The organism is Streptomyces sp. NPDC004610 (genome assembly GCF_040609715.1).
GTDB lineage: Bacteria > Actinomycetota > Actinomycetes > Streptomycetales > Streptomycetaceae > Streptomyces.
The window spans coordinates 1-115,343 of the sequence record NZ_JBEXLA010000013.1 but is presented as its reverse complement, the minus strand read 5'-3'; the positions used below and the strand labels follow the sequence as shown (position 1 = coordinate 115,343).

Genomic DNA, 115,343 nt, shown 5'->3' with positions numbered 1-115,343 from the left:
GCCCGCGGTGGATCCCGGCGCGCACCTGGTCGGGGGCGATCAGACCGACGCCCTTCGGCAGCCCGGACAGCCCGTGCGCGTCGCTCTCGTAGGGCCAGCGCTGGGTCAGGGAGGCGTACAGCAGGGCGCCGATCGCCTCGGTGTCGGTGCGCTGCGGGGTGTCGGAACCGATGCCGCGCAGCGCGGCGTTGACCGCGAGCCCGCGGATGCGCCACTGCCCGGTGGAGGTGCGCAGCACGGCGTTGGGGTTGAGCCGCAGATGGGCGAGGCCCTCGCGGTGCGCGGCGGCCATGGCGGCGGAGATCTGGCTGACCATCTGGTAGGCGTCGTGCGGCTCCAGCGGACCGGAGGCGAGCAGCGCGGTCAGTTCGGTCGCGTCGGGCAGCCACTCATGGACGACGTAGACGAGGTCGTTCTCCTCGACGGCGTCCAGGACTTGGACGAAACGGGGGTCGCCCAGCAGCGCGGAGGAACGGGCCGCGGCGAGGACGGAACGCGCCCGGGTGTGATCGGCGGGCAGGAGATGGACGCCGACGGCCCGGCGGAGTTTCTCGTCCACCGCACGCCAGCTGCTGAATCCGTCCAGACGGGTGACGCACTCCTCCAGGCGGTAGCGTCTGGCGAGTTTGTGGCCGCTGTGCAGTTCGGGCGGTGCGGCCGGCCCGGGATGCCCGCTCCCGCCACTCCCCTGTGCCTCGTCGTGTTCCGTGACCTGTTCCTTCTGGTCCACCCCGTCGGCCGTGGACTGGTCCGCCTGGTCCGGCTCGGCGGTCGGCGGCTCGTCGCCGCCGTTGTCTGCCACGTCGACGGCAGCCCTGCTCCGATCCGCCACCGTCGTCCCTGCCTCCCCATCCGTTGCGTCTGGTACGACGCCGAAACCAATTGTGCCCACAGTCCGGCGCTATGCACGACACACGGCGGCGGACGATGGTTGTGCGCGTACCCCTCTCAGCGGCCCAGACGCCCGCGGACCATGCCCACCATCGAGTTCAGCTCCTCGATGCGCATCCGGCGGGACGCGATGAAGAAGATGCCGAGAAGGACGGCCCCGCCGCCGAGCAGCGCGGCGAACGAGCCGAGCACACCCTGTCCGAGGGTCTGGGTGATGCCGTAGCAGGCGGCTCCGCCGAGCAGTGCGGCCGGGACCGCGGCGATGCTCAGCCGGGCGTAGGTGCGCAGCACCCGGGAGCCGTCGAGGTCGCCGCCGAGCCGCTTGCGCAGCCGGCTCCAGGCGACCCCGACCCCGATGACGTAGGCGAGTCCGTACGAGGCGGCCATGCCGATCACGGCCCAGCGGGCGGGCAGCAGCAGGAAGCACGCGGCGGACGCCCCGGCGTTGACCGCGGCCACGATCACCGTGTTGTAGAAGGGCGTGCGGGTGTCCTCGTAGGCGTAGAAGGCGCGCAGGACGACGTACTGCACGGAGTACGGGATGAGGCCGATGCCGAAGGCCATCAGCATGTAGCCCATGTTGGTGGCGGCGGCGGTGCCGGAGGAGCCGAAGATCAGGGTGCACATCGGGATGCCGAGGGCGACGAAGCCGAAGGCGATCGGGACGATGGCGACGGCGGTGGTGCGCAGGCCCTGGGAGATGTCGTCGCGGACGGCTCCGGCGTCGTCCTCATGGGCCGAGCGGGAGATCCGCGGGAGCAGGGCGGCCATCAGGGAGACGGTGATGATGGCCTGCGGAAGGCCCCAGATCAGCTGGGCGTTGGCGTAGGCGCTGAAGCCCGTACCGGCGATGTTGGTGTCGGAGACGGCGGCGGTGGCCAGCTGGGTGACGACCAGGGCGCCCGCCTGGTTGGCGAGCACGAACAGGATGGTCCACTTGGCCAGCATGGCGGCCTTGCCGAGGCCGTGGCCCTTCCAGTCGAAGCGCAGCCGCATCCGGAAACCGGTCTCGCGCAGATACGGGATCATCGCGAGCGACTGGACCACCAGGCCCAGCAGGACACCGGCGCCGAGGAGGCGTTCGCCCTGCGGGGGGATGTTGTCGACGGTCATCCCGGAGTCGGCGGCGCTGCCGTAGACCCACAGGAACATGCCCAGGGTGGCGATGATGACGATGTTGTTGAGGACCGGAGTCCACATCATCGCGCCGAACCGGCCGCGGGCGTTGAGGATCTGGCCCATCACCACATGGACGCCCATGAAGAAGATCGTGGGCAGGAAGTAGCGGGTGAAGGTGATGGCGGTCTCGTTGGCCGCGGCATTGGTGGCGACCGGGTTCGACAGCGCCCGCACGAGGTAGGGCGCCCCGAGCACGGCGAGCACGGTGAGCGCGCCGAGGACGACCATGACCAGGGTCAGCAGCCGGTTGGCGTATGCCTCGCCGCCGTCCTCGTCGTCCTTCATGGCGCGGACGAGCTGGGGGACGAAGACCGAGTTGAGGCCGCCGCCCACGGTCAGGATGTAGATCATGGTGGGCAGCTGGTAGGCGACCTGGAAGGTGTCGCCGAGCAGGCCCACGCCCAGCGCGGAGACGATCAGCGCCGAGCGGATGAAGCCGGTGAGGCGGGACACCATGGTGCCCGCGGCCATCACGGCGCTGGACTTCAGCAGCCCGCCCGCCCGGCCGCCCTTCTTCGGCGCGGCCGGGGCGGCAGGGGTGGCGGTGGGCGTCTCCTGCGGCTCGGGCGCCGGGGGCTCGGGCTCCTGGTACGGGGCCGGGGGCCCGCCGTACGCCCCCTGCGGGGCGGCCTGCGGCACCTCGGCGTACTGCTGCGGGGCCTGCTGGTACTGATCCTGCTGGTACGGGGCCTGCTGCTGGTACTGGGGAGTGGTGTACTGCGCCTGCTGCGGGGCGGCGGCCTGTGGGTACGCGCTCTGGCCGGGTGCGTAGGCACCCTCCTGGTAGCCGCCCTCGTGGTAAGCGCCGGCCTGGAAGTTCTGGTGGGAGGGCTGCTGCGGGGCCGCGGCCGGGCCGGGGACCGCCGGATGGTCCGTGCGCACGCCGCTGTGCTGCTGGTCGCGGAAAAGATGGGCGAAGGCGTCGTGCTCGGGGCGCTGGTCGCCGGCCTGGGTGACGAGATCGTCGACCCCGACGTACTGGGTGGTCCGCGGGTCGTCGCCGAGCGGCAGGTACTGGGTGGGGCTCTCCGGCTCCGGGGCGGGCGGCTGCGCCCACACCCGCGGATCGGGGGCGTACGGCGACTGCTGCGGCTGTCCGTACAGGGGCTGCGGCGGGTAGGTGCCGGGGGGCGGCGGCGGGTGCGAGGCGCGGTCGTAGAGGGCTTCGGCGACCGGGTCCTGAGCGGTGAGGTCCTGTGCCCGGTAGGGGTCCTGGTCGTAGGCGTCCTGGAGGTACATGTCCGCCGCCTGCTGCGGCGTCAGCCGGCCGGGCTCGGGCGGCGGGCCCTCGGGGTGGCCCGAGTTGCCCGCGGCCTGGCCGCGGTCACCCTCGTACGGCGCGTTCATCGTTACCCCACCTCATCGTCCCGGGCCGACGGGCCACGACATTCAACGGTCCACTCTCTCACCCGTCCGGGACGGGCCGGTGCTTTCCGCTGCGGTGTCCGGCCCCGGGTCACTCGGCTGCTGAGGGTCGTGTGCCCCCGGCCGGGTGCCGGACTCCTCCGTGTGAGGGTCCTGGGAGTGAGGACGGTTCCCGGGGGGTGCGGGGTTCTCGGCCGGGTCGGTGTCCGCCGGGGGGTCGGCCGCCGGGCCGGTTCCGGCGCTCGGGGCGGTGCCGTCGCTGTCGTCGCCCTCGGCGCCGGGCCCGTCGTCCGGATGCTCCCCGGCCGACTCGCGGGCGGCCCGCTTGCGCTGGGTGTACATCCGGAACCCGGCGAGGACCAGCAGCAGCACGCCGCCGCCGATCACCAGCATCACCGTGGCGGTGATCTCGGTGACCTTCACATCGAAGGTGACCGGGGCCCCGTACGCCTGGCCGTCCTCGGTGAAGAGCTGGGCGATCACTGTCACCCGGCCGTTGGCGTTGGCGGAGGTGTCGAACTTCACCGACTGGCTGTGCCCGCCGGAGACCGTGACCGGCTGCTCGGCGTAGGCGTTGCCGCCGATCTCCAGCCGGGTCGGGCTGGTGGAGGTGAGCCGCAGCACCAGCCGGTCGACACCCTGGACCAGGTTGTTCTGCACGGTCACCGGGATGGTGGCGCTGCGGCCGGAGAGCTTGGTCTCCGACTTCTGGATCAGGCTGACCTGGCCGACCAGATCGTCGAGATAGTTCTCCACGCCGTTGCGGAAGCCGGCGGCCTCGGTGGCGCGGCCCCGCCAGGAGGCGGACATCTCACGGTTCATGGCCCGCCCGAACGGGGTCACCACCCGGGACTCGTCGCTCAGGATCACCTTGAAGTTGTCGAGCTTGTCCTGCGTGGTGGCGATCTCCTCGAACGCCGTGGCCGGCAGTTCCTGCTTGCGCAGCGAGGAGGGGTACTGGGAGGCGGACGGCACCTTGGTGGTGGCTCCGGGGTCCGGCCGGGCCCCGGCGGTCGCGGTGAGGTTCTGCGCCTCGGACCAGCCGCTGCTCTGGAGCGTGGCCACCGCCTCCGCCATGGCACGGGCCTGGCTGGCGGTCGGCATCCGGTCGGGGGCGACGAGGATGCTGCGCTGCTGGTCCGACTGGAGATTGAGCATCAGGCTCTGCGAGAGGAACGTCTGCACGGCCAGCGAGTCCGCCGACGCGGTCGTCAGATCGCCCTCGAAGGCGGTCGACAGCCGCGCGTCCGCCACCACCGCCGTGGTCCCGCCGCCGATCGGCCGGGCCGCCGAGGGGGTGTACGGCAGTCCGCCGGTCTCCTCCAGGCTGTCGCTGCGGGCGATCACGGTGTCCGCGCCGGCCGAGGTGGCGACCTTCACGATCGACGGGTCGACCGCGCCGTCCACCGGCCAGGCGAAGTCGGTGACCGGCCGCACATGGAGGATCGTGTCGACGGTGTTGGCGATGACGTCGGTGGCCTCTTTGAGGCGGCTGAGCGAGCCCGTGACATCGGTGCCGTTGTGTGCGAGGGAGGCGAGGTCAGGGTCGCCGAACGGCAGCGCGACGACCTCCTTGCCCGTCACTGCGCTCTGGAGGTCCGCCAGCCACTGCTTGGCGACCGCCTGATGGGTGCCGGGCGTGGTGGTGTCGCCGGGGCCGCGCACCTCGTAGGTGCGGGTCATGGCGTCGACGGAGGCGAGCAGGTCCGGGTCGATCACCCAGGTGACGTCGAGATCCCGGCCCAGTGCCACCAGCTGCTCCAGACGGCCGCCGGGGGAGATCTCGGTGGCGAGGTCGTCATTGAGGAAGACCGGGGTCTGCTGTTCGTTGGAGTCGGTCTCCGCCGTCATATGGACGGTGGAGATCAGCGGCCACAGGAAGGTGGTCCTGGTCCGGGTGTCGGTGCCGTCCGGCTGCCAGGGCAGGAACGTCCGCTGGAAGCCCAGCACCTGCTCCCACTGCTGGGCGGCGGTCTGGCCGGACAGCGCCACTCCGAGCTGGTAGACCCCGCTGCTGCCGAGGTCCAGCTCGTCGACCGGCACGGACAGGGTGAAGGGCTGGGCGACACCGGGGGCGAGCCGGTCGAAGTCCTGGGAGTGGTCGCCGCCGACCGGGGTGCCGTCGGCGCCCGGGGTGTATCCCTTGCGCTCGGCGGCGTCGTCGATGTCGGAGCGGGTGGTGAGCTTCGGGCCCACCCGCAGATCGACGGTGGCGTCGGTGACGGCCTGGTTGCCCTGGTTGGTGACCGTCCCGGAGACCGTGACGGTGTCGCCGTCACCCGGGATGCTCGGCGTGACCGAGTCCACCGCGACACTGACCGTACGGGAGCCCGAGGCGGCCGGTACGGAGGTCTGCCCGGCCGCCTGGGCGGTCGGTACGGCGGGCAGCTGGAGCAGGCCCGCCAGCAGCGGCGCGCTCGTGAGCAGGACTCCTGTGCGCCGTAGCCATCGGCGGGCACGTGCGGGACGCGTCCCTGGGATGTCTGCCGCATCGGCCACGCGCTTCGCCCGTCCCTCGTCGTCGTCAGTGCTCGTCGGAATGTGCGTCCACGCATGGTAACGATGCCCGCTGAGGGGAAGTGCCGCGGACTGCTCCACAAGATCGGGAAAGGGCGGGGCGCTGGGCCCGCGCGCACGGATCAAGACGTCCCTATACGCACGTATGAACAGGACACCCCTATGTGCGCGTATTAAGGGGAGGGAGGCACATAAGGGGAGGGGAGGAAGGGGCGGGAGGGCTTCGCGGAGGGTCGGCGGAGGGCCATGGGGGGAGCCGGAGGGGAGCCGGAGAGGGGCCGGAGTGGGGCCGGGGTAATGGGGGCGACCGGTGTCCCCGGGGCCACGTACCCTTTTCAGTTGTGCCGAACGCCAACGAAGACAATCTCACCGCCCCGGGCCAGGTGGCCGACCGCGAGCCCGGCGACCTGCTGCGGATCACCCCTGTCGCCGACGATCTCGCCCGCCGCTTCCAGGCGGCCGGCTTCCGTCTCGCCCTCGTCGGCGGCTCGGTCAGGGACGCGCTGCTCGGCCGGCTCGGCAACGATCTGGACTTCACGACCGACGCCCGCCCCGAGGACGTCCTGAAGATCGTGCGGCCCTGGGCCGACGCCGTCTGGGAGGTCGGGATCGCCTTCGGCACGGTCGGCGCCCAGAAGGACGGCTACCAGATCGAGGTCACGACCTACCGCTCGGAGTCCTACGACCGCACCTCACGCAAACCCGAGGTGTCCTACGGGGACTCCATCGAGGAGGATCTGGTCCGCCGGGACTTCACGGTGAACGCCATGGCGGTGGCTCTCCCCGAGGGGACGTTCATCGACCCGCACGACGGCCGCGCCGATCTGGCCGCCCGGGTGCTGCGGACGCCGGGCACCCCGGAGGCGTCCTTCTCCGACGATCCGCTGCGGATGATGCGGGCCGCGCGCTTCGCCGCCCAGCTCGACTTCGCGGTGGCCCCCGAGGTCGTCGCGGCGATGGCGGAGATGAACGCCCGGCTGGAGATCGTCTCCGCCGAGCGGGTCCGGGACGAGCTGAACAAGCTGCTGCTCTCCACGCACCCCCGCAAGGGCCTGACCCTCCTCGTCGACACCGGCCTCGCGGACCGAGTGCTGCCGGAGCTGCCCGCCCTGCGTCTGGAGAGCGACGAGCACCACCGGCACAAGGACGTCTACGACCACTCGCTGATCGTTCTGGAGCAGGCCATCGCGCTGGAACGGAACGGCCCCGATCTCACACTGCGGCTGTCCGCCCTGCTGCACGACATCGGCAAGCCCCGCACCCGGCGCTTCGAATCGGACGGCCGGGTCTCCTTCCACCACCACGAGGTCGTCGGCGCCAAGATGACCAAGAAGCGGATGACGGCGCTGAAGTACTCCAACGACCTGGTGAAGGACGTCTCCCGGCTGGTCGAGCTGCATCTGCGGTTCCACGGCTACGGCACCGGGGAGTGGACCGATTCCGCCGTGCGCCGCTACGTCCGGGACGCGGGACCGCTCCTGGACCGGCTGCACAAGCTGACCCGCTCGGACTGCACGACCCGGAACAAGCGCAAGGCCACGGCGCTCTCCCGGGCCTACGACGGGCTGGAGGAGCGCATCGCCCAGCTGAAGGAGCAGGAGGAGCTGGACTCGATCCGCCCCGATCTCGACGGCAACGAGATCATGCAGCTCCTCGGCATCAAGCCCGGCCCCGCGGTCGGCGAGGCCTACCAGCACATGCTGGAGCTGCGGCTGGAGCACGGGCCGATGGAGCATGGCGAGGCGGTGGCCGCGCTCAAGGAGTGGTGGGGGGAGCGGGAGCGGGGGTGAGGCGGCCGGGTCCTCGCGGCCGGCGTTCTCCCGGGCACGCTGCCCGGCGTTCTTCTCGGCGTTCTTCTCGGACATGAGGGTGGGCCATGTTTCACGTGAAACATGGCCCACCCTCATGCATGTCCGGCGCTCATGTCCGTCCGGCTTTCATCCTGTCCGGCCCTCATCCCTGTCCGGAGCGAGCGGCTCGATGTTTCACGTGAAACACCGCACCCCCGGACCAGAGGACCCGGCCACAGCAGCGACCCGGGCCGCACCGGAGGTCCTGGCGAGGCCCTGCCTCAAACGGCCTTGAGGCACAGCAGGAACTCGGAGCCGTCCCCGGTCTGCGTATAGAAGCTCGTGGCTCCCTCGACCTTGCGGCACTCGGTCTCGGCCGTGAGGGAGGTGAAGGTGCCGTCGACCTTCTTCAGGACCTCCACCTCGGCGTCCGCGGAGGCGCACTCCACGATCTCCATCTCGTTCGAGGACGAGGAAGCGGACTTCAGACAGTCGCCCACGGCGGCCTGGTCGGCGTCGTCACGGCTGGCTATGAACGTGCCGATCGCCACACCGGCGACCACCAGGACGATGACGATGTTCTTGATGGTCTTGAAGCTGAGCTTGCGGCGCGGCTGCTCCGGCGGCGCGGGGGCGTCACCGAAGGGGTTGCCCTGCTGGGGGAAACCGGGCTGCTGGGGGATGCCGCCCTGCGGAGGAGTCTGGGTCTGACCCTGGGCGAAGGGGTTCTGCCCCTGCGGCTGGGCCGGTGGCTGGTTCTGGGCGAACGGGTTGCCCTGGGGCGGAGTTGTCACTTGGGAATCCCCCTGAACAGAAAGAGTGGACTAGCAGCGCGAATTGACCGCGCTTAAGACCCGCATAAGTTATCGGCCCCTACTGACACCCCAGCCGTTCCGGCCATGTCTGTGGCCTTCATGTGACACTTACCGTCGATCGAAGCGGGCCATAGCAGCCGCAACCACGGCATAGATGGCGGCGACGGTGAGTACCAGCGCCACGGACCGTCCGTCCGGCGGCAGCATCAACGCGGCGACTCCGGCCGCGCCCACGAAGGCGACATTGAACAGCACGTCGTAGACGGCGAAGATCCGGCCGCGGAAGCCGTCGTCGACCGTGGACTGCACGATGGTGTCCGTGGCGATCTTCGCGCCCTGGGTGACCAGCCCGAGCACAAAGGCCGCGATCAGCAGCGGCACGGTCGCGAACGGCAGGCCCAGCGCGGGTTCCAGGACGGCCGCGGACGCCGAGCAGACGACGATCCAGCCGATCGGCCCGAACCGGCCGACCGCCCAGGGCGTCATCACGGCCGCCACGAAGAATCCGGCGCCGGAGACGCCCAGCGCCAGCCCCAGCAGGGCGAGGCCGTCCTCGGTGGTCGAGGTGAGGGCGTAGCGGCAGAGCATCAGCACGGTGACGGTCAGGGCGCCGTAGCAGAAGCGCATCAGGGTCATCGCGCCGAGCGCCCACGCGGCCTCCCGGCGCCGGGGCGCGGCGAGGTGCCGTACCCCGGCCAGCAGATCGCGGACGGTGCCCGCGAGCGCCGCGCCGAGGCGGGGCTGGATCAACGTGGGGTCGGGGCCGAGGAGTTCGCGCGGGATGCGCAGGGCGGCGAGCGCCCCGCACAGATACAGTCCGGCGCCGACGAGGACCACGGCGGCGTCGGAGTCGGAGACCAGCAGCCGTACGACGAAGGCGGCGCCGCCGCCCGCGGTCGCGGCGAGTGTTCCGGCCGTCGGGGAGAGGGAGTTGGCGATCACCAGCCGGTCGTCGTCGACGACCCGGGGCAGGGAGGCGGACAGGCCCGCGAGGACGAAGCGGTTGACGGCGGTGACGCACAGCGCGGAGGCGTAGAACAGCCAGTCGGGGACGGAGCTGATCATCAGCAGGGCGGTGCCGGTGGCCAGCACGGTGCGCAGCAGATTGCCGTAGACGAAGACCTGGCGGCGGCGCCAGCGGTCGAGGAGGACGCCCGCGAAGGGGCCGACCAGGGAGTACGGGAGCAGCAGGACCGCCATCGCGGAGGCGATTTCGGCGGGGGTGGCCTGGCGCTCGGGCGAGAAGACCACATAGGTGGCGAGGCCGACCTGATAGGCGCCGTCGGCGCCCTGGGAGAGCAGCCGTACGGTGAGCAGTCGCCGGAAGTCCCGCAGGCGCAGCAGAACGCGCAGATCACGTACGACGGCCATGGGGCCCAGCCTCACATACGGGGAGGGTCCCCGGGTGCAATGCCCCGGGGACCCTCGGTGGACCGTCCCGGAACGGGAGCGCGGTGCGCCCGCCGTCCGGTCAGCGCGGTCGGGTCAGCGCTCGACCTCGCCCTTGATGAACTTCTCCACGTTCTCCCGCGCCTGGTCGTCGAAGTACTGGACCGGCGGGGACTTCATGAAGTAGCTCGACGCGGAGAGGATCGGGCCGCCGATACCGCGGTCCTTGGCGATCTTCGCGGCGCGCAGGGCGTCGATGATGACACCGGCGGAGTTCGGGGAGTCCCAGACCTCCAGCTTGTACTCCAGGTTCAGCGGGACGTCGCCGAACGCGCGGCCCTCCAGGCGGACGTAGGCCCACTTGCGGTCGTCCAGCCAGGCGACGTAGTCGGACGGGCCGATGTGGACGTTCTTCTCGCCCAGCTCCCGGTCGGGGATCTGGGAGGTGACGGCCTGCGTCTTGGAGATCTTCTTGGACTCCAGGCGGTCGCGCTCCAGCATGTTCTTGAAGTCCATGTTGCCGCCGACGTTCAGCTGCATCGTGCGGTCCAGGATGACCCCGCGGTCCTCGAACAGCTTCGCCATGACGCGGTGCGTGATGGTGGCGCCGACCTGGGACTTGATGTCGTCGCCGATGATCGGGACGCCCGCCTCGGTGAACTTGTCCGCCCACTCCTTGGTGCCGGCGATGAAGACCGGGAGGGCGTTGACGAAGCCGACCTTGGCGTCGATGGCGCACTGGGCGTAGAACTTCGCCGCGTCCTCGGAGCCGACGGGCAGGTAGCAGACGAGGACGTCGACCTGCCGGTCCTTGAGGATCTGGACGATGTCGACGGGCTCCTCGGTGGACTCCTCGATGGTCTCGCGGTAGTACTTGCCGAGGCCGTCGAGGGTGTGACCGCGCTGGACGGTCACGCCCGAGGAGGGCACGTCGCAGATCTTGATGGTGTTGTTCTCGGAGGCGCCGATGGCGTCCGCGAGGTCGAGACCGACCTTCTTCGCGTCGACATCGAACGCGGCGACGAACTCCACGTCACGGACGTGGTACTCGCCGAACTGCACATGCATCAGGCCCGGCACCTTGGACGCCGGGTCGGCGTCCTTGTAGTACTCGACGCCCTGCACCAGCGACGCGGCGCAGTTGCCCACGCCGACGACGGCTACGCGAACCGAACCCATTGCGGTTGCTCCCTGTGTGTGTACGTGATGTGTACTCGGTGTGAGGCCCTGGCGGGCGTCACATGGCGGTGTCACCGGGCGTATCCGGCCGGGGGACGTCCCCCGGCCGGGGCAGGACGCCCGGCGCTCCAGTGGTGTCCTGTGTGTGCTGCGGGTGCTGTGTGCTCTGCTGAGCGGAGCCGTCCGTGCCGGGTGCCCTGAGGTCCCGGCCGGCCCGCTCGCTCTCGATCAGCTCGTTCAGCCAGCGCACTTCGCGCTCCACGGACTCCATTCCGTGGCGCTGAAGTTCGAGCGTGTAGTCGTCGAGGCGCTCCCGGGTGCGGGCCAGGGAGGCCCGCATCTTCTCCAGGCGCTCCTCCAGCCGGCTGCGGCGGCCCTCCAGCACCCGCATCCGGACATCGCGCGAGGTCTGCCCGAAGAAGGCGAACCGGGCGGCGAAGGTCTCGTCCTCGTATGCGTCGGGGCCGGTCTGCGAGAGCAGCTGCTCGAAGTGTTCCTTACCTTCCGCGGTCAGCCGGTAGACGATCTTGGCGCGGCGGCCGGAGAGCGGGGCGGCGTGCGCCTCCTCGGAGGTGTGCCCCGGTTCCTCGATCAACCAGCCGTTGGCGACCAGCGTCTTGAGGCAGGGATACAGCGTTCCGTAGCTGAACGCACGGAACACTCCCAGTGATGTGTTGAGTCGTTTGCGCAGCTCATAGCCGTGCATCGGGGATTCGCGGAGCAGGCCGAGTACGGCGAACTCAAGGATCCCGGAACGCCGGCTCATGTCGCCTCCTCTCTGCCGCGGCCCGTCTCGCTCTGCTGTCCGACGGGCGCCGTGACGGTCTTTATGTCGAGCTGATGTATCGACTCGATACATCACGACGATAGAACGGCCTTCCGGGTGGGACAAGAGGGAGAACGGTGAACGGCGTCACATCACTGATTCGTAGGCGGCAAGTTGCCTGTTTTGGGGTGAACTTCGGGGCTAGGCGGGTTTTGACGGTGCGTAGTCTGTCCGCCATGCAGACCACCGGGAACCACGGGGCCCGTGGGGACGTCATGGTCCTCGGTGCAGTACGGAGTGAATGCGGTACCGCGCGCATCCGTACTTCGGGGGGACCGGAAACCAGCCGCTGTTTCCAGGCGCGCACGGATGCGCCTGCCCGAGGAGTAATCGTTCGATGAGCGAGCACCGTCGCAAACCGCCGCCGCCGCAGGGAGGCGGACGTGCCGCGGCCCGACGCGGCCCGAGCGCATCGCCCGCCGGCCACCGTGCGGCACCGCGAGGCGCCACCGGGTCTCCCTCCGACGCCTCTGGCTCGGGTCACGGGTCGGAGGATGAGGAGAGGCCCTACGGGGGCCGGGCCGAGGCCCGTCGCGCGGCACAGAGAAGTACCGGAGGGGGCCGTCGCAGAGCGGCCGAACCCGGCGGCCGGGCGGGCGCCCGGCGCGGGGCCGCGGCCAGAACGCGGGGCGCCGCGTCCGGCCGGAAGCGGATCATCGACTATCCGCGCGCGGACAAGGACGGCTGGCGCCGCTGGACGCCGTCCTGGCGGCTGGCGTCCGGCCTGAGCCTGGCCTTCCTGGGCAGCCTGGTCGCCGTCGCCGGTATCGGCTACGCGCTGGTCAGCGTGCCGAACGTGGCGCTGACGGCGACCGCGCAGAACAACGTCTACTACTGGAGCGACGGCTCCGAGATGGTGTCGACCGGTGGGGAGACCAACCGGCAGATCGTCAATCTGCCGCAGATCCCCAAGGCGATGCAGGACGCCGTGATCTCGCAGGAGAACAAGACCTTCGAGACGGACAGCGGCATCGACCCCAAGGGCATCGCCCGCGCCGTGTTCAACATGGCCAGGGGCGAGGACACGCAGGGTGGCTCCACCATCACCCAGCAGTACGTCAAGAACGCGATGCTGGACGACCAGTCCCAGACGCTCTCGCGCAAGTTCAAGGAACTCTTCGTCTCGATCAAGGTGGGCACCTCCGTCCCCAAGGACGAGATCATGGAGGGCTACCTCAACTCGGCGTACTACGGCCGCAACGCCTACGGCATCCAGGCCGCCGCGCGCGCCTACTTCAACAAGGACGCCATAGACCTGAACGCGGGCGAGTGCGCCTTCCTGGCGGCGACGCTCAAGGGCGCCACGTACTACGACCCGGCCGGTGCCACCAACATCGACCCCGCCGCCACCGAGGAGGCGAACAAGAAGCGGGCCCTGGGCCAGATGCAGGACACCCTCGACAAGATGGTCGAGTACGGCCATCTGAGCGCCGAGGACCGGGCCAAGTTCACCGAGCTTCCCGAGGTCCAGAACCCCCGCTTCAACACCGCGCTCAGCGGCCAGATCGGCTATCTGGTCGACCTCGCCAACGGCTACCTGGTCAACAACGAGGAGAAGACCGGTATCTCCGAGCAGCGGCTGCGCGAGGGCGGCCTCTCCATCCACACGACCTTCGACAGGAAGAAGGTCGATCAGCTGGAGAAGGCGGTCCAGGAGGTCCAGAAGGAGAACATCGACCCCGAGAAGCGCCCCGACGAGGACACCCACGTCCAGTTCGGCGGCGCGTCCGTCGATCCGGAGACCGGGGCGATCGTCGCGATCTACGGCGGTGAGGACGCCACCAAGCACTTCACCAACAACGCCGACCAGACCGGCGCCCAGGTCGGCTCGACCTTCAAGCCCTTCGTGCTGGCCGCGGCGATGAACTGGGGCATCAGAGACCCCGAGCTGGGCCCCGTCCAGGCCCAGGACGAACGCACCAAGGTCTCCCCGAAGAGCCTCTACAACGGCAAGAACAAGCTCAAGATCGAGAACTACGACGACTCCGTCTGGCGCAACGAGAAGGGCGAGGAGTGGCTCCAGGTCAACGACGGTGACGAGACCTACGGCGATCCGCCCAACTACGAGATCGATCTGCGGACGGCCATGCAGTACTCGGTGAACTCCGCGTATGTGCAGCTCGGCATGGATGTCGGCCTGGACAAGGTCAAGGAGGCGGCCGTCGACGCGGGTGTGCTGGAGAGCAGCCTCGCCGGTATCGACTTCCCGTCCTTCTCCCTCGGCATCTCCGACCCCAGCGCGATCCGGATGGCGGGCTCCTACGCCACCTTCGCCGCCAGCGGCAAGCAGAACGACCCGTTCTCCGTCACCAAGGTGACCAGCAAGGACGGCGAGATCTTCAAGTACGAGACGGCGCCGAAGCAGGCGTTCACCTCGCTGGTCGCCGACAACGTCACCGATGTGATGAAGACCGTGGTCGAGGACGGCACGGGCACCAACGCCCAGCTGCCGGGGCGCGAGGTGGCCGGCAAGACCGGTACCACCGACGACAACAAGTCGGCCTGGTTCGTCGGCTACACCCCGCAGCTGTCGACCGCGATCAGCATGTTCCGCTACCCGGACGACGAGACGGTGAAGAACCGTACGTTCCTGTCCATGTACGGGACCGGTGGCCAGGAGTCGATCCACGGCGCCTCGTTCCCGTCGGAGATCTGGCAGGCGTACATGGCCGAGGCGATGAAGGGCACCAAGGCGGAGAAGTTCCCCGAGCCCGAGCCCATCGGCGATGTCGTCAACGACGCCCCCTCGCCGACGCCGACCCCGACGATCACGGAGACCGAGGAGGAGGAGAGCCCCACGCCGACTCCGTCGCCGACTCCGACCCGGACCACGTCGTCGCCCTCCCCGTCCGCGACCTGCACCGACTTCTTCGGCTGTGAGGACGATGGCGGCACGGACAACGGCGGGACCGACACCGGAGGCACCGATACCGGCGGTACGGACGGCGGTGTCCCAGGGTCACCCGACCCATCGGCCACCTCATCGGCCAACGGCGGGAACAACGGCAACGGGAACGGGAACGGGAGCAGCGACGGCGGTCTCTTCGGAGGAACCGGCTAGCCGCGTTCTGCCTCCGGCGGTGACCGGTCGGCTGCCTACCGCTCCTCGCGGTAGCGGGTCGGCCGGTCACCGCTTTTCGCCGTCACTGGCAGTCACTGGTAGGCCGCCGCATACCGCCCCTCGCGGACGTTTCACGTGAAACACCTCGCTGTTCCACCTCTCCGCTTCACCTCGTCGCTTCATCTCGCCGCTCATCTCGCCGTTCATCTCGCTGTTTCACGTGAAACACGCTCCGCCGCAGACAGCAGGGCCGTCGCATCGACCGGATGCGGCGGCCCTCGCCGTTCCCCCAGCGGCGTACGGCAGGATGTCCCCCATGCCCAGTGCAGAAACGACGCAAGCGAGCGCGCGCGAGCCGGACACCGTACGTCCCACCAAGACGGACAAGGTCGCGGCGAGCGGCAGCGAGCTGATCGGCGGTCCCATCGGCCGGCGTGCCCTGCTCGGGACGTCCTGGTGGACCCCGGTACGGGTCATCGCGCTCGTGGCGATCGGCATGTTCGCCCTCGGCATGGTCCAGAAGGCACCCTGCTACGACGGGGCCTGGTTCTTCGGCGCCAGCTCGCAGTACACGCACGCCTGCTACTCCGACATCCCGCACCTCTACCAGGGGCGCGGCTTCGCCGATGGGCTGGTGCCGTACTTCGACCGGCTGCCCGGCGACATGGAGTACCTGGAGTACCCGGTGCTCACCGGGGTCTTCATGGAGGCCGCCTCCTGGCTCACCACGGGCAGCGGCACCATCCAGCACCAGGAGCAGTGGTACTGGATGGTCAACGCCGGGATGCTGATGGTGTGCGCGGCGGTCATCGCCGTCTGTGTCACCCGCACCCACGCCCGCCGTCCCTGGGACGGTCTGCTGGTCGCCCTGGCGCCCGCGCTGGCGCTGACCGCCACCATCAACTGGGACCTGCTGGCGGTCGCCCTGACGGCCGCGGCGATGCTGATGTGGTCGCGGGGGCGTCCGGTGGCCTTCGGGGTGCTCCTGGGGCTCGCCACGGCCGCCAAGCTGTATCCCTTCCTGCTGCTGGGACCGCTGCTCGTGCTGTGCTGGCGGGCGGGGAAGTGGCGCGACTTCGGCAAGGGCCTGGCGGGTGCCGCCGTCGCCTGGGTCGTGGTGAATCTGCCGGTGATGCTCTTCGCCTTCGAGGGCTGGTCGAAGTTCTACACCTTCAGCCAGGAGCGCGGTGTCGACTTCGGTTCGTTCTGGCTGATCCTCGCCCAGAACTCCAGTGACCCGCTGAGCACCGAGACCGTCAACACCCTGGCCACCCTGCTGATGCTGCTGAGCTGCGCGGCGGTCGCCGCCCTCACCCTGACCGCGCCGCGCCGGCCCCGCTTCGCCCAGCTGGCGTTCCTGATCGTCGCGGCGTTCATCCTCACCAACAAGGTGTACTCACCGCAGTACGTGCTCTGGCTGATCCCGCTGGCCGTGCTGGCCCGGCCGAAGTGGCGGGACTTCCTGATCTGGCAGGTGTGCGAGGTGGCGTACTTCCTCGGCATCTGGATGTACCTCGCGTACACGACCAGCGGCGACGCCCATAAGGGCCTGCCGACCGACGGCTACCACTGGGCCATCGCCGCGCATCTGGCCGGGACGCTCTATCTGTGCGTGATGATCGTCCGGGACATCCTGATGCCCGAGCGGGACGTGGTCCGGCTGGCCGGTGACGACGACCCGTCCGGCGGGGTGCTCGACGGGGCGCGGGACGTCTTCGTGATCGGACCGGCGGCGCGGGCGGCGGACCGGGACAGCGAGCGGGACGGGCAGGACGACGTTCCGCTGGTGTCCTGGGGCAGCCGTTCGCCCTGAGCGAACAACGCGCCCTGGGCTGGGCGGATGGAGAAAAGGGCCGTACGCGAGCTGTGCGTACGGCCCTTCCTGGTGCCCGGGGCGGGAGCGGCGCCCCGGAACGGGGTCAGCGGTCCACGATGCGGTCGAACTGGGTGGTGGTGTGCCGCAGATGGGCCACCAGCTCATCGCCGACCTTCGGCTCGGGCGCGTCCGACGGCACGAACAGGATCGACACCTGCATGTGCGGCGGCTCCGCGAACCAGCGCTGCTTGCCGCCCCAGACGAACGGCGCCAGATTCCGGTTGACCGTGGCCAGACCGGCGCGGGCGACGCCCTTGGCGCGCGGCATGACGCCGTGCAGCGCCTTGGGGGCCTCCAGACCCACCCCGTGCGACGTTCCGCCCGCGACGACCACCAGATAGCCGTCCGAGGCCGTCTTCTGCTGCCGGTAGCCGAAGCGGTCGCCCTTGGCGACGCGGGTGACATCCAGGACGGCGCCGCGGTACTCGGTGGCGTCGTGGTCGCCGAGCCAGAGCCGGGTGCCGATCCGGGCGCGGAACCGGGTCTGCGGGAACTGCTGCTGGAGCCGGATGAGTTCATCGGACTTCAGATGGCTGACGAACATCGTGTGCAGCGGCAGCCGGGCCGCGCGCAGCCGGTCCATCCAGCCGATGACCTCCTCGACGGCGTCCGAGCCGTCGGCGCGGTCCAGCGGCAGATGGATGGCGAAGCCCTCCAGCCGGACGTTCTCTATGGCGGCGTGCAACTGCGGCAGATCCTGCTCGCTGATGCCGTGCCGCTTCATCGAGGACATCACCTCGATGACCACCCGCGCGCCCACGAGGCCGTACACGCCGTCCACGGAGGACACCGAGCGGATCACCCGGTCCGGCAGCGGCACCGGCTCCTCACCGCGCCGGTACGGCGTCAGGACCAGCAGATCGGCGCCGAAGAAGTCCTTGATGCGCGCCGCTTCGTACGTGGTGCCGATGGCGAGGATGTCCGAGCCCATCCGGGTGGCCTCCTCCGCCAGCCGTTCGTGCCCGAAGCCGTAACCGTTGCCCTTGCAGACCGGGACGAGTCCCGGGAACTGCTCCGTCACGTGCTTCTGGTGCGCCCGCCAGCGCGCGGTGTCGACGTACAGCGTGAGCGCCATGGCCGGACCTGGAACCTTTCTCGTGGCTGCGGTGTATCAGAGATGAAGAGTGATGAGGTGGAGAGCGATGAGGTGAAGAGTGATGAACCTGCGGTGTATCAGAGGTGGGAGTGTGAGGGAAACAGGTGTTCCGGACTCAGCGGCGCGACATATAGATGTCGAGCGCCTTGTGGAGCAGCTTGTTGAGCGGGAAGTCCCATTCGCCGAGATACTCGGCCGCCTGCCCGCCCGTGCCCACCTTGAACTGGATCAGACCGAAGAGATGGTCGGACTCGTCCAGCGAGTCGGAGATACCCCGCAGGTCGTAGACGGTCGCGCCGAGCGCATACGCGTCGCGCAGCATCCGCCACTGCATCGCGTTCGAGGGCCGGACCTCCCGGCCGATGTTGTCGGAGGCCCCGTAGGAGTACCAGACATGGCCGCCGACGATCAGCATCGTCGCCGCCGAGAGGTTCACCCCGTTGTGCTGGGCGAAGTACAGCCGCATCCGGTTGGGATCCTCGGAGTTGAGGGCCTTCCACATCCGCTCGAAGTACGACAGCGGGCGTGGCCGGAAATGGTCCCGCACGGCGGTGATCTCGTACAGCCGCTGCCATTCGGGAAGGTCGTGGAAGCCGCCCTGGACGACCTCGACGCCGGCCTTCTCGGCCTTCTTGATGTTGCGCCGCCACAGCTGGTTGAAGTTCTTGTGGACTTCTTCCAGCGACCGGTTCGCCAGCGGCACCTGGTACACATACCGGGGCTGTACATCGCCGAAGCCGGCCCCGCCGTCCTCGCCCTGCTGCCAGCCCATCCGGCGGAGCTTGTCGGCGACCTCGAAGGCGCGCGGCTCGATGAAATCGGCCTCGGTGTCGCGCAGTCGCTTCACATCCGGGTTCTGGATGCCCGCCTTGATGGACGCGGCCTCCCAGCGCCGGATGATCACCGGCGGGCCCATCTTCACGGAGAAGGCGCCCTGCTGCTTCAGATGGGCCAGCATCGGCTGGATCCAGTCGTCCAGATTCGGCGCGAACCAATTGATGACCGGACCCTCGGGGAGATACGCGAGATAGCGCTTGATCTTGGGAAGCTGCCGGTAGAGCACCAGACCCACACCCACCAGCTCACCGCTGCGGTTGTCGAACCAGCCCAGGTTCTCCGCCCGCCATTCCGCCTTGACGTCCGCCCAGGCCGGGACCTGCATGTGGCTCGCCGAAGGCAGACTCTGGATGTACGCCAGATGCTGCTCGCGGCTGATGGTCCTCAGGGTCAGGCTCATGTCGGGGCGCTCCTCGGGCTGGTGTGTCCCCATGGGTACAGGGGCTCCGGCTCTCGCGCCGAAGCCTACTGCGCCCGGCCTCCGGCCCGACCGGGCGTACGGCCCCGGCGCCGCGGACGGCGGAACGCCCGGGGGGTGTGGTGGTGCGGTGTGGGGGGTTGGGTGGGGTTGCGCGGGGTTGTGTGGCGGGGTGGAGGGGCCTGGTGTGGGGGCACGGTGAGGTCGGCCGGGGGCGGGGTGGGAGCGGGCATTGTCTGGGGCGGCCGGGAGGCTGACTGGGGGGTGGTCGGAAAGTGGGGTGGGGACGGTTCGGCTGGAGCGTTCGTCGGGGCTGTTCGGCGGGGTCGTTCTGTGGGGCTGTTCGGTCGGATTTCGGCCGGACCGTTTGGCGGGACGGCTCGGCTGGGCCGTACGGGTCAGGAGACCGTCGGCCAGGGAGAGGCGGGGCGGGGGTGGGCCGGGGCGGTTGGCAGGGCCGTTCGGTGGGGCGGTTGGCCGGACGGTTCGCTGGACTGCTCCACCGGACTGCTCCACCGGACTGCTCGGCCGGGTCGTTCGGCTGTGCTCTCGGCCGAACCGCTCGGCCGGGCAGTTCGACCGGACCGTTCTGCCGGACCCCTTGGCCGGACCCTTCGGTCGGACAGTTCGGCCAGATCGCTCGACAAGATCGATCGGTCAGACCGCTCGACCAGTCCGCTCGACCAGACCGCTCCGCTGGGCCGTCCAGGTCAGAAGACTCCGCCGAAGAGGCCGCCGTGTGCCATGCCCAGGAAGAACCCGACACCGGAGAGGCCCAGGCCCAGGATCAGGCCGACGCGCTCACGGGTGGTGACCGAGACCCACTGTCCGTAGGCGCCGGTCAGGATCCCGATCAGCCCGGTCCAGGAGCTGAGCAGATGCAGGCTGTGGAACTGGGCGGTGACGAAGGAGAGGACACCCAGCGTCAGCGTCACCGCGAGCAGTGTGTCCGGGAGGGGGTGGGACTTGCCGTCGGTGGCGAAGAGGGATCCTGCGGTGTTGGGTCGCAATGCCTGTGCCATGGGGCACCTCCTGCGAAAGGGCGGCGCATCGTAGCGCCATACACACCCGTTGTGTACAGATTGTCGCCCCTCCCGGCCGGATTTCAACCGGACGCGGGTGTGCGGGTAGTCTGTACGGTCTGCACCGGTGTCTGCCCAGTCCGGGGCCGGGGCACACTGCCCAGGTCCGGAGCGGGAACGCCCCGACGACCCTCGATTGTCAGTGGCGCCGGATACCGTTGCGTACGCATCACAACCCTCCTGCCACGGAACGACCGTGGCCGCTGAGTCCAGAGGAGGTGGGTTCCATATGCGTCACTACGAGGTGATGGTCATCCTCGACCCCGATCTTGAGGAGCGCTCTGTCTCTCCGCTGATCGAGAACTTCCTTTCTGTCGTCCGTGATGGCGGCGGAAAGGTCGAGAAGGTCGACACCTGGGGCCGTCGTCGTCTCTCGTACGAGATCAAGAAGAAGCCCGAGGGCATCTACTCGGTCATCGACCTCCAGGCCGAGCCTGCGGTCGTCAAGGAGCTCGACCGCCAGATGAACCTGAACGAGTCGGTCCTCCGGACCAAGGTCCTCCGCCCCGAGACCCACTGAGCCTCGGCTCAGCTGATCCCGGGATTCGAGTAGCAGCAAGCAGCCAGCAGCAAACCCGCCGAGAGGTTCACCCATGGCAGGCGAGACCGTCATCACGGTCGTCGGCAATCTTGTCGACGACCCCGAGCTGCGCTTCACCCCGTCCGGTGCGGCCGTCGCGAAGTTCCGTGTCGCGTCCACTCCCCGCACCTTCGACCGCCAGACGAACGAGTGGAAGGACGGCGAGAGCCTGTTCCTGACCTGCTCGGTCTGGCGCCAGGCGGCTGAGAATGTCGCCGAGTCGCTCCAGCGAGGCATGCGCGTCGTCGTGCAGGGCCGGCTGAAGCAGCGGTCCTACGAGGACCGTGAGGGTGTGAAGCGCACGGTCTACGAGCTGGACGTCGAGGAAGTCGGGCCCAGCCTGCGCAATGCCACGGCCAAGGTCACCAAGACCAGCGGCCGGGGTGGCCAGGGCGGTGGCGGCGGCTTCGGCGGCGGCGGTGGCGGCGGCCAGCAGGGCGGCGGCTGGGGCGGTGGCTCCGGTGGCGGTCAGCAGGGCGGCGCTCCGGCCGACGACCCCTGGGCGACCGGCGCTCCCGCCGGTGGCAACCAGAGCGGCGGCGGTGGCTGGGGCGGAGGCTCCAGCTCCGGCGGCGGCGGTGGTGGCGGCGGCTACTCGGACGAGCCCCCCTTCTAGTACCTACGGGCCAGGCGCCCGTGGTCGAAGGCGGGTCGTACCCACACTTCTTGATCACACAGGAGAAACCCCATGGCGAAGCCGCCTGTGCGCAAGCCGAAGAAGAAGGTCTGCGCATTCTGCAAGGACAAGGTCCAGTACGTGGACTACAAGGACACGAACATGCTGCGGAAGTTCATTTCCGACCGCGGCAAGATCCGTGCCCGCCGCGTGACCGGCAACTGCACGCAGCACCAGCGTGACGTCGCCACGGCCGTCAAGAACAGCCGTGAGATGGCGCTGCTGCCCTACACCTCCACCGCGCGCTAAGGGAAGGGTGACCGAGACATGAAGATCATCCTCACCCACGAGGTCACCGGCCTCGGTGCCGCGGGCGACGTCGTCGACGTCAAGGACGGTTACGCTCGCAACTACCTGATCCCGCGGAAGTTCGCTATCCGCTGGACCAAGGGTGGCGAGAAGGACGTCGCGCAGATCCGTCGTGCGCGCAAGATCCACGAGATCCAGACCATCGAGCAGGCCAACACCGTGAAGGCCCAGCTGGAGGGTGTGAAGGTCCGTCTGGCCGTCCGCTCCGGCGACGCCGGTCGGCTCTTCGGTTCCGTCACCCCGGCCGACATCGCCTCGGCGATCAAGGCCGCCGGCGGTCCCGAGGTCGACAAGCGCCGTATCGAGCTGGGCTCCCCGATCAAGACCCTGGGCGCCCACGAGACGTCCGTGCGTCTGCACCCCGAGGTGGCCGCGAAGGTCAACATCGAGGTGGTCGCGGCCTGACGCCGCGCTCGGTGTAGTTGACAGAAGGGCCGTGCCCCGCCGGGTACGGCCCTTCTGCATGGCCGTAGTCGAGTCATAGCGGTAGTCACAGCCGTAGCCGTAGCCGTAGCCGTAGCCGTAGCCGTAGCCATGGCCGGATCAGGATCCGGCCGTGCGGTCGTGCCGGGCGATGTTTCACGTGAAACAGGGCGGTTGGGGTTAAGCGGGGCATGGTGGTGGATGGGTGCTCCGCCGGGGGCCGGGGGCCGGGGGCCGGGGGCAGCGTGGCAGGGGTCAGCGGGCCGCGCCCGTGACGATCCAGCGGCCGGAGCGGGTGCGCCACCAGAGGGTCAGCAGCCGCATGGTCATCATCAGCGCCATGGCCAGCCACAGCGCGGTCAGTTCCCCGCCGAGGGTCGGGACCAGCAGGGCGATAGGGGCGAAGACAACCAGGGTGAGGATCATGGCCCAGGCCAGATAGCGTCCGTCGCCCGCGCCCATCAGGACACCATCCAGGACGAAGACCACACCGCAGATCGGCTGGGAGAGCGCCACGACGATCAGCGCGGGCAGGGCCGCGTCGGTGACGGCGCTGTCGCTGGTGAACAGGGGCAGGAAGAGTGGGCGGGCGGCGATCACCAGGAGACCCAGGCCGATGCCCACGGCGATCCCCCACTCGACCATCCGGCGGCAGACCTGCCGGGCCCCCTCCACATCCCCGGCGCCCAGATGCCGCCCGATGATGGCCTGCCCGGCGATGGCGATGGCGTCGAGGGCGAAGGCGAGCAGGTTCCACAGGGACAGAACGATCTGGTGGGCGGCGATCTCGGCGTCCCCGAGCCCTGCGGCGACGGCGGTGGCGATCATCAGGATCGCGCGCAGGGACAGCGTACGGACCAGGAGGGGGACGCCTGCCTGGGCCGAGGCGCGTATCCCGGCGATGTCGGGGCGCAGGGAGGCGCCATGGCGGCGGGCGCCCCGGACGACGACGAAGAGATACGCGGTGGCCATACCGACCTGGGCGATGACGGTGCCCCAGGCGGAACCGGCGATACCGAACCCGGCGCCGTAGACCAGGACGACGTTGAGGACGGCGTTGGCGACGAAGCCGGCGATGGCGACGTAGAGCGGGGTCCTGGTGTCCTGGAGGCCGCGCAGTATGCCGGTCGCGGCGAAGACGACGAGCATGGCCGGGATGCCCAGCGCGGAGATGCGCAGATAGGTGATGGCGTAGGGGGCGGCCGTCTCGGAGGTGCCGAAGAGGCCGACGAGGTCCGGGGCGGTGGGCAGGACGACGGCGATGACGGCGGCGCCGAGCAGCAGGGCCAGCCAGATGCCGTCCATGCCCTGGCGGATGGCGGCCTGGAGGTCACCGGCGCCGACCCTGCGGGCGACGGCCGCGGTGGTGGCGTAGGCGAGGAAGACGAAGACGCTCACGGCGGTCAGCAGCAGGGCGGAGGCGACGCCCAGTCCGGCGAGTTGGGCGGTGCCGAGATGGCCGACGATGGCGCTGTCGGCGAGGACGAACAGAGGCTCGGCGACGAGTGCGCCGAAGGCCGGGACGGCCAGCGCGACGATCTCGCGGTCGTGCCGGCGCCGGGCAGCCTTGGGTGTCGGGGGAGCCTGTGTCATGAGCACAAATGTAATCGTCCACAGGTAAGAGATGCAAAGCTATTGCAACCCTTACTTGTGGTTGCGGTGTGTGTGTTCCTCCGTACGGCTTGAAGTGATCTTGGGCCGACCGGGGAAGTTTTTCTTCTGCACAGCCGGTGGATGGTGAAGTTGCAGGTCAGAGATGCTGTGCTGGGGGTTGGCCGGGCTTGTTCACAGCACTGTCCACCGGGTCGTGCACAGGTTTCGGGGACTTCTCCACAGCATCCGGGGCGTCGTCCACATGGCCTGTGGATAACCAGATTGGCTGACGGTGCTGAGGGGCCTAACGTGGTCCGGCGCCCTCTCCCTCCGACGGCTGACGAACCGTCACAAAACCGACGCGCCACAACCGGAGCCGGGCCTCTTATTTGTCAGTGCCGTGCCGTAGAAATGAAGAGCACGGCGAGGTCCGCTCGGCGGACGGGAGGAGGTGGCTCGGTGAGTATTTCCGAGCCCTTGGACGACCCGTGGGCCGACAGCGGTCCAGGTGATCGTCTGCCCTCCCGGCGCCGCGGCGAGGGCGGGCGGGGGCGCGACGACCAGCACGACCGGGGCCGGGAAAGCGGCGAGTGGGAGGGCGGTGGGACGTCCTTCGAGCGGGTTCCGCCGCAGGACCTCAACGCCGAGCAGTCCGTGCTCGGCGGCATGCTGCTCTCCAAGGACGCCATCGCCGACGTCGTGGAGATCCTCAAGGGCCACGACTTCTACAAGCCCGCGCACGAGACGATCTACCAGGCGATCCTCGACATCTACGCCAAGGGCGAGCCGGCCGACCCGATCACCATCGCCGCGGAGCTGACCAAGCGCGGGGAGATCAACAAGGTCGGCGGCGCGTCCTATCTGCACACGCTGGTGCAGACGGTGCCGACGGCCGCCAACGCCGAGTACTACGCGGAGATCGTGCATGAACGGGCGGTGCTGCGCCGCCTGGTGGAGGCGGGCACGCGCATCACCCAGATGGGATACGCGGCCGACGACGACGTCGACGAGATCGTCAACCGCGCCCAGGCGGAGATCTACGCCGTCACCGAGCAGCGCACCAGCGAGGACTATCTGCCGCTCGGCGACATCATGGAGGGCGCGCTCGACGAGATCGAGGCGATCGGCTCGCGCACGGGCGAGATGACCGGCGTACCGACCGGCTTCACGGACTTCGACTCCCTCACCAATGGTCTGCACCCCGGCCAGATGATCGTCATCGCCGCGCGTCCCGCCATGGGCAAGTCGACACTCGCACTGGACTTCGCGCGGGCCGCGTCGATCAAGAACAATCTGCCGAGTGTCATCTTCTCGCTTGAAATGGGACGCAATGAGATCGCGATGCGTCTGCTCTCGGCCGAGGCGCGGGTGGCGCTGCACCATATGCGCTCGGGCACGATGACCGACGAGGACTGGACCCGGCTGGCCCGCCGGATGCCGGATGTCTCGGCCGCCCCGCTCTACATCGACGACTCGCCGAACCTGTCGATGATGGAGATCCGGGCGAAGTGCCGCCGCCTCAAGCAGCGCAACGATCTCCGGCTGGTCGTCATCGACTACCTCCAGCTGATGCAGGCCGGCGGCTCCAAGCGCTCCGAGAGCCGTCAGCAGGAGGTCTCGGACATGTCCCGAAACCTCAAGCTCCTCGCCAAGGAACTGGAGGTCCCGGTCATCGCCCTCTCCCAGCTGAACCGAGGCCCCGAACAGCGCACGGACAAGAAGCCGATGGTCTCCGACCTGCGCGAATCCGGCTCCATCGAGCAGGACGCGGACATGGTCATCCTCCTCCACCGCGAGGACGCCTACGAGAAGGAGTCCCCCCGCGCGGGCGAGGCCGACCTGATCGTCGCCAAGCACCGAAACGGTCCTACGGCGACGATCACGGTGGCCTTTCAGGGGCATTACTCGCGGTTTGTGGATATGGCGCAGACGTGAGGGGGGTGGGAGGGCGCAGAGGCGGGGGCGGGGGCGCGGGTTTGAGTGGTGGCCGCGTTGCCGGGGCCGGGGCCCTGGCCGGTGCCTGAGCCGTCGCCCTCGCCGACGCACGGTCTTGCCGGAGCACGCTCTTGCCTGGGGCTCAACCCGGCGGCGTGACCGGGGACCTCATGCCGAGCCACTGTTCCGCGCCCCATGCCTCGAAGCGTTCGACCTCGGTGAATCCCAGCTTCGCCGCCAGACGCATCGAGCGGGCGTTGGCGGTCTGGGTGGCGAGCATCACCGGCTCACCGGGCAGTGCTGCGTCGAGCCAGCCGAGTGCTGCCGCGCACGCCTCGGCCGCGTACCCGGAGCCCCACGCCCGCGGCAGGAACAGATAGCCGAGGTCGGCCTTTCCCGCGGCGGCCGGGAGGCTGTGTCCCGTCGCCCTCCTGAGCAGGATCTGGCCGATCATCGATCCGTCGAGTTCGACGGCGAAGCTCCCGGGCCATCGCTGGGGCGTCCCAGGTATCTCGCGCTCAAGCTCGCCGCGCGGCCGGGGGCCGCCGAGGTAGGTGTGGACCTCTGGTGAGGCGAGCAATTCGATGAACGCCGTACGGTCCCGGGCCTCGGGCTCACGGAGCAGGAGCCTCTCGGTCCTGATCGGGGCAGGCGGCCAGTCCACGGATCCCAGATGCTCCATCCGCGCACGCTAACAGCGGCCGAATCGACCGAACGGGACTCTGCTTCGGCTGAGGGCGGATGCCTTCGCGGGGTCAGTCGCCCGAGCCCCCGCGGCCTCGTGACTCCGAGCGATACCGGGTGAGGGCCTCCCTGGCGTCCGGGACGAAGTGCTCGTGGCGGGACAGGGCGTGGACCTCGTCCTCCGGCAGCCAGGTGTGCCAGGCCACCTCCGTGGGGTGGGGGCGGATCGGTGCGTCGAGTACGACCTCGTGCAGGGCCAGCCAGTACGGGCTGATCGCGCCCTCGCACCGGAACTTGAGCACGAAGCGGGGACGTGCCTCGACGCCGATCTCCTCCGCGAGTTCGCGTGCGGCGGCGGACCCGTAGGACTCGCCCACGCCCACCGCGCCGCCCAGCATCCAGTTGAACCGGCCCGGGAACAGGGTCGCGTCGGATGGCCGGCGGTGGACGAGTATGCGGCCGGCGGGGTCGCGGCAGACTACCGTCGCGATGCGGTGGAGCCATTTGTGCCTGATGGCCTCCGCCCGGCTCACGACCTCCAGGACCTCGTCCTGCTCATTCACCCGCTCCACCAACTCGGTCCGTTCGGTTCGTTGGGTGCTCTGGGTGCTCTGGGTGCGTCGGGCTTGTTCGGTCTGCTCGGTCTGCTCGGTCTGCTCGTTCATGGGGGAACGGTGGCATGGGGGAGGTGATCCCGAGCGGGGGGCCTTGCGCGGACCTTGTACCGGCCTTGTGCGGGGCTCTCCGGGTGGCTTCGGGGTGTTTCGTGGGGGAAATGCGGTCGACGCCGGGCGGCTCGGGAGGTGGACTGGGGGTATGACGACACCTCACGAAGAACTGCTTCCCCAGACGCGCCGGGCGCTGCTGCACCGTATCGCCGTCGGACAGGCCGAAGGGCGGGCGCCGTCGATGGTGGCGGCCGTGGTGCGGGGCGGGCGGACGGTGTGGACCGGGGCGCGGAGTTCCGTGGACGGACAGGTGCCGGACGAGAACGTGCAGTTCAGGATCGGATCCATCTCCAAGACCTTTACGGCCGTGCTCGTACTGCGGCTGCGTGACGAGGGGCTGCTCGACCTCGCGGACCCGGTGGAGAAGCATCTGCCGGGCACCGGGCTCGCGGAGGTCACCATCGCCCAACTCCTCGCCCACACCGGTGGACTGGCCGCCGAGTCGCCCGCGCCCTGGTGGGAGCGGACCCCCGGCTCACTGCGTCCGGAGCTGGGCGACGTACTCGGCGAGCAGCCCCTCCTGCACCCGGTCGGTCGCAGGTTCCACTACTCCAACCCCGGATACAGCGTTCTCGGTGCCCTGGTGGAGAAGTTGAGGGGCGCGCCCTGGGAGCAGGTGCTCAGGGCGGAGGTGCTGGAGCCGCTCGGTCTGGACCGCACGAGCGGGCTGCCGGAGGCGCCGCACGCCGGAGGCTGGGCCGTGCACCCCTGGGCCGATGTGCTGCTCCCCGAACCCCTTGAGGATCTCGGTGTCATGGCGTCCGCCGGGCAGCTCTGGTCCACCGCCGCCGACCTGGCCCGCTTCGCCGTCTTCCTGGTCCAGGGCGACGAACGGGTGCTGAGCGCCGCGACGGTACGGGAGATGCGGGTCCCGGCGACGCCCGTCGAGGCCGCCGATGTCGTCGACGGGTCCAGCTATGGGCTGGGCCTCCAGCTCCAGCGGCATGACGGACGGCTGCTCGTCGGGCACTCCGGCTCGCTGCCGGGCTTCCTGGCGAACCTCTCCATCAGCGTGGACGACGATGTCGCCGCGGTCGTGCTGACCAACTGCACCTCCGGCCCGGTGACCTCCCTCATCGGCGCCGACCTGGTCCGTATCGTCGCCGAGGCCGAGCCCCGGATCCCCGAGCCGTGGCGGCCCCTCCGCGAGGTCGATCCGGCGGTCCTGGAACTCGCCGGGCAGTGGTACTGGGGGACCAACGGCTTCGCCCTGCGGGTGACCGCCGATGGGACGATCTCCCTCGGGCCGTTCAGCGGTGGTGGCCGCCGTTCCCGCTTCCGCTCCAACGGCGACGGCACCTGGACCGGGCTGGAGGGCTACTACGCCGGGGAGTTGCTGACGGCCGTACGCCGGTCCGACGGCTCGCTGAGTCATCTGGACCTCGGGTCGTTCGTCTTCACCCGGCAGCCCTATGACGAGACCGCTCCGGTGCCGGGTGGGGTGGACCCGGAGGGGTGGCGGGGGATCGGCTGACGGTGGCAGGTGGCGGGTGGCGGGGGATCGGCTGACAGCGGCAGGTGGCTGCGGCTGTGGCTGTGTCGTGGGGGGAGCCGGGTGGTTGGTGTGGTGGATGCCCGTCCGGCTTCTCGCGGGTGCCAGGGGTGGCCGGGCTTGTTTCACGTGAAACACGGCAGCCCTGGCATCCCCGGAGCCCCCCGTCGTCGGAGTCCTCCGCCGTCCGGCGACGACGCCCGCCCTCACAGCTGGAGCTTGAACCCCACATGGGACGCCGTGAAGCCCAGCCGTTCATAGAACCGGTGCGCGTCCGTCCGGGTCGCGTCCGAGGTGAGCTGGACCAGCTCGCAGCCCTGCTCCCGTGACTCCGTCACCGCCCACTCGATCAGCCGCGAGCCGAGCCCGCTGCCGCGCTCGTCCGCGTGGATCCGTACCGCCTCGATGATCGAGCGGGTGGCACCCCGGCGGGAGAGTCCGGGGATGATCGTGAGCTGAAGGGTGCCGATCACCCGGTCGTCGCGGACGGCGACGACCAGCTGCTGGTGCGGATCGGCGGCGATCCGCTCGAACGCGGCCAGATAGGGGGCAGGGTCGTCGGGTGACTCGCGCCGGGCGCCCAGCGGGTCGTCCGCCAGCAGGGCGACGATGGCGGGGATGTCCCCGGCCGTGGCGCGGCGTAGCTCAAGGTCTCCCATGCCCGCACCCTACGCGGGCACCTTCAGCGACTCGACGACCCGCACCAGCGGTGCCAGCTCGGGGCTCAGGGCGGCCTGGTCGAGGGCCTCGCGCAGCGCGGTGTCGTTGGTGGGCCGGGCCTCGGCGAGCAGGTTCAGGCCCTCCTCTGTGACATTGGTGTAGATGCCGCGGCGGTCGGTCGGGCACAGATAGCGCTCCAGCAGACCGCGGTCCTCCAGGCGGGTCACCAGCCGGGTGGTGGCACTCTGGCTGAGCACGACCGCGTCCGCGACCTGCTTCATCTGGAGATGGCCGCCGTCGCCGTCGTGCTGCCGGCTGAGTACATCCAGCAGGGAGTACTCGCGCACGCTCAGATCGTGCCCGGCCTGGAGCGCGCGCTCGATGTGCGCCTCGATCCTCCCGTGCAACAAGGAGAGGGCGCACCAGCCCTGGGCGAGGGCGGTCAGCGCGGGGTCCGTCGCTGTCATGGGTTTTCCTCCGTCCCGGAGCCACTGACGACCAGGATAGAGCAGGGCTGCAATATCCCGCTCTTGCAAGTATCGCGCGTCTGCAATTAATGTGGGCGCTGGCAAAGTGCATATGCAATCTCCCTGCCCGGGAACCTCCGGTCCGGCAGTCCTTCGGCCCGGCAGACGCCCGGCCCGGGAAACCCCCGGCCCGGCAATTTCCTCCCAGCGATCTCCTCCCAGCGATCTCCTCCTGCGGTCTTCACGCCCCCTCCCTTGGAAGGTCCACCCCTCTCATGCCTCTCGCGCTCCTGGCCCTTGCGATCGGGGCCTTCGGAATCGGCACCACCGAGTTTGTGATCATGGGCTTGTTGCCCGAGGTCGCGGCCGATTTCGGGGTCTCCATCCCCACGGCCGGTTTCCTGGTGACGGGCTATGCCCTCGGCGTGGTGCTCGGCGCTCCGTTGATGACCGTCCTCGGCACCAAGATCTCCCGCAAGCGGATGCTGATGCTGCTGATGGGCCTGTTCATCCTCGGCAATCTGTTGTCCGCCCTGGCGCCCGCCTTCGGCATCATGCTGACCGGCCGCGTGGTCGCCTCACTCGCCCATGGCGCCTTCTTCGGCATCGGCTCGGTCGTCGCGGCCGAACTGGTCGCCCCCACCAAGAAGGCCGGCGCCATCGCGATGATGTTCACCGGCCTCACGGTCGCCAATGTCGTCGGGGTACCGCTGGGCACCCTCGTCGGCCAGTCCGCGGGCTGGCGGGTCACCTTCGCCATCGTCGCCGGGCTCGGGGTGATCGGCCTGGTGGGCATCGCCCGGCTCGTCCCCGACCTGCCCAAGCCGGACGGCGTCCACCTGCGCCACGAACTGGCCGCGTTCAAGAACGCCCAGGTCCTGCTGGCCATGGCGATGACCGTCCTGGGCTTCGGCGGCGTCTTCGCCGCCATCACCTACATCGCGCCGATGATGACCCGGGTCGCGGGCTTCGCCGACGGCTCGGTCACCTGGCTGCTCGTCCTGTTCGGGCTCGGCATGGTCGGCGGCAACCTCGTCGGCGGCCGTCTCGCCGACCGAGCCCTGATGCCCCTCCTCTACGTCTCCCTGGGCGCCCTCGCCGTCGTCCTCGCCCTCTTCACCCTCGCCGCGCACGACAAGACCCTCTCGGCGATCAGCGTCTTTCTGATCGGCGCGCTCGGCTTCGCCACCGTGCCGCCGCTCCAGAAGAGGGTTCTCGACCAGGCGCACGGCGCCCCGACCCTCGCCTCGGCCGTCAACATCGGCGCCTTCAACCTGGGCAATGCCCTCGCCGCCTGGCTCGGCGGGATCGTCATCGCCGCGGGCCTCGGCTACACCGCCCCGAACTGGGTCGGTGGGCTGCTCGCCGCGGCGGCACTCGTCCTCGCCCTGATCTCGGCCGCGCTGGAGCGGCGCACGGGGGCGGGGGACGGCGGCGCGGTGGGGACGGGGGCGGGGTCGGGGATGGGGACGGGTTCCGCTTCCGGGTCGGGTGCGGGTACGAGCGTGGGTGCGGGTGCGGGTGCGGGTGCCGTACCGGCGGAGCGGGGAGCGGCCCCCGGGGTGGTCGGCAACTGACGAGGGGCGTGGATGCCGGACCAGGGGGCGGTGCCCGCCGGGGTCGGCTGCCGACGAGGAGGGTGGCAGGTCCCGGGGGTCGGCGACCGACCCGGTGGGGTGGGGGTGGGGTGCGATGGCTGTCGGCTCCGGCGGGCCGATGATTCAGGCCGACGATCGCTCAGCCTGCCGATCGCTCAACCCGCCGCCACCGTCAGCGGAGCGAACCGCTGGCTCCAGTCCCCCGGCAACTCGCCCATCCCGTACGTCATCACCGCGTTGAACGCCACGGGCGCCAGCCCCCGCTCCCGCGCCCAGGCCAGCAGCTCGGTGTGCCGTACGTCGATGTCGGTGCGCAGAGGGCGGTCCGTGTGGGCGGCGAGGGAGGTGACGAGGGCCTTCGCCGTCTCCGTGTCGTGGGCGATCAGCGGGCCGATGACATGGGTGTCCATGTTGGGCCAGGCACCCGCGTAACCGATGATCCGGCCGTCCTCCTCGGCGACCCGCAGCTGATCGGCGAAGGCGGGCAGCCGGGTGATCAGATGCGTGCGGTCGCTGCCGAACACCACGCCGTCCAGGCGGAGCAGTGCCGAGATGTCCTCGGCGGTGGCGGCCCTGGTGGCGACCCGGGGTGTCGGCCCGCCGGGGGTGAAGTGCCCGCGCAGCATCTCGGCCCGGCCGGTCGCCTTGAAGCCCAGCTCCTCGTAGAGGGGGCGGCCGTTCGGGGTCGCGTGGAGCGTCAGCGGGGTGGTGCCCATCTCCGCGATGACATGGCGCATCAACCGGCGTCCGACGCCTTGCCGGGCGTGTCGCCGGGCGACGAGCACCATGCCGATGGCCGCGAGGTCGGGGCGGCCATGAGGGCCGTACTCGGTGATGACACAGGCGCTGACGAGACCGCCGTCGGGGTCGTCGATGCCGTACCCCTGTCCTGCGGAGAGGAGCAGGCCCCACTTGTGCTCCTCGCGTGGCCACCCCCGGTCCTCGGACAGGTCGGCGCAGTCCTGAAGATCGCGACGGTTCAGACGGCGGATGGGCAGATCGGCGAGCGAAGAGGTGGGCACGCAGGTCAGGCTGGCCGAAGGGCGCCCTCGCCGTCCACCTGTTTCGACTGACACGTATGGCCATTTCGCCACGCAGGTGCCGGGCGGGGATGGGAGAGGGCCAGGATGGGACCGGGATGGGGCCGGATGGGCCCGGGACGGTTACCGCGGTCGCGGGCGAAGGGTGTTTCACGTGAAACATCGGCGAACGGGGGGAGTCGGGGTCGCGGGACCCCCGGAAGGTCCCCGGGCGTCTCGGGATAGCCTCGGGTGTCATGCCGAGACTGCATCTGTTCGACCTCGACGGCACCCTGCTGTTCGGGACGTCAGCGCCCCTGGAGATCTCACGGCAACTCGGCCTTGAGGCCGAGACGATGACGCTGGACCAGGAGATCGCTGCCGGACTGATCGAGCCGCCGCAGTACGCGGAGCGGATCTACGCCCTGTGGGCGGAACTGACCGACCCGCAGGTCACGGCGGCGTTCGACAGCGCCCCCTGGCTGGCCCGGATTCGTGAGGTCTGGGCCGAGATCGGCCGGGCGGGCGACTACTGCGCCGTCATCTCGCTCTCCCCGTCCTTCTTCGTGGAACGGCTGACAGGCTGGGGAGCGCACGCGGCCTTCGGCTCCCGTTTCCCCGCCGTGCCGTTCACCCAGCCCCTCGACCCCACTGGGGCGCTCAATGCGGCGGCGAAGGTACGGATCGCGGATCGGTTGTGCGCACAGTTCGGGGTGACCCGGGCCGACTGTGTGGCGTACGGGGATTCGGGGTCGGACCGGGAGTTGTTCGGCGCGGTACCGGTGTCCGTCGCGGTCAACGCCGATCACCATGTGGCCGGGATCGCGACCCATTCCTACGCCGGGAAGGATCTGTGGGATGCCTATGAAATGGTGCGGCACGCCCGGTAGTTGAAGGAACGGCTGGTTCGCCCCTGCCCGACCCCGCTTGGCCCTTCATGCCGAGGCCAGTGGGTACTTGTGCGCTCGGCGGCGGCCGGTATGGTCGACTCCGGTTCCCTGTGGGCAGGCATGCCGACCCGATGCAGGGCCGAAAACAGGGCGGATGAGCCGTACTGCGGCCAATGTCACACTCTGGCCTTTCTTGTCCGCGCGGACTGCATATACGGTTTGAATGTGCCGAGTTGGCCGCGCATTCGACACGGCAAGCCGTCTTCGAGGGAAAGCAGGCATCTTCCGACCGAGGAAGTGCACCGACCGACCGATAGATGTTCGAGGCGAGGCACAGCATGGACGCTCCGACCACCACGTCGGCCGACAACGGCACTTCCGGGGGCGGAGGCGGTTGGTTCACCCCGCGCAAGCAGCCCGCCCCGGCACCGGGCAGCGAGCAGGAAGCGGTGGAGGGACGCCGACTGGCCGGGATGCGGACGGTCCGCAAGCCCTCCGGGGGCTCGCGGGACGAGCCGGGCGATGGGTCGCCGGGCGGGCCGGGCGCGCGGGACGCTCTGGATACGCGGGATACGCCGATTGCGCCGATTGCGCTGGATACGCGGGATGCCTCGGCGGCTGACGTTGAGGTGGGGTCCCGGGCCGACGTCGAGGCGGAGGTCGAAGCCCAGATCGACGCGTCGGCCCCCGCGACCGCCACCGCCACCGCGACTGCCACCGGCGGGTACAGGCCGGGGCACCCGGGACCCATGCCGGAGGCCGAGCGAATACCGAGCAGCGCGCCGCCGACGGCCGAGCGGATCGAGGCGGGCCCTGTGCCGGCTGCGCCCACGTCGGCCCCTGCACCTGACGGGCCCACCCTGGCCGCAACGGCCCCTGCACCGGACGACCCTGCCCCAGCCGCAACCGCTCCTGCACCGGACGGCCCCGCCCCAGCCGCAGCCGCCCCTACGCCAGCCGCGACCACGCCGACCGCAGCGACACCCACGGCACCGACGGCACCGACGGCACCCACAACACCCGCACCAACCGTCGCAGCCGCCCCGGCAACACCCCCCGCTCACCCCTCCCCAGCGGGCCAAGACTCCGCGCCCCAGAAGGCCGCCTCCCTCACGCAGGCCCCGCCGCCCACCAACCCCGCGCTCCCGGCCCTCGCGAAGCGCGTCCCCGCCCAGCGCCCCGGCGTCCGCGCCGACATTCCCGTACGACCGTCCCAGCACCTCGCGCCCGAGCGCCCGCCTGAGCCCGCTGCCCAGGATTTCACCCGCCCGGCATCCACTCCCCGAGGATCCATCCCCCAGGGGTCCATTCCTCAAGGATCCTTTCCCCAGGGATCCGCGCCCCGGGGATCCGCCACCCACGAGTCCACCACCCCGGAACTCGTGCCCGCCTTCGCACCTCACGCTGCCGCCCCGCAGCTCGCCGGTCACCCCACTCCCCAAGACACCGCACCCCCCGAACCCTTCGCGCGGCTCGCCGAGCAGCCCGGGTCGCCCGATGCCGTGCTGATCCGGCGGACCATGGCCGAGATCGGCCCCGTCGCCGACAAGGTCACCTCGTACTTCTACGCCCTGCTCTTCGTCCGGCACCCCGATCTGCGGTCGCTGTTCCCGGCCGCGATGGACGCCCAGCGGGACCGGCTGCTCAGGGCGCTGCTGACCGCTGCGGAGCATCTGGACGACCGGCCGGTCCTCGTCGACTACCTCCAGAACCTGGGCCGGGGCCACCGCAAGTACGGCACCAAGGCCGAGCACTACCCGGCCGTCGGCGAGTGCCTGATCGGTTCCCTGAGCCGGTACGCGGCGGCCGTGTGGGACCCGGAGACCGAGGCCGCCTGGGTGCGGGCGTACACGACGATCTCGCAGGTGATGATCGACGCCGCCGCGGCCGACGAACTGCGTGCCCCGGCCTGGTGGCAGGCGGAGGTCGTCACGCACGAGTCGCGCACCCCGGACATCGCCGTCCTCACCGTCCGCCCCGACCAGCCCTATCCCTTCCTCGCCGGTCAGTACGCGAGCCTGGAGACGCCGTGGTGGCCGCGGGTCTGGCGGCACTACTCCTTCGCCTCCGCGCCCCGCTCCGACGGCCTCCTCACCTTTCACGTCAAGGCGATCCCGGCGGGCTGGGTCTCCAACGCGCTGGTGCACCGCGCCCGCCCCGGCGATGTCGTACGCCTCGGTCCGCCTGCCGGTTCCATGACCGTGGACCACACCACGGACAGCGGACTGCTGTGCCTGGGCGGCGGCACCGGCATAGCGCCGATCAAGGCCCTGGTCGAGGACGTCGCCGAGCACGGCGAGCGGCGGCCCGTGGAGGTGTTCTACGGCGCCCGCACCGACCACGACCTCTACGACATCGACACGATGCTCCGCCTCCAGCAGGCGCACCCCTGGCTCTCGGTGCGCGCGATCATCGACCAGCAGGCACGCCTCCAACTACCGGACGCCTTGCGCGAGTACGGCCCCTGGACGGAGTACGACGCCTATCTCTCCGGCCCGCCCGGCATGATCCGCAGCGGTGTGACCACCCTCAGGGACATCGGCGTCCCCTCGGACCGCATACGCCACGACTCCGTGGAGGAACTGGTGGCGGCGGCCACCTGACCCGGCAGGTCCCGCACCGCACCCCCGCGCATCGGCGCCCCGAGAAGCCGTGGCTCAGAGACCCCGTTCCGGTCAGCTGGGGCCAGGTCGGCCCGGATCAGGCCAGCCGAGATCAGGTCGGCCCGGATCAGGTCGGCGGGGATCCGGTCAGCCGGGATCAGGTCAGCCCAGATCAGGCGCGTGCATCGCCCGTACACCCTCGATGTTCCCGTCGAGATAGTGCCGCAGCGACAGCGGTACGAGGTGCACGGACGCGATCCCGACCCGGGTGAACGGCACACGGACGATCTCGTACTCACCGGCCGGCTGGTCCACTTCCGGGCCATGGCGCAGCGTCGGATCCATTGAGGCGAGGTGGCACACGAAGAAGTGCTGCACCTTGACCCCGGTCGCGCCGCCGTCCTCGCCGATGTGCTCGACGGTGTCGACGAAGCACGGCACCACATCGGTGATCTTGGCGCCGAGTTCCTCGTACACCTCGCGGTGCAGGGCGTCGACGACGGTGGTGTCGTCCGGCTCGACCCCGCCACCGGGGGTGATCCAATACGGATCCATGCCCGGCTTGGTGCGCTTGATCAGGATCAGGTCTTCTCCGTCCAGGAGAACGGCACGCGCGGTGCGCTTGACCACGGGTCGGACGGTCATGGGAGAAATGTGGCCCGGCTGGTTCCACGTGAAACATCGCGAGGCGTCACGCGCCCTGTGCGCACCGTAAACCCGGAGGCAATCCGCTGTTCACGCTGTGACTTGGGGGGACGGAGGTCGCTGAACTCGCGGGGCTGACCCTTGAAAGTCCGAGGCTGGCCCCAGGCGTCTCCGGTCATCCACCCCGGAGCCGTCCCCGATCACCGGCACGAGCCGCCCTCCTCACCCCTCCACTCCGACGCCGCCCCACCATCCCCATCCCCATCCCGACACCGCCCCGTCACTCCCCCCTCCGCAAGCCGGCCCTCGTCACCCCCACCCCACCGCCGCCCGCAGCAACCACTCATGCGCCCGCGCGATATGCGGCATGGCCAGGGTGCCCGTCCGCACCACCAGGAAGTACGTCCGCAGCGGCGGCACCGCCGGTTCGTGCAGCGCGATCACCTCCCCGCGCTCCAGCGCCTCCGCGCACAGATAGCGCGGCAGCACCGCGAGCCCTGCCCCGGCGGCGGCGCAGGCGAGGACGGCCCGCAGATCGGGCACGATCACCGTGCCGGACGCGGACGGCCGGGAGTCGAAGACGGCGGCCCAGTAGCGGGAGACGAACGGCAGCGACTCATGCACCTCGACCACCGGCAGGTGCTCCAGTGCGGGTGCACCCTTGTGCCGCAGGTTCTCGGGGCCGAACCGCTCGGCCCAGCGCGGCGCGGCGACCAGGATGTGCTCCTCGTCGCACAGCGCGGTCGCCGTGAGCAGGGCGCCGCGCGGACGGGCGGTGCTGATGGCCAGATCGTGATGCCCGGCGGAGAGCCCTTCGAGGGTCTCCTCGGCGGTGCCGAAGGAGGTCCGCAGGGCGAAGCCCTGGCCGTCGTCGCCGGTCAGTTCCACGAGCGCGGGCAGCGCCCGCTCCGCCGTGAACTCCGGGGGACCGGCCAGATGCAGGGTGCGCAGCAGGGACTCGTCGTCGAGGCCGGTCTCGGCGATCTCCACCAGGGCGTCGAGATGCGGGGCCGCCTTGTGGGCGAGTTCGTCGCCGATGGTCGTCGGGGTCACGCCGCGCGCCTGACGTAGGAAGAGCGGGCGTCCGAGCTGCCGCTCCAGGGTGCGGATCTGAGAGGTGACGGCGGGCTGGGACAGGCCGAGCAGCGCGGCGGCGCGGGTGAAGGAGCCGGCCCGGTGCACGGTCACGAACGTGCGCAGCAAGGCCAGATCCATGTCCCACACCTCCCTCCCCGCCCACCACTCTCCCCACCGGGAGCGGGGCCCCAACTATAAATTTGTCGATAGGCCGCTGTCGTTACTGTGATTGGACACTGACACTGAGTCAACTAGCCTTGGCCGCACGGTTCTTGGCGTAGGAACCGATGGCGGTCCGAGCCACGAGGGGGGAGGCTCGGACCGCCTTCACCTGCCCCGCGGGGCGCGTTCAAGAGCGATTTCCGGCCCGCCGCAGACATCTGGCGCCACCGCCCTCCACGCACTCCCTCTCTCCCCCTACGCCCCCGACGCCTCCAGCGCCCCCCGTACGTCCGCGATCAGATCCTCCGCGTCCTCCACCCCCACCGACAGCCGGACGAAGCCTTCCGCTACCGCGTCGCCGCCCCAGCGGCCCCGGCGCTCGGCGGTGGACCGCACGCCCCCGAAGCTCGTGGCGTCGTCGACCAGGCGCAGGGCCTCCAGGAACCGCTCGGCACGCGCGCGGGAGGGCAGCGTGAACGACACCACGCACCCATAGCGCCGCATCTGCCGCGAGGCCACCTCGTGGGACGGGTCGGTCGGCAGCCCCGGGTAGCGGACGCCGAGTTCTTCCGGCCAGTCGCGCAGGGCCTCGGCGACGGCCAGCGCGGTCGCGCTCTGCCGGTCGACGCGCAGCTGGAGCGTGGCGATCGACCGGTGCGCGAGCCATGCCTCCATGGGGCCGACGATGGCACCGGCGATTTTCCGCCAGCGCCGTACCGCCGCCATGGCCTCGGTGTCGCGGCCGGTGACATAGCCGAGCAGCAGATCGCCGTGTCCGGTCAGCTGCTTGGTGCCGCTGGCGACCGAGAAGTCGGCGCCCAGGGCCAGCGGGTGCTGGCCGAGCGGCGTGGCGAGCGTGTTGTCGACGGCGACCCGCGCCCCACGCGCGTGCGCCGCGTCGGCGAGGCGCCGGATGTCGCACACATCGAGCCCGGGATTGGACGGCGTCTCGATCCACAGCAGATCGGCCCCGTCGAGCACGTCCAGCTGGGCGTCGCCGCCGGTCGGCGCCGTACGCACCTCGATGCCGTACGCCTCCAACTGGGCGCGCACCAGCGGCAGCGCCTGGTAGCCGTCATTCGGCAGGACGACCGTGTCGCACGCGCGGAGCTGGGAGAAGAGCACGGCCGAGATCGCCGCCATGCCGGACGGGAAGACCAGCGTCTCGACGCCGTCCTCCCCGGGCGCCTCCAGCTCGCTCAGGGCGCGCTCCAGATGCGTCCAGGTCGGGTTCTCGTCCCGCCCGTAGGTGTACGGTCCCGTGGGCTCGCCAGGAAGATGGAAGTGAGCGGCGAAAACGGGCCCGGGGAGGGTCGGTTCGTACGGCACCGGCTCCGGGAGCCCGGCCCGCACCACGCGGGTGCCGTCTCCCGTCGGCGTGTCTCGGCGTGTCGTACCGGAATCATTCATACCGCTCGCCCTTCCTGCTGCTCTCTCACTGCGGCGAGCAGCCCCTCGCTCGCCGCCTCCACCATCTCAAGGCACTCCTCGAACCCCTCCATGCCCCCGTAGTACGGGTCGGGGACGTCCAGGTCGTCGTCCGCGGCGGGGTCGTACGCGCGCAGCAGGCGCACCTTGGCCGCGTCCCGCTCGCTCGGCGCGAGGCGGCGCAGCACCTTCAGATGACCGCTGTCGAGCGCGACGACAAGATCGAGACCGGCGAACCAGGACGCCTGGAACTGGCGTGCACTGTGACCGGCGTCATACCCGTGGGCCTCCAGAACGGCCACCGTGCGCGGGTCGGCCGGGTCGCCCTCGTGCCAGCCGCCCGTCCCGGCGCTGTCGACCACCACCCGGTCCTCCAGACCGGCGTCCGCCACCCTCGCGCGGAAGACGGATTCGGCCATCGGCGAGCGGCAGATATTGCCGGTGCAGACGAAGCAGACGCGGTAGGTCATGCCGTACGGCCCTCGTTTCGGATCGATGCGGATCGATTCGGATCGATCGGTGGCGGTGCGGAGCCCGGGGCGGTGGTGGTGCCCGGGGCGGTGGTGGTACGCGGGGGTCAGTCGGTCATTCCCCGTCGGGAAGGATCATGTTCAGCGCCCAAGAGACGATCGAGATGATCAGACCGCCCAGGACGGCCGTCCAGAAGCCCTCCACATGGAAACTCAGGTCGAGCTTGTCGGCCAGCCAGGAGGTCAGCATCAGCATCAGCGCGTTCACGATCAGGGTGAACAGACCCAGGGTGAGGATCAGCAGCGGCAGGCTCAGCAACTGAACGAGCGGCTTCACGATGAAGTTCACGACGCCGAAGATCAGTGCGACCACCAGCAGGGTGCCGACCTTCTTGCCGGTGCTGTCGCCGGTGAGCGTGATCTTGTCGAGCAGCCACACGGCAACCGCGAGGGCGCCCGCGTTGGCGATCGTCTTGACTACGAAATTCTTCATGTGTCTGATCGTTGCAGACCAGATCGGCTACGAGTACGGGCGTGAGGGCGACAAAACGATGAAGGCATTTCGGCTGGACGAACTGGAGGCGGAGCGCGCCGCCAATGACGGCGCCTACCTGCAGTTCCTGCGGGAGCGGAACATGTCGGCCGGACTGTACGCGCTCGACGCCGGCGAGCAGGACCCGCAGCAGCCGCACAACCAGGACGAGGTCTACTTCGTGGTCAGCGGCCGGGCCGCGATCACCGTCGGCATGGAGACGACCCAGGTCGCGCGCGGCAGCGTGGTGTACGTCCCGGCGGGCGTGGCCCACAAGTTCCACCACATCAGCGAGGACCTGCGGGTACTGGTGATCTTCTCGCCGCCGGAGGGCTGAGGCGGTACCCCGGATTCCCTAGGGGATCGGTCAGGGGAGGACAAGGGGTGCGAGGGCCCCGCGCGGACTTTGGCCGTCCTAGCATCGAGGGCAGAACATCACACGACCCGTCGGACGGGCGGCCGGGCCCAACCGGCACGGCACGGCCGACGGGTGGAGAGAGAAGGACGAGGGCGATGCGAGAGATCTTCGCGGGACTGCCGTGGTGGGTGAAGTGGATCGCGGTGCCGGTTGTCGCCCTGGTCGTGTTCGGCGGCCTGATAGCGACCGTCGTCGGCTTTGTGATCGGCCTGCTCTTCAAACTGCTGATCTTTGTGGCACTGGTCGGCGGACTGATCTACGTCGTACGGAAGTTCACTTCGAGTTCCTCGTCCCACGGCGACTGGTGAGCACGCGGGGGACCGGTGGGCACGCGGGGGACCGGTGGGCACGACGGGGCGCCGGTGACCCGGTGACCCGGTGACGGGACGCTTCCGACCCGGGTGACGTGGCTCACGGGGGCCCTGGGGTCTCACCCGGGTACCGGAGTTTCACCGGGTCCCTCGGGCGAGGGAAGTTTCCCGCAGGAGCCGACTTCCGGCCAGGACGGACGGTTAAAGTCCGGAGCCCGCCGCGGGAGCGACCGCGAGCGGTGACCTCCTCCCCTCCCGTGTTCCCCGCACGGGCCGCCCCCTCGCGCTCCGGGAGCCACTCTTGGCCACGGTAGACACCACCCCCGCAGGCATGGGCGCACTCCCCGCGCCCCGCACCCCCATCACACCGGTCCGGGCCGTCCCCGCACCGGCGCTGCGCGTACGACCCCCCGAGCAGCCCGCCCCGTCCAGCCCCCGCCCACTGCGACCCGGCGGTCTGACACCCCCGGTGCGCCAGCCGCAGCGCCAGCCCCAGCGGCCACCGGCGGACCCGGCGAACGGCGGCCCCCAGCCGCTCCCGTACACCCAGCCGAACTCACCACCGCAGACGTACACGCAGAATCGGCCGCAGGTACCCGCACCGGCACGGACTCCAGCACGCACTTCGGCACGGACTCCGGCACCAGTGCGGCAATCGGTACCGGTGCGGACTCCGGCAGCAGTGCGGCCATCGGTGCCGGTGCGGACACCCGTTCGGGCACGGCGGCAACTCCTCACCCCCACACCCACCCCCACATCCTCCCCGCAGACACCAGAGCCCCGGCGGCCGTCGCCATCGTTGTCGCCTCCGCCGCCGTCGTCATCTCCATCGACCCTCATCGGGTCCGTGCAGCGGGCGATGCGTCTCCTGGAGTGCGTGGCCGGGCATGAGCATGGCGCCCCGGCCAAGCGACTCGCCCGTGAGACCGGGCTCGCCCTGCCCACCGCGTACCACCTGCTGCGGACGCTGGCGCACGAGGGATATCTGCGGCGCGACAAGGGCCTGTTCTTCCTCGGCGAGGCCGCGGAGCGGCTCAGCGGCAGCGCGGCCCGGCAGAAACGTCGCAGCACCATGGCCGACGCCCTCGCGCAGTGGCGGGATTCCATCGGTGCGCCCGTGTACTACGCCATGTACCGGGAGGGCGAGATCGAGATCAACTGTGTCTCCGACAGTCCCGGCTACCCGGCGGTGCAGGAGTGGGCCGGCTTCCGTGAGACCGGTCATGCCCACGCGATCGGTCAGTGTCTGCTCTCCCAGCTCGACGAGGACACCCGCCGCGACCATCTCGACCGCTACCCGGTGCGGAGCATCACCCCGTACACCGTGCGTGACGAGAACGCCCTGCTGCGCCGCCTGGAACGGACGGGACGCATGGAACCGGTCGTGGAGCGGCAGGAATACGCGTTGGGGGTGGTGTGCGCCGCGATCCCGATCACGGTGGGCACCACGGCGGCGACCATCGCGATCTCCCTGCCCGTCCAGCAGGCCGACCGGCTGCTGCCCGCCACCCGTCAACTCCAGGGCGAGATCGGTCGCCTGCTGGGGTCACTCGCCTTCTCTATCAGTATCTGAAAACTCACTCCTTGTGATCTGCTGTGTACGTTCAGCAAGATGCCAAGAAATGTCGGGGTTCATTCCCGGCCAGTCCACCGGTACATGACGGGGTAGGCGATGCGCGAGTCCGCACAGACCGTTCAGGCAGAGGTCATGATGAACTTCCTCGTCTCCGAGGAACTGTCCTTCCGCATTCCGGTGGAGCTGCGCTACGAGGCCACCGATCCCTATGCCGTACGGCTGACCTTCCATCTGCCCGGGGATGCCCCGGTGACCTGGGCCTTTGGCCGCGAGCTACTGGTCGATGGCATGGCCGGCCCGTGCGGTGAGGGCGATGTGCATGTCGCCCCGGCCGAGGCGGACACCCTCGGCGAGACCCTGATCCGGCTTCAGGTCGGCAGCGACCAGGCCCTGTTCCGCTCCTCGGCGGCGCCGCTGGTGGCGTTCCTCGACCGTACGGACAAGCTCGTGCCGCTGGGCCAGGAGGGTGCGCTCGCCGATTTCGACGCGCATCTCGACCAGGCCCTCGACCGCATCCTCGCGGAGGAGCAGAGCGCGGGCTGAGCCATACGGCGACGGGGGTGGCGGAACGCTTCCTCAGCCGCCGGATGCGGGTCCGGGTGGAACCGGGGTGGGGTGAGGGTGACGGTGAGCTGGGGTTCGGGGGGTACGCAGGAACGGTTCTCCGAGGTGCTCTTGGAGGCAGCTCGGAGAAGCTTGCTCACCGCTTCCGCCGACGCCCCCGTCCGCTGCGGCCGAGCGCGGCAGCCGGGCGGTTGCCGGCCGGGGCCGCTCCCTCTCCCGCCGGGCCCGTCGTCAACCCCGCCGATCCCGCAGGCCCGGCGGGCGCCGCCTGTCCCACCGGCAGCCGACCCGGCGCCGGACGGTCGGCGGAGACGACCAGGGCGGCGAGGGCCGTGGTCACCGGCACCGAGGCGACCAGCCCGATCGAACCGACCAGGGTCCGGACGATCTCCTGGGCCACCAGCTCACTGTTGGCGACCGTCCCCACACTGCTCTGCGCGATCGAGAAGAGCAGCAGCAGGGGGAGCGCGGCACCCGCGTAGGCGAGGACGAGGGTGTTGACGACGGAGGCGATGTGGTCGCGGCCGATGCGGATACCCGCCCGGTACAGCCCGCGCCAGCCCATCGTGGGATTGGCCTCGTGCAGTTCCCAGACGGCGGAGGTCTGGGTGACCGTCACATCGTCGAGCACACCGAGCGAACCGATGATGATGCCGGCCAGCAGCAGACCGCTCATGTCGATCGTCGGATAGAGACCGTGGATCAGACCGGTGTTGTCGTCCGTGTTCCCGGTCAGCGCCGCCCAGTCGATGAACACCGAGCCGAGCACACCGATCAGCAACAGCGAGATCAGGGTGCCGAGCACCGCGACCGAGGTTCTCGCCGACAGCCCATGGCACAGATACAGCGCGATCAGCATGATCGCGCTCGCCCCGACCACGGCGACGACCAGCGGGTTCGAGCCCTGGAGGATGGCGGGCAGGATGAAGAAGTTGAGAATCAGGAAGCTGATGGTCAGCGCGACCAGCGCCATCACACCGCGCAGCCGTCCGACGAGCACCACGGCCAGCGCGAAGATCCCGGCGAGCACCGCCATCGGGACCCGCCGGTTGATGTCCGCCACCGAGTACTGGAGATCCTCGGGCGCGGACGGCTCGTACGCGACCACGACCTTCTGGCCCTGCTCCAGCTGACGTGACTGGTCGGGCTGGACGATCTCGGTGAATGTACGGCCCTTGTCGTCGCCGGTGTCGACCCGGATCGTCGCGCGCTTGCAGGTGCCGTTCGCCTGCTGGACGGCGGAGGAGCCCTCGGCGGTGGAGGTGTCGCCGGTCGGGGTGCCGCCGGAGCCGTTCACCGTGGCGCAGTCCACCTGGTCGACCTGGGTGACCGTGGCCTCCTGGGTCTGCCGGTCGAACCCGACGCCGGTCCGCTCGTGCGCCGGGGCACCCCCGGGCCACAGCACCGCGAGCCCGACCAGCACCGCGACACCGAACGGTACGAGGATCGCGGCGATGATCTTCCGCAGATGAGCGGAGACGGGGGTGGCGGGGCCGTGACTGTGGCTGTGAGAGTGACCGTGCCCACCGCCGGATGCATCGCCGGATCCGCCTCCATGCGTGCCTCCGCCCGCGCCACCCTGACCGGGCCCGTCGCCGTGACTGTGCGGGTCACCCTGACCGTCGTCTCCGTGACTGTGACGGTGACCGTGGCCATGACCGCCGGACCCGTCATCGGCGCCTTGCCCGGCACCGGGGTTCGGCCCGTAGGACCCTTGGGTGGGCCCCGGCCCGAAGCCCTGCCCCTGGGGCCCGCCGAAGTCCTGCGGCCGGGGCGGAGGCCCACCGAAGCCCGCCCCTGGCCCGCCGGGCCACCCTTGCTCGCCCGGCCCAGTCATCCGCCCCTCACGCCCAGGCATCTGCCCACCGGGCGGGTGCACTTGCCCACTCGGCCGGGGAACCTGCCCACCAGACGACCTCCCGGCCGAACCGGCTCCGCCGAACCCCCCGGGCCCACCGAACCCGCCCCGCCCACCGGGCCCCTCGGGACTTCCCGACCGATCCCCTGGCCCCCCTGACCGACCCCCAGGACCCGCGAACCCACCCCCAGCCCCACCCCCACCCGGCACAGCACCAGACGCACCCCCCTGAGCCCGCGCCCCAAGCCGACGCACGGAACCAGTCTCATAGTCCGGCCCGGAGCCCGCCCCAGAGCCTGCACCGGACCCACCCCCAGACCTCTCAACGGACCCTGATCCCAGCGCTGATCCCAGCCCCGAGCCGGCCCCCGTCCCCAGCCCCGATCCGGCCCCCGCCTCCACCCCCGAGCCAGAACCGGCCAAGTGATCGGACGGCCCGGACGGCGAGGACGGCCCGGACGGACCAGCCGACCCGGACAGACCGGCCGACCCGGACGGAGGACCATGCGGTGGCCCGGACGGAGGGACGAGAGGATCCTGCGGTGTGGTCACCGACCGATCATCGCAAGAACGGCAGGGGCCCTCTGTTCACCGCGCCCGAATTGACGCTAGCGTGGAGGCACCTTTGTACACGCGGGAGCTCGGAGCACCGGGCTGAGAGGGCGCTGACCTTCGTCTTCGCGATGTTTCACGTGGAACATCAGCCACCATGAGTGATGAATCCCATGGAACACCGGCAGACGGACATCGCTGCGTCGACCGCTGAACCTGTTACCGGGTAATGCCGGCGTAGGGAGTAGGTCTCATGACCATCAAGGACACAAGCACGCCTGCCTCCCCGCAGACCCCAAGCTCCAGCGGGGTCTCCGAGGGCGGAGAGGCCGGGAAGTCCGTCGGCTGGCACAAGGCGTATGTCGAGGGCAGCCGCCCCGACCTGCGGGTGCCGGTCCGCCAGGTGCACCTCACCAACGGGCGGTCGGTCACGCTGTACGACACATCGGGCCCGTACACCGATCCGCTCGCCGAGACCGATGTCCGCCGGGGACTGGCTCCGCTGCGGGAGAACTGGATCATCGCCCGCGGGGACACCGAGGAGTACGCGGGCCGTCCCGTCCGCCCCGAGGACGACGGGGTCAAGCACACCTCGCCGCGCGGCGGGCTGCGCAATCTGGACGCGGTCTTCCCCGGCCGCCCCCGTCAGCCGCGCCGTAGCCGTGACGGCGCCGCGGTGACTCAACTCGCCTATGCCCGCCGGGGCGAGATCACCCCCGAGATGGAGTTCGTGGCGATCCGGGAGAACGTGGCGCCCGAGGTCGTCCGCGAGGAGATCGCGGCGGGCCGGGCCGTGCTGCCCGCCAATGTCAATCACCCGGAGATCGAGCCGATGATCATCGGCAAACGGTTCCTGGTGAAGGTCAACGCCAATATCGGCAACTCGGCGGTGACCTCCTCCATCGAGGAGGAGGTGGAGAAGATGACCTGGGCGACCCGCTGGGGCGCCGACACGGTCATGGACCTGTCCACCGGCCGCAATATCCACACCACCCGGGAGTGGGTGCTGCGCAACTCCCCCGTCCCCATCGGCACCGTCCCGCTCTACCAGGCCCTGGAGAAGGTCGACGGCCGGGCGGAGGAGCTGACCTGGGAGGTCTACAAGGACACGGTCATCGAACAGGCCGAGCAGGGCGTGGACTACATGACCGTCCACGCGGGCGTCCGGCTGCCGTACGTACCGCTCACCGCCAACCGCAAGACCGGGATCGTCTCGCGCGGCGGCTCGATCATGGCGGCCTGGTGCCTGGCCCACCACAGGGAATCGTTCCTCTACGAGAACTTCGAGGAACTCTGCGAGATCCTCGCCGCCTATGACATCACCTACTCACTCGGTGACGGTCTGCGGCCGGGCTCCATCGCGGACGCCAACGACGAGGCGCAGTTCGCGGAGTTGCGCACGCTCGGGGAACTCAACCGGATCGCTAAGCGTTTCAATGTACAGACCATGATCGAAGGCCCGGGGCATGTCCCGATGCACAAGATCAAGGAGAACATCGACCTTCAGCAGGAGATCTGTGATGAAGCTCCGTTCTATACGCTCGGCCCGCTGACGACGGACGTCGCCCCGGCGTACGACCACATCACCTCCGGCATCGGTGCCGCGATGATCGCCTGGTGGGGCACGGCCATGCTCTGCTACGTCACCCCCAAGGAACATCTGGGCCTGCCCAACCGTGACGACGTCAAGACCGGCGTCATCACCTACAAGATCGCCGCCCACGCCGCCGACCTCGCCAAGGGACACCCCGGTGCCCAGGACTGGGACGATGCGCTGTCCGACGCCCGTTTCGAGTTCCGCTGGGAGGACCAGTTCAATCTGGCCCTCGACCCGGACACGGCCCGGGAGTTCCACGACGAGACCCTCCCGGCGGAGCCCGCCAAGACGGCCCACTTCTGCTCCATGTGCGGCCCGAAATTCTGCTCGATGAAGATCTCCCAGGACATCCGCCGACAGCACGGCGGGTCGAAGGCGGAGATCGAGGAAGGCATGGCCCAGAAGTCGAAGGAGTTCGCGGCGGCGGGCAACCGGGTGTATCTGCCCCTCGCCGACTGAGTCACCAGGGCCGGGGCCAGCCGGTCGACCGAGTCGCCGGGGAGCGGGTACTGGCTACTGGGGACGGGGAATGGGGACCGGAGTCGACTTGCCGACTGGCCGGGTCCGGTGTCCCCTCCTGCCGCAGAGGTTGCGGGAGAGGGGACGCCAGGGGCCCGGGCGGTCGGCAGACTGGGGGAATGACATCGAGTTCTCTGAGCAAGGGCGCCAACCTTCCGGTCGACTCCGCCCAGGTGTGGGTCGAGCTGTGCTGGACCGGAGGGCCCGGAGTGCCGGACGTCGACGCCTCCGCACTGCTGCTCACCGCTGCGGGGCGGGTGCGTGGTGACGCCGACTTCGTGTTCTACAACCAGCCGCATCACGCCTCCGGGGCCGTCACCCACCAGGGAAAGCAGCAGACGGGGGCGGGGTCGACGGACACGGTCGGGGTGAACCTCGGCGCGCTGGAGCCGGACATCGAGCGGATCGTGCTGTGCGCCTCGGCGGACGGCGGGACGTTCGGCCAGGTGCCGGGGCTGACCCTGCGGCTCCTGGACGCCGGGACCTCGTCGGAGCTGGCCCGGTTCGAGATGGCGGCGACGACCGAGACCGCGTTCATCGGGGGTGAGCTGTACCGGCGGCAGGGAAAGTGGAAGTTCCGTGCCGTGGGCCAGGGCTATGCCTCCGGGCTCGCGGGACTTGCGACGGACTTCGGCATCAGTGTCGACGAGCCGGAGAGCGCCCCGCAGACCCCGGCTCCCACCTCCACACCCACGCCCACCCCGGCGGCACGGGTGCCAGCCCCGGCCACTCCGCCCGCACCCCCGATACCCCAGGCGGCTCCCACCCAGCCCGCGCCCGGCCCGTCAGGGGCCTCCGGTCCCCGCCTCACCAAGGGCGAGGAGCAGCTGCCCGTGGACATGCGCAAGCGGCTGTCCCTGCGCAAGGAGCAGGTGGCGGTCAGTCTGCGCAAGCACGGCGCGGAGGGCGTCGTCGCACGGGTGATCCTCGTGCTCGACGCCTCGGGGTCGATGTCGCCGTTGTATACGCGCGGGGTGGTCGCCGATGTCGTGGAGCGAATGGCGGCGGTGGCGGCGCAACTGGACGACGACGGGGAGATGCAGGCATGGACGTTCGCGTCGAACCCCGCGCGGCTGCCCGATCTGCGGCTGGGGGAGCTGCCCGAGTGGCTGCGCCTGCATGTCCGGGTCGGACAGCTGAGCCTCTTCGGCCGCAAGAAGCCGCAGCGCGGGCTCCAGCCGGGGCAGGTGGACATGCGGGCGGTGGGTATCCAGAACGAGGAACAGAAGGTGATCGCCGAGGTACGCGACTACGTGAGAGGGCATCCCGCCGCGGCACCCACGCTGGTGCTGTTCTTCTCCGACGGCGGGGTCTATCGCAACGACCAGATCGAGAGGGAGCTGCGGGAGGCGGTGGAGGAGCCGGTCTTCTGGCAGTTCGTGGGACTGGGGAAGGCCAACTACGGGGTGCTGGAGCGGTTCGACACGCTGCCCGGCCGCCGGGTCGACAACGTCGGCTTCTTCGCCGTGGACGACATCAGCTCGGTCCCCGACGCGGAGCTGTACGACCGGTTGCTGTCGGAGTTCCCGAACTGGATCACGGCCGCGCGCCGCGCGGGGATCCTCTGACACTGGCGGGATCCCTGGCCCACGACACCACCACCAAGGCAGCCCACCCACCCAACCACCACCAAAACAGCCCACACACCCACCCACCCACCACACGCACACGCCCCCGCCACGGCACGCCGTGAGGACCGTCACCGGTCGGTGCCTGCCCGCCCCCGTCGGCGGGTGTACCGGCTCGGTTCCGGTCCGGCGGCGTCCGTGCGGGAGCGCAAGGGACGCGGGGCGGGACTACTCCGGCTTGTGCTCCGGCCCCCCGAAGTCCGGGCTGGTGTAGTCCGGACTGCTGAACCTCGGGCGGGAGCCCGAGGAGCCGTCGCCGGGGCTGGTGAAGCCGGGGCGGTCGTAGCCCAGGTGCGGCATCCGGCCGCTCGGTGCGGACGGCGCCGTACTGTGCAGGGCGGCCGGGCCGGGAGCGGTGGCGAGCGCATCGCGCAGGAACGGCATGATGCCGCGCTCCAGCAGCGCATCGCGCCAGGCTTCCCTGGCCTGTGCCACCTCCCCTCCCGGTTCGCCGTAGGGACCGCTCTCCCTCGACGGCCGGTTGCGTAGCGCGGTGATCAGCAGTCCGACGGCGGCGATCAGGATCGCCACGGCGGTCACCCCGCCGAAGACCCAGCCCGTGGTGAGCAGGGTCTCGCCGAACGTCAGATCGGGCGCGACCATTCTGAGGAGATATCCGACCAGCAGAAAGATCGCCGCGGCCGTACCGGCGAGGACGGGAGCCAGCACCGCGACGACGGCGACGACACCGGCGCCGGCGGTCTCTCCGACCTCCCCCATGGTGGCGGCGAGCCCCACCGGACCCGACCCCGGACCCGACTCATGGGAGCCGGAGTCATGCAGGGGTGACGGGCCGGACGGCGCCGGATGGCGCACTTCCTCGCGGACCTTCACATAGTGCTGGTACTCGATCGCCGCGGCGGTCGTTATCTGGGCCGTGGCGTTGAGTGCCATGGTGCGCAGTTGTTCCGGGTTGAGCCGCTGGCCGACCGATGCCAGCTCCGGACGGTGTGGTGCGGAGCGCAGCGCCTCATCGAGGATCCGCTCGTACTCTTGGCGGTCCTCGCTCAGCAGGTGCTGCGGAACGCTGTTCATGTGCATCCCCCGATGCTCCGTAGGGCTTGGGGCTCGCATGCGGACGAGCCGTCGGGCAGAAACGGAGGGGAGCCTGCTACGGATAAGCCGATGGTAGAGCGGCGACGGCACACGGTGACAGGGGGTTTACCGAAATTGCCCAGTGTTCCGCGCGGTCGTACGCCGTTCCGGTGGGACGGTTGGGAGGGGTCGCCTGCCCGGAAAAACGTCAGCCATGCAGGGGAAGTTGCTGCACCAGCAGCTTTCCGGCCATGGTGACTCCGCCGTCCATGGCGATGGCGAGGCCACCGGCGTAGAGATGCGGTCCCTCGACCGCGGGCCGGGACTCGTCCTCACCCTCCTCGGAACCCACTTCGCCCAGCAGATACGGAATCGGGCTGTGGCCATGAACGATCCGGGTGCCGCCGTACGTATCGAGCAGGGATCGTACGGCGTCGGCGCCGCCCTCGTCGCGGAAGGAGAAGCGCTTGGTGAACTTGCGGAAGAGGTCCCAGACTTCGTCCGGATCGTTGCGGGTGAGGGTCTCGCGGACGGTGTCGTTGACTTCTTCGATGGACCGGCCGTAGTCGAGATAAGCGGTGGTGTCCGAGTGGACGAGGAGATGGTCGTCGATCTCCTCCATGGCGTCGAGCCGGGCCATCCACTGGAGATGGTGGTCCTGGAGGCGGTCCATGTCGACCTTCTGGCCGCCGTTGAGCAGCCAGGCGGCCTGGAAGGTGGCGGTCCCGGCGCCGGAGTTGACCGGGGTGTCGCCGAACCGCTTGGCGCCGATGAGCAGCAGTTCGTGATTGCCCATCAGCGCCTTGCAGTAGCCGCCGGCGGCGGCGGCCTCGGCGGACAGCCGCATCACCAGATCGATGACACCGATGCCATCGGGGCCGCGGTCGGTGAAATCGCCGAGGAACCACAGCCGGGCGGTGCCCGCGCACCACTGTCCGGCGTCGTCGATCAGACCCTGCTCATGGAGCGCGGCGACGAGTTCATCGAGGTAGCCGTGCACATCACCGACGACATACAGCGGGCCGGACCCGGCGTCGGGATGCTCGGCGGCGGCGGTCTCGGCGGCCGGGGTGACGGTCACCTGAAGAGTGTCCCCGCGGTTGATCACCGGCAGGTCGCGCTGGGTCGGCGTATAGCCCTCGGGCTCGTCGAGGGGCTGCGCGGCCGGAGTGGAAACGGCCGGCGCCGGGGCCTCGGCGGGGTGCGCGCCGGGGGCGTACGGGCCGGCCTCATGGACGTACGCGGGCACCCGGAAGTCGCGCAACGTCGCCGTCCGCTCCACCTCGGGTCCCTGACCGGCCCCCTGAGTCATCGACCCCTCCACCATCGCCGCCGCTGCACCGCATCGGACTGCCTGGTCGCAGCGGCCCGCGGTGTCGTGGGCCCATCATAGGAATGCGGATCGTGCCATGTGATGACCCAGGGGTGGTGAATCGGAGCAAGACTCCTGTTCACCGCGGCTTTCGCCCCGATTGGGTCGGGCTTTGCCCTCCCTCCGCCGGGTGGGACGGCCCCTTGACGGGACGGTTCCAGTTCCACTGGGCGGCCACCACGCGACCGCGCGCGCATCGCCGACCGGCACGCCCTTCCCGGAACGCCCTGGGGCCGGGCGACACCCTGGGGGCCGAGCACCGCACGCCCGGCGACGCCGATGTCGACGCCGACTGCCGCACCCTCGCCCCTGCCCCTGCCCCCGCCGATGCCGACTGCCGCACTCCGCAGACGCCCGCTCCCGCCCCCGTCGGCCCCTCGGTACAGCGCCGCGAGGCGCCCGGCGCGGGACACGCCGAGGGCGGGACCCCGGCGACCGCCGCTGTCCCGCCCTCGTGCCCGGCCCGGTGCCACGCCGCGGCGCTACCGGTTCTCCGGTGACCTCGGCGGGCTGACCGTGGTGCGCGGCGACCGCCGCTGGGACGACGTCCGCACGATCAGTTCCGTCGGTATCACCTGCTCGACCGGGTGGTCGGTGTCGACGCCCTCGATGGCGTCGATGAGGAGCTGGACGACGGCCGTGCCGATGCGGCGCGGCTTCAGGGAGAGCGTGGTGATGGGCGGCTCGGTGTTGGCGTACACCGTGGATTCGCTACAGCACACCAGTAGCAGATCGTCCGGGACCCGCAGTCCATAGCGGCGGGCGGCGGCCAGCAGATCGGTGCCGTTGGGGTCGAAGAGTCCGTACACCGCGTCCGGGCGGTCCGGGCGGGCGAGCAGACGATCGGCGGCGACGGCGCCCGCGCACGGGTCGTGGGCGGGGTACGCCTCGTACACCGGATCCTGGCCCACGCGTTCGCACCAGTGAAGGTATGCGGTGGTGGAGAGATGGGTGTAGGTGTCGGTCGTGGTGCCGGTCAGCAGGCCGATCCTGCGGGCTCCGGCGTCGGCGAGATGGTCGAGGATGCCGAGTACGGCGGCCTCGTGGTCGTTGTCCACCCACGCGGTGACCGGCAGCGCCCCGGCCGGGCGGCCGTCGGAGACGACGGGTAATCCCTGCCGTACCAGTTCGCTGACCACCGGGTCCTGGTCGGACGGGTCGATGACGACCGTGCCGTCCAGGGCGACGTTGGACCAGACGTCGTGGCGTGAGGTCGCCGGGAGGATGACGAGGGCGTAGCCGCGGGCGAGCGCGGCGGAGGTGGCGGCTCTGGCCATCTCGGCGAAGTACGCGAACTCGGTGAAGGTGAAAGGTTCATCCCCGTACGTCGTCACGGTCAGGCCGATCAGTCCCGACTTGCCGGTACGGAGGGTTCGGGCCGCCGCCGAAGGGCGATATCCGAGCCGGTCGGCGACCTCACGAACGTGGCGTCGGGTGGCATCGGGGAGTCTGCCCTTGCCGTTCAGGGCATCGGAGACGGTCGTGATGGACACTCCGGCGGCGGCGGCCACGTCTCTGATGCCCGCTCGGCTCGGCCGGCTGCCTCGACGTGAGGTTTCCGCGCGGCTCACCTGGTGCTTCCCTGCTGCTGTCATGGCGAGCCGATAGTAGGGCTCAGGCGGCGGGGTAGGGCGGGCGCATATGCACCCGTTGACAGGCACGTTTCTGCATGGTCTCACGGGATGAAATGCCTTGGAATGTAAGGGACTTGGCGGCGTTTAGTGCAGTACGTGACTTGTCGGCGAGCACCCGCCTGCCAAGTGCCCGATGTTTCGAAGAGGTCTCAACTCACCTTCACGGGGGATGCGCGCCACGGCGCGAGCCACCGGCGCATAGATATATGTGAGGCGCCCCCTGCATTCGTACAGGTTCGTGCGGTGATGCCCCTGATGCCCGTGAGGAGGGTGGGACTCGTTGGAACGGTGGGGGGAGGGGTGGTGAACTCTGGGGGTGGGGGTTCCTTGGAGCCCGTTCCCGGAAAGCCGCCTCTCCGCCGACCGCTACGCAGCGCGGCCGAATCCTCCTAAGGTATGCAGTATTGGATGCCGGGGGCAGCGATGGGCCGCCGGTGGTCGCGAGGAGGACTGCGGTGACCGAGACGAGCCCCAGGCTGCGCGCCGTGCTGGAGGGGATCCCCACCTACAAGCCGGGCAAGCCGGCCGCCTCCGGGGGGCCGGAGGCGTACAAGCTGTCCTCCAACGAGAACCCCTACCCCCCGCTGCCCGGGGTGCTGGAGCGGGTCTCGGCCGCCGTCTCGTCCTTCAACCGCTACCCCGACATGGCCTGCACCGGGCTGATGAACGAGTTGTCGGACCGGTTCGGGGTGCCGCTCACGCATCTCGCCACCGGCACCGGCTCGGTCGGTGTCGCCCAGCAGCTCATCCAGGCCACCGCCGGCCCCGGCGACGAGGTGCTCTACGCCTGGCGGTCCTTCGAGGCGTACCCGATCATCACGCAGATCAGCGGGGCCCGGTCGGTGCAGGTGCCGCTGACCGGCGGCGAGGTGCACGATCTGGACGCCATGGCCGACGCGATCACCGAGCGGACCCGGCTGATCTTCGTCTGCAACCCCAACAACCCCACCGGCACCGTCGTGCGGCGGCCCGAGCTGGAGCGGTTCCTGGACCGGGTGCCCGGCGATGTCCTGGTGGTGCTGGACGAGGCGTATCGGGAGTTCATCCGGGACCCCGAGGTGCCCGACGGCATCGAGCTGTACCGGAACCGGCCGAACGTCTGCGTGCTGCGGACCTTCTCCAAGGCGTACGGCCTGGCCGGGCTGCGGGTCGGTTTCGCCGTGGCGCACGAGCCGGTGGCGGCGGCGCTGCGCAAGACGGCGGTGCCGTTCGGGGTGAGCCAGCTCGCGCAGGAAGCGGCGATCGCCTCGCTGCGGGCGGAGGACGAGTTGCTCGGGCGGGTCGGTTCGCTGGTGTGCGAGCGCACCCGGGTGGCCGACGCGCTGCGCGCCATGGGCTGGACGGTGCCGGACACGCAGGCCAATTTCGTCTGGCTGCGGCTGGGGGAGCGTACGACCGCGTTCGCCCAGGCGTGTGAGCGTGCGGGGGCCGTGGTGCGGCCGTTCGCGGGCGAGGGGGTCCGGGTGACGATCGGCGAGACCGAGGGGAACGACATCTTCCTGCGGGCGGCGGAGGGGTTCCGCAAGGAGCTGTAGCGCTCCGCTGGTCTGCTGGGGGGCACGGCTCGTAGAGGGCACAGGTCGTAGAGGGCACGGCGTGTCGGGGGCGCCGTGCCCTTTCGTATGGCCTTGGTCGGTTTCGTATGCCGCGATCAGTTCTGGATCACCAGCCCCATCCGACTGACCGGATCACCACCCCCATCCAAGATGGGGACCCCCTGTCAAGAGTCGAAAATCGGTACGTCATAATGGCTTGTGAATGTGAACGCGTTCACAAGCGTGTCCCGGTTGCTCCCTGGTTGGGTGTGACATAAGGGGCAAACTGCCACTGTGTCCACGGCTGTAAGGAGACTGACGACGTGGAAATGGCTTTGGCGCCAGAGACCCTGGCGCGTTGGCAGTTCGGCATCACGACCGTCTACCACTTCCTGTTCGTCCCCCTGACGATCTCGCTGGCCGCTCTCACGGCCGGACTCCAGACCGCCTGGGTGCGCACGGAGAAGGAGAAGTACCTCAGAGCCACCAAGTTCTGGGGCAAGCTCTTTCTGATCAATATCGCGATGGGCGTGGTCACCGGCATCGTCCAGGAGTTCCAGTTCGGTATGAACTGGTCCGACTACTCCCGGTTCGTCGGTGACATCTTCGGCGCCCCGCTCGCCTTCGAGGCGTTGATCGCCTTCTTCTTCGAGTCGACCTTCATCGGGCTGTGGATCTTCGGCTGGGACAAGCTGCCGAAGAAGATCCATCTGGCCTGTATCTGGATGGTGTCGATCGGCACGATCCTGTCGGCGTACTTCATCCTCGCGGCCAACTCCTGGATGCAGCACCCGGTCGGCTACAAGATCAACGGAGAGCGCGGCCGGGCCGAGCTGACGGACTTCTGGCTGGTACTGACCCAGAACACCGCGCTGGCCCAGGCGTTCCACACGCTCTCGGCGGCCTTCCTCACCGGCGGCGCGTTCATGGTCGGTATCGCGGCCTTCCATCTGGTGCGCAAGCGGCACATCGGCGAGATGCGGACCTCGCTGCGGCTCGGCCTGGTGACCGTGGCCATCGGCGGACTGTTCACCGCGATCAGCGGCGACACCCTCGGCAAGATCATGTACGAGCAGCAGCCGATGAAGATGGCCGCCGCCGAGGCCCTCTGGGACGGCGAGGCGCCGGCGCCCTTCTCGGTCTTCGCCTACGGCGATGTCGACGAGGGCCACAACAAGGTCGCCATAGAGATCCCCGGCCTGCTGTCCTTCCTGGCCCACAACGACTTCAGCTCGTTCGTCCCCGGCATCAACGATGTCAACAAGGCCGAGCAGGAGAAGTACGGACCCGGTGACTACCGGCCCAACATCCCGGTCGCCTACTGGGGCTTCCGCTGGATGATCGGCTTCGGGATGACCTCCCTGGCCATCGGACTCCTCGGGCTGTGGCTGACCCGCAAGAAGTTCCTGCTCTCCCGGCAGTACCGGACCGGCGAGGACGAGGTGCCGAACCTCGTGCTGCTGCGCAAGCCCCTGGGCGACCGGGTCGGCAGGTGGTACTGGCGGATCGCGATCTGGACCCTGGCCTTCCCGCTGATCGCCAACTCCTGGGGCTGGATCTTCACCGAGATGGGCCGCCAGCCCTGGGTCGTCTACGGGCTCTTCCAGACCCGGGACGCGGTCTCCCCCGGTGTCTCCCAGGGCGAGGTCCTCACCTCGATGATCGTCTTCACCTCGCTGTACGCGATCCTCGCCGTGATCGAGGTCAAGCTGCTCGCCAAGTACATCAAGGCCGGGCCGCCCGAGCTGACCGAGGCCGATCTCAACCCGCCCACGAAGATCGGCGGCGACTCCCGTGACGCCGACAAGCCGATGGCCTTCTCCTACTAGGCCGAGGGAGCTGCACAGTCATGGAACTGCACGACGTCTGGTTCGTCCTGATCGCCGTCCTGTGGATCGGCTACTTCTTCCTGGAGGGCTTCGACTTCGGGGTCGGGGTGCTCACCAAGCTGCTGGCCCGCAACCGGCCCGAGAAGCGGGTGCTGATCAACACGATCGGCCCGGTCTGGGACGGCAACGAGGTGTGGCTGCTCAGCGCGGGCGGCGCGACCTTCGCCGCCTTCCCCGAGTGGTACGCCACGCTCTTCTCCGGCTTCTATCTGCCGCTGCTGATCATCCTCGTCTCGCTGATCGTGCGGGGGGTGGCCTTCGAGTACCGGGCCAAGCGGCCCGAGGAGAAGTGGCAGCGCAACTGGGAGAACGCGATCTTCTGGTGCTCGCTGATCCCCGCCTTCCTCTGGGGCGTCGCCTTCGGCAACATCGTGCGCGGAGTGAAGATCGACCAGGACTTCGAGTACGTGGGCAATGTCTGGGATCTGCTCAACCCGTACGCCCTGCTGGGCGGGGTGGTGACGCTGACCCTGTTCACCTTCCACGGGGCGGTGTTCACGGCGCTGAAGACGGTCGGTGACATCCGGGAGCGGGCGCGCAGGCTGGCCCTGTGGGTCGGTCTGCTCACCGCCGTGGCAGCGCTGGCGTTCCTGCTCTGGACGCAGGTCCGGGACGGCAACGGCTGGAGCCTGATCGCCCTGGTCGTGGCGGTGGTGGGGCTGGTCGCGGCGCTCGGGGCCAACCAGGTGGGGCGCGAGGGCTGGTCGTTCGCCTTCTCGGGGGTGACCATCGTCGCCGCCGTGGCGATGCTGTTCCTCTCGCTCTTCCCGGATGTCATGCCGTCCTCGCTCAACGCGGACTGGAGCCTCACGGTCTCCAACGCCTCGTCGAGTCCCTACACCCTGAAGATCATGACCTGGTGCGCGGCGATCGCCACTCCGATCGTGCTGCTGTACCAGTCCTGGACCTACTGGGTGTTCCGCAAGCGGATCGGTACGCAGCACATTGCTGACCCTGTGCACTGAGTCCGGCCGCTTGTGCTGGAGTCCGGCATCGGGCACTGAGTCGGGCATTGGGCACTGTGTCCGGCATCGGGGGGTGTTTCACGTGAAACATCCCCCGAGTCACCCCCCTCCGAGTCACCCCCTGAGTCACCCCTCTGACTCCCCCCTGATCACCCCGTTCCCGTTGTCATCGGATCGGACCGAAGGGCCTGTTTCACGTGAAACCAATCGATCCCCGCTTGTTGCGCTACGCCCGAGCCACCCGGCTCTTCCTGGTGGCGGTCGTCGGTCTCGGTGTCCTCGGGGCCGGTCTGGTGATCGCCCAGGCCATGCTGATCGCCGAGGTGGTGGTCGGCGCCTTCCAGGGCGGGCTGCCGGTCGCCGAACTGCGTACTCCCCTGCTGTTGCTGGTGGCCGTCGCGGTCGGGCGGGCGCTGGTGTCCTGGCTCACCGAACTCGCCGCACACCGGGCCGGCGCGGCCGTGAAGTCGGAGCTGCGGGGCAGGCTGCTGGAGCGGGCCGCCGCGCTCGGCCCCGGCTGGCTGAGCGGACAGCGCACCGGCTCGCTGGTCGCCCTCGCCACCCGGGGCATCGACGCCCTGGACGACTACTTCGCCCGCTATCTGCCGCAGCTGGGGCTCGCGGTGGTCGTTCCCGTGGCGGTGCTGGCGCGGATCGTCACCGAGGACTGGGTGTCCGCCGCGATCATCGTCGCCACCCTGCCCCTGATCCCGGTCTTCATGGTGCTGATCGGCTGGGCCACCCAGAACCGGATGGACCGTCAGTGGCGGCTGCTGTCCCGGCTGTCGGGGCACTTCCTGGATGTGGTGGCGGGGCTGCCGACGCTCAAGGTCTTCGGCCGGGCCAAGGCGCAGGCCGAGTCGATCAGGCGGATCACCGGCGAGTACCGGCAGGCGACCATGCGGACGCTGCGGATCGCCTTCATCTCCTCCTTCGCGCTGGAACTGCTCGCCACCATCTCGGTCGCGCTGGTCGCGGTCACCATCGGGATGCAGCTGGTGCACGGTGAATCCGATCTCTACACCGGCCTGGTGATCCTGATCCTGGCGCCGGAGGCGTATCTGCCGCTGCGGCAGGTGGGCGCGCAGTACCACGCGGCGGCCGAGGGGCTGGCGGCGGCCGAGGAGATCTTCGAGGTGCTGGAGACACCGGTGCCGGAGCCGGGTACGGGGGCTGTCCCGGAGGGTGCGGTGGCCTTCGAGTCGGTGACCGTCCGCTACCCCGGCCGGGGCGCCGACGCCGTGTCCGAGGTGTCGCTCACCGTGGCACCCGGCGAGACGGTCGCGCTGGTCGGGCCCAGCGGCACCGGCAAGTCCACGCTGCTGAACGTGCTGCTCGGGTTCGTCCGGCCGAGCGCGGGCCGGGTGCGGGTCGGCGGTACCGACCTGGCCGATCTCGACCCGGAGCAATGGCGGTCCCGGATCGCCTGGGTGCCGCAGCGCCCGCATCTGTACGCGGCGAGCATCGCCGAGAACGTCCGCCTCGCCCGCCCCGACGCCGATGACACCGCCGTACGGCGGGCGCTCGCGGACGCGGGGGCGCTGGAGTTCGTGGACGCGCTGCCCGAAGGCGCCGGGACGGTGCTCGGCGAGGACGGGGCCGGGCTGTCGGCGGGGCAGCGGCAGCGGCTCGCGCTGGCCCGCGCGTTCCTCGCCGACCGGCCCGTCCTGCTGCTGGACGAGCCGACGGCCGCGCTGGACGGGGAGACCGAGGCCGAGGTCGTCCGGGCGGTGGGGCGGCTGGCGACCGGGCGGACCGTGCTGCTGGTGGTGCACCGTCCGGCGCTGCTGGCGGTGGCGGACCGGGTGGTGCGGCTGACGGAGGCGGCGTCGGGGAGCGGGAGCGGGGCGCTGCTGGAAGCTGGGGGCGGGGTGGCTCGGCCCGCCGCCCTGGAACCGGTCGAGGAGGCCGACGAGATCGAGGCGTGGCCGTTCGACGGGGTGCCCGGTGCCGCCGTGGTCCGGCGTCCCGAGGACGAGGCCGCCGAGGTGCCCCGGCCGGGCCGGACGGGGCATGTGCTGGCGCGGGTGCGGGCCATGTCCGGCGCCCGGCGCGGCCGGCTCGGGCTGGCGCTGCTGCTGGGGAGCCTCGCGCTCGGCAGCGCGGTCGGGCTGATGGCCACCTCCGGCTGGCTGATCTCCCGCGCCTCGCAGCAGCCGCCGGTGCTGTATCTGATGGTGGCCGTCACGGCAACCCGGACCTTCGGCATCGGCCGCGCGGTCTTCCGCTACGCAGAGCGGCTGGTGTCGCACGACGCCGTGCTCAGGATGCTCGCCGACACCCGCGTCGCCGTCTACCGGCGTCTTGAGCGGCTGGCGCCCGCCGGGCTGCGCCGGACCCGCCGGGGCGATCTGCTGTCCCGGCTGGTCTCCGATGTGGACGCGCTCCAGGACTACTGGCTGCGCTGGCTGCTGCCGGCCGGTGCGGCGGTGGCGGTCTCGGCCGCGTCCGTCGGCTTCACGGCCTGGCTGCTGCCCGAGGCGGGCGCGGTGCTCGCGGTGGGGCTGCTGCTGGCCGGTGCCGGGGTGCCGCTGATCGCCGGGGCCGTGTCCCGGCGCGCGGAACGCCGGATGGCCCCCGCCCGGGGCGAACTGGCCACCCGGGTCACCGATCTGCTCACCGGCACCGCCGAACTCACCGTCGCGGGCGCCCTGCCCGCCCGTACCGCGAAGACGAGGGAGGCGGACGCGGTGCTCACCCGGATCACCTCGCGGGCCGCCACCGCGACCGCCCTCGGCGACGGACTGACCGCGCTGATCACCGGCCTCACCGTCGCCGGGGCCGCGCTGGTCGGCGTCCAGGCGGTGGCCGCCGGGCGGCTGGACGGGCTGCTGCTGGCCGTGGTCGTGCTGACCCCGCTCGCCGCCTTCGAGGCGGTGCTCGGCATGCCGATCGCGGTCCGCTTCCGGCAACGCGTCCACAAGAGCGCCGAGCGGGTGTACGAGGTGCTGGACGCGCCGGAGCCGGTACGGGAGCCGGAGCGGCCCCGGCAGGCACCCGCCTCGCCGTTCCCGGTCGTCCTCAAGGGGCTCACCGCCCGGTACGCCGGGCAGGACCGGGACGCGCTCGCCGGGGTCGACCTCACCCTCGGCGAGGGCCGCCGGATCGCGGTCGTCGGCGCGTCCGGCGCGGGCAAGTCCACGCTGGCGCAGGTGCTGCTGCGGTTCCTGGACGCGGATGCGGGCGCGTACACGCTGGCCGGGGTGGACGCGTACGCCCTCGACGGGGACGACGTACGGGCGCTGGTCGGGCTGTGCGCTCAGGACGCGCACCTCTTCGACAGTTCCGTCCGGGAGAATCTGCTGCTGGCGCGGCGGGACGCGACCGAGGCGGAACTGCGGGACGCGCTGGGCCGGGCCCGGCTGCTGGAGTGGGCCGAGGGGCTGCCGGACGGGCTGGACACGCTGGTCGGGGAGCACGGGGCGCGGCTCTCGGGCGGCCAGCGGCAGCGGCTCGCGCTGGCCCGGGCGCTGCTCGCCGGATTCCCGGTGCTGGTCCTGGACGAACCGGCCGAGCATCTCGATCTGCCGACCGCCGACGCGCTCACCGCGGATCTGCTGGCCGCGACGGAGGGCCGGACGACCCTGCTGATCACCCATCGGCTGGCCGGACTGGACGCCGTGGACGAGGTCGTCGTCCTGGACGCGGGACGGGTGGTGCAGCGGGGGACGTACGCGGAGCTGGTGGCGGTGGAGGGGCCGCTGCGGGAGCTGGCGGCGCGGGAGGCGGAGACGGAGGGGCTGGTGGGGGCGGGGGCGTAGGTGTGGGTGTGGGCATCGGGATGGGGCCTGGGGATGGGCCTGGGCGTGGGCGTAGGCATCGGCCTGGGCGGGGTGTCCATGAGTGAGGGCCGGTAGGCGTTCGGTGGCTTTCCGGTCCTCCCGCTTTCCATGGCAAATGGGACTAATTACCCTCAGGGCATGGCAGCTGTCGTCCCGTCCTCCGGCTCCCCCGAGCCCCTCGCCCCCGGTGAGGGGCTCCCCAGCAGGCCGGGTGGACGGGTCGCGCGGCTGCTGGAGGCGATGCGGGCGGTCGGCAGCGGCCTGGAACTGCACTCCACGCTGGACCGCATCTGCGAGACCGCGGCCTCCCTGACCGACGCCCGCTACGCCGCGATCGGCGTGGTCGCCGAGGACCGGGACGGCCTGGCCGACTTCGTCTACCACGGCATCGACGCGGAGACGGCCCGCCGGATCGGCCGTCTGCCGGACGGGCACCGGGGGCTGCTCGGGGCGCTCATCCACGACCCGGGACCGGTACTGCTGGACGATCTGAGCGGCGACCCGCGCGCCTGCGGCTTTCCCGCGCACCACCCGGCGATGCGCAGCTTCCTGGGCGTCCCGATCCGGGTGCAGGGCGAGATCTTCGGCAATCTCTATCTCTCCGAGAAGCGCGGCGGGGGCCCGTTCGGGACCGATGACCTGGGCATGGTGCGGGTGCTGGCCACCGAGGCGGGCATCGCGATCGGCAACGCCCGGCTCTACGAGGCCGCCAAGCAGCGCGAACGGTGGATCGACGGGTCGGTCGCCGTCACCACCGCGCTGCTGTCCGGGCAGGACGCGGACGACGCCCTCCAGGTCGTCGCCGAGCAGGCCCGGCGCCTGTCCGGGTCGGCCGCCGGGTTCGTACTGCTGCCCGCCGACGAGGGCGGGCTGGAGATCGTCGCCGTGGCCGCCGCCGACCGGTCCGCCGGGGCCCTCGGGCGGGTCATCCCGCCGGACAGCCGGATCGTCGCCGAACTCCTCGTCGGACAGGCCGTGTTCCTGGAGGACGCCGCCACCGACCACCGGATGGTCACCGACCTCGCCCAGCTGTACGGGCCGACGATGATGCTGCCGTTGCAGAGCGACGGCCGGGTCCTCGGCACCCTGGTGCTGCCCCGGGCGCGCGGCGAACGCCCCTTCACCGAGGCCGAACGCACCCTGGCGATCCAGTTCGCCTCCCAGGCGGCGCTGGCGCTGATGATGGCGGAGGCCCAGCGGGACCGGGAGCGGCTCGCGGTCTACGAGGACCGCGACCGGATCGCCCGTGACCTGCACGATCTCGTCATCCAGCGGCTGTTCGCGACCGGCATGATGCTGGAGAGCGCGCAGCGCCGCTCGGTGGTGCCCGAGGTGCGGGATGGGGTGGGCCGGGCGGTGGACGAACTCGATGTCACCATCCAGGAGATCCGCACCGCGATCTTCGCGCTCCAGCAGGGTCCGGCCGAGGTGCCGTCCGGGCTGCGCACCCGGGTGCTGCGGGAGGTCAGCACGGCCGCGGTGCCGCTCGGCTTCAAGCCCGCGCACCGGTTCATCGGCCCGCTGGACACCCTGGTCGGCGAGCCGACCGGCAAGAACCTGATCGCCGCGCTGCGCGAGGCGCTCTCCAACGCCTTCCGGCACGCCGGTGCCTCACGGATCGAGGTGGTGGTCGACGCAACGGTACGGCTCCCGGACGGCCGGGAGGGCGTCCGCCTCACCGTCGCCGACGACGGGGTCGGCATCCGCGAGGGCGGCCGGCGCAGCGGACTGCGCAACCTCAGGCTCCGCGCGGAGTCCCTGGGCGGCGACAGCTGGTACGGGCCGGGCATCGGACCGGAGGGGGGCGGGGCGACGGTGGTGTGGGAGGCGCCGTATTGAACGCCGGGGTGTGGTGAACGCCGGGGTGTATTGAACGCTGGGGCGGGTGGGGTGGTGGGCGCTGGGGTGGGGTGGGGTGGTGGATGTCCGGCCGGGTGGGGCTGGTGGACGCTGGGTCGGGCGGGGCGGGGCGGGGTGGTGGATGCCGGGCCGGGGCGGGCCGGGTGATGGACGTCGGCCGTGGGAGGGCGCTGGATGCCGTATCTGGGCCGGGTCAGGTGGTGGACGACGTGGTGTCGGGCCGTGGTGCCGGGCCGTGGGCCGGACGCTGAGCCGCGCACCCGTCGCCGTCCGTTTCCACCCGTCCGCAGCAACCCGTCCCCCGGCCGTACGACGTGAACGCGCCCGCTCCCGTCCCGCGGGCCACGATCGCTGACATGCGCTCACTTCGCCGTCGTCCCCTGCTCGTCACGGTGCTGTTCTGCGCCGCGGCCGTGCTCGCGGCCCGCCCGACCGGTCCTTCGGCGGGCGGGGACGGCTCGGTCGCGGCACAGGTGGCCCGGCTCTACGCGGACGCGGCGACGGCCAGTCGGCAGTACGAGGAGGGTCGGCAAGAGGCGGAACGCCAGCGGGCCGAGGTCCGGCGGCTGGAGGGGCTGCTCGGCGAGCGGCGGCAGGAGATCGTCGTCCTCCACGAAGACCTCGGCCGGATCGCGCGCGCCCAGTACCGCGACGGCGGGGGGCTGCCGCTGGCCGCGCGGATCGTCCTGGCCCACAGCCCCGAGGAACTGATGCGCCGACAGCATGCCCTCGCGCAGACGAACACGGCCGTCGGGCAGGCCGTAGACAAGAGCGTGCGCGCGGAGAAGCTGCTCGCGGCCGACGAGGCGAGGGCGGCGGCTGCCTGGCGGGACCTCCAGGAGCACACCGCCGAACTGGCCGAGTTGAAGCAGCGCATCGAGGCCAAGCTGGAGCGGGCCCGGGGGCGGTTGCAGGGCGAGGCCGACGCGTCTGCCGCGGCGGGCAGTTGCCGGGGCGCGGTTCGGCTGGACCAGACGCCGGAGGGGTTCACGGCGGGCTGGGTGACGCCGGTGGAGGGGTATGAACTCTCCGCCGGGTTCGGCAGCGGCGGGGTGCGCTGGGCCGACCGGCACACCGGGCAGGACTTCGCGGTGCCGATCGGTACGCCGGTGCGGGCGGTCGGGGCGGGGCGGGTCGTCCGGGTGAGCTGCGGCGGGGCCTTCGGCATCCAACTCGTGCTCCAGCATCCGGGCGGGTCCTACACGCAGTACGCCCATCTCGCGTCGGTGGCCGTGGACCAGGGGGAGCGGGTGGCGGGCGGCCAGTGGATCGGCCAGTCCGGCACGACCGGCAACTCCACCGGCCCCCATCTGCACTTCGAGGTACGGGTCACCCCGGAACCGGGGTCGGGGGTGGATCCGGTGGAGTGGCTGCGGGGGAGGGGGGTGGGGGTGTGAGCCGGGCGGCGGCGCGGGGCGGCGGCGGGTGGGCGTGAGCCGAGAGGGAGGTCCGGGCGCCGGACCGCGTCGGACTGCGCCGGACCGCGTCGGACCGCGTCGGCTGCCCCGCTATCCCACCCGCTCCCTCAGCATCCGTTCGATCACCACGGCCACCCCGTCCTCGTTGTTGGCGACCGTGCGCCCCGAGGCCGCGGCGATCACATCCGGGTGGGCATTGCCCATGGCGTACGACCGGCCCGCCCAGGTCAGCATCTCGACATCGTTGGGCATGTCACCGAAGGCCACGACCTCCTCGGGCGAGATCCCGCGCTCGGCGCAGCACAGGGCGAGCGTGCTGGCCTTGGAGACTCCGGGCCCGCTGATCTCCAGCAGCGCGCTGGGGCTGGACCGGGTGACATTGGCGCGGTCGCCGAGGGCGGTCCGGGCGAGGGTGAGGAAGGCGTCGGGGTCGAGCGTGGGATGGTGGGCGAGGATCTTCAGCACCGGCTCGCCCGCACCCGGAGTGTCCCCGCGCAGGAGTTCCTCGGCCGGCGCCAGCACATCCGGTATCTCCATGTGCAGCTTGGGATAGTCCGGCTCCTGGTTGAAGCCGTACGTCTGCTCCACCGCGTACACCGTGCCGGGCGCCGCGTCCCGCAGCAGCCGTACGGCGTCCAGCGCGTTGTCCCGGGCCAGGTCGCGCACCTTGACGAAGCGGTGGGCGCCGGGGCCACCGTGCAGATCGACGACGGCGGCGCCGTTGCCGCAGATGGCGAGGCCGTGCCCGTGGACATGGTCGCTGACGACATCCATCCAGCGGGCCGGGCGGCCGGTGACGAAGAAGACCTCGATGCCCGCCTCCTCGGCCGCCGCGAGGGCGGCGACGGTACGCGGGGAGACCGACTTGTCGTCGCGCAGCAGGGTGCCGTCGAGGTCGGTGGCGATGAGTCGGGGCGGCGCGGCGGCGGCCGGGATGTCGGGCTGTCGAGTCGCTGAGGTCACCGGGTCATTGTCGCGCATATGCCAGTACGACTGGGTGGGGGTACGTGGGTGGGTGGGGGCGGGGGGCGGGGTGGGGGCGAGGTGTGGCTGGTGGGTTGCGGGGCGCCCTGTGCCGAGGATCGTCCGCCCTGTCCCCAGAACCGTGCGGACCCGACTTCCAGGACTGTCCCCCCGGGCTCCCGGGCTCCCGCTCCCAACCCCCCGGAGAGTCCCCCCACCTACCCCAACTGCGCCACCCCCTCCATCGCGATCTGCTCGAAGATCTTCTGGTCCGCCGCGAAGTCCGAGTCCGGGATCGGCCAGTGGACGACGATCTCGGTGAAGCCGATCTCGCGGTGGCGTCCGGCGAAGTCCACGAACGCGTCCAGCGACTCCAGGGGCCGGGACCGGTCCGGGGTGAACCCGGTGAGCAGGATCTTGTCCAGGGCGTTCACCTCCCGGCCCAGTTCGGCGCAGGCGTCGGCGAGTCGCTCGGCCTGGCCGCGCAGGGCACGGACCGACTGCTCGGGGGTGCCGGTCTCGTAGAGCTGGGGGTCGCCCGTGGTGACCCACGCCTGGCCGTGGCGGGCGGCGAGGCGCAGTCCGCGCGGTCCGGTCGCGGCGACGGCGAACGGCAGCCGGGGCCGCTGCACACACCCTGGGATGTTGCGGGCCTCGTGCGCCGAGTAGTAGTTGCCCTCGTACGACACGGCGTCCTCCGTGAGCAGCCGGTCGAGCAGCGGGACGAACTCGCCGAACCGGTCGGCGCGCTCCCGGGGCGTCCAGGGCTCCTGGCCCAGCGCGGTGGCGTCGAAGCCGGTGCCTCCGGCGCCGATCCCGAGGGTGAACCGGCCGCCGGAGAGGTCGTCGAGCGAGATCAGCTCCTTGGCGAGGGTCACCGGGTGGCGGAAGTTCGGCGAGGTGACCAGCGTGCCCAGACGCATCCGCTCGGTGACGGTCGCGGCGGCCGTCAGTGTCGGGACGGCCCCGAACCACGGGCCGTCGCGGAAGTTGCGCCACGACAGATGGTCGTAGGTGTACCCGGTGTGGAACCCGAGCTGCTCGGCCCGCTCCCAAGCTTCCCGACCCCCCTCCTGCCAGCGGCGATGCGGAAGGATCACGGTGCTCAGGCGCAGGTTCATGGATCCGAGCCTAAGCCTGCCGCGCCTGTTTCACGTGAAACAGTCACCTCACCCCATCTCACCTCACCGCACCTGCCCACTAAGCCACGGTGTGAGGCTGATCATCGTGATCAGCTCCTTGTAGGTCCGGTCGCCGGGCAGCGGCACGATCAGGCGGAAGCCGGCCGGGAAGAAGCGGCCCTTGACATAGGCCAGGCCGCCGAAGACCGAGCGGAGGAAGTCGGGCACCTCGTCGCGGGGGATGTCGTGGAACTCCACGCCGTCGACCTTGATCAGCGCGTCGTCCTCCGGAAAGAGCCGGACATCCACCACGGGGGAGCCGCCGAACTCGACGTAGGCCTCGTGCGGCAGCGAACCGTCCGGGTCGGTGGTCACGCCGACGCCCGCCGCGCTGCGCCGCGAGGTCTGGTCGGCGCCGATGTCATGGCCGACGTGGATCTCCCGCCCGTACTCCTCGGCGAGGGCACGGAGGGCGGTGACGGCGGCCTCGGTGGTGGGAAGGTGCTCCATGGGCACGATCATGCGATGAAACGCCCGCCGGGCGCGAGCCTGCCTCGCCCTCGCCGGGCCGCCTGGCATGGGTGCGCTCAGGGCCCGTCGGGCCGCCTGGCGCGGGTCCGCTCAGCCCTCGTCGGGCCGCCGGGCAGGGGTCCGCCGAGCCCTTCCTCGGGCTCACACCCCGGGCCGCCGGGCGCGAGCCCGCTCAGCCCCCTCCGGCCAGCCCCCTCCGCCACCGCCCCCGCCACCGCCACCGGCGCTCCCGCCCCCGGCACCGCCCCCGCCACCGCCTCCGCCACCACCACCGGCGCCCCCGCCCCCGCCCCCGGAGAACCCCAGATACCCCGCCGGTACCCCCTTCGTCAGCCACACCCCGTTCGCGCTGACCTGGAACACATGGCCGTCCCGGTGCATCGCGCCGGAGTCGACGGTGAGTACCACCGGGCGTCCGCGGCGGGCGCCGACGCGGGTCGCGGTCTCCCGGTCGGCGGAGAGATGCACATCGTGCCGGTTCATCGGCCGGAGGCCCTCCGCGCGGATCGCGTCGAGATACCGGGCGACCGTGCCGTGGTAGAGGTACGCCGGTGGGGTGGCCGGGGCGAGGCCGAGGTCCACGTCGATGCTGTGGCCCTGGCTGGCGCGGATCCGGGTGCCGTCGACCGCGAACCGTTTCTTGTCGTTCGTGGCGACCACCTGGTCCAGTTCCTCGCGGGTGAACCGGAAGCCGTGGGCCGTCGCCGCGGCGATGAGGGTGTCGATCTCGACCCAGCCGCCCGCGTCCGGCTCCAGCCCGATCCGCTCGGGCTGATGGCGAAGGTGCTTGGAGAGGTACTTCGACACCTTCACGGTACGTCGTTCGTCCATCCCGTCAGGGTGCCGGGCGAGACCTGAATCACGCATATGATTTTTACGGCCCAGGTTTGATCCACAACCAACAGTAGTTTTCCACAGGGGAATTGGTGATTCTGTGGACAACTGCCCTTCGGTTTTAGGGTCTTTCGCGAAAAAGGGTTGGCTGTAGGTGATTTGGTGAACGCACAGGTTCCGGCCAGGACTTAATCAACTCCCCTCCCTACACCGGAGGTTCCACCCGGGCCAGCGCGCGCAGCGCCCCCGGCAGGAAGCGGGACAGCAGCCGTGCCCCGCGCGCCTCGGGCGTCACGGCAATCACCGCCTCATTGCGCACCACGGCCCGCAGAATCGCGTCCGCGACCTTCTCCGGCGGGTAGTTGCGCATTCCGTACAGCCGCGCGGAGCGCTTCCGGCGTCGCTTCTCCTCCTCCGCGTCGACGCCCGCGAAACGGGCCGTGGAGGTGATGTTGGTGTTGACCAGGCCGGGGCAGACGGCGGTGACTCCGATGTCCTGACCGGCGAGTTCGGCGCGCAGACACTCGCTGAGCATCAGGACGGCCGCCTTGGTGGTGCTGTAGGCGGGCAGCGCCCTGGACGGCTGATAGGCCGCCGCCGAGGCGATGTTGACGATCTGGCCGCCCTGCCCGCGCTCGGCCATCTGGCGTCCGAACAGCCGACAGCCGTGGATCACTCCCCAGAGATTGACGTCCAGCACCTGGCGCCAGTCGTCGGTGGTGGTGTCGAAGAACGAACCGGACAGCCCTATACCGGCGTTGTTCACCAGGACGTCCACCACGCCGTACTCCGTGGCGACCTTCTCCGCGAGCTTCTCCATGGCCTCCTCGTCGGAGACGTCCACGGTCTCCGGCCAGGCGTCGGGGGCGCCGATCAGCCGGGCCATCTCGGCGGTCCTGGCGGCCGTTTCACCGTCCCGGTCGACCGCGACCACCCGTGCCCCGGCCTCCGCGAACGCGAACGCCGTGGCCCGCCCTATGCCGCTGCCCGCGCCCGTGACCAGCACCAACTGCCCGCCGAACCGGTCGGCATGGCGGCCGGTGGCGGTCCGTGGCTCGGGCCTGCCGCCCTCGACGCCGCTGATGAACTCCTCGATCCAGGCGGCGACCTGCTCCGGCCGGGTGCGCGGGATCCAGTGCCGGGCGGGCAGGGTTCGACGGGTCAGCTGCGGAGCCCACCGTTCCAGATCGTCGTAGAGCCGCTCGGAGAGAAAGGCGTCGTCGAGGGGGGTGATGAGCTGCACGGGGGCGTGGGCGTAGGCGTCGGCGCGGGGACGGCTCAGACGGCGGCGAACGTTGTCGCGGTACAGCCAGGCGCCGTGCGCGGCGTCCTCGGGGAGCGAGGCGGTGGGGTAGCCGTCGCCGGAGACCCGCTCCAGCCGCTCCAGCATCCCGGGCCAGCGCCTGCCGAGCGGGCCGCGCCAGGCCAGCTCCGGGAGGGCCGGGGTGTGCAGCGCGTACACGTACCAGGACTTGGCGCCCTGGCTGAGGAGTTGTGCGGCGCGGCGCGGGGTGGGGCGCTTCAGACGGGTGCCGATCCAGTGGCCGAAGTGGTCCAGGGACGGGCCCGACAGGGAGGTGAAGGACGCGATCCGCCCCTCCGCGCGCTTGACCGTCACGAACTCCCAGGACTGCACCGAGCCCCAGTCGTGCCCCACCAGATGCACCGGCCGATCCGGACTGACCGCGTCCGCCACGGCCAGGAAGTCATCGGTCAGCTTCTCCAGGGTGAACCCACCGCGCAGCGGACGCGGGGCCGTCGACCGGCCATGGCCGCGGACGTCGTACAGCACCACATGGAAGCGGTCGGCGAGCCGGGCGGCGACCTTCGACCAGACCTCCTTGCTGTCCGGGTAGCCGTGCACCAGGACGACGGTCGGGGCCGCGCTGTCGCCCAGTTCGGCCACGCACAGCTCGACGCCGCCGGTCGCCACCAGGCGCTCCCGCGCGCCTTCCAGCCCGACCGTGTCCTTCGGGTCCTTCGGGTCCCTCAGGTCCTTCGGGTCCCTTGGGCCTCTCACATCCCTCGGGTCTCCCAGATCCCTCGGGTCTCCCGGGTCCCCCGGGTTCCCCACATCCCTCAGGTCTCCCGGGTCTCCCGGGTCCCCCGCATCCCTCCGGCCCATGTCATCCTGGTTGTTCATTTCTCCTCCGCCCAGCGCCGCACATGCGGCAGATCGTCGTCCAGCCAGAAGGCGCTCTCCTCGGGGTCCTTCGCGTCGGTGACCACGAGGATCTCCTCGAACTTGGCGCCGGTGCCGCGGAACCCGAGGTGCGGCTCGACCGCCCACAGCCCCGGCCGTGGCGGATGATCGGAGAAGCGGTACGGCGACCAGAGCGGTGACCAGCCCTCGCGGTGCCCGTGCAGGGCGTCGGCCGCGAGCCCCTTCAGGGACTGGGTGCCGAACCCGAAGACCTGCGGTGACCAGCGGCGTTGCTTCACCTGGTCCACCTTGTGGGCGATCACCCCGAACGGATAGGCGCGATGCCGGTTGGCATGGCCCTGGCGGACCAGCAGCCGGTCCACGTCCTCGTAGATCTCCCGCAGCGACCGCCGCTCCCGCACTTCCCGCAGAATCAGCTCCCGATGCGCCTCCAGGTCCGCCATCAGCCTGTCCTGCAACGGGTTCGGGCCGAGCGAGCCGGAGTAGCCGATATCGGCGGTGTACCCCTCGAACACCGGGGCCATGTCCAGGATGAACGGCATGCCGGGCTCCAGCGCCCGGTTCGTCGGGAAGAACTGGAGGGGGATCCGGAAGTTCACGAACGCCGTGCGGTCGCCGAACCAGGCGAACGGCAGATGGAACCAGTCCCGCACCCCGCGCTCGCGCAGCCACATGCGCTGCATCCGGGCCGCCTCACGCTCGGTCACCCCAGGCGCGAGCCGCGCGGCGACCGCCTCGGCGCACTCGTACGCCAGCCGCTGCACGGTACGGAAGCCACGCAGCCGGTCCGCGGTGTACCCGCCGGTCACCGCCGTCGTCCCCGTCATCCCGGTCGTCGTCGTCATTGCCATCGTCATCGTCATCGCCGTCGTCATCGCATCCCCGCCCCACCGGTCGCGGTACGTGGTCGTAACTTGACGTTGCCGAATCTCGCACTTGTTAGAGTCTGCGTCAATAAGGCGGGGGTCAGTCGGCTCTCCGGGGTTCCCCGGCCGACTCTGCGGGGGGTCCCCCGAGAGGCTTTCCGAACGCTCCCCCGAGACTCCTCCGAGAACCCCCGAGAAGTTCTCCGGGGGACCCGCACCCCCCTTCAGGGGGACCTTAAGGGTCCCGTACGACTCCAGGGTGAGGAGAAGACGGCTCTCCGGGTTGACGACCGGCGTGGCCCGCGTCACTACCGTTTTCCCTGTGACTGTGATCGCGACCGAAAGCCTGAGCAAGCGGTTCCCCCGGGTGACCGCTCTTGACCGGCTCTCCGTGGACGTCGGGCCCGGTGTGACCGGACTCGTCGGAGCCAATGGAGCCGGCAAGTCCACCCTGATCAAGATCCTGCTGGGTCTGTCCCCCGCCACGGAAGGCCGCGCCGAAGTGCTCGGCCTCGACGTCGCGACCAAGGGCGCCACCATCCGCGAGCGCGTCGGCTACATGCCGGAGCACGACTGCCTGCCGCCCGATGTCTCGGCCACCGAGTTCGTCGTGCACATGGCCCGGATGTCCGGCCTCCCGCCGACCGCCGCGCGCGAGCGCACCGCCGACACCCTGCGCCATGTCGGGCTCTACGAGGAGCGCTACCGCCCCATCGGCGGCTACTCGACGGGTATGAAGCAGCGCGTCAAACTCGCCCAGGCGCTGGTCCATGACCCGCAACTGGTCTTCCTCGACGAGCCGACCAACGGCCTCGACCCGGTCGGCCGCGACGAGATGCTCGGCCTGATCCGCCGGATCCACACCGATTTCGGCATCTCGGTCCTGGTCACCTCCCACCTCCTCGGCGAGCTGGAGCGCACCTGCGACCATGTGGTGGTGGTCGACGGCGGCAAGCTGCTGCGCTCCAGCTCCACCACCGACTTCACCCAGATCACCACCACCCTCGCCATCGAGGTCACCGACTCCGACACCCACCCGGACGGCACCCGCGCGATGCGCGAGGCCCTCCTCGCGCGCGGTATGGAGGTCCAGGCCGGCAGCGGACTGCCCGGCGCCGGGCACATACTGCTGCTCACCGCCCGCGGCGAGGAGACCTACGACCTGGTCCGCGACCTGGTGGCCGACCTGGGCCTCGGTCTGGTGCGCATGGAGCAGCGCCGCCATCACATCGCCGAGGTCTTCACCGACGAACCGGCCGCCGAGCCCGTCGGCCCGCCCGGCAGTGAGCCCGTCGGCCCGCCCGGCGGCGAGTCGGGCAGCCCGCCCGGCGGCGAGTCGGGCAGCCCGCCCGGCAGCAAGTCCGGCAGCGCGCCCGGCAGCGAGTCCAAGGAGGCCGTCGGCCATGGCCGTTGAGCACCCCGTCGCCCCCGCCCCGGGCGACCAGACCCGTATCCACAACATCGGATACCGCAACTACGACGGCCCCCGCCTCGGCCGCGCCTACGCCCGCCGGTCGCTGTACTCGCAGTCCCTGCGCGGCTCCTACGGCCTCGGCCGCTCGGTGAAGTCCAAGGTGCTGCCGATGCTGCTGTTCGTGGTGATGTGCGTGCCCGCGGCCATCATGGTCGCCGTCGCGGTCGCCACCAAGGCCAGCGAACTACCCGTGGACTACACCCGCTACGCCATCGTCATGCAGGCCGTGATCAGCCTGTTCGTCGCCTCGCAGGCACCCCAGTCGGTCTCGCGCGACCTGCGCTTCAAGACCGTTCCGCTCTACTTCTCGCGGCCGATCGAGACCTCCGACTACGTCCGCGCCAAGTTCGCCGCGCTGGCCTCCGCGCTGTTCATCCTGACCGCCGCCCCGCTGCTGGTGCTCTACCTCGGCGCGCTGCTGTCCGAGCTGGACTTCGCCGACCAGACCAAGGGATTCGCCCAGGGACTCGTCTCCGTGGCTCTGCTCTCACTGCTCTTCGCCGGCCTCGGCCTGGTCATCGCGGCGGTCACCCCGCGCCGCGGCTTCGGCATCGCCGCCGTCATCGCCGTCCTCACCATCTCCTACGGCGCGGTCTCCACGCTCCAGTCGATCGCCGAGGTGCAGGGCAGCGAGAGCGCCGTGCCCTGGATCGGCCTGTTCTCGCCGATCACCCTGATCGACGGGGTGCAGACCGCGTTCCTGGGCGCCGGATCGGCGTTCCCCGGCGGCAACGGCCCCTCGGCCGCCGAGGGCGTGGTCTTCGTCCTGGTCGCGCTGGGCTTCATCGCCGCCTGCTACGGCCTCCTGATGCGCCGCTACCGAAAGGTCGGACTGTGACCACCCTCTCCATCGACCATGTCTCCCGCTGGTTCGGCAATGTGGTCGCGGTCAACGACATCACCATGACCATCGGCCCCGGCGTCACCGGCCTGCTCGGCCCCAACGGCGCCGGAAAGTCCACCCTCATCAATATGATGGGCGGCTTCCTCGCCCCCTCCACCGGCACGGTCACCCTCGACGGCCGGCCCGTCTGGCGCAACGAGCAGATCTACCGGCACATCGGCGTCGTCCCCGAGCGCGAGGCGATGTACGACTTCCTCACCGGCCGCGAGTTCGTCGTCGCCAACGCCGAACTGCACGGCCTGGGCGACCGGGAGGCGCGGAAGGCGCTGGCCACGGTCGAGATGGAGTATGCCCAGGACCGCAGGATCGCCACCTACTCCAAGGGCATGCGCCAGCGGGTGAAGATGGCGTCCGCCCTGGTCCATGAGCCCTCGCTGCTGCTGCTCGACGAACCCTTCAACGGCATGGACCCCCGCCAGCGCATGCAGCTGATGGACCTGCTCCGCAGAATGGGCGACGAGGGCCGCACGGTGCTGTTCTCCTCCCACATCCTCGAAGAGGTCGAGCAGCTCGCCTGGCACATCGAGGTCGTGGTCGCCGGACGACACGCGGCCAGCGGTGACTTCCGCAAGATCCGCCGGCTGATGACCGACCGGCCGCACCGCTATCTGGTCCGCTCCAGCGACGACCGCGCGCTGGCCGCCGCCCTGATCGCCGACCCGTCCACCTCCGGGATCGAGGTCGACCACGCCGAGGACGCGCTGCGCATCCAGGCCGTCGACTTCGGCCGGTTCACCACCCTGCTGCCGCGGGTGGCCCGCGACCACGGCATCCGGCTGCTCACGGTCTCGCCGTCCGACGAGTCCCTCGAATCCGTCTTCTCGTATCTCGTCGCGGCGTAGGAGGCCGAACAATGTACGACCCCACAGTCGCCCGGCTCACCTACCGGGCCCTGCTCGGCCGGCGCCGCGCCCTGATCCTCGGCGCGCTGCCGATGCTGCTGATCGTGATCGCGGTCATCGTGCGCGCCTTGGTCGGCGCGGACGACCAGACCTCGTCCGATCTCCTCGGCGGGCTGGCGCTGGCCACGATGGTGCCGATCATCGGTGTCATCGCCGGAACCGGCGCCATCGGCCCGGAGATCGACGACGGCTCGGTGGTGTACCTGCTGTCCAAGCCACTGAAGCGGCCGACGATCATCTTCACCAAGCTGATCGTGGCCATCGCCGTGACCATGGTCTTCTCGGCCCTGCCGACCCTGATCGCCGGATTCATCCTCAACGGCAACGGCCAGCAGATCGCCGTCGCCTACACGGTGGCCGCGCTGGTCGCCTCCATCGCGTACGCGGCGATGTTCCTGCTGCTGGGCACGGTCTCACGGCACGCGGTGGTGTTCGGGCTGGTCTACGCGCTGGTCTGGGAGGCGCTGTTCGGCTCCCTGGTGCCCGGCGCGCGCACCCTGAGCGTCCAGCAGTGGTCGCTGGCCGTGGCCCAGAAGGTCTCCGGCAATGAGCTGGTCACCTCGGATGTCGGCCTGACCACGGCGACGATCCTGCTGGTCGCGGTGACCGTTCTGGCCACCTGGTACGCCGGGCAGAAGCTGCGCACGCTGACGCTGGCCGGGGAGGAGTGAGACATCCGCCGGTCGGCGGACGCCGCGGGTGCGGCCCTCGTTCATCACCGTTCACAAGGGTTCTTGACGGGGGCTTCACCGGCAGCGGGGCACACTGGCGGAACGGGACGCAGGCGATGCGTCCCGAGAAATGACGGCCGGGCGCCGGTGGCGCGTCGCCGTCGGACACCGGAATCCACGGGGGAACGCGGGTCGGGAAGGAACGGGGATGGCAGACAAGACGCCGGCCACCGGTGGCCGTGACGAGGGGGACTGGGACGGCGACCTGGTCCTGGACGAGGAGTTCATACGCTCCGCGGAGACCTCCGAGCCGTCCGCCCGAGCCCGGATGCTGGCCGCCCGCTGGCGCCGTGAGAAGCCGGAGCCGCAGCCCTGGCGCTCGGACGAGCCGCCCGCGGGCTGGTTCTTCAGCAAGGCCCGCCGCCGCGGGTGGCGCCGCCGGTAGAGCGGCCGGTGGCGGGGCGGCCGGCAGCCGGGCGCGGGCGGACCGCCCGTGCTAATTCGGTGGCGGTCAGCCCTCGCGCGCGGGCACAGTGAAGATGTCCACGACGCCGGATCGGACCGGCGTGACGAGCGGGGAGGGGAGTGGGGCGATGTCGATGCACGACAGTACGTCCGGCTCCCGTCAGGGTGGCCCGCGGCGGACTCCGGAGTAGTTACGCCTCCGTCGAGTCCGGCCGTTGAGGAGTCACCCGGGGCGGTCGCTTCGAGCACGTGACGCCCCGGCGCGGGCGCTTCACGTGGACCGCCCTCCCGGAGGATTGGCCGAGTGGTAAGGCACGGGTCTGCTACGCCCAGGTCGGGTCCTGAAGGCCCGCGCACGTTCGAATCGTGCATCCTCCGCGCTGGAGTACCGACAGAAGAACGCCACTGACGCGGACGCGGTCCGTCAGCCCAGCAGCCGTTCCAGCACCACCGCGATGCCGTCCTCGTCGTTCGCGGTGGTCACCTCATCGGCGACCGCCTTCAGCTCGGCATGGGCGTTGGCCATGGCGACACCGTGCGCCGCCCACCCGAACATCGGCACATCGTTGGGCATGTCGCCGAACGCGATGGTGTCGGCCGACTTGAGGCCGAGCCGACGGGCGGCGAGCGAGAGCCCGGTGGCCTTGGACAGCCCGAGGGGGAGGAGTTCGACGATCCCCTCACCGGCCATGGCGACAGTGACGAAACCACCGGCGGCCCGGCGGGCGGCCTCGGCGAGCGCGTCGTCGGAGAGCGTCGGGTGCTGTATGTAGATCTTGTTGAGCGGGGCGGTCCAGAGATCGGACGCGTCCGTGAAGGGGACGGCGGGCAGGGTGCCCTGGAGCGCGTAGCCGGGGCCGACCAGTACATCGCCGTCCAGGCCGTCCCGGCTCGCGGCCAGGAACAGCGGGCCGGTCTCCGCCTCGATCTTCGCCAGCGCGAGGGCCGCGAGCTGCCGGTCCAGGGTGACCGAGGTGAGCAGCCGGTGCTCCCCGGCGTGGTACACCTGCCCGCCCTGGCCGCAGACGGCGAGGCCCTGGTAGTCGAGGTCGTCGAGGATGGAGCGGGTCCAGGGGACCGCGCGGCCGGTGACGACGATGTGCGCGGCGCCCGCCGCGGTGATGGCGGCGAGGGCGTCACGGGTGCGCGGGGAGACCGACCCGTCGGAGCGCAGAAGCGTTCCGTCCAGGTCGGTCGCGATCAGCCGGTAGGCCAGGCCCAGGCCCTCCGCGCTCACTTGGCCACCGGTTCCAGGACTTCCCGCCCGCCCAGGTACGGGCGCAGCACCTCGGGGACCCGGACCGAGCCGTCGGCCTGCTGGTGGTTCTCCAGGATCGCCACGATCGTGCGCGGTACGGCGCACAGGGTGCCGTTGAGGGTGGCCAGCGGGCGGACGGTCTTGCCGTCACGCATCCGGATGGCGAGGCGGCGGGACTGGAACTCGGTGCAGTCCGACGTCGAGGTCAGCTCGCGGTACTTGCCCTGCGTCGGGATCCACGCCTCGCAGTCGAACTTGCGCGAGGCCGAGGAGCCGAGGTCGCCGGAGGCCACGTCGATCACCCGGAACGGCAGCTCCAGGGCGGTCAGCCACTGCTTCTCCCACTCCAGCAGCCGCTGGTGCTCGGCCTGGGAGTCCTCCGGGGCGACATACGAGAACATCTCGACCTTGTCGAACTGGTGGACGCGGAAGATGCCCCGGGTGTCCTTGCCGTGCGAGCCGGCCTCGCGGCGGAAGCACGGGGAGAACCCGGCGTAGCGCAGCGGGAGGCGGTCGGCGTCGAGGATCTCGTCCATGTGGTAGGCGGCGAGCGGGACCTCGGAGGTGCCGACCAGATAGAGGTCGTCCTTGTCGAGGTGGTAGACGTCCTGCGAGGCCTGGCCGAGGAAGCCGGTGCCCGCCATCGACTGGGGGCGGACCAGGGCCGGGGTCAGCATCGGGGTGAAGCCGGCCGCCGTGGCCTGGGCGATCGCCGCGTTGACCAGGGCCAGCTCCAGCAGGGCGCCGACGCCGGTGAGGAAGTAGAAGCGGGAGCCGGAGACCTTGGCGCCGCGCTCGACGTCGATCGCGCCGAGGAGGGTGCCCAGCTCCAGATGGTCCCGGGGGGTGAAGCCCTCTGCGGCGAAGTCGCGGTGCGTGCCGTGCGTCTCCAGGGTGACGAAGTCCTCCTCGCCGCCGACAGGGACGTCGGGGTGGATGAGATTGCCCAGCCGGGCGAGGAGTTCCTGGGTCTCGGTGACGGCCGCGTCGCGCTCGGCGTCGGCGGCCTTGACATCGGCGGCGAGTTGGCCGGCCTGCTTCAGCAGCGCGGCCTTCTCGTCGGCGGTGGCCTTGGGGATCAGCTTGCCGAGCTGCTTCTGCTCGGCGCGCAGCTCGTCGAAGCGCACGCCGGAGGACCTGCGCCGCTCGTCGGCGGAGAGGAGGGAGTCGACGAGGGCGACATCCTCTCCACGGGCGCGCTGGGACGCGCGCACACGGTCGGGGTCCTCACGGAGCAGGCGAAGGTCAATCACGCGCCCCAGGCTACCGGTGAGCGAGGAGCGCCCACGACTCATAAAGGGGTGGTGCGGCTTACATAGGGTTATGGGGGAATTGCCGCATGTGTCAAGAAAGATCTGCCGGATCCCTGGAACGGGGGAGCCGGGCGGCGGCCGGTTGACCGGAATTCCTTGTGGAGAAAGGGACTTGGGGGTTCGGTTGTCCACAGTGATCCACACCCTCCGAAGAGTTATCCACAGGCTGTGCGGAAGATCTGTGGACATCGGAATTGATCACTTCGAAGGTCGTGATCAACAACGGGAATTCCCTGCTGAAACCTCCCTTAAGCCCACGTTCGAGTGGAAATGAGTAACTCTCAAGAGTTGCCCGAGGGAAAACAGTGGACGAAGGGTGATGCGCGCGCCGGTGGACAGGGTGGGGGTGAGTAGAGCGATTTGTCGACCAGGTTCCGGCGCCGTGTCGACTTGTCCCCAGGTCGAGAAGCCCACCTGTGGATAACTTCTGTGGATAACGAAAATCAGCAGGTAGGACCGGTGTGGCGGACGTGGTGAGAGTGGCGGGTGTGACAGCTGTGACAGGTGTGGCGGGTGTGACGGACGGGATCACCGAGGTGAGGGGGAGGAGAGGAGGAAAGACGGGAACCCCGGAACCCCTCTAGAACCGTCCGTCCTGGCAGCGCGCCACCCAGTCCGCCGCCGTCACGAACTCCTCGTCCGACGTCCCGATCAGCGGCGGCCGGACATCCGCCGTCGTCGCATCCGCACGCGGGTACGAGCCCAGGAACCGCACCTCGTGGCAGATCCGCTTCAGCCCCATCAGGGCCTCGGCCACCCGCCGGTCGGAGATATGGCCCTCGGCGTCCACACAGAAGCAGTAATTGCCGATTCCGGCGCCGGTCGGACGGGACTGGAGCAGCATCAGGTTGATGCCCCGGGTGGCGAACTCGCCGAGCAGATCGCGCAGCCCGCCCGGGTGGTCGTCGCGCTGCCAGAGCACCACCGATGTCTTGTCCGCGCCGGTCGGTGCCGCGGGCCGGGCCGGGCGGCCCACCAGCACGAAACGGGTCTGCGCGTTCTCCGCGTCGTGGATCCCGGTCTCCAGCGCCTCCAGCCCGTAGCGGGCGGCGGCGAACTCGCCGGCGAAGGCGGCGTCGTACTGCCCCTCCTGGACCAGCCGGGCCGCGTCCGCGTTCGACGCGGCCGACTCCCAGTCGGCGTCCGGGAGGTTGCGGCGGAGCCAGTTGCGCACCTGCGGCTGGGCGGCGGGGTGCGCGGAGACCGTCTTGATGTCCGCCAGCTTCGTACCGGGCCGGACCAGCAGCGCGAAGGTGATCGACAGCAGCACCTCGCGGTAGATCGTCAGCGGGGCGCCCGCGACCAGCTCGTCCAGGGTGGTGGTGATACCGCCCTCGACGGAGTTCTCGATCGGTACGAACGCGGCCTCGGCCTCCCCCGCGCGCACCGCGTCCAGCGCGGACTGGACGGACACGTAGGGGATCAGCTCCCGGGTGGCGGTCTCCGGAAGGGTGCGCAGGGCGACTTCGGTGAAGGTGCCCTCGGGACCGAGATACGCGTAGCTCGCTGGCATGGGTTCACCCTAATGGGCCTGGGGAGGCAGGTTTGACCTCTCCCACGGCGGGCCACTCTTAAGGGCTACCAGGCGGCCCCCCCGGTTCCTCACCGCACCCGGTTCCTCACCTCACCCCTCCAGCAGCCCCTCCCCCACATACCCCCCCTCCGCCGCGCCCCCCGGCACCGCGAACAGTCCGCTGCTCTCATGGCGGATGAAGGCCGACAGGGCGTCCCCGCGGTCCAGCTTCCGCTGCACCGGCACGAAACCGCGCAGCGGATCCGCCTGGAAGCACACGAACAGCAGCCCCGCGTCCGCCACCCCGTCCGCGTCGAAGCCGTCGTGGTACGAGAACGGCCGCCGCAGCATCGCCGCGCCCCCGTTCTGGTCGGGCCGGGTGATCCGGGCATGGGCGTTGATCGGCACCAGCAGATCGCCCCCGGCGTCGACCTTGTCCAGCTCCATCTCGGTGGTCTCGGTGCCGTCCGCGCCCGCCGACAGCGCCGCCCCGTCCGTCTTCCGCCGCCCGATGACGTCCTCCTGCTCCTTCACCGGGAGGCCCTCCCAGTCGTCCAGCAGCATCCGGATCCGGCGTACGACGGCATAGGTGCCGTCCGCCATCCACTCCGGGTCCTTGGTGGGCGCCGCCGGGACCCAGATCCGTTCGTCGAAGTCCGGCTCCGACGGCAGCGGATTGCGGGTGCCGTCGACCTGCCCCATGAGGTTGCGGGTGGTCATGGGGTGGGCGGTGGCGCCGGGTGAGCGGTTGAAGCCGTTCATCTGCCAGCGGATCCGGGCGGCGCTGCCCGCGTCCTTCTGGATCGCGCGCAGGGCGTGGAAGGCGACCAGGGCGTCGTTGGCGCCGATCTGTACCCAGAGGTCGCCATTGCTGCGGGCCCTGTCGAGCCGGTCGGAGGAGAAGTCGGGGAGGGGGTCGAGGGCGACCGGGCGCTGTGATTCCAGTCCGGTGCGGGTGAAGAAGCTGTGGCCGAAGCCGAAGGTGACGGTGAGGGCGGACGGCCCGGCGTCCAGGGCCACGCCGGTGTCGTCCTGGGTGGCGGGCTCGCCCGCCATCAACCGCCGGGCGGTCTCCGACCAGCGGCGCAGCAGCGCGGTGGCCTCGCTCCGTCCCGCGCCGGGTGCCAGGTCGAAGGCGGCGAGATGACCCCGGGCGTGCATGGCCGTGGTGATGCCGGGCTGATGTTTCACGTGAAACTTCGCCTGCTCGGTGCCGACGGAGGTGAGCGGGGTGGCCCCGGCGGGGGCGGCGGCATAGCCGACGGCCCCGCCCGCCGCCGCCCCGAGCACCAGCCCGGTGGCTCCGGCGGTACCGAGCAGGGTTCGTCGGGAGATGCCGCCGCTGTCGCCGCCGTTGCCGATGTCGCTGCCGCTGTCCTGGGGCGGCACCGTCTTCTGCCGGGGGCGCGCCTTTTGCCGGGGGCGCGTTTCTTGCCCGGCCTGCGGAGCTGACTGCTCGCCGGTGGCCCGGCGGGTGGTGTCGTGGTCGGCCGTGTCGTCGGCCGCGGTGTGGTCGGGCATGTCCGTACTAGCCGATCTGCGCGTTCTTGGAGACGGTCACCTGGTCGATGTCGGAGGTCCGTACGGTCACCTCGACCTGCCATCCGCCCGCCATCGGGATCTGGACCCCGGCGGCCGACCAGTGGCCGGTGGTGATGTGGTCCGGGACGACGGGCAGCGGCCCGATGTCCTGGGCCTTCAGCGTGAAGGCCAGCTCGATCTCGGGGAGGTCGAAGGCGCGTCCGTTGGGCCGCTCGGCATACACATGCACCTCATTGGCGCCGACCCGCGCGGGATCGAGGTCGACCCGCACAAGCCCCTTGCCGTCCTCGCCGCCGGTGTCGAACGGCAGGTCCAGCGTCACCGCGCCGGTCGAGGCCGCCGGGGGGTCGGTGGCGGCGGGGGAGGCGGCGGACTCGGCGTCCAGTTCCGTACGACCCGGTTCGGTCGAGGTCAGGACGGTGGTCACGGCGAGCAGGACGACCGCGACCCCGGCCTCGGCCAGCACCGAGCGGCGCAGCCCGAACCGGTTGGGGTCGGCGTCCCGCAGCCGCTTGCGGGTGGCCGTCTCGGCGGCGACCCGCTGCCGGGCGAGCTGCGCGGCCCGCTGGGGGTCGCCGGAGCCCTTGTTCTTGCCGGCCTTGTCCCGGCCCCCCTTGTCCTTGCCCTGCTCCTTCGCAGGGGAATCGGCGGCGGCGCCCACCGTCGCCTTCGCTTTCTCCTTCGCCGCCCGGGTCCCCGCCCGAGTCCCCGCCCGGGTTCCCGTCCCCGTCCCCGCCCCCGCCGTCTTCCGCTTCGCGCCGGAGGCGACCGTCACCTCCGCCAGCCGGGCCGTCCACCGCCGCGACAGCCAGGCGATCCCGACCAGCACCGCCACGAGACCCAGCTTGACCAGCAGCAACTGGCCGTAGCGGGTGTCGGTGAAGGCGGCCCAGGAGCCGAGCTGACGCCAGGACTGATAGACCCCGGTCACCACCAGGGCGACCACACTGCCGAAGGCGACCTGGGAGAAACGGCGGACGGCGGGAGCGTCGAGGGGCGTCTCGGCGGGCGCCCGGTACAGCGCGACCAGCAGCGTGCACAGCCCGCCGAGCCAGGCGGCGACGGCGAGCAGATGCAGGACGTCCACCGGCATCGCGATACCGGTCTGGATCCCGGTGGAGGCGTGCTCGGCCATTGCCCAGCTCGCCGCGAGCCCGGCGGCGACCACGACCCCGCCGACCGCCAGCCCGAAGGTCAGATCCCGCTTCTCGGCGTCCTCCCGCTTGTCGTACGCGCCGAAGAGCACGGCGATGAACAGCGCGGCGGCGGCGAGCAGCAGCAGCCGGGAGACCAGCGCGGCACCGGTCTTGGTCTGGAGGACATCGCCGAGCAGATCCAGATCGACGATGTCCCCGACCTTGCCGGAGCCGGTGTACGAGCCGCGCAGCAGCAGCAGCCACAGCGTGGCGGCGGTCAGCGCGACCCATCCGGAGACCACCAGCCGCTGCACGGCCCGCACCCCGGACCCGCGCTGCCAGCAGGCCAGTACGAAGGCCGCGCCACCGGCCAGCACGATGAAACCGGCGTACGAGACGTACCGGCCGATGTCGTAGAGGGTGCCCACGACCCCGCCGCCGTTGTTCTGGTCGTCCACGGTGACCGAGGTCGCGGAGGGGGCGCCGATGGAGAAGGTGTAGGCACCGGCCACGGGATGGCTGTCGGCGGAGACGACCTGGTAGGTGACGGTGTAGGTGCCGTCGGGCAGCCCGGAGTGCAGCTTGAGGGTGTACGCGGTGTCGGTGGGGTTGGTGGGTGCGCCGGTGTCCGCGCGCTCACCCTTGGGGCCGAGGACGCGGATGCTGCCCTCGGGGGCGGAGACCGGCTCGGAGAAGGTCAGCGAGACCTGCGCCGGGGCCTGCTCGACCACCGCCCCCTGCTGGGGGTCGCTGCTGGTGAGCGCGGCATGGGCGGAGGCCGGTGCGGCGCCCAGGAAGAGCGCGCCGGTCACCGCCACGAGCAGCAGCACCAGGCTGCGCAGCCGGGGGGCGATGGACTGCGTCAAGGGTGGTCCCTCCCTCAGTGGCCGGATGAATGGTCTGCCGACGACCCGCCGGACGACGCCGACTGACCGGACGACTGACCGGACGACTGGTCAGAGGACTGACCGGACGACTGATCGGACGCCGGGGTGTACGTCGCCGCCTTCACCGGAATCTCGACGTCGATCGGTTCGATACCCGCGAAGTGGAGCTTCACGGCGACCTTCTCGCCTTCCAGCGGCTTGTGCGTCAGCTTTTCGAACATCAGATGGTTGCCGCCGCTGGCCAGCTCCAGCCGACCGCCCGCCGGAACGGCGAGGGACTCGACCTCGCTCATCTTGCCGTCGACCGTCTCGTGCACGGTCACCTCACCGAGATCGCTGGTCACGGAGACCAGCTCGGCCGCCTGCCCGCCCTCGTTGGAGACGGTCAGGAAACCGGCCGCCATGGAGTCGGAGACGGGCTGGGGCATATAGGCGGCGCTCACGGCGAGATCCGGGCCCTCCGACGAACCGGACCCGGAGTCGGAACCGGACCCGCAGCCGACCATCAGCAGCCCGCCCATCAGCAGCCCGGCGACAACCGTCCCCGCACCCCGTCCGCCCCGCTCGCCCAGTCCGCCCCGCTCGCCATGTCCGCCCCGCCTGTCCCGCCCGCCTCGTCCGGGAAGCCTCACGGGTTCTCCCCCTTGATCAGCTTCGGCAGATCCTTGGTGTAGTCGTCGACGGTGGCGTCCTCGCCGTAGAGGACATAGCCGCCGTCGGTCTTCGGGGAGAACGCGACGACCTGGGTGCCGTGCGTGGAGACGACCTTGCCGTCGGCGTCCTTGGTGGGCGGCTCGATGGAGATGCCGAGGGTGCGGGCGCCCGCCTGGATGGTGGCGAAGTCGCCGGTCAGCCCGATCACCTGGGGGTCGATGCCCTGGAGCCACTCGCCGAGCGCCTCGGCGGTGTCCCGCTCGGGGTCGGTGGTGACGAACACGACCTGCAACTCGTCCTGTTCGGCCTGCGGCAGCTGCTTCTTCGCGACCGCGATGTTGTTCATGGTCAGCGGGCAGACATCGGGGCAGTTGGTGTAGCCGAAGTAGATCAGCGTCGGCCTGCCCGCGGTCTCGGCCCGGAAGTCGTACGACTCGCCCCGGGTGTCGGTCAGCACCAGGTCGGGCTTCTCGAACGGCTTGTCCAGCACGGTCGCCGCCTGGTCCGAGGGGGCCTCCTCGGAGACCACGGTGACCGGCGAACCGGAGTCGTCGCCGCTGCCGCAGGCCGAGAGGGTGAAGGCGGCCGTGGCGAGCAGGGCCGCCGCCGCGAGAGTGTTCTTGCGCATGACGAAGGATTTCCTCTGGGAGAAGTTCCGGGCGGGCGGCGGGACCGTACGACCACGGCCCCGCCGCCCACCGCTGGGACGGACGTCAGACGGAGGTACCGGCGCCGGTACCGGTGCCGGCCGGGGTGTCGCGGCGCCGGCCCGCGAGCACGCCGTACGCCACCCCCGCCGCGCCGACGGCGATCCCGGCGATGCCGAGCACCCGGGCGGTGGTGTCGGTGGAGTCGCCGGACCTCTCGGACGCGGTGGAGGCACTGGCCGCGTTGGCGGCGTCCGCGGCGGGTTCCTCGCCCGCCCCGGCGGCGGAGCCGTGGTGATCGCCGGTGGCGGGGGACAGGGCGAGTACCGGAGCCGGGTTGTCCGGCTCGTCCTGGCCCTCCTGCGGCACCTCGATCCAGCGCACGACCTCGTCGTTCGAGTAGGTCTGGAGGGCCTTGAAGACGAGTTCGTCGGTGGTGTCGGGCAGGGCGCCGACGGAGACCGGGAACTTCTGGAAGAAGCCCGGCTCTATGCCCTTGCCGGTGGCGGTCCAGGTCACCTTGGTCACCGCCTCGGTGATCTGCTGGCCGTGCGACTCGATCGGCTCGTCCAGCTCGGACCGGGTCACCTCGGCCTTCCAGCCCGGGACCGGCTCCGGCAGGACCGAGGACAGCGGGTACTCCGCCGGGAAGTTGACCTCCAGCTTGGTGGTCGAGGCGTCGTCGCGCTCATTGGGGACCTTGAAGTCGACGACCGCGTAACCGCCCTGGGCGGCGGTCCCCTCCGGCTGCACACTGACATGCGCGAGGGCGGGTGAGGCGAGGACGACGACGGCCGCGGCGGCGACGGCCCCGGCGGCGGCGATACGGGAAGCCTTCATGGGGTGAGGCACTCCACTTCGGGTGAGTGATCCGTTGGAGAGGAAGTTGGGAGAGAGAGTTCGGAGAAAACGTTCGGAGAGGAAGAGGCGTGGGCGCGCACGACGGCGCCGCGCGACACGGCACCCCACTCCAGGTCTCCGAAACTCCGAAACTCCAGGTCTCTGAAACTCCAGGTCTCCGAAACGCTGGATCTCCCGGAAGAACCCCTCACGCCCCACACACGGCGGGCGGAGATATCGGTGTCGCGTCAGACGGCAAGGGCGTACGCGGCGGAGCCGTACGCGGTGCCGGGCGGACCGCGCCGCACGACGGAGTGCTGAAGCGCCTCGGCGCACGGCTCGGGAGGCGCGAAGTCGGCGGCGCGCACGGCGCGCGGACCGTTCTCCGGTGCGGCCGAGAGCCCCGCGCACAGGGCGCGCACCAGGGCGAGGGCCATACGCAGGGCCCGTACGGGCGCCATCTCGGCCCGTCCCCGTTCCACCCCTTCCCTCCCCTGGACGGAGAGGGCGATGAGCCGCAGCAGCGCCAGATCGCCACGCCGCAGCAGCCAGCCCGCGGCGACCGCCGCCAGGACATGGCCCAGCAGCATCGGCAGGGACGGCAGCAGCACGGCGGAGGAGAAGACGGCGGCGTCCACACCGCCGGACACGGCGGCGTCCGCGCCACCCGACACACTGGCGTCCGCCCCGCCCGACAGCGCCTCGCCGGGGTGGTGCGCACCCCCCGCCCCCGGCATCAGCCGGGCCTCGGTCAGGATGCGCTGCGCCTCGGCCGGGCTGAGCGCGCCGGACGTGGTCCCGCACACCAGCCGCGCCGCCCGCTCGACGAGCGAGGCGTCAGCGGCGGCACGGGCCGCTTCCACGGTGGCCTCGGCCGTACGGTGCTGGCCCAGCCCGAAGAGACTGTGCAGGGCGAGCTGCCCGACGGTCAGCAGCCCGGCGATCCCGCCCAGCGACCGGCGGCGCCCGGCGAGCGGCACAGCGACCGCGAGCACCCCGGCGAAGCCCGTCCCCAGCGCCCACAGCGGTACCGCCGCGCAGGACGCCATGGCGTGCCCGACCGCGGACAGCACGACGCAGACCGCGGCGAACACCGCGGCCCGCAGCATCCGGAGATCTCTCCCGGCACGTGCCACATGCGGTGGCGGTGGCGGTAGGGGGGCAGTCATGGCGGCCTCATCATCGCACTGGCCCCCCGCCCGCCCCTTACCCGCCCCCTACGGCAGCCGTCACCAGGATCCCGGATCTCCCGGACGATCACGACAGCCGAAAAAGTCCGGGAAGTCCCGGCAAGACCCTCGGCCGAACGGCCGAAACACCCGATACGCGCGGGCCGTGTGATGCCCCTCGCGCCCCACATACACCGGGCGCCACCGCCCTCGCATCCGCTGTATGGGCGGAGTCACCGAGAAATCGCGATTGCGTACGGGCGTGGGCGGCAATACGTAACGGTATGTCGAGCCGCGGCCAGGAGGCTGGAGCATGAGCATCTGGTGGTCACTCCATCTGCGGCGCGAGGCTGCGAGCGTTCCGCTCGCCCGGCGCCTGCTGCTCGGCACCATGGAGACCGCGGGCGTCGACCCCGACGTCTCGTACGACCTCTCCGTGGCACTGAGCGAAGCGTGTGCGAACGCCGTCGAACACGGCGGTGGCAGTGCCCCCGGCGCGTTTTCGGGGGCCTATCGCGTCACGGCGTATCTCGATGGCGAGATGTGCCGTATCGAGGTCACGGACTCCGGCCCCGGCTTCACGGCCGACCGTCCGCCCCGCCCGCCGTCCATGGCCATGGCCACGCCCGTGGCGATGGACGAGGCCGAGAACGGCCGGGGCCTCTATCTGATCCGTGAACTCGCCGACCATGTCCACATCGCGAACAAGCCCGGCCGGGGCGGCGCGGTGGTCAGCTTCGACAAGCTGCTGAAGTGGCGCAAGGACGCGCCGCTGATGGCCGTATAGCGCGCCCCTGCCCCGGTGCCGACGCCCAGCGGACTCCCAGGAAGTCCTGACACGGCCCTCACCGCACTGCTCCGTAAAGTACGACGATGCAGATCGGGGCGGATGAGGCGCTGGCGCAGACGGCTGTTTCGGCACTGACGGCACAGCTGGTACTGGCACCGAAACCGGGCCTGCCCGACCCCCGCGACCTCGCCGGGGCGGCCGGAGGCCGGGACCACGGCACCCTGCGCTGGTCCGCGAAGGCGCTGGCGCCCGGACTGGCGGCGATGGCGGCGGCGGCCCGCCGCACCGGCGAGCCCACGGCGGAGCTGCGCGCGGAACTCGGCGCGATCGGCCGCTGCGCGGAGCACACGGTGGGGCTGGCGGGCGGCGGACACCGGGGCGCCCTGTGGACGCTGGGGCTGCTGGTCGCGGCGGCGGCGCTGACGCCCGAGGGCAGCCCCGAGGACATCGCCCTGACGGCCAAGCGGATCGTCGCCCACCCGGACCGCCGGGCACCCCGCAGCCCGTCCCGCGGATCGACGGTGTCGGCGACGTACGGGGCGGCGGGGGCGCGGGGCGAGGCGCGGGCCGGGTTCCCTCATGTCCGCCGGGCGCTGACGGCCCTGGCGGCGGCCCGAGCGTCCGGCGCGTCCGAGGGCGACGCCCGCATGGACGCGCTGCTGACGGTGATGTCGACCCTCCAGGACACGGAACTCCTCCACACGGCGGGCCCGCGCGGCCTCCGGCACGTCCAGTCGGGGGCGCGGGCGGTCCTCGACGCGGGCGGCACGGCGACCCCGGCCGGCCGCACAGCCCTGACCACCCTGGACACCGACCTCACCGCCCGCTCCCTGAGCCCCAGAGGCACGGCCCCCCTCCTCTCAGGAGCCCTGTTCCTGGACACGAGAAGATAAAACGCCCCTCACCCGCACCCCCCCCTCACCCGCCACTCACCCGCACCCGGCCCCCCCACTCACCCTCACCCGCACCCAGACCCCCCACTCACCCTCACCCGCACCCGACCACCAAACCTCACCCCTCCACCACCGAAGCCATCCAAGCCTCCACCGCACCAGCCTCCCGAGGCAGCGCAGCGCTGAGGTTCCGGTTCCCCTCCCCCGTCACCAGCAGGTCGTCCTCGATCCGCACCCCGATCCCCCGATACTCCTCCGGCACGGTCAGATCGTCGGCCTGGAAGTACAACCCCGGCTCCACGGTCAGGCACATCCCCGGCTCCAGCACCCCGTCCACATACGTCTCGGTCCGCGCGGCAGCGCAGTCGTGGACGTCCATGCCCAGCATGTGCCCCGTCCCGTGCAGCGTCCACCGACGCTGGAGCCCCAGCTCCAGCACCCGCTCGACCGGCCCTTCCACCAGCCCCCACTCCACCAGCCGCTCCGCCAGCACCCGCTGGGACGCGTCATGGAAGTCCCGGTACTTCGCGCCCGGCTTCACCGCCGCGATCCCCGCCTCCTGGGCGTCGTAGACGGCGTCGTAGATCTTCCGCTGGATGTCGGTGAACCGCCCGTTGACCGGCAGCGTCCGGGTCACGTCCGCGGTGTAGTACGTGTGGGTCTCGACGCCCGCGTCGAGCAGCAGCAGATCACCGGAGCGGACGGGCCCGTCGTTGCGCACCCAGTGCAGGGTGCAGGCGTGCGGCCCGGAGGCGCAGATGGAGCCGTAGCCGACGTCGTTGCCCTCGACCCGGGCGCGCAGGAAGAACGTGCCCTCGATGTACCGCTCGGAGGTCGCCTCGGCCTTGTCCAGGACGCGGACGACGTCCTCGAAGCCCCGTACCGTGGAGTCGACGGCCTTCTGGAGCTCCCCGATCTCGAACTCGTCCTTCACGAGGCGCTGCTCGGAGAGGAAGACCCGCAGCTCCTCGTCGCGCTCGGCGGTGACCTTGTCGGTGAGGGCCGCCTCGATCCCGGCGTCGTGCCCGCGCACCACCCGCACCGGGCCGGTGGCCTCGCGCAGGGCGTCCGCCAGCTCACGCACATCGGAGGCGGGGATGCCGTACAGCCGCTCCGCCTCGGTGAGCGAGTGGCGGCGGCCGACCCACAGCTCGCCCTGGCCGCTGAGCCAGAACTCGCCGTTCTCCCGGTCGGAGCGGGGCAGCAGATAGATCGTCGCCGTGTGGCCCCCGGCGCCGCGCGGCTCCAGCACCAGGACGCCGTCCTCGGTCTGGTTGCCGGTGAGGTACGCGTACTCCACGGACGCCCGGAACGGGTACTCGGTGTCGTTGGAGCGGGTCTTGAGCCGACCGGCGGGCACGACGAGGCGGTCGCCCGGGAAGCGGGCGGAGAGCGCGGCACGCCGGGCGGCGGTCTCGGCGGCCTGGGGGATCGGCGCGAGGTCGTGCAGCTCGGTGTCGGCCCAGCCGGACTTCATGTTCTCGGCCAGCTCGTCGGAGACACCGGGATACAGCCCGTTCTTGCGCTGCTTGACCGGCTTGTCGGACTCGGCCTCAGAGTCGGTCCCCGGCTCGATGTCCAGGTTCTCCGGGTGCTCCGGGGTCTCCGGGTTCTCCGGGGTGAGCTGGTCGGCCACGGTGATCCTCCTGGGATCTGGGATACGGCATCAGTGGGGCGGGCCCGGACACGGCATGGGCCCCGTCCATCGTACGGACGTACGGAAGGGGAGCCGACACCCGGAATGCCCGTTACGTGCAGCGACCACGCGCCTACGCGCGACCCGCGCCGGCGACCATCCGCCTACGGGCCACCCGCGCCGACGACCATCCGCCTACGCGCCACCCGCGCCGGCAACCACCCGCGCCAGCGACTATGCGCGCCAGCGACTATGCGCCCGGCGCCCGCTCCCCGGGGCGCGCCCCGCCCACCCGACAGGCGCCCTACTCGAACCGCGCCGCCAGCATCACCACATCCTCCTCGCTGTCCACCGCCCCGCCCACCCCATCCGCCTCATCCGTCCCGTCCGGCAGGACCGTCCGCAGGATGTGGTCGGTGAGTGCCTCGGGGTCGTGGCGGACCGCCCTGGGGACCCCGGCCGCCGCCGCGTGCAGCCGGGCGAACGCCCGGTCGACCGGGTCGCCGGTGCGCTGGAGCAGTCCGTCGGTGTAGAGCAGCACCGTCTCGCCGCTCTCCGCCTGGACCTCCACGCTCGGCGCCTCCCAGCAGGCGAGCATCCCGAGCGGCGCGGAGACGGAGGTCTCGACGAACTCGGTGCGCCGCTCGCCGATCAGCAGCGGCGGGCAGTGCCCGGCCCCGGCGAGGGTGAGCTTGCCGAGCGCCGGCTCGACATAGGCGAACAGGGCGGTGGCCGAGCGGGCGGGCTCGGTGAGCCGCAGCAGCAGCTCCAGATCGGACAGGACGGCGACCGGGTCCTCGCCCTCCATCACCGCGTACGCGCGCAGCGAGGCCCGCAGCCGCCCCATCGCGGCGACCGCGCTCGGCCCCGACCCGGTGACCGAGCCGACCGCCAGCCCGAGCGCCGCGTCCGGCAGCGGCAGCGCGTCGTACCAGTCGCCGCCGCCGCGCGGCCCGGTGCGGTGCCGGGCGGCGAGCTGGACGCCGGAGACGCGCGGCAGCCGGGAGGGGAGCAGTTCCTCGGCGATGGTGGCGAGGCGGGACCGGGTGCGCTCGACCTCCAGGAGCCGGGCGAGGTGCTCACCCGCGTACCGGATGTAGAGCCCGGCCAGATGACGCATCCGTTCGACCGGCTCGGCGGGCTCGTCGTACAGCCAGACGGCGGCACCGAGCCGCCCGGCCCGCTCACCGGCCAGCGGCAGGGCGTAGCAGGCGGCGTAGCCCAGCCGGGCGGCGACCTCGCGGTGGCGCGGATCGAGCCCCTCCTCGGCGAACAGATCGGCGCGCACCACCTCGGTCATCGCGCCGGGCGGCCCGGCCGGGGCGTCGAGGAGGGCGCCGTGGGGCAGGGAGGCGCGCGGGACGGTCTCCAGATGGCCGAGGTCGGCGGGGGCGAGGCCGAGGCCGACGGTGGAGCGGGGGCCGAGTCCGTCGGCCGGTTCCAGGGCGACCAGTCCGCGGCGGGCGCCGACCAGGGCGGCTCCGGCGCGCAGCAGTTCCTGGAGGGCGTCGGGGAGGGTGTCGGTGCGGGCCAGGCGCTCGGTCAGCTCATGCAGGGTGGTGAGGTCGGAGACCCAGCCGGCCAGCCGGTCCTGGAGCAGGGCTCCCGCATCGGAGGCGACCGCCGACGGTACGCCCGGCGGGGCGGCTGGGGCGCCAGAGGTCACGGGCGCGGGCGCGACAGTGTGGGCGGGTGAGGGAACCGTGGAATCGATTCCGGCCACTTTCGGAGGGTGCGGGGCGGTCATGGTGTCCGGCTTTCCGGCCGGTGCGTACTGCTCCAAAGCATCGCAAACCCCCATGTCATTCTGCGTCGCTAGCAGTGTCTCCACATGTACACGCACTCGTGAGGGGATGTCCAGCATTGTCCTGCTGGGATTCCTGGTGTCCAGGGGTCCGACGGGACGAATCGCTGTTCCCCTTATGGAAAGGCAAAGTTGGCTTAAAACTGACTCATGTATCGGGTGATTGGGGTCGACTGGCCTTGCTCGACGGAGCGTCACAGCGGTCGTGATGGGTACGTACTCGGTGAAGGCCAGGGGTGGTTCGGGGATACCCGGAACCTGGTGACGGAGCCGGGCGTCTTAGCCACCGACGACCGTGCCCCATCCTCTCGTGGTGGCGGCGAAGAGTAAGAGCGCGACCCGAAAACGCCAGACTTCGCCACCCCACGCCACGTCCATGCTTGTGAAAGAGCCTCTGGCAGAGCTTCTGCCAGAGCTTTTGACCGAAGCGGCTGGATGCAGCTGGACGCACTGAGAAGACGCGGCCGGCCGCAGTATGGACGCGACGGCAGCGGACGCAGCCGATGCTCGACCCATAGGGGTCCCCGTGCTCACGGCAGGGGTGTGATGCGCCCATAGGTACGCACAGCGAAGTGATCGACACATGGTGTGAAGGCACATGGTGTGAATGTGGCCCACGGTGTTGCCAGGCGTGCAACGGAAAGGAACGAGCGCTCATGCGCGAGATCCTCGGAAGGCGACGCAGGCTCCTGTCCAGGCGGAACGACGGGAGACCTGAGCTGGTCGGCGCGGCTTTGACCGTCGCGACGCAGTGGCAGTGGCCGATACTCCCCGGTGTGGCGGCCGACCCACAGGGCCGGTCCCGCTGCGGCTGCCCCGACCCCGAGTGCACGGTGCCCGGAGCCCACCCCTTCGACCCCGGACTGCTCGCGGCCACCACCGACGAGCGCATGATCCGCTGGTGGTGGGCGAACCGCCCCACCGCCCCGATCATCCTCGCCACCGGTGGCACCGCGCCCTGCGCGGTGAGCCTGCCCGCAGCCGCCGCAGCGCGCGCCCTTGCGGCGCTGGACCGGATGGGCATCCGGCTCGGCCCGGTCGTCGCCTCGCCCACCCGCTGGGCGCTGCTGGTCCGGCCGTACTCGATGGAACAACTGGGCGAACTGCTGTACGCCAAGGACTTCGTCCCCGGCTCGCTCCGCTTCCATGGCGAGGGGGGCTATCTGGCCCTGCCGCCGTCCGTCACCGGCCAGGGCGAGATCCACTGGGAGCGCGCACCGCTGCCCGGCTCGGCCTCCCCCTGGGTGCCCGATGTGGAGGCCGTGGTCGACGCGGTCGTCGAGGCCCTCACTCGTACGGGTGTGAGCGCGCCCGAGTTGTAGGGGTGTCGGGCGCCGCCGGAACCGGGCGCCCGTCCCCGCTCGTTATCGTCCCTCGCATGAACCCCCGTCTTCTCGCCCTCGCGGGCCTCGCGGTGTGTGCTGTCGTCCTGCCCCTGGCGGTGGCGTCGGCAGGACCGGTGGGCGGCGAGGGCGGCACCCGGGGGGAGACCCTCGTACGGCAGAACGAGAGCGAGGACGAGGGCGACGTCTCCGGCGGTGAGCGGGTGGACCCGAAGGCCCCGGCGGGAACCACGGACGGCGCCGCAGTACCTCCCTCTGCCCCCACCCCCACCCCCGCTGTCTCCGGCTCCCCGCTGACCCTCGGTCTCGGGCTCGCCACCGCCGCCCGCTGCGGCCCCGAACTCACCTCGCCCGACGGCATCGAGGCGCAGACCTGCGTCCTGACCCAGGGCGAGGACACCTGGGCGCGCACCTACTACCGCAACGCGACCGGCGACGCCCTGACCGCCGTCCTCACCCTCATGGGCCCCGGTGGGCGGACGGTGACGTTGCGCTGTCCGGTGGGCGGGGGCGATGAACCGGCGGAGTGCTCGACGCCGAGGGAGCGGACGCGCGGGGCACTGGAGCACTACTCGGCGGTCGCGGAGTTCGCGGACGCGGCGGGTACGGGGCCTTCGCTGCTGCGCTCGGGGAGCAACTCGGCCCGTCCGGCGAGCGGTTGACCGACGGGAGCGGCGGGGGCCGGACGCGGCGGCGGCGTGGGGCATGAGAAGGCCCGGTTGCTGGCGACGGGGGATGCACCAGCAACCGGGCTACTGGAACGGTAACAAGAGATCGGCTGTTAGCAAATTCGATCTCGGCATTTGCCCGCCCCTCAGGACGCCGACTGGCTTGTTGCCGACGGGAGTTGGCGCGGGAACGCGGGCCGGACAGTACGGCGCGGCGGGCTCCGGAAAGGGGGTGCGGCGGCTGACCGACCGATCAGCCGCCGCACCCCCTTCCCCGCCGCCGCAGGGATCTTGTCGGCTCAGCTGAGGGTGACCTGACGGTTGGTGAGGCCGCCGCGGGCGCGGCGCTCGTCGCCGGTGAGCGGCTCGTCCGACGCCAGCGCGACAGCCAGCCGCTCGGCGAACTCCGCGGCCGGCTTCTCGATGTCCTCGGCGCTCGTCGCGCTCGGCAGGTCCCAGACCGGCACGGTGAGGCCGTGCGCCCGGAAGGAGCCCACCAGCCGGGTGCCCTCGCCGAGCCCGGAACGCCCGGCCGCGTGCAGCCGGGCGAGCGCGTCGAGCAACTGCTCCTCGGGGTGCGGCATCACCCAGCGCAGATGGTTCTTGTCGGGGGCCTCGCACCAGTAGGCGGCGTCGACGCCGGTCAGCTTGACGGTGGGGATGGCGGCGGCGTTGGCCCGCTCCAGGGAGGCGGCCACCTCCGCCGAGGCGTTCTCCGCGTCCGGCACCCAGAACTCGAAGCCGGTGTGCACAACTGGCGCGAACGTGCCCTCCGGGTCCAGCAGATCCTGGAGGCGCGGCCCGTCGGCCGGAACGCGGCGCGACTGCACCGGCGTACCGGGCGCGGCGGTCAGGGCCTGGGCGAGGGTGTCGGCGAGGTCGCGGCTGATGTCGCCGGAGGCGGTGTCGTTCTGGAGGCCGATCAGCACCGAGCCGTCGTCGCGCCGCAGCGCGGGCCAGGCCATCGGCAGCACCGTGGCGAGCGTGATCGACGGGACGCCGTCCGGCAGCCCGTCCCTGAGGTGCAGTTCGGCGGTCGCGGCCGGCACCAGTTCGCGCAGCGCCACCCAGTCGCACTCACCGGGCAGGCCCTCGAACGGCCGCTGCACCAGCTCCGTCACGGCCTGCGCGGCGGCGCGGCCATGACAGGCCTTGTAGCGGCGGCCACTGCCGCAGGGGCAGGGCTCACGCGCGCCGACGACCGGTACCTCTCCATCCGTGAGCTGCGGGCGCGCGCCCTTCGACTGGGGTCGCTTCTTGGCCATGGTGGATGTCTCCCGGAGACGGCTCTTCTGGTACGGGCGCGAGCCTAGTCGCTCGGGTGCGGGGGGTGGGTGTGTGGAGGGGGGTGGGGGGCGGAGGGGGCGCGAGGGAAGGGGTGCCGCTGTGCTTCCGGGCGTGGGTCGGCGGCCGTACCGGCCGGGAGCGCAGGCGGTGGGCGCGCGGAGGGCGGGCGGTGGGCGCGCGGAGGGCGTGGGAAGGGTTACGGGGAGGGGCATGGGAAGGGGCACGGACGTGGCCCAGGAGCCGCACGGGTACGGCCGACCGGCGTGCCGGGCGGGGATGAACCGCCCGTCGGCCGGTCGGCCGGTGTGCGCCGAAGCGCCTTGCCCGCGTTAGGGGTCGTGGCCCGCGTTCGCGTCCCCGCCCGGCGGATCAGCCGGGCGGATCAGGCCCTGCGGACCGGCCCCAGGACTGGCCCCAGGGGCCGGCCTCAGGACTGGCCTCAGGGACCAGCCCCGCGGATCAGTCCAGGTCGTCGAACGCGTCCGCGAAGTCCAGGTCGGGGATCGCCGAGAGTGCCGGCGCCCCGACCCGGGTCGCGAAATCGTCGCGGCGATGGCCGGACCGCCGGTCGCGTACATCGTCGTGGACCACGACCCACACCGTGACCTCGCCGCGGGCGTCGTCCCGGACGCCCCAGTCGTCGGCCAGTGCGGTGATGATGTTCAGCCCCCGGCCGCCGTGGGCCGTGACCGACGGGGTCGCCGGTGCGGGGCGGGTGGGGCCGCCGCCGTCCGTGACCTCGACGATCAGCCGCCCGCGCGGGTCCACCCGCCAGGCGGCCCGGACGTCGCCGTCCCCGGCCAGGGCATCGCCCAGGGGCCGGCCGTGCTTGCAGGCATTGCTCAACAGTTCGGAAAGGATCAATACAGCATCGTCAATGACCGATTCAGCCACACCGCCTGTGCGCAGCTGATCGCGCATCCGGTGTCGCGCCTTCCCCACGCCCGCAGGGCCATGGGGTACGGCCATGCTCGACGACGTGGGCACTTCCTGTGCCACCACCAACGCCACCCCCGAGACCTCCTTCGCCCCACGCCACGGTGTGGATGCCCCATTGGCCTGTACCGGAAACCGGCCAACCCCTGTGCGGTGTCGCACTCACCTGGGTCGAACACGGAATGGACGCGCCGGTGCACTCCCTGTGACGAAGCCGTCAGGGCGATGTCAGGAGACTGTCAAGGGATGGTGCGTGTGTGGCTGGAATTCGACGGCGTGGCCGAGACCGGAGAATGGCGGGAGAGGGTGGGCGGGGTCAAGGGATCTGTCGGCTTCTTTACGCTCGGCGGAGTGCGCTCAGCGGCGTGCGCTCGGCGGCGTGCTCAGCGACCGAGATGGCGCAGCACCGCGCGTGGGCGGTTGGTGATGATGGCGTCGATGCCGAGGGAGACGCAGAGGTCGACGTCCTCGGGCTCGTTCACGGTCCAGACGTGCACCTGGTGTCCCGCGCGCCGGAAGCGTTCGACGTAGGCCGGGTGGTGGCGGACGATCCGGAGGGAGGGGCCGGCGATCCGGACCCCGGCGGGCAGCCGTCCGTCGCGCAGCCGGGGTGAGGCGAACTGCATCAGATAGACGGTGGGCAGGGTCGGAGCGGCGGCGCGGACGCGGTGCAGGGAGCGCGCCGAGAAGCTCATGACGCGTACCGGGGACTCCTCGGGGGTGGCGGGGGCGTCCAGGCCGAACCGTTTGAGCAGCTCCAGCAGCCGCTCCTCGACCTGGCCGGCCCAGCGGGTGGGGTGCTTGGTCTCGATCGCCAGTTCGACCGGCCGCCCGGCGTCCGCGACCAGCTCCAGCAGCCGTTCCAGGGTGAGTACGGAGGTGTCGGCCGGGTCCTCGGGGCGGTGCTCCCAGTCGGGGTCCTCGTCGCGGGTGCGGTACGCCTCGGTCCGCTTCCAGGAACCGAAGTCCAGGGCGGCGAGTTCGGCCAGCTCCAGCGCGGAGACGGCGCCGCGGCCGTTGGACGTACGGTTGACGCGGCGGTCGTGGACGCAGACGAGATGGCCGTCGGCGGTGAGACGTACATCGCATTCGAGGGCGTCGGCGCCGTCCTCGATCGCCTTCTTGTAGGCGGCGAGGGTGTGCTCGGGGGCGTCCTCGGAGGCGCCGCGGTGGGCGACGACCTGGATGGGGCGCTGTGGGGCGTGGGTCACCGCGACATGGTGCCATCGGGGTGGGTTGGGATGCATCCGTTAAGCCCAATAATTCCCAAACATCACATGTAATCCAATATAAAGAACAGTCCGGGACACACAGGCTCGGCTTATGGTGCTCTGACAGCCGGTGGGAAAAGCTGACGGCATACACATGCGGGCGTGTGCGTGCGGACATACGCGTGCAGGCATACGCGCACAGCGGGCATCCCCGGAGATGCCGCTGACGCGTACGGGGCATGCCGACCGTGACGGTGACCGTGACCGCCACCCTGACCGTGGACCGAGGAGAAAAGCTGTGAGCACCGAGAACGAGGGCACCGCGGTACCACCGGCGCCGCCGTCCGCACCTCCCGCACCGGTGGAAGCGCCCACAGCCGCAGCCCCACAGCCCCCCGTGCCCGGCGCGGGCGCGCCGACGACCCCGCTCCCCCCGGTCCCGAGCGGCCCCCCGGCCGCCCCGTCCCCACACGCGTCCTACGCCCCGCACGACACACCGGGCAGATCCGACGTTCCCTACGGGACACCCGATTCCCCCTACGGGACCTCGGACTCCCACCGGCCCTCGGACTCCCATCGACCCCCGGACTCCTACGGGACGAGCGACCCGTATGGGGCGAGCGACCCGTATGGGACGCCTGAATCCTCCGGCCCGCGCGATTCCTACGCGACGCCCGCGCCCGAGCAGCACGGGGTCTCTGCCCCGCCCGAGCACGGGGTCTCCGCCCCGGACGCGTCCTGGCCGCCTCCGGCGCCGCACACCGCGGTGGGCGCGGGCGATCCGTGGGGCCACCAGTCCCCGCTCCCGCCCCCGCCCCCGCCCTCGTCGGCACCCGGGGCGAAGTCCGGCTCCGGCCGTGGCCGCGGCGGGCTGCTCGCCGGTGTCCTGGTGGCGGCGCTGATCGCGGGCGGCCTCGGCGGCGGCCTGGGCTACACGCTGGCGAAGGACAACGACGAGACCAGCTCCACCACCGTCTCGGCCTCGGAAAGCGGCGGCGACGTCAAGCGCGACCCGGGCACGGTCGCCGGGGTGGCCGCCCAGGCGCTGCCCAGCACGGTCACCATCGAGGCGGCCTCCAGCAGCGGCGAGGGCGGTACGGGCACGGGCTTCGTGTTCGACACCGAGGGCCACATCATCACCAACAACCATGTGGTGGCCGAAGCCGTCGACGGCGGCACCCTGAACGTCACCTTCCCGAGCGGCAAGAAGTACGACGCCGAGGTGATCGGGAACGCGCAGGGCTACGACGTGGCGGTCATCAAACTGAAGAGCGCCCCGCCGGACCTGAAGCCGCTCACGCTGGGCGACTCCGAGAAGGTGGCGGTGGGCGACTCGACGATCGCGATCGGCGCGCCCTTCGGCCTGTCGAACACGGTGACGACCGGCATCATCAGCGCCAAGAACCGCCCGGTCGCCTCCAGCGACGGCAGCGGGTCCAACGCGTCGTACATGAGCGCGCTCCAGACCGACGCCTCGATCAACCCGGGCAACTCCGGCGGCCCGCTGCTGGACGCCCAGGGCAATGTGATCGGCATCAACTCCGCGATCCAGTCGTCCGGCAACGGCTTGGGCGGCAGCGGCCAGTCCGGCTCGATCGGCCTGGGCTTCGCGATCCCGATCAACCAGGCCAAGTACGTCGCCGAGCAACTGATCAAGACGGGCAAGCCGGTGTACGCCAGGATCGGCGCGTCCGTCTCCCTGGAGGAGGGCACGGGCGGCGCGAAGATCACCGACACGGGCGCGGCCGGCACGGAGGCGGTGGAGCCGGGCGGCCCGGCGGCCGACGCGGGCCTCAAGCCGGGCGATGTGATCACCAAGCTCGACGACCGGGTGATCGACAGCGGCCCCACCCTGATCGGCGAGATCTGGACCCACAAGCCCGGCGACAAGGTCACCCTCACCTACGAGCGCGACGGCAAGACCAGCACGGTCGACGTCACCCTCGACTCCCGAGTGGGCGACAGCTGACCCGTCCCCGCCGGAACCCGGTTACTCTTGTCCCCGCGCCGAGGACTCACGCCTCCGGCGCGGGGTGGGTTGCCCGAGCGGCCTAAGGGAACGGTCTTGAAAACCGTCGTGGCGGCGACGTCACCGTGGGTTCAAATCCCACACCCACCGCGGGTGAACGGCCCCTGACCAGGTCTTGTGGTCAGGGGCCGTCAGCGTTGTGCTCTACGCGTGCGGCACGCACAGTGATCCCCTGCGACCTCCCGGGCGATCGGGCGCCGGTGGGGCGAGGGGTGTCTTCTGGTCCATGGGTGATCAATGAGTGACCCTCGAACCGGCCGCTACGGGGCCCGGGTTGGCGGTGGCGGCCAGGAACCGTATGTGCGCTTTCGGTACTGCGTGGCCGGACGGGGCTACCGCAATGCCGTGATGATCGCGGCACCGGATCCAACAAGAGCGGCTATTGCCATGATCCAGTTGGGCGCGGCCTTGACGATATGGCCCAGTCGAGAGCGGTGCTGAGCCGTAGTAGGTTCAGCACCGAGTTCAACCTCGATCGGGTCAGAAAGCTTCGGCATCTCGATCCTTTCTGGTGCTCGTCCATGAGAAGAGCACCGGGTGGCCCCATCTGTCGTGTCTCGCCAGACTCAGATGGGGCCTTCTTCGAGCCACTGAAGCTAGCAGCGCATGCAGGACATGCTCGGTGTTCAGCATGCATTTCGGAACTTCCACCTATCCGGATGTGTGATGGGGAACGGCGAACATGACGTCCGGTTGCATCGCGCGGTACATGCGCCTGACCTGTGCTTTCGACTATTGAAATTCAATGGTTGAAAGTGTGCGCCACGTGATCCGCGTAGTTGGGCCAGCATTAGGTGCATAAGCGGTGCTCAGGGATGGCTGAATCTGTTGGCAGACGCCGGGCCGCGTGCGGGAAGCGGAGCGCGGCCACGCGTTTCGCCTGGACGTATGACTTCCAGGTCCCCGACTCGGCGACAGCGGAGGGCGAGAGCAAGTGATCTCAACGCAGGTATGGGCCGACGCTCAGCGGCTCTGGGATTTTCAGCGGATGGGGCATGAGCCGCGCCCATGCTCGGTCGCGATCGGACTCGGCAGTCATGACCTCGGGGTCGCGGACACCACCGTCGATCTGTACCACCGGGGCATGATGCCGCTGATCGTCTTCACCGGGGCCACCAGCCGGACCACGCGCGACCGTATGCCAGGCGGCGAGGCGGAGCACTACCGGGAGCGGGCCATGGAACGGGGGGTTGCGGCCGATGCCGTCCTCGTCGAGCCGCGGGCCCGGAACACGGGGGAGAACATCAACTTCTCGCGTGCGGTGCTCGAAGAGTACGGGGCCGTCGTGTCGTCCGTTCTGCTGGTCAGCAAGCCGTATGAGGAACGACGGGCCTATGCGACCGCGCGCAGACTGTGGCCCGAAGTCGAGTGGGTCTGTGCTTCCACCCCTATGGCTCTGGCTGATTACATCGACTCGATCGGAGACGCGAGGCTCGTCATCGACATGCTGGTCGGCGCGCAGCAGCGGCTCGTGATCTATCCGCGGCTGGGATTCATGATCGAGCAGCGTGTGCCCGGAGAGGTGGGAGCGGCGTTCGAGCGTCTGCGTGATGCCGGGTTCACCAGCCGACTCGTGGGCGACGCGGCATCGCCGAAGTGACGGAGGCAAAGGGCCTTCTGGGGTCTGCCGTGGCCGATCTCCGGTATCTGCAGGGCATCTGCCTCCAGCGGGCGCAACTGCTGCTGGAGAGCAGTGGAACGCCGATCGAGCAGATCGCCGTCCGCGCCGGATTCGGCTCACCCGCCGACCTCCGCCACCACTTCCAGCGGCGTACCGGGACCAGTCCGCGTGCCTATCGCAGCGCGTACCGGAGCCTTACGGGGATCTCGATCAGGACATCCGAGATGCGTGATGGGGGTGAGGGGAGATGGTTCCGGCTGGTCCTCGGTGGTTCCCGGTGGCCGTTCTCACCGCCCCCTCCGATACCCCACCAACCTCCCCGCCGATGCGATCGTCGCCCGTGCCTCGCGTTCCGTCAGGCCCGTGGAGAGGGCCGCGTCGATCAGGGACGGCAGCAGGTTCTGGCCGATGCCGTTCTCGTACGCCCGGCAGGCCGCCCAGAAGAGGCGGGTGTTGCGCTGGCCGGGGTGGGCCGACGCCACGAAGTGGATCAGGCCCAGGCCGCTGCCCCCGGAGGGCGCCGCGTGCCGTGGTCCCGAGGGCGGTGGCAGCAGCAGCCGCAGCAGTGCCGGCGGACACGGCGCCGGTGGCAGAAACCCGGTGCCCGGCGTCGTCGCGTACACCCCGGAACCGGTGCGGGAGCCGGGGCCCACCAGGTAGCCGCCCGCGCCCCGGATGTCGATGCCGGGGGCGAGCCGTCCCGCGGAGTTGGGGATCACCACCTCCGGCGGGCCGCACAGCCACAGGTGCCGGCCGCCCGAGGGGGTCAGGACGACGACCGTCGGCGGGATGGTGAACAGATGGCGCAGCGCCAGTTCGCGCAGGGCGGCCGTGGCGTCCGTGCCCGACTTGGTGTCCAGGTCGATGCCGATCAGGTGGTGCGGGGGCAGCCCGCAGGCGATGCCGTAGCCGGTCGCCCAGGGTGCCGCCGCGAACATCCGCCGGATGCGCGCGGGGTCGGTGGAGGCGTCGTACACCCCGTGCCCCAGGCGTCCGCACTCGCCGTGGCAGGGGGTGGCGGGGGGTGGTGGGGCTGCGTGCGCCGCCGGGCGGGGGGAGAGAGGTGTCGGTCGAGGCGGCGGAGGTGGCGGAGGAGACGGAGGAGACGGTGGCGAGGGGGTGCGGTGTGGTGAGCGCAGTGCCGGGAGTTTCGTCCGGGACAGCGGGATGACCGCCAGGCCGCGCTCCGCGGCGGACAGGGCGTGGGCGAGGGCCAGCGTGCCGGCCCGCTGGTCGAGGGTCGCCATGCTTCTATTTTCGTACGTGCGTTCGAGAAAAGGAAGAGGGGGCGAATGCGACGCGCCCGGATCCGGGGCGGGGCCGGGAAAGTGCCGGAACGCTTCACCTCTTGTCGCGCTTGGGCTGTGTCGTGCCGAGTGCCCTGACCTGGGAGATGCAGATAGGGAAGGGGGTTTATCGACTTGTCATCACGCTTCAGGGGGAATCGGGGCTTCCGGCCTGGTTCGCCGGGGATTCGGTGGGCAACTCTGATCTCGCGACGTCGTGCACCACCCCGAGGCGGATGGCCAACTGCCTTGGAAGAACTCGAAGTTCACCTCTTCATCGCGGCTCACAAAGCCGGGTGTCCCCGTTCCGGAGGAATTTCACATGGCAAGCATCCGTACCGCTCGCGTCATCGCCGCTGTCTCCGCCCTCCCGCTCGCCGCCGCGCTGTTCACCGGTGCCGCGACGGCCGACAACGGTGCTCTCGCGAACGACGGATCGAGCGCGACCGTCACCAACGCCATCCAGGGCAGCCTCGGCAGCGGCGTGGGCGGCGACAACAGCGGCAACTCGGCCACCACACAGCAGCAGGCGATCGGCTCGGGCGCCTCGAACCAGAGCAACACCGCTCAGGTCGACGGCTCCGCGTTCACCTCGGTCAACCAGGGCAACTCGAACGTCGCGGTCAGCTTCACCCCGGTCTTCGGGTGAGCTGAGGGGCGGCCGGTCGGCCGACCGCCCCGACCTCCTGTGTGGGTGTGCTCTGTGGGGAAACAGCGACCGCGCGGCGGTGCTCCGGCACCGCCGCGCAGGCGTTTTCCGGTTCGGTACCCGGTCCAGTACCCGGTTCGGTGCGGGGGTTGATGGGGCCAGGGTGGAACGTCTTGTCCCTCTGGCTCATTTGACGGGCTGTCACAAACGTCCCGCTCGACGACCGCGCCCCTGCCCCCGCCCGCGCCCCACGACGACGGCCTCCCCGCCCGGCTCCGGGCCTACGAGGGGCTCCCCGCTGTCGCCGCCGCCCCCGGCAAGGGCCCCGTCAACCGGCCCATGATCCGGCACTGGTGCGAGGCCCTCGGCGACACCAACCCCGAGATCACCGTCGCCCAGGTGTGCGGCACCTGTGAGCTGGGCCCCTTCTCCCGGGTCCACCATGGCGGCGGCGTCGCCTGCGGCACGTCCTCCACGCCGTCCTCGCCATCGCGTCCGGCGTCGCCGAGGTCGTCGTCTGCTACCGGGCCTTCAACGAGCGCTCCGGGCACCGCTTCGGCACCGGGATGCAGCAGCGCGAGCCGTCGGCGGAGGGCGCGGCGCTGGGCTGGGCTTGGTGATGCCGTACGGGCTGCTCACCCCGGCGTCCTGAGTGGCGATGGCGGCGCGGCGCTGTCTGCACACCTACGGGCTGAGCCCCAAGGAGGCGTTCGGGCCGGTCGCCGCCACCACCCTCCGCCTCTGGCGCACGGCCGGACTCAGCCCCGGCGACATCGACGTCGGCATCCTCTACGACCACTTCACCCCCTTTCACCCCCTCCGTGCTGACCCAGCGGGAGGAGTACGGCGTCCGCGGTCGCGCGCGCCGAGGCCGCTGGGTGCGTCGCGGAGGACCGGCTCCCGCTGAACACCCACGGCGGCCGGCTGGACGAGGCGTACCTCCACGGTATGAACGGCGTCGCCGAGGCCGTACGCCAGGTACGGGGTACGTCCGTGAACCAGGTGCCCGGCGCCGAACGGGTCCTCGTGACGGCCCGTACCGGCGTACCGACCTCGGCGCTGGTGCTGGCGGTGGACCGCCGACCCCGCGTTCCCCCTGGTCGGGGCCCCCTTCGCCGCCCCCGCCCCGGACGCCCGCCCCGGTACCTCCCTGAGGGGAAACCCCCAGTACCGCTCCACCCCCACTCCACCTCTGGGAGGTGCAGCCAGCCCCACCCCTACAACCTGAGGGGGACTCCGCTTCGGCACCTCCGGGCGATCCGCGTGGGGGCGTCCCGCTCCTAGCGTGGGAGCCATGACCACACCCGTCTGCACCAGCGCTTCGGACGCCGCCCGGCGGCCCTCGCCGTATGCGGCCTACCCGTCGTTCGCCTCGTACGTACGGGCCCGCCGACCGGTGCTGCTGCGCACCGCCCGGTCGCTCACCGCCAACCCCAACGACGCGGAAGATCTGTTGCAGACCGCGCTGACCAAGACCTATGTCGCCTGGGAGCGCATCGAGGACCACCGCGCGCTCGACGGCTATGTCCGCCGCGCCCTGCTGAACACGCGCACCTCGCAGTGGCGCAAGCGGCGGGTGGACGAGTTCTCCTGCGACGAACTGCCGGAGCCCGAGCCGCAGCCGTCCGGCGACGACCCGGCCGAGCGCCAGGCACTGCACGACGCGATGTGGCGGGCGATCATGCGCCTGCCGGACCGCCAGCGCGCGATGGTCGTCCTCAGGTACTACGAGGATCTCAGCGAGGCCCAGACCGCCGAGGTCCTCGGCGTCTCGATCGGTACGGTGAAGTCGGCGGTCTCCCGCGCCCTTGGCAAACTGAGAGAGGACCCGGAACTGGTCCTGGTCCGCTGACGACCTCCTCATCCGCCGACCATCTCCCGGCCCGCCGACCATCTCCCGGCCCGCCGACCATCTCCCGGCCCGCTGGCCACCTCCCGGCCCGCTGGCGGCGACCTCTTGGCCCGCTGGTGACCTCTTGACCCGCTGACCATCCCCTGGCCCAGCCTGCCGGTGATCTCCTGGCCCAGCCCGCCGACAATCTCCCCGGATCCCCCCGGACTCTCCCCTGTTCTCCCCGGTTCTCCCCTGATCTCTCCCGGATCTAGTGACATACCGAGCGGTACGTGCGCAGAATCAAGCGCAAACGTTACCGCCGCGTAGGCAGAGCCGCCCCGGGAGGACGCCGTGCTGAGCACCATGCAGGACGTACCACTGCTCATCTCCAGGATCCTGACCCATGGATCCACGATCCACGGGTCCTCGCAGGTGACCACCTGGACCGGCGAACCCGAACCCCACCGCCGTTCCTACGCCGAGATAGGCGCCCGCGCCGCCCAGCTGGCGCACGCCCTCGGCGACGACCTCGGGGTGGCCCGGGACGACCGGGTCGCGACCCTGATGTGGAACAACGCCGAGCACGTCGAGGCGTACTTCGCCATCCCCTCCATGGGCGCGGTGCTGCACACCCTCAACCTCCGGCTGCCCCCCGAGCAGCTGATCTGGATCGTCCATCACGCCGCCGACCGCGTGGTCATAGCCAACGGCTCCCTCCTCCCCCTGCTGGCCCCGCTCCTGCCCCACCTCAAGACGCTGGAGCATGTGATCGTCTCCGGCCCCGGCGACCGGGCGCCCCTCATCGAGGCCGCCGCGACCGCGGGCGTCCAGGTGCACGAGTACGAGGATCTGCTCACCGGCAAGCCGACCGCGTACGACTGGCCGGAGCTGGACGAGCGGCAGGCCGCCGCCATGTGCTACACCTCCGGCACCACCGGCGACCCCAAGGGCGTGGTCTACTCCCACCGCTCGGTCTATCTCCACTCCATGCAGGTCAACATGGCCGAGTCGATGGGCCTGACCGACCGGGACACCTCCCTGGTGGTGGTCCCGCAGTTCCATGTGAACGCCTGGGGCCTGCCGCACGCCACCTTCATGACCGGCATCAACCTGCTGATGCCGGACCGCTTCCTCCAGCCCGCCCCCCTCGCCGAGATGATCGAGCGCGAGCGGCCCACGCACGCCGCCGCGGTCCCCACCATCTGGCAGGGCCTGCTCGGCGAGCTGACCGCGCACCCCCGGGAGGTCTGCTCGCTCACCCAGGTCACCATCGGCGGCTCGGCCTGTCCGCCCGCCCTGATGGAAGCCTTCGACCGGCTCGGGATGCGGGTCTGCCACGCCTGGGGCATGACCGAGACCAGCCCGCTGGGCACAGTGGCCCGGCCCCCGGCCCACGCCGTGGGCACGGACGAGGAGTTCGGCTACCGCCTCACCCAGGGCCGCTTCCCCACCGGCGTCGAGGCCCGGCTGACCGGCCCCGGCGGCGAGCGGCTCCCCTGGGACGGACGATCGGCGGGCGAACTGGAGGTCCGCGGCCCCTGGATCGCCGCCGCCTACTACAACGGGGCCGACGGCGAACCGCTGCGCCCCGCCGACAAGTTCTCCGAGGACGGCTGGCTGAAGACCGGTGATGTGGGCACGATCAGCCCGGACGGCTTCCTCACCCTCACCGACCGCGCCAAGGACGTCATCAAGTCCGGCGGCGAGTGGATCTCCTCGGTGGAGCTGGAGAACGCCCTGATGGCCCACCCGGCGGTCGCCGAGGCCGCGGTCGTCGCCGTCCCCGACGAGAAGTGGGGCGAGCGCCCCCTCGCGACGGTCGTCCTCAAGGAGGGCGCCGACGCCGACTTCGAGACGCTGCGCACCTTCCTCCAGGACGAGGGCAAGATCGCCAAGTGGCAGCTCCCGGAGCGCTGGACCATCCTCCCGGCGGTCCCGAAGACCAGCGTCGGCAAGTTCGACAAGAAGGTGCTGCGCAGGCAGTACGCGGCCGGGGAGCTGGAGATCACGCAGATCTGACCACCGGGTGAGGACGAGTTCGGGCGCGGGGCCACCCCCGCGCTCGAACAGAACCCGCTCGAACAGAACCCACCAGCAACCCAAGGAGCGGGGGCGGGGCCGGGGGGGGGAGGGTCAGTTCGTCCCGATCCGCGCCAGCAGATCCACGATCCGGCTCTGCACCTCCGTACTCGTGGAGCGCTCGGCGAGGAAGAGCACGGTCTCGCCGGAGGCCAGCCGCGGTAGATCGGCCTGGTCGACGGCGGCCGTGTAGACCACCAGCGGCGTCCGGTTGAGCTGCCCGTTCGCCCGTAGCCAGTCCACGATCCCGGCCTGCCGCCGATGGACCTGCATCAGATCCATCACCACCAGATTCGGCCGGAACTGCCCCGCCAGCGCCACCGCGTCCGCGTCGCTCGCCGCCCGCGCCACCTGCATCTGCCGCCGCTCCAGCGTCGCCGTCAGCGCCAGCGCGATCTCCGCGTGCTCCTCGATCAGCAGCACCCGCGGCGGATGCTGCTCACTGTCCCGGGGCGCCAGCGCCTTCAGCAGCACGGCGGGATCGGCGCCGTACGCCGCCTCCCGGGTCGCCTGTCCCAGCCCGGCCGTCACCATCACCGGCACCTCGGCGGCCACCGCCGCCGTCCGCAGCGACTGGAGCGCGGTCCGGGTGATCGGCCCGGTCAGCGGGTCGACGAACAGCGCCGCCGGGAACGCCGCGATCTGCGCGTCCACCTCCTCGCGCGAATGCACGATGACCGGCCGGTAGCCGCGGTCGCTCAGCGCCTGCTGGGTGGAGACATCGGGGGCGGGCCAGACCAGCAGCCGCCGGGGATTGTCCAGGGGCTCGGGGGGCAGTTCGTCGTCCATCGGCTGCGGACGGGGCGGGTCCGGCACCTCGACGGCTCCGCCGGGACCGTCCAACGGCTCCGGCCCCTCGGCCGCGTTCTCGTCCGGCGCCCCTATGGCGTACGAGCGTCCGACGCCCTCGGAGGGCTGCGCGGGCCTGGGTGCCGGGGACGGGGACGGGACGGCCTGCTCGGCCGGGGGGTGCTGCCGGGCCTGCGGCTCGGGGGCCCCGGCCCCGGCGCCCTCGTTCCGGGTGCCCAGCTTGCGCCGCCGCCCGGAACCGGAGGGGTTGTGCGGCGCCGGGGTGGCACCGCCGCCACCCTGCGGCAGCGACTGCGGCTGCTGGAGCTGCGACTGCTGGACCTGAGCGGCCTGACGGGTGAAGGGCACGCCCTGTCCGAGCGTACGGACGCTTATGGCCCTGCCCTGGGTGGAGTCGGGGTCCACCGGTGCGGCGGGCGCGCTCCCCGCGGCCTCGGCCGGCAACGGCTGCGCGGGCCGGGCCTGCGCGGGGGCGGGAGCCTCCGGGGGGAGCGGGGTACCGGACGCCGGGGTCGGCTGGGGCTGAGGCTGCGCATGCGGATGGGGGTGCTGATGCGGCTGGGGATGGGACTGGGGATGGGGATGGGGCTGCGCCGGGGCGGGCTGGCGCCCGGGAACACCCTGGCCGGGAATCCCCTGCGCGGGTACGGGCGCGGCGGCGGCGCCGGGCGCGGCGGCCTGGGCGGGGATCCCCTGCCCGGGAACGCCGTACCCCGCCGCCCCACTGTGGGGGCCGTCCGCCCCCATGGACTGACCTGCGAGGTCGGCCGAGTCGGCGGCCGTCGGCTCGATCGCCGGCGGGGCGACGGCCCGCCGCCTCCGCCCGGTCGGGTTCCCCTCCGGCGCCCCGGAGGGATGCGGCTGCGGCGGTGTGTGATCCTCGCCCTGGTCATGCGCGTGCGGTACGGCGTCGTGCCGCCCTCGCCCGTCGGGAACACCCTGCGCGGGCACGGGCACGGCCGGGGACACCGGCATCGGGGTGGACGCCGGAACCGTCACTCCACCGGCCGCCACCGGCGTCTGCCGCGGCGCCTCCGTCTCCCGGTCCGCCTCGGCGGGCGGCAGCGCGAACACCGTACGGGGTGCCGCCTCCTGGGCCACCGCGCGCTCCTGCGCGGCGGCGAGCGCCCGACGCCGTCGGCCGGACGACTGCTCGCCGTCCTCACCGCCCGGCTCGGCTCCGCCGGAACCCGGCGCGGGCAGCGCGGGCGGCAGCGCGGCGGCGGGCTGGCCGCCCCCCTGCCGGGCGAGCTGCCCGCCGGGCCCGGAGGGCACCCCCTGCGGCGGTACGGTCGCGCCGAGCCCGGAACCGGACGCGGCGGCCCCGGCCGCGTGCTCGGCGGCGGTGACGACGGACCCCTGCGCGGCGACCGGCTCGATGGCGGCGACGGGCGGGACGGGCGAGATCGGAGACGTAGGCGCGGTGGAGGGAGTGGAAGGAACAGACGGAACGGAGGGAACGGACGGAGTCGCCGCGGCCCCCGGCGGGCCCACCTCGGCGGGCCGCCCCCGCCGCCGCCCCGTGGGAGCCGGCCCCTCGATGGCACCGATGGCCCCCCGGGCAGGCTGCTGCCCCGCCGCCCCCTGCGGAGCCCGCTCCACCGCCGCTACCTGCTGAACCCGCTGAACCTGCTGAGCTTCCTGGACCTGCTGGACCTGCTGAACCTGCTGTTCCTCGGCCGCCCGGCGCCTGCGCCGCCCGGTCGGCGCGGGCCGGTCACCCTCACCCGCACCACCCCCGGCCGCCCCGGCCCCCTGGGCCCCCGCCCCAGCCACCTCACTGTCCAGGAAGGCGTCGACGGAGGACCGCCGCGCCCGGCGCCGCCCCCCGCCGGAGGTGTGCTCCGCACCGTCGTCGGGATGCTGCTCCCCGGCTCCCGGCGCCCCCGGCGCCCCCGGCGCCCCCAGTGCCCCCAGCGCCTCCGGCCCGCCCGACACCACACCGCCCCCGCCCGACACCACACCGCCCCCGCCCGGCGCCGCACCACCCCCGACCGCCACCACACCACCACCCCCGACCGGCGCAGCGACCGCTCCCGCGCCGCCCCCGATCGGCACCTCCAGCACAAACGCGCTGCCGCTCATCCCCGGCACGTCATGGGTCTGGAGCACCCCGCCGTGGGCGCGCACGATCCCGCGCACGATCGGCTCGTGCACCGGGTCGCCCCCGGCGTACGGCCCGCGCACCTCGATCCGTACGACCTCACCGCGCTGGGCCGCCGCGACGACGACCGTGTTGTCCATGTAGCCGCCCGCGGAGACGGGGGAGTTGCCGGTGGCGTCGACCCCGGCGACATCGGCGACGAGATGCGCGAGGGCGGTGGCGAGCAGCGCCGGATCGACCTCGGCCTCGATGGGCGGGGCGTGCACGGCGAACTGCACCCGCCCCGGCCCGATCAGCTCGACGGCCCCGTCGACCCCGGCGGCGACGACGGAGTCCAGCATCACCTTCGTCCGGGCCACGGACTCGGTCCCGGCGTCCAGCCGCTGGTAACCGAGGACGTTGTCGATGAGGGTGGTGATCCGCGAGTAGCCCGCGGAGAGATGGTGCAGGACCTGATTGGCCTCGGGCCAGAGCTGTCCGGCGTCGTCGGCGGCGAGGGCGGCGAGATCGCGGCGCAGTTCGTCGAGCGGGCCGCGCAGGGAGGTGGCGAGGAGGGTGAGCAACTGCTCGTGCCGTCCGGACAGCGCCTCGTAGCGGTCCTTCTCGCGCTGGGCGAGGGCGGCGTAGCGGTCCTCACCGGCGGCGAGTTCCTCGGCGTGCGCCTCGCGCAGCTCCTCGACCTCGGTGACATGGCGCTGGCGCAGCGCGGTGAGGTCGGAGGCGTGCTCCTCGGAGAGCCGCTCCAGCTCCCGGGCGTGGCGCTGCTCGACGCCGTCCTTCTCGGCGGCGAGGGTGTCGTAGGGCCGCCGGTCGGTGAAGGCCATGACGGCGCCGACCAACTGGTCCCCGTCCCGCACCGGAGCCGTCGTCAGGTCGACCGAGACCTTGTCCCCGCCCTTGCTCCACAGCACCTGCCCGCGCACCCGGTGCTTGCGCCCGGAGCGCAGGGTGTCGGCGAGCGGCGACTCGTCGTACGGGAAGGGGGAGCCGTCGGGGCGGGAGTGCAGGACGAGGGTGTGCAGCTCCTTGCCGCCCAGCTCACCGGCCCGGTAGCCCAGAATCTGCGCGGCGGCCGGATTGACGAGGACGATCCGTCCGTCGGTGTCGGTGCCCACGACGCCTTCGGCGGCGGCCCGCAGAATCATCTCGGTCTGCCGCTGCGACCGCGCCAGCTCGGCCTCGGTGTCGACGGTCCCCGACAGATCCCGCACGACGAGCATCAACAGCTCATCGGCGGCGGAGGTATAGCCGTAGCCGTGGCCGTCGTACGCCTGCTGGGCGTTCTCCAGATTGGCGCTGGTGACCTCGACCGGGAACTCGGTGCCGTCGGTGCGGCGTGCGATCATCCGGGTCGGCTTGGTGCGCGCCCTGGGGTCGATGTGATCGGGGCGGCGCATACCGCCCGGGATCAGCTTGGAGTCGAACTGGGGCAGCAGATCCAGCAGCCCGCGTCCGACGAGTGCGGTGCCCGGGGCTTCGAATGCCTCCAGCGCGATGGTGTTGGCGTTGACGACCGTGCCGTTCGCGTTGACCAGCACCAACGCGTCGGGCAGCGCGTCCAGTATCGCTGCGAGGCGAGCAGCGCCTCGGGATGGCCTGCTGCTCACGAGACGCTTCCCTCCTGTTACCGCTACCGCACCTTGCCGACCGCTCGGGCCATCTTGCCAACCTGCCCGCGACGTGTCACGCGAGGGAGTCTAAGCGCTGGGGTCGCGTCGGCGGCGCCGGATGAGACAGAGGCCGCACGAGCCGGTCGTGCCCGGGAGGGTGGGGCGGGGCGGTTCGGGAAGGTGCCGTCGGCATACCGTCGCGGCACCTCCACGCGTGTGTGCGGGGGGCGGTCGGCGCGTGCGCGGGTGCGTGCGCGGGCGCGGTCGCGGGTCAGCCGCGCTGATCGGGGAGGAGCGGTACGAGCCGGTTCCAGCGGTCGATCTCGCACCCGTTGGTGCGGTCGAATTGGGCGTCGACCCGCCGCCCGGACCAGGTGCCGGTGACCTGGGCGGTCGCCGTCCCGCCGTACAGCATGGTGCAGGCGCTGCCCGCCGCCACCGGCGCGAACGGATCCCGCCCCGCCGCGGCCTCCCGCTCCACGGCGGCGCAGGCCCCGCGGACATCCGCGTGACTCCCGCCATCGGGCGCGCAGGACACGTCGTACGACGTCACCTTGCCGTCGGCGTCCTTGAGCGTGACGTCCAGCGTCCCGCTGGCGACCCGGTCCTCCAGCCGGACGGGCGGCGGCAGCGCCGGGGAGGGGGCGGCGGCGACGGGCGCGACCCCGGCGAGGGAGGCGGCGAGCAGGACGCCGGTGAGGAGGAGGCGGTGGGGGGTGCGGGGGGTGCGGGCGGCGTCGGCCGTACCCGGGAAGTGGCTCGGAGACATGACCTGCTTAACGGTGGGGAGTGCGGGACGTTGCGGGTGCGGCGGCCTCCGGGGCCCGGGGCACCCGCCCTGGACCCTTTCACCCCTCACCCTTCACCCTTCACCCCTCACCCCTCACCCTTCACCCCTCACCCTTCACCCTTCGCCACCCACCCTCCGCGGCCCCGGATCCGGCCCCCGGGAACGCCTTTGCCCTGCCGCGCACCTGCCTAGTACGGTGGGGGCGATTGGTGACACGCCGCTCGTCTGTGTCATCATCTGCACGCACCATTCGCGCTCGCGCGAGCGGGTGTGCGGGAGGCGTCGCCTAGTCCGGTCTATGGCGCCGCACTGCTAATGCGGTTTGGGCCTTAAAGCCCATCGAGGGTTCAAATCCCTCCGCCTCCGCACCACACATTCAGGGAGCCCAGCCATTCTCAGGCGGGGCTCCCTGACTCGTTTCCGGGCCCGGTGGCCGAGAGGGCGGCGGCGATCTCGGCGAGCCGCTCGCGGTCGAGGGAGTAGAGGACGTAGTACCCCTCGCGCCGGGTGGTGGTGAGCCCGGCGCGGGTGAGCTGGTGCAGATGGCGGGAGATCACGGACGGGGACAGCCCGAGGAGCGTGGCCAGCTCCTGCGTACTGCGGCTCTGCACGGCGAGCCGGTCGACGATCTGGAGCCGGGGGGCGGCGGCCAGGGCCCGGAGCGCGGTGAGCAGTTCCGCCCGGCTGGTGGGGCGGGGCGCGGCGGCGGGGGCGAGCGGCAGCGCGGGGTAGGTGATCCGCAGCGGCCAGGGATCGTCGCAGGTGACGCGGACGTGGGGCCAGACGTAATGGCTCGGGGTGAAGGTCACCGGCCGGGTGGGGGTGACCACGAGATCATGATCGTGCGGCCGGTCGAGCCGCAGGGTCCGGCGTACGGGATCGATGCGGATCTGGGGCACCAGCGCGCCGAGCAGGGGGAAGACACCCTGGCGGGCGATCTGTTGCCCGGCGTGGGCGATGGCCTGGTGGAGACTGGGCTCGATCCGCTCCCACTCCGCGCCGAAGGCGGCGTCCCAGTACTCCTCCATCGTGCCGAGTACGGCGTCGAGCACGGGGAGCGGATCATCGAGCACCGCGCGCAGCAGTTGGGCCCGCCCGGGATCGGCCCGCTCCAGCTCGGCGAGGGCGGTGTCGCGCACGGCCGGATCGTCGATGAGGTCGGGCCCCCGGTAGCGGAGGGTGTCGACGAGGGTCTGACTGAGCTGGGCGGCGACGAGGCCGGGCGGCAGGGCGCGGGCGGCGGCGACCTGCTGCGGGAAGTCGGCGTCGTGATCGTCGGCGAGGCATTCGAAGAAGGCGGGAACGTAGTCGGCGACGACGAACCGGTGCTCCCGCATCCGCCGCCGCAACCCCACCGGCAGCCGCCGGCACCGCCGCACCCAGGGCACATGCAGGGCGTGGTGCCCCGGGTCGGTGAGCACATGCCAGGAATGGGCGGCTTCCAGGAGCGGGGAGACGGAGAAGGCGAGATCTTCCTCGGCGGTCTCACTGAAGCGCATCGAGATCACGATTGCAGGATTTCACAATCAGTTGATCGGGGAGCGGGGACGGGCGCAGCCTCACGAGGAGGCGACTGAGGGGCTGAGGGGCTGAGGGAGGGCGGGCAGGCCACCGTGCCGCTGGAGGTGCCGGGGGAGGCGGATGAAGGACTGAGGGAGGGAGGACGCCCATGGTGTCGACGTCGAGTCTGCTGGCGTTCGCGGCGATGTGCTTCGTGGTGATCGCGGTCCCGGGACCGAGCGTGCTGTTCGTGATCGGCCGCGCCCTGACCCACGGCCGCCGCACGGCACTGGCGACGGCCCTCGGCAACGTCCTGGGCAGCTACGCCCTGGTCGTCCTGGTGGCCGTCGGCCTGGGCGCGCTGCTCCAGACCGCACCGCGTCTCCTCCTCACCCTCAAGCTCGCCGGAGCGGCGTACCTCGTGTACCTGGGGGTGATGGCGATCCGTCACCGAAAGGCGCTGCGCCCGGAGATGGCCGACGCCCCGGTCGGGGGCCGGGGCCGTGGTGATCTGCGCACGATCGCGGACGGCGCGCTGGTCGGCGCCACGAACCCCAAGGGCCTGGTCTTCTTCGCGGCGGTCCTGCCGCAGTTCGTCAGGGACGACGCGGGGAGCGTCCCGCTCCAGATGCTGCTGCTCGGCTTGATCCCGGCCGCGATCGGCCTGGTCTGCGACACCCTGTGGGGCCTGGGAGCGTCGGCCGCGCGCACCTGGCTGTCCGCGTCGCCGCGCCGGCTGTCGATGATCGGCGGGGCGGGAGGGGCGACCTTGATCGGCCTGGGGTTGACCATCGCGGTGACGGGTGAGTGAGGTGCGGCACATGATCACCGGGCGGCTGTTCTCACCCCGGACGCGTGTGCCCCTCAGAGGCCGTTTTTGCAGGTCATGCCGGGTGCGGGCAATGGATTTCACATGCGGGCGGCAGTCATGTAATGTTCTTCCTGTCGCCGCCAGCGGCCCGAAAGGCCCGCGAGCGAAGACGGAAAACAGAACACAAGCACTCGTAGCTTAACGGATAGAGCATCTGACTACGGATCAGAAGGTTGCAGGTTCGAATCCTGCCGAGTGCGCATAGATCGAAGCCCTTCCGGGATTGTCCCGGAGGGGCTTTGTCGTGCTTCCAGTGCTTCCGGGGGCGCGTGCACCCCGGCCCGCCTTTCCCCGGCTGTTCAGTGCGGAGGCGTGAAGCCGGCCGACCGGTCGAGGTGAAACGCGGGGCCCGGGGCCGTCGGCGTCCACCCCTCGCTCAGGGCAAGCCGTATTGCTGCGGCGACACCGGACGGCAGTATCGGCTCGGCCTCGCGGCCGATCCAGTTGCTGGGGTGCGGCTGGTCGGTGGTGACCACGAGCGTCGTGCCCGGGACGTCGTCCGCCTGCTCGACCGCGAACGAGTACGGCGACCAGGCCAAGCCCTGGAGGTATGTCGGTCGGCTTCGCAGCCGCCAGCGGTAGACCGTGCCGTCGACGACGATCCGGCGTGATCCTTTGCGTGCCAACGCCATGACAGACAGCCCTTCCAGCCGTGAGATGCCGACGGACTCTGCCGCCCTGTCTTGCCCAGTCTCCGTGTCGGGGTGGGCAGCGGTCAGTAGAGGATGACTCTCCAGCGGTCGACCCACAGTAGCCAGGCGCCGCCGGATCCGCGGACCTGGATGCGATCGGCTTGCAGCTGCCAGACGGTGCCGTAGAGCGTGGCGTTGGGGAGGTCTGACGGCGGAAGTGCAAAGCTCCCCGCAGGCGGTCTGATCGGCTCCCCGCAGGCGGACATGGAATGTCCCCGCTGATGGACGCGTGATCCCTCTT

At 71.0% G+C, this 115,343-nt stretch carries 88 protein-coding genes, 4 tRNA genes, 4 pseudogenes and 1 riboswitch (1 of these 97 running past the window's edge); of the genes and pseudogenes, 45 read left to right on the top strand and 51 right to left on the bottom strand.

Translation table 11 applies throughout. The annotated features are described in order from the left end of the window. The 3 genes from ABZX40_RS16925 to ABZX40_RS16915 all read right to left on the bottom strand — a co-directional run. A protein-coding gene (locus ABZX40_RS16925) for a protein kinase family protein (protein ID WP_355739101.1) crosses the window boundary here: on the bottom strand, window positions 1-832 show its 5' portion. It extends 899 nt beyond the left edge of the window; 832 of the gene's 1,731 nt are visible here — the first part of the coding sequence; the start codon lies at window positions 830-832; its stop codon lies beyond the left edge, outside the window. A 116-nt stretch (window positions 833-948) separates the two neighbouring features. After that, the gene (murJ, locus tag ABZX40_RS16920) at window positions 949-3,417 is read right to left on the bottom strand and encodes a murein biosynthesis integral membrane protein MurJ (protein WP_355739099.1); all 2,469 of its coding nucleotides are present in this window, start codon (window positions 3,415-3,417) and stop codon (window positions 949-951) included. A gap of 42 nt (window positions 3,418-3,459) precedes the next feature. Continuing rightward, window positions 3,460-5,934 carry a DUF6049 family protein gene (locus ABZX40_RS16915; RefSeq protein ID WP_355739097.1) on the bottom strand — a complete coding sequence of 825 codons (2,475 nt, stop codon included), beginning with the start codon at window positions 5,932-5,934 and terminating at the stop codon, window positions 3,460-3,462. Between the two features lie 359 nt (window positions 5,935-6,293). On the opposite strand from ABZX40_RS16915, the gene ABZX40_RS16910 reads away from it, so the two are divergent. Further along, entirely contained in the window at window positions 6,294-7,742 is a 1,449-nt protein-coding gene (locus tag ABZX40_RS16910) for a CCA tRNA nucleotidyltransferase (protein ID WP_355739094.1), read from the top strand. Window positions 7,743-8,023: 281 nt separating this feature from the next. Here ABZX40_RS16910 and ABZX40_RS16905 read toward each other — a convergent pair whose 3' ends face one another. The 4 genes from ABZX40_RS16905 to ABZX40_RS16890 form a co-directional block, all read right to left on the bottom strand. After that, window positions 8,024-8,536 (bottom strand): hypothetical protein, encoded by a 513-nt coding sequence (locus ABZX40_RS16905; RefSeq protein WP_355739092.1) that lies wholly within the window; start codon window positions 8,534-8,536, stop codon window positions 8,024-8,026. Between the two features lie 129 nt (window positions 8,537-8,665). Further along, window positions 8,666-9,928, bottom strand: a complete 1,263-nt coding sequence (locus ABZX40_RS16900) for an MFS transporter (protein ID WP_355739089.1) — start codon at window positions 9,926-9,928, stop codon at window positions 8,666-8,668. Between the two features lie 114 nt (window positions 9,929-10,042). Then, on the bottom strand, window positions 10,043-11,125 hold the full coding sequence (locus ABZX40_RS16895) for an inositol-3-phosphate synthase (RefSeq protein WP_355739086.1): 1,083 nt from the start codon (window positions 11,123-11,125) through the stop codon (window positions 10,043-10,045). Window positions 11,126-11,183: 58 nt separating this feature from the next. Next, window positions 11,184-11,891 carry a helix-turn-helix transcriptional regulator gene (locus ABZX40_RS16890; RefSeq protein WP_355739084.1) on the bottom strand — a complete coding sequence of 236 codons (708 nt, stop codon included), beginning with the start codon at window positions 11,889-11,891 and terminating at the stop codon, window positions 11,184-11,186. 397 nt (window positions 11,892-12,288) lie between these two features. Between ABZX40_RS16890 and ABZX40_RS16885 the strand changes: the two genes are divergently transcribed. Further along, a complete protein-coding gene (locus ABZX40_RS16885) occupies window positions 12,289-15,012 on the top strand; it encodes a transglycosylase domain-containing protein (RefSeq protein ID WP_355739081.1) in 2,724 nt (907 codons plus the stop codon). Window positions 15,013-15,328: 316 nt separating this feature from the next. Beyond that, window positions 15,329-16,825 (top strand): glycosyltransferase 87 family protein, encoded by a 1,497-nt coding sequence (locus ABZX40_RS16880; RefSeq protein ID WP_355739078.1) that lies wholly within the window; start codon window positions 15,329-15,331, stop codon window positions 16,823-16,825. A gap of 106 nt (window positions 16,826-16,931) precedes the next feature. Here the strand turns inward: ABZX40_RS16880 and ABZX40_RS16875 are convergent, their stop codons facing one another. The 3 genes from ABZX40_RS16875 to ABZX40_RS16865 all read right to left on the bottom strand — a co-directional run bounded on the left by ABZX40_RS16875 (window position 16,932) and on the right by ABZX40_RS16865 (window position 20,261). After that, window positions 16,932-17,963, bottom strand: a complete 1,032-nt coding sequence (locus tag ABZX40_RS16875; protein WP_355739076.1) for an alanine racemase — start codon at window positions 17,961-17,963, stop codon at window positions 16,932-16,934. 136 nt (window positions 17,964-18,099) lie between these two features. Continuing rightward, entirely contained in the window at window positions 18,100-19,221 is a 1,122-nt protein-coding gene (locus ABZX40_RS16870; protein WP_355739073.1) for a peptidoglycan bridge formation glycyltransferase FemA/FemB family protein, read from the bottom strand. 728 nt (window positions 19,222-19,949) lie between these two features. Then, window positions 19,950-20,261 carry a hypothetical protein gene (locus tag ABZX40_RS16865; RefSeq protein WP_355739070.1) on the bottom strand — a complete coding sequence of 104 codons (312 nt, stop codon included), beginning with the start codon at window positions 20,259-20,261 and terminating at the stop codon, window positions 19,950-19,952. Window positions 20,262-20,550: 289 nt separating this feature from the next. Between ABZX40_RS16865 and rpsF the strand changes: the two genes are divergently transcribed. From rpsF to rplI, 4 genes are all read left to right on the top strand, one after another. Further along, window positions 20,551-20,841, top strand: coding sequence for a 30S ribosomal protein S6 (gene rpsF, locus ABZX40_RS16860; protein WP_019324683.1), 291 nt, complete (start codon window positions 20,551-20,553; stop codon window positions 20,839-20,841). 73 nt (window positions 20,842-20,914) lie between these two features. Beyond that, complete coding sequence (locus ABZX40_RS16855; protein WP_355739068.1) at window positions 20,915-21,517, top strand: single-stranded DNA-binding protein; 603 nt, start codon at window positions 20,915-20,917, stop codon at window positions 21,515-21,517. A 72-nt stretch (window positions 21,518-21,589) separates the two neighbouring features. Then, complete coding sequence (rpsR, locus tag ABZX40_RS16850) at window positions 21,590-21,826, top strand: 30S ribosomal protein S18 (protein ID WP_006381652.1); 237 nt, start codon at window positions 21,590-21,592, stop codon at window positions 21,824-21,826. Between the two features lie 18 nt (window positions 21,827-21,844). Continuing rightward, window positions 21,845-22,291, top strand: a complete 447-nt coding sequence (rplI, locus tag ABZX40_RS16845) for a 50S ribosomal protein L9 (RefSeq protein WP_355739065.1) — start codon at window positions 21,845-21,847, stop codon at window positions 22,289-22,291. A 273-nt stretch (window positions 22,292-22,564) separates the two neighbouring features. On the opposite strand, the gene ABZX40_RS16840 is transcribed toward rplI, so the two are convergent. Continuing rightward, window positions 22,565-23,902: an MATE family efflux transporter gene (locus ABZX40_RS16840; RefSeq protein ID WP_355739062.1), complete on the bottom strand. Its 1,338-nt coding sequence runs from the start codon at window positions 23,900-23,902 to the stop codon at window positions 22,565-22,567. Window positions 23,903-24,361: 459 nt separating this feature from the next. Here ABZX40_RS16840 and dnaB point away from each other — a divergent pair, with 459 nt between their 5' ends. Then, entirely contained in the window at window positions 24,362-25,837 is a 1,476-nt protein-coding gene (dnaB, locus tag ABZX40_RS16835; protein WP_355739059.1) for a replicative DNA helicase, read from the top strand. 142 nt (window positions 25,838-25,979) lie between these two features. Here dnaB and ABZX40_RS16830 read toward each other — a convergent pair whose 3' ends face one another. Beyond that, window positions 25,980-26,519, bottom strand: a complete 540-nt coding sequence (locus ABZX40_RS16830) for a GNAT family N-acetyltransferase (protein ID WP_355739056.1) — start codon at window positions 26,517-26,519, stop codon at window positions 25,980-25,982. 73 nt (window positions 26,520-26,592) lie between these two features. Continuing rightward, the gene (locus ABZX40_RS16825; protein WP_355739053.1) at window positions 26,593-27,186 is read right to left on the bottom strand and encodes an NUDIX domain-containing protein; all 594 of its coding nucleotides are present in this window, start codon (window positions 27,184-27,186) and stop codon (window positions 26,593-26,595) included. A gap of 151 nt (window positions 27,187-27,337) precedes the next feature. Between ABZX40_RS16825 and ABZX40_RS16820 the strand changes: the two genes are divergently transcribed. Then, window positions 27,338-28,723, top strand: coding sequence for a serine hydrolase domain-containing protein (locus ABZX40_RS16820; protein ID WP_355739050.1), 1,386 nt, complete (start codon window positions 27,338-27,340; stop codon window positions 28,721-28,723). Between the two features lie 224 nt (window positions 28,724-28,947). Here the strand turns inward: ABZX40_RS16820 and ABZX40_RS16815 are convergent, their stop codons facing one another. Then, a complete protein-coding gene (locus ABZX40_RS16815) occupies window positions 28,948-29,400 on the bottom strand; it encodes a GNAT family N-acetyltransferase (RefSeq protein ID WP_355739047.1) in 453 nt (150 codons plus the stop codon). Window positions 29,401-29,409: 9 nt separating this feature from the next. Continuing rightward, a complete protein-coding gene (locus ABZX40_RS16810; RefSeq protein ID WP_355739044.1) occupies window positions 29,410-29,868 on the bottom strand; it encodes a MarR family transcriptional regulator in 459 nt (152 codons plus the stop codon). 275 nt (window positions 29,869-30,143) lie between these two features. Between ABZX40_RS16810 and ABZX40_RS16805 the strand changes: the two genes are divergently transcribed. Further along, window positions 30,144-31,445, top strand: a complete 1,302-nt coding sequence (locus tag ABZX40_RS16805; RefSeq protein WP_355739041.1) for an MFS transporter — start codon at window positions 30,144-30,146, stop codon at window positions 31,443-31,445. Between the two features lie 176 nt (window positions 31,446-31,621). Here the strand turns inward: ABZX40_RS16805 and ABZX40_RS16800 are convergent, their stop codons facing one another. Next, a complete protein-coding gene (locus tag ABZX40_RS16800) occupies window positions 31,622-32,488 on the bottom strand; it encodes a GNAT family N-acetyltransferase (RefSeq protein WP_355739039.1) in 867 nt (288 codons plus the stop codon). A 254-nt stretch (window positions 32,489-32,742) separates the two neighbouring features. Between ABZX40_RS16800 and ABZX40_RS16795 the strand changes: the two genes are divergently transcribed. Both ABZX40_RS16795 and ABZX40_RS16790 read left to right on the top strand, forming a co-directional pair. After that, a complete protein-coding gene (locus ABZX40_RS16795; protein ID WP_355739036.1) occupies window positions 32,743-33,375 on the top strand; it encodes an HAD-IB family phosphatase in 633 nt (210 codons plus the stop codon). 1,502 nt (window positions 33,376-34,877) lie between these two features. Beyond that, entirely contained in the window at window positions 34,878-35,978 is a 1,101-nt protein-coding gene (locus tag ABZX40_RS16790) for a globin domain-containing protein (protein WP_355739288.1), read from the top strand. Between the two features lie 162 nt (window positions 35,979-36,140). On the opposite strand, the gene ABZX40_RS16785 is transcribed toward ABZX40_RS16790, so the two are convergent. The 5 genes from ABZX40_RS16785 to ABZX40_RS16765 form a co-directional block, all read right to left on the bottom strand. Continuing rightward, window positions 36,141-36,623 (bottom strand): NUDIX hydrolase, encoded by a 483-nt coding sequence (locus ABZX40_RS16785; protein ID WP_355739034.1) that lies wholly within the window; start codon window positions 36,621-36,623, stop codon window positions 36,141-36,143. 309 nt (window positions 36,624-36,932) lie between these two features. Further along, entirely contained in the window at window positions 36,933-37,838 is a 906-nt protein-coding gene (locus tag ABZX40_RS16780) for a LysR family transcriptional regulator (RefSeq protein ID WP_355739032.1), read from the bottom strand. 279 nt (window positions 37,839-38,117) lie between these two features. Next, the gene (locus tag ABZX40_RS16775; RefSeq protein WP_355739029.1) at window positions 38,118-39,272 is read right to left on the bottom strand and encodes a cystathionine gamma-lyase; all 1,155 of its coding nucleotides are present in this window, start codon (window positions 39,270-39,272) and stop codon (window positions 38,118-38,120) included. After that, a complete protein-coding gene (locus ABZX40_RS16770; RefSeq protein ID WP_355739027.1) occupies window positions 39,269-39,760 on the bottom strand; it encodes a low molecular weight protein-tyrosine-phosphatase in 492 nt (163 codons plus the stop codon). The genes ABZX40_RS16775 and ABZX40_RS16770 overlap by 4 nt, the downstream gene beginning before the upstream one ends. A gap of 115 nt (window positions 39,761-39,875) precedes the next feature. Next, window positions 39,876-40,253 carry a phage holin family protein gene (locus ABZX40_RS16765; protein ID WP_355739024.1) on the bottom strand — a complete coding sequence of 126 codons (378 nt, stop codon included), beginning with the start codon at window positions 40,251-40,253 and terminating at the stop codon, window positions 39,876-39,878. A 58-nt stretch (window positions 40,254-40,311) separates the two neighbouring features. On the opposite strand from ABZX40_RS16765, the gene ABZX40_RS16760 reads away from it, so the two are divergent. From ABZX40_RS16760 to ABZX40_RS16745, 4 genes are all read left to right on the top strand, one after another. Beyond that, window positions 40,312-40,629, top strand: coding sequence for a cupin domain-containing protein (locus tag ABZX40_RS16760; protein WP_355739285.1), 318 nt, complete (start codon window positions 40,312-40,314; stop codon window positions 40,627-40,629). A gap of 176 nt (window positions 40,630-40,805) precedes the next feature. Continuing rightward, on the top strand, window positions 40,806-41,018 hold the full coding sequence (locus ABZX40_RS16755) for a DUF5326 family protein (protein WP_355739021.1): 213 nt from the start codon (window positions 40,806-40,808) through the stop codon (window positions 41,016-41,018). Between the two features lie 802 nt (window positions 41,019-41,820). Beyond that, window positions 41,821-42,594: a helix-turn-helix domain-containing protein gene (locus tag ABZX40_RS16750; protein ID WP_355739018.1), complete on the top strand. Its 774-nt coding sequence runs from the start codon at window positions 41,821-41,823 to the stop codon at window positions 42,592-42,594. 99 nt (window positions 42,595-42,693) lie between these two features. After that, window positions 42,694-43,140: an SsgA family sporulation/cell division regulator gene (locus ABZX40_RS16745; protein ID WP_355739016.1), complete on the top strand. Its 447-nt coding sequence runs from the start codon at window positions 42,694-42,696 to the stop codon at window positions 43,138-43,140. Between the two features lie 157 nt (window positions 43,141-43,297). On the opposite strand, the pseudogene ABZX40_RS16740 reads toward ABZX40_RS16745, so the two are convergent. Then, a pseudogene (locus ABZX40_RS16740) lies at window positions 43,298-44,737 on the bottom strand (YibE/F family protein); the annotation flags it as partial. A 905-nt stretch (window positions 44,738-45,642) separates the two neighbouring features. Further along, window positions 45,643-45,832: riboswitch (TPP riboswitch) on the top strand. On the opposite strand from ABZX40_RS16740, the gene thiC reads away from it, so the two are divergent. Further along, window positions 45,825-47,627: a phosphomethylpyrimidine synthase ThiC gene (gene thiC / locus ABZX40_RS16735; protein WP_355739013.1), complete on the top strand. Its 1,803-nt coding sequence runs from the start codon at window positions 45,825-45,827 to the stop codon at window positions 47,625-47,627. Its footprint overlaps the riboswitch before it by 8 nt. A gap of 179 nt (window positions 47,628-47,806) precedes the next feature. Continuing rightward, on the top strand, window positions 47,807-49,255 hold the full coding sequence (locus ABZX40_RS16730; protein WP_355739011.1) for a VWA domain-containing protein: 1,449 nt from the start codon (window positions 47,807-47,809) through the stop codon (window positions 49,253-49,255). A gap of 228 nt (window positions 49,256-49,483) precedes the next feature. Here the strand turns inward: ABZX40_RS16730 and ABZX40_RS16725 are convergent, their stop codons facing one another. The 3 genes from ABZX40_RS16725 to ABZX40_RS16715 all read right to left on the bottom strand — a co-directional run bounded on the left by ABZX40_RS16725 (window position 49,484) and on the right by ABZX40_RS16715 (window position 53,317). Further along, on the bottom strand, window positions 49,484-50,356 hold the full coding sequence (locus tag ABZX40_RS16725) for a hypothetical protein (RefSeq protein ID WP_355739009.1): 873 nt from the start codon (window positions 50,354-50,356) through the stop codon (window positions 49,484-49,486). A 202-nt stretch (window positions 50,357-50,558) separates the two neighbouring features. Further along, window positions 50,559-51,677 (bottom strand): metallophosphoesterase family protein, encoded by a 1,119-nt coding sequence (locus tag ABZX40_RS16720; RefSeq protein WP_355739006.1) that lies wholly within the window; start codon window positions 51,675-51,677, stop codon window positions 50,559-50,561. A gap of 527 nt (window positions 51,678-52,204) precedes the next feature. After that, the gene (locus ABZX40_RS16715) at window positions 52,205-53,317 is read right to left on the bottom strand and encodes a LacI family DNA-binding transcriptional regulator (RefSeq protein WP_355739003.1); all 1,113 of its coding nucleotides are present in this window, start codon (window positions 53,315-53,317) and stop codon (window positions 52,205-52,207) included. 494 nt (window positions 53,318-53,811) lie between these two features. On the opposite strand from ABZX40_RS16715, the gene hisC reads away from it, so the two are divergent. The 6 genes from hisC (at window position 53,812) to ABZX40_RS16685 (ending at window position 64,784) form a co-directional block, all read left to right on the top strand. After that, entirely contained in the window at window positions 53,812-54,891 is a 1,080-nt protein-coding gene (gene hisC / locus ABZX40_RS16710) for a histidinol-phosphate transaminase (RefSeq protein ID WP_355739001.1), read from the top strand. Window positions 54,892-55,214: 323 nt separating this feature from the next. Further along, window positions 55,215-56,720: a cytochrome ubiquinol oxidase subunit I gene (locus ABZX40_RS16705; protein ID WP_355738998.1), complete on the top strand. Its 1,506-nt coding sequence runs from the start codon at window positions 55,215-55,217 to the stop codon at window positions 56,718-56,720. A 20-nt stretch (window positions 56,721-56,740) separates the two neighbouring features. Beyond that, window positions 56,741-57,745 (top strand): cytochrome d ubiquinol oxidase subunit II, encoded by a 1,005-nt coding sequence (gene cydB, locus ABZX40_RS16700; protein ID WP_355738995.1) that lies wholly within the window; start codon window positions 56,741-56,743, stop codon window positions 57,743-57,745. Window positions 57,746-57,942: 197 nt separating this feature from the next. Continuing rightward, complete coding sequence (gene cydD, locus ABZX40_RS16695; protein ID WP_355738992.1) at window positions 57,943-61,506, top strand: thiol reductant ABC exporter subunit CydD; 3,564 nt, start codon at window positions 57,943-57,945, stop codon at window positions 61,504-61,506. Between the two features lie 261 nt (window positions 61,507-61,767). Beyond that, the gene (locus ABZX40_RS16690) at window positions 61,768-63,366 is read left to right on the top strand and encodes a GAF domain-containing protein (RefSeq protein WP_355739282.1); all 1,599 of its coding nucleotides are present in this window, start codon (window positions 61,768-61,770) and stop codon (window positions 63,364-63,366) included. Between the two features lie 377 nt (window positions 63,367-63,743). After that, window positions 63,744-64,784 (top strand): M23 family metallopeptidase, encoded by a 1,041-nt coding sequence (locus ABZX40_RS16685; RefSeq protein ID WP_355738990.1) that lies wholly within the window; start codon window positions 63,744-63,746, stop codon window positions 64,782-64,784. Window positions 64,785-64,895: 111 nt separating this feature from the next. Here ABZX40_RS16685 and ABZX40_RS16680 read toward each other — a convergent pair whose 3' ends face one another. The 6 genes and pseudogenes from ABZX40_RS16680 to ABZX40_RS16655 all read right to left on the bottom strand — a co-directional run bounded on the left by ABZX40_RS16680 (window position 64,896) and on the right by ABZX40_RS16655 (window position 71,263). Next, window positions 64,896-65,786, bottom strand: coding sequence for a Cof-type HAD-IIB family hydrolase (locus ABZX40_RS16680; RefSeq protein WP_355738988.1), 891 nt, complete (start codon window positions 65,784-65,786; stop codon window positions 64,896-64,898). Window positions 65,787-65,986: 200 nt separating this feature from the next. After that, a complete protein-coding gene (locus ABZX40_RS16675; protein WP_355738985.1) occupies window positions 65,987-66,889 on the bottom strand; it encodes an LLM class flavin-dependent oxidoreductase in 903 nt (300 codons plus the stop codon). A gap of 63 nt (window positions 66,890-66,952) precedes the next feature. Continuing rightward, complete coding sequence (locus ABZX40_RS16670) at window positions 66,953-67,411, bottom strand: hypothetical protein (protein ID WP_355738982.1); 459 nt, start codon at window positions 67,409-67,411, stop codon at window positions 66,953-66,955. Between the two features lie 324 nt (window positions 67,412-67,735). Beyond that, window positions 67,736-68,251, bottom strand: a pseudogene (locus tag ABZX40_RS16665) (RNA 2'-phosphotransferase); the annotation flags it as partial. A gap of 208 nt (window positions 68,252-68,459) precedes the next feature. Beyond that, on the bottom strand, window positions 68,460-70,211 hold the full coding sequence (locus tag ABZX40_RS16660; protein WP_355739279.1) for an SDR family oxidoreductase: 1,752 nt from the start codon (window positions 70,209-70,211) through the stop codon (window positions 68,460-68,462). A gap of 182 nt (window positions 70,212-70,393) precedes the next feature. Continuing rightward, window positions 70,394-71,263 (bottom strand): M24 family metallopeptidase, encoded by an 870-nt coding sequence (locus ABZX40_RS16655; RefSeq protein ID WP_355738979.1) that lies wholly within the window; start codon window positions 71,261-71,263, stop codon window positions 70,394-70,396. Between the two features lie 349 nt (window positions 71,264-71,612). Between ABZX40_RS16655 and ABZX40_RS16650 the strand changes: the two genes are divergently transcribed. The 6 genes from ABZX40_RS16650 to ABZX40_RS16625 all read left to right on the top strand — a co-directional run bounded on the left by ABZX40_RS16650 (window position 71,613) and on the right by ABZX40_RS16625 (window position 76,078). Continuing rightward, a complete protein-coding gene (locus ABZX40_RS16650) occupies window positions 71,613-72,698 on the top strand; it encodes an ABC transporter ATP-binding protein (RefSeq protein WP_355739276.1) in 1,086 nt (361 codons plus the stop codon). Further along, window positions 72,688-73,596 carry an ABC transporter permease gene (locus ABZX40_RS16645; protein ID WP_355738977.1) on the top strand — a complete coding sequence of 303 codons (909 nt, stop codon included), beginning with the start codon at window positions 72,688-72,690 and terminating at the stop codon, window positions 73,594-73,596. Before ABZX40_RS16650 ends, ABZX40_RS16645 begins: the two co-directional genes overlap by 11 nt. Further along, window positions 73,593-74,504: an ABC transporter ATP-binding protein gene (locus ABZX40_RS16640; RefSeq protein ID WP_355738974.1), complete on the top strand. Its 912-nt coding sequence runs from the start codon at window positions 73,593-73,595 to the stop codon at window positions 74,502-74,504. Before ABZX40_RS16645 ends, ABZX40_RS16640 begins: the two co-directional genes overlap by 4 nt. A gap of 11 nt (window positions 74,505-74,515) precedes the next feature. Then, window positions 74,516-75,235, top strand: a complete 720-nt coding sequence (locus ABZX40_RS16635; protein WP_355738971.1) for an ABC transporter permease — start codon at window positions 74,516-74,518, stop codon at window positions 75,233-75,235. Window positions 75,236-75,443: 208 nt separating this feature from the next. Beyond that, on the top strand, window positions 75,444-75,680 hold the full coding sequence (locus ABZX40_RS16630; protein ID WP_355738969.1) for a hypothetical protein: 237 nt from the start codon (window positions 75,444-75,446) through the stop codon (window positions 75,678-75,680). 310 nt (window positions 75,681-75,990) lie between these two features. After that, window positions 75,991-76,078, top strand: a tRNA-Ser gene (locus tag ABZX40_RS16625). 46 nt (window positions 76,079-76,124) lie between these two features. Here the strand turns inward: ABZX40_RS16625 and ABZX40_RS16620 are convergent. The 9 genes from ABZX40_RS16620 to ABZX40_RS16580 all read right to left on the bottom strand — a co-directional run bounded on the left by ABZX40_RS16620 (window position 76,125) and on the right by ABZX40_RS16580 (window position 86,599). Then, window positions 76,125-76,937, bottom strand: a complete 813-nt coding sequence (locus ABZX40_RS16620) for an HAD family hydrolase (protein ID WP_355738967.1) — start codon at window positions 76,935-76,937, stop codon at window positions 76,125-76,127. Beyond that, window positions 76,934-78,211 carry a serine--tRNA ligase gene (serS, locus tag ABZX40_RS16615; RefSeq protein WP_355738964.1) on the bottom strand — a complete coding sequence of 426 codons (1,278 nt, stop codon included), beginning with the start codon at window positions 78,209-78,211 and terminating at the stop codon, window positions 76,934-76,936. Before serS ends, ABZX40_RS16620 begins: the two co-directional genes overlap by 4 nt. A gap of 640 nt (window positions 78,212-78,851) precedes the next feature. Beyond that, a complete protein-coding gene (pheA, locus tag ABZX40_RS16610; protein WP_355738961.1) occupies window positions 78,852-79,784 on the bottom strand; it encodes a prephenate dehydratase in 933 nt (310 codons plus the stop codon). A gap of 111 nt (window positions 79,785-79,895) precedes the next feature. After that, window positions 79,896-81,305, bottom strand: a complete 1,410-nt coding sequence (efeB, locus tag ABZX40_RS16605; RefSeq protein WP_355738958.1) for an iron uptake transporter deferrochelatase/peroxidase subunit — start codon at window positions 81,303-81,305, stop codon at window positions 79,896-79,898. Window positions 81,306-81,312: 7 nt separating this feature from the next. After that, window positions 81,313-83,328 carry a copper resistance protein CopC gene (locus tag ABZX40_RS16600; protein WP_355738955.1) on the bottom strand — a complete coding sequence of 672 codons (2,016 nt, stop codon included), beginning with the start codon at window positions 83,326-83,328 and terminating at the stop codon, window positions 81,313-81,315. 14 nt (window positions 83,329-83,342) lie between these two features. After that, on the bottom strand, window positions 83,343-83,855 hold the full coding sequence (locus ABZX40_RS16595) for a copper chaperone PCu(A)C (protein WP_355739273.1): 513 nt from the start codon (window positions 83,853-83,855) through the stop codon (window positions 83,343-83,345). A 122-nt stretch (window positions 83,856-83,977) separates the two neighbouring features. Then, window positions 83,978-84,631: an SCO family protein gene (locus tag ABZX40_RS16590; protein ID WP_355738953.1), complete on the bottom strand. Its 654-nt coding sequence runs from the start codon at window positions 84,629-84,631 to the stop codon at window positions 83,978-83,980. A gap of 85 nt (window positions 84,632-84,716) precedes the next feature. Beyond that, window positions 84,717-85,490 (bottom strand): YcnI family protein, encoded by a 774-nt coding sequence (locus ABZX40_RS16585; RefSeq protein WP_355738950.1) that lies wholly within the window; start codon window positions 85,488-85,490, stop codon window positions 84,717-84,719. Window positions 85,491-85,738: 248 nt separating this feature from the next. Then, window positions 85,739-86,599, bottom strand: a complete 861-nt coding sequence (locus ABZX40_RS16580; RefSeq protein ID WP_355738947.1) for a hypothetical protein — start codon at window positions 86,597-86,599, stop codon at window positions 85,739-85,741. Window positions 86,600-86,972: 373 nt separating this feature from the next. On the opposite strand from ABZX40_RS16580, the gene ABZX40_RS16575 reads away from it, so the two are divergent. Next, window positions 86,973-87,446, top strand: a complete 474-nt coding sequence (locus ABZX40_RS16575; protein WP_355738944.1) for an ATP-binding protein — start codon at window positions 86,973-86,975, stop codon at window positions 87,444-87,446. Between the two features lie 86 nt (window positions 87,447-87,532). Beyond that, window positions 87,533-88,342 carry a triphosphoribosyl-dephospho-CoA synthase gene (locus tag ABZX40_RS16570; RefSeq protein WP_355738941.1) on the top strand — a complete coding sequence of 270 codons (810 nt, stop codon included), beginning with the start codon at window positions 87,533-87,535 and terminating at the stop codon, window positions 88,340-88,342. 118 nt (window positions 88,343-88,460) lie between these two features. Here the strand turns inward: ABZX40_RS16570 and ABZX40_RS16565 are convergent, their stop codons facing one another. Together ABZX40_RS16565 and ABZX40_RS16560 are read right to left on the bottom strand one after the other, a co-directional pair. Continuing rightward, a complete protein-coding gene (locus ABZX40_RS16565; RefSeq protein ID WP_355738938.1) occupies window positions 88,461-89,978 on the bottom strand; it encodes an aminopeptidase P family protein in 1,518 nt (505 codons plus the stop codon). A 304-nt stretch (window positions 89,979-90,282) separates the two neighbouring features. After that, window positions 90,283-91,842, bottom strand: a complete 1,560-nt coding sequence (locus ABZX40_RS16560) for a SpoIIE family protein phosphatase (protein WP_355738936.1) — start codon at window positions 91,840-91,842, stop codon at window positions 90,283-90,285. 596 nt (window positions 91,843-92,438) lie between these two features. Here ABZX40_RS16560 and ABZX40_RS16555 point away from each other — a divergent pair. Together ABZX40_RS16555 and ABZX40_RS16550 are read left to right on the top strand one after the other, a co-directional pair. Then, window positions 92,439-93,104, top strand: a complete 666-nt coding sequence (locus tag ABZX40_RS16555) for a bifunctional DNA primase/polymerase (RefSeq protein ID WP_355738933.1) — start codon at window positions 92,439-92,441, stop codon at window positions 93,102-93,104. 56 nt (window positions 93,105-93,160) lie between these two features. Continuing rightward, window positions 93,161-93,787 (top strand): hypothetical protein, encoded by a 627-nt coding sequence (locus ABZX40_RS16550; protein ID WP_355738930.1) that lies wholly within the window; start codon window positions 93,161-93,163, stop codon window positions 93,785-93,787. Window positions 93,788-94,092: 305 nt separating this feature from the next. Here ABZX40_RS16550 and ABZX40_RS16545 read toward each other — a convergent pair whose 3' ends face one another. The 3 genes from ABZX40_RS16545 to ABZX40_RS16535 form a co-directional block, all read right to left on the bottom strand. Then, a complete protein-coding gene (locus ABZX40_RS16545; protein ID WP_355738927.1) occupies window positions 94,093-95,058 on the bottom strand; it encodes a DUF5926 family protein in 966 nt (321 codons plus the stop codon). 481 nt (window positions 95,059-95,539) lie between these two features. Then, a complete protein-coding gene (locus tag ABZX40_RS16540; protein ID WP_355738924.1) occupies window positions 95,540-96,178 on the bottom strand; it encodes an ATP-binding protein in 639 nt (212 codons plus the stop codon). Between the two features lie 221 nt (window positions 96,179-96,399). Next, window positions 96,400-97,227: a glycerophosphodiester phosphodiesterase gene (locus ABZX40_RS16535; protein ID WP_355738921.1), complete on the bottom strand. Its 828-nt coding sequence runs from the start codon at window positions 97,225-97,227 to the stop codon at window positions 96,400-96,402. A gap of 298 nt (window positions 97,228-97,525) precedes the next feature. On the opposite strand from ABZX40_RS16535, the gene ABZX40_RS16530 reads away from it, so the two are divergent. Both ABZX40_RS16530 and ABZX40_RS16525 read left to right on the top strand, forming a co-directional pair. Further along, window positions 97,526-99,196: a trypsin-like peptidase domain-containing protein gene (locus ABZX40_RS16530; RefSeq protein WP_355738918.1), complete on the top strand. Its 1,671-nt coding sequence runs from the start codon at window positions 97,526-97,528 to the stop codon at window positions 99,194-99,196. Between the two features lie 63 nt (window positions 99,197-99,259). Then, window positions 99,260-99,346 (top strand) — tRNA-Ser (locus tag ABZX40_RS16525). 242 nt (window positions 99,347-99,588) lie between these two features. Here ABZX40_RS16525 and ABZX40_RS16520 read toward each other — a convergent pair. Next, entirely contained in the window at window positions 99,589-99,753 is a 165-nt protein-coding gene (locus ABZX40_RS16520) for a hypothetical protein (RefSeq protein ID WP_355738916.1), read from the bottom strand. A 437-nt stretch (window positions 99,754-100,190) separates the two neighbouring features. On the opposite strand from ABZX40_RS16520, the gene ABZX40_RS16515 reads away from it, so the two are divergent. Both ABZX40_RS16515 and ABZX40_RS16510 read left to right on the top strand, forming a co-directional pair. Then, window positions 100,191-100,856 (top strand): YdcF family protein, encoded by a 666-nt coding sequence (locus ABZX40_RS16515; protein ID WP_355738913.1) that lies wholly within the window; start codon window positions 100,191-100,193, stop codon window positions 100,854-100,856. After that, window positions 100,853-101,047: pseudogene (locus ABZX40_RS16510) on the top strand (helix-turn-helix domain-containing protein); the annotation flags it as partial. The gene ABZX40_RS16515 and the pseudogene ABZX40_RS16510, both read left to right, overlap by 4 nt. Window positions 101,048-101,164: 117 nt before the next feature. Here the strand turns inward: ABZX40_RS16510 and ABZX40_RS16505 are convergent. Continuing rightward, window positions 101,165-102,124 (bottom strand): bifunctional DNA primase/polymerase, encoded by a 960-nt coding sequence (locus ABZX40_RS16505; protein WP_355738910.1) that lies wholly within the window; start codon window positions 102,122-102,124, stop codon window positions 101,165-101,167. A 361-nt stretch (window positions 102,125-102,485) separates the two neighbouring features. Between ABZX40_RS16505 and ABZX40_RS16500 the strand changes: the two genes are divergently transcribed. From ABZX40_RS16500 to ABZX40_RS16485, 4 genes and pseudogenes are all read left to right on the top strand, one after another. After that, window positions 102,486-102,812 (top strand): hypothetical protein, encoded by a 327-nt coding sequence (locus ABZX40_RS16500; protein WP_355738907.1) that lies wholly within the window; start codon window positions 102,486-102,488, stop codon window positions 102,810-102,812. Between the two features lie 231 nt (window positions 102,813-103,043). Then, window positions 103,044-104,096 (top strand): annotated as a pseudogene (locus tag ABZX40_RS16495) (hypothetical protein). 10 nt (window positions 104,097-104,106) lie between these two features. Then, window positions 104,107-104,664: a SigE family RNA polymerase sigma factor gene (locus tag ABZX40_RS16490; protein ID WP_355738904.1), complete on the top strand. Its 558-nt coding sequence runs from the start codon at window positions 104,107-104,109 to the stop codon at window positions 104,662-104,664. A gap of 345 nt (window positions 104,665-105,009) precedes the next feature. Further along, window positions 105,010-106,665, top strand: coding sequence for a long-chain fatty acid--CoA ligase (locus ABZX40_RS16485; RefSeq protein ID WP_355739270.1), 1,656 nt, complete (start codon window positions 105,010-105,012; stop codon window positions 106,663-106,665). Between the two features lie 114 nt (window positions 106,666-106,779). On the opposite strand, the gene ABZX40_RS16480 is transcribed toward ABZX40_RS16485, so the two are convergent. Further along, the gene (locus tag ABZX40_RS16480) at window positions 106,780-111,246 is read right to left on the bottom strand and encodes a PAS domain-containing protein (protein WP_355738901.1); all 4,467 of its coding nucleotides are present in this window, start codon (window positions 111,244-111,246) and stop codon (window positions 106,780-106,782) included. Window positions 111,247-111,520: 274 nt separating this feature from the next. Beyond that, window positions 111,521-112,018: an SSI family serine proteinase inhibitor gene (locus tag ABZX40_RS16475; RefSeq protein WP_355738898.1), complete on the bottom strand. Its 498-nt coding sequence runs from the start codon at window positions 112,016-112,018 to the stop codon at window positions 111,521-111,523. Between the two features lie 296 nt (window positions 112,019-112,314). Here ABZX40_RS16475 and ABZX40_RS16470 point away from each other — a divergent pair. Continuing rightward, window positions 112,315-112,405 (top strand) — tRNA-Ser (locus tag ABZX40_RS16470). A gap of 29 nt (window positions 112,406-112,434) precedes the next feature. Here ABZX40_RS16470 and ABZX40_RS16465 read toward each other — a convergent pair. Further along, on the bottom strand, window positions 112,435-113,538 hold the full coding sequence (locus ABZX40_RS16465; RefSeq protein WP_355738895.1) for a DUF5937 family protein: 1,104 nt from the start codon (window positions 113,536-113,538) through the stop codon (window positions 112,435-112,437). Window positions 113,539-113,708: 170 nt separating this feature from the next. On the opposite strand from ABZX40_RS16465, the gene ABZX40_RS16460 reads away from it, so the two are divergent. After that, window positions 113,709-114,350 (top strand): LysE family translocator, encoded by a 642-nt coding sequence (locus tag ABZX40_RS16460; protein WP_355738892.1) that lies wholly within the window; start codon window positions 113,709-113,711, stop codon window positions 114,348-114,350. A 187-nt stretch (window positions 114,351-114,537) separates the two neighbouring features. After that, a tRNA-Arg gene (locus ABZX40_RS16455) sits at window positions 114,538-114,610 on the top strand. Between the two features lie 99 nt (window positions 114,611-114,709). On the opposite strand, the gene ABZX40_RS16450 is transcribed toward ABZX40_RS16455, so the two are convergent. Next, window positions 114,710-115,042: a hypothetical protein gene (locus ABZX40_RS16450; RefSeq protein WP_355738889.1), complete on the bottom strand. Its 333-nt coding sequence runs from the start codon at window positions 115,040-115,042 to the stop codon at window positions 114,710-114,712. Window positions 115,043-115,343: the final 301 nt, after the last annotated feature.

Coding starts and splice junctions, on each gene's coding strand:
- murJ (WP_355739099.1), bottom strand. CDS start 3,417: ATGAACGCGCCGTACGAGGGTGACCGCGGCCAGGCCGCGGGCAACTCG.
- ABZX40_RS16900 (WP_355739089.1), bottom strand. CDS start 9,928: ATGGCCGTCGTACGTGATCTGCGCGTTCTGCTGCGCCTGCGGGACTTC.
- ABZX40_RS16895 (WP_355739086.1), bottom strand. CDS start 11,125: ATGGGTTCGGTTCGCGTAGCCGTCGTCGGCGTGGGCAACTGCGCCGCG.
- ABZX40_RS16890 (WP_355739084.1), bottom strand. CDS start 11,891: ATGAGCCGGCGTTCCGGGATCCTTGAGTTCGCCGTACTCGGCCTGCTC.
- ABZX40_RS16885 (WP_355739081.1), top strand. CDS start 12,289: ATGAGCGAGCACCGTCGCAAACCGCCGCCGCCGCAGGGAGGCGGACGT.
- ABZX40_RS16880 (WP_355739078.1), top strand. CDS start 15,329: ATGCCCAGTGCAGAAACGACGCAAGCGAGCGCGCGCGAGCCGGACACC.
- ABZX40_RS16875 (WP_355739076.1), bottom strand. CDS start 17,963: ATGGCGCTCACGCTGTACGTCGACACCGCGCGCTGGCGGGCGCACCAG.
- ABZX40_RS16870 (WP_355739073.1), bottom strand. CDS start 19,221: ATGAGCCTGACCCTGAGGACCATCAGCCGCGAGCAGCATCTGGCGTAC.
- ABZX40_RS16865 (WP_355739070.1), bottom strand. CDS start 20,261: ATGGCACAGGCATTGCGACCCAACACCGCAGGATCCCTCTTCGCCACC.
- rpsF (WP_019324683.1), top strand. CDS start 20,551: ATGCGTCACTACGAGGTGATGGTCATCCTCGACCCCGATCTTGAGGAG.
- ABZX40_RS16855 (WP_355739068.1), top strand. CDS start 20,915: ATGGCAGGCGAGACCGTCATCACGGTCGTCGGCAATCTTGTCGACGAC.
- rpsR (WP_006381652.1), top strand. CDS start 21,590: ATGGCGAAGCCGCCTGTGCGCAAGCCGAAGAAGAAGGTCTGCGCATTC.
- rplI (WP_355739065.1), top strand. CDS start 21,845: ATGAAGATCATCCTCACCCACGAGGTCACCGGCCTCGGTGCCGCGGGC.
- ABZX40_RS16840 (WP_355739062.1), bottom strand. CDS start 23,902: ATGACACAGGCTCCCCCGACACCCAAGGCTGCCCGGCGCCGGCACGAC.
- ABZX40_RS16830 (WP_355739056.1), bottom strand. CDS start 26,519: ATGGAGCATCTGGGATCCGTGGACTGGCCGCCTGCCCCGATCAGGACC.
- ABZX40_RS16825 (WP_355739053.1), bottom strand. CDS start 27,186: ATGAACGAGCAGACCGAGCAGACCGAGCAGACCGAACAAGCCCGACGC.
- ABZX40_RS16820 (WP_355739050.1), top strand. CDS start 27,338: ATGACGACACCTCACGAAGAACTGCTTCCCCAGACGCGCCGGGCGCTG.
- ABZX40_RS16815 (WP_355739047.1), bottom strand. CDS start 29,400: ATGGGAGACCTTGAGCTACGCCGCGCCACGGCCGGGGACATCCCCGCC.
- ABZX40_RS16810 (WP_355739044.1), bottom strand. CDS start 29,868: ATGACAGCGACGGACCCCGCGCTGACCGCCCTCGCCCAGGGCTGGTGC.
- ABZX40_RS16805 (WP_355739041.1), top strand. CDS start 30,144: ATGCCTCTCGCGCTCCTGGCCCTTGCGATCGGGGCCTTCGGAATCGGC.
- ABZX40_RS16795 (WP_355739036.1), top strand. CDS start 32,743: ATGCCGAGACTGCATCTGTTCGACCTCGACGGCACCCTGCTGTTCGGG.
- ABZX40_RS16785 (WP_355739034.1), bottom strand. CDS start 36,623: ATGACCGTCCGACCCGTGGTCAAGCGCACCGCGCGTGCCGTTCTCCTG.
- ABZX40_RS16780 (WP_355739032.1), bottom strand. CDS start 37,838: ATGGATCTGGCCTTGCTGCGCACGTTCGTGACCGTGCACCGGGCCGGC.
- ABZX40_RS16775 (WP_355739029.1), bottom strand. CDS start 39,272: ATGAATGATTCCGGTACGACACGCCGAGACACGCCGACGGGAGACGGC.
- ABZX40_RS16770 (WP_355739027.1), bottom strand. CDS start 39,760: ATGACCTACCGCGTCTGCTTCGTCTGCACCGGCAATATCTGCCGCTCG.
- ABZX40_RS16765 (WP_355739024.1), bottom strand. CDS start 40,253: ATGAAGAATTTCGTAGTCAAGACGATCGCCAACGCGGGCGCCCTCGCG.
- ABZX40_RS16760 (WP_355739285.1), top strand. CDS start 40,312: ATGAAGGCATTTCGGCTGGACGAACTGGAGGCGGAGCGCGCCGCCAAT.
- ABZX40_RS16755 (WP_355739021.1), top strand. CDS start 40,806: ATGCGAGAGATCTTCGCGGGACTGCCGTGGTGGGTGAAGTGGATCGCG.
- ABZX40_RS16745 (WP_355739016.1), top strand. CDS start 42,694: ATGCGCGAGTCCGCACAGACCGTTCAGGCAGAGGTCATGATGAACTTC.
- thiC (WP_355739013.1), top strand. CDS start 45,825: ATGACCATCAAGGACACAAGCACGCCTGCCTCCCCGCAGACCCCAAGC.
- ABZX40_RS16730 (WP_355739011.1), top strand. CDS start 47,807: ATGACATCGAGTTCTCTGAGCAAGGGCGCCAACCTTCCGGTCGACTCC.
- ABZX40_RS16725 (WP_355739009.1), bottom strand. CDS start 50,356: ATGCACATGAACAGCGTTCCGCAGCACCTGCTGAGCGAGGACCGCCAA.
- ABZX40_RS16720 (WP_355739006.1), bottom strand. CDS start 51,677: ATGGTGGAGGGGTCGATGACTCAGGGGGCCGGTCAGGGACCCGAGGTG.
- ABZX40_RS16715 (WP_355739003.1), bottom strand. CDS start 53,317: ATGACAGCAGCAGGGAAGCACCAGGTGAGCCGCGCGGAAACCTCACGT.
- cydB (WP_355738995.1), top strand. CDS start 56,741: ATGGAACTGCACGACGTCTGGTTCGTCCTGATCGCCGTCCTGTGGATC.
- ABZX40_RS16690 (WP_355739282.1), top strand. CDS start 61,768: ATGCGGGCGGTCGGCAGCGGCCTGGAACTGCACTCCACGCTGGACCGC.
- ABZX40_RS16685 (WP_355738990.1), top strand. CDS start 63,744: ATGCGCTCACTTCGCCGTCGTCCCCTGCTCGTCACGGTGCTGTTCTGC.
- ABZX40_RS16680 (WP_355738988.1), bottom strand. CDS start 65,786: ATGCGCGACAATGACCCGGTGACCTCAGCGACTCGACAGCCCGACATC.
- ABZX40_RS16675 (WP_355738985.1), bottom strand. CDS start 66,889: ATGAACCTGCGCCTGAGCACCGTGATCCTTCCGCATCGCCGCTGGCAG.
- ABZX40_RS16670 (WP_355738982.1), bottom strand. CDS start 67,411: ATGATCGTGCCCATGGAGCACCTTCCCACCACCGAGGCCGCCGTCACC.
- ABZX40_RS16655 (WP_355738979.1), bottom strand. CDS start 71,263: ATGACGACGACGACCGGGATGACGGGGACGACGGCGGTGACCGGCGGG.
- ABZX40_RS16645 (WP_355738977.1), top strand. CDS start 72,688: ATGGCCGTTGAGCACCCCGTCGCCCCCGCCCCGGGCGACCAGACCCGT.
- ABZX40_RS16635 (WP_355738971.1), top strand. CDS start 74,516: ATGTACGACCCCACAGTCGCCCGGCTCACCTACCGGGCCCTGCTCGGC.
- ABZX40_RS16630 (WP_355738969.1), top strand. CDS start 75,444: ATGGCAGACAAGACGCCGGCCACCGGTGGCCGTGACGAGGGGGACTGG.
- pheA (WP_355738961.1), bottom strand. CDS start 79,784: ATGCCAGCGAGCTACGCGTATCTCGGTCCCGAGGGCACCTTCACCGAA.
- efeB (WP_355738958.1), bottom strand. CDS start 81,305: ATGCCCGACCACACCGCGGCCGACGACACGGCCGACCACGACACCACC.
- ABZX40_RS16595 (WP_355739273.1), bottom strand. CDS start 83,855: ATGGTCGGCTGCGGGTCCGGTTCCGACTCCGGGTCCGGTTCGTCGGAG.
- ABZX40_RS16590 (WP_355738953.1), bottom strand. CDS start 84,631: ATGCGCAAGAACACTCTCGCGGCGGCGGCCCTGCTCGCCACGGCCGCC.
- ABZX40_RS16585 (WP_355738950.1), bottom strand. CDS start 85,490: ATGAAGGCTTCCCGTATCGCCGCCGCCGGGGCCGTCGCCGCCGCGGCC.
- ABZX40_RS16580 (WP_355738947.1), bottom strand. CDS start 86,599: ATGCTGCGGGCCGCGGTGTTCGCCGCGGTCTGCGTCGTGCTGTCCGCG.
- ABZX40_RS16575 (WP_355738944.1), top strand. CDS start 86,973: ATGAGCATCTGGTGGTCACTCCATCTGCGGCGCGAGGCTGCGAGCGTT.
- ABZX40_RS16570 (WP_355738941.1), top strand. CDS start 87,533: ATGCAGATCGGGGCGGATGAGGCGCTGGCGCAGACGGCTGTTTCGGCA.
- ABZX40_RS16560 (WP_355738936.1), bottom strand. CDS start 91,842: ATGCTGGACATCCCCTCACGAGTGCGTGTACATGTGGAGACACTGCTA.
- ABZX40_RS16555 (WP_355738933.1), top strand. CDS start 92,439: ATGCGCGAGATCCTCGGAAGGCGACGCAGGCTCCTGTCCAGGCGGAAC.
- ABZX40_RS16550 (WP_355738930.1), top strand. CDS start 93,161: ATGAACCCCCGTCTTCTCGCCCTCGCGGGCCTCGCGGTGTGTGCTGTC.
- ABZX40_RS16545 (WP_355738927.1), bottom strand. CDS start 95,058: ATGGCCAAGAAGCGACCCCAGTCGAAGGGCGCGCGCCCGCAGCTCACG.
- ABZX40_RS16520 (WP_355738916.1), bottom strand. CDS start 99,753: ATGCCGAAGCTTTCTGACCCGATCGAGGTTGAACTCGGTGCTGAACCT.
- ABZX40_RS16505 (WP_355738910.1), bottom strand. CDS start 102,124: ATGGCGACCCTCGACCAGCGGGCCGGCACGCTGGCCCTCGCCCACGCC.
- ABZX40_RS16500 (WP_355738907.1), top strand. CDS start 102,486: ATGGCAAGCATCCGTACCGCTCGCGTCATCGCCGCTGTCTCCGCCCTC.
- ABZX40_RS16490 (WP_355738904.1), top strand. CDS start 104,107: ATGACCACACCCGTCTGCACCAGCGCTTCGGACGCCGCCCGGCGGCCC.
- ABZX40_RS16485 (WP_355739270.1), top strand. CDS start 105,010: ATGCAGGACGTACCACTGCTCATCTCCAGGATCCTGACCCATGGATCC.
- ABZX40_RS16475 (WP_355738898.1), bottom strand. CDS start 112,018: ATGTCTCCGAGCCACTTCCCGGGTACGGCCGACGCCGCCCGCACCCCC.
- ABZX40_RS16465 (WP_355738895.1), bottom strand. CDS start 113,538: ATGCGCTTCAGTGAGACCGCCGAGGAAGATCTCGCCTTCTCCGTCTCC.
- ABZX40_RS16460 (WP_355738892.1), top strand. CDS start 113,709: ATGGTGTCGACGTCGAGTCTGCTGGCGTTCGCGGCGATGTGCTTCGTG.
- ABZX40_RS16450 (WP_355738889.1), bottom strand. CDS start 115,042: ATGGCGTTGGCACGCAAAGGATCACGCCGGATCGTCGTCGACGGCACG.